The sequence below is a fragment of the Sinorhizobium chiapasense genome (assembly GCF_036488675.1).
Classification (GTDB): Bacteria; Pseudomonadota; Alphaproteobacteria; order Rhizobiales; family Rhizobiaceae; genus Sinorhizobium; species Sinorhizobium chiapasense.
Map to the genome: position 1 here is coordinate 911,004 of NZ_CP133148.1, position 107,971 is coordinate 1,018,974.

Annotated in this window: 128 protein-coding genes and 1 pseudogene (2 of these 129 only partly in view); 78 read left to right on the forward strand and 51 right to left on the reverse strand. The window is 61.6% G+C overall.

Features of this window, described 5'->3' with window-relative positions; all coding sequences use genetic code 11:
• The 12 genes from RB548_RS04245 to RB548_RS04300 all read right to left on the reverse strand — a co-directional run.
• A protein-coding gene (locus RB548_RS04245) for a YdaU family protein (protein WP_331373790.1) crosses the window boundary here: on the reverse strand, positions 1-392 show its 5' portion. 241 nt of this gene lie to the left of the window's left edge; 392 of the gene's 633 nt are visible here — the first part of the coding sequence; its start codon is at positions 390-392; its stop codon lies off the left edge, out of view.
• Positions 389-589: a hypothetical protein gene (locus RB548_RS04250; protein ID WP_331373791.1), complete on the reverse strand. Its 201-nt coding sequence runs from the start codon at positions 587-589 to the stop codon at positions 389-391. Before RB548_RS04250 ends, RB548_RS04245 begins: the two co-directional genes overlap by 4 nt.
• A complete protein-coding gene (locus RB548_RS04255) occupies positions 586-1,314 on the reverse strand; it encodes an NERD domain-containing protein (RefSeq protein ID WP_331373792.1) in 729 nt (242 codons plus the stop codon). The genes RB548_RS04250 and RB548_RS04255 overlap by 4 nt, the downstream gene beginning before the upstream one ends.
• Entirely contained in the window at positions 1,311-1,919 is a 609-nt protein-coding gene (locus tag RB548_RS04260; RefSeq protein WP_331373793.1) for a RusA family crossover junction endodeoxyribonuclease, read from the reverse strand. The genes RB548_RS04255 and RB548_RS04260 overlap by 4 nt, the downstream gene beginning before the upstream one ends.
• Positions 1,916-3,001: a phosphoadenosine phosphosulfate reductase family protein gene (locus tag RB548_RS04265; RefSeq protein ID WP_331373794.1), complete on the reverse strand. Its 1,086-nt coding sequence runs from the start codon at positions 2,999-3,001 to the stop codon at positions 1,916-1,918. Before RB548_RS04265 ends, RB548_RS04260 begins: the two co-directional genes overlap by 4 nt.
• A complete protein-coding gene (locus RB548_RS04270; protein ID WP_331373795.1) occupies positions 2,998-4,806 on the reverse strand; it encodes a DNA cytosine methyltransferase in 1,809 nt (602 codons plus the stop codon). Before RB548_RS04270 ends, RB548_RS04265 begins: the two co-directional genes overlap by 4 nt.
• Entirely contained in the window at positions 4,807-5,100 is a 294-nt protein-coding gene (locus tag RB548_RS04275; RefSeq protein WP_331374880.1) for a DUF2312 domain-containing protein, read from the reverse strand. It abuts the gene before it with no gap.
• 116 nt (positions 5,101-5,216) lie between these two features.
• Positions 5,217-5,651 carry a hypothetical protein gene (locus RB548_RS04280; RefSeq protein ID WP_331373796.1) on the reverse strand — a complete coding sequence of 145 codons (435 nt, stop codon included), beginning with the start codon at positions 5,649-5,651 and terminating at the stop codon, positions 5,217-5,219.
• A complete protein-coding gene (locus tag RB548_RS04285) occupies positions 5,648-5,785 on the reverse strand; it encodes a hypothetical protein (RefSeq protein WP_331373797.1) in 138 nt (45 codons plus the stop codon). Before RB548_RS04285 ends, RB548_RS04280 begins: the two co-directional genes overlap by 4 nt.
• Positions 5,763-6,056 (reverse strand): hypothetical protein, encoded by a 294-nt coding sequence (locus RB548_RS04290; protein ID WP_331373798.1) that lies wholly within the window; start codon positions 6,054-6,056, stop codon positions 5,763-5,765. Before RB548_RS04290 ends, RB548_RS04285 begins: the two co-directional genes overlap by 23 nt.
• On the reverse strand, positions 6,056-6,706 hold the full coding sequence (locus tag RB548_RS04295; protein WP_331373799.1) for a hypothetical protein: 651 nt from the start codon (positions 6,704-6,706) through the stop codon (positions 6,056-6,058). The genes RB548_RS04290 and RB548_RS04295 overlap by 1 nt, the downstream gene beginning before the upstream one ends.
• Complete coding sequence (locus tag RB548_RS04300; RefSeq protein WP_331373800.1) at positions 6,703-6,945, reverse strand: YdaS family helix-turn-helix protein; 243 nt, start codon at positions 6,943-6,945, stop codon at positions 6,703-6,705. The genes RB548_RS04295 and RB548_RS04300 overlap by 4 nt, the downstream gene beginning before the upstream one ends.
• A 119-nt stretch (positions 6,946-7,064) precedes the next feature.
• On the opposite strand from RB548_RS04300, the gene RB548_RS04305 reads away from it, so the two are divergent.
• Entirely contained in the window at positions 7,065-7,457 is a 393-nt protein-coding gene (locus tag RB548_RS04305) for a helix-turn-helix domain-containing protein (RefSeq protein WP_331373801.1), read from the forward strand.
• A gap of 265 nt (positions 7,458-7,722) precedes the next feature.
• Here RB548_RS04305 and RB548_RS04310 read toward each other — a convergent pair whose 3' ends face one another.
• Positions 7,723-8,004: a hypothetical protein gene (locus RB548_RS04310; protein WP_331373802.1), complete on the reverse strand. Its 282-nt coding sequence runs from the start codon at positions 8,002-8,004 to the stop codon at positions 7,723-7,725.
• Between the two features lie 300 nt (positions 8,005-8,304).
• Between RB548_RS04310 and RB548_RS04315 the strand changes: the two genes are divergently transcribed.
• From RB548_RS04315 to RB548_RS04445, 27 genes are all read left to right on the forward strand, one after another.
• Complete coding sequence (locus RB548_RS04315; protein WP_331373803.1) at positions 8,305-8,634, forward strand: hypothetical protein; 330 nt, start codon at positions 8,305-8,307, stop codon at positions 8,632-8,634.
• On the forward strand, positions 8,635-9,198 hold the full coding sequence (locus tag RB548_RS04320; protein WP_331373804.1) for a hypothetical protein: 564 nt from the start codon (positions 8,635-8,637) through the stop codon (positions 9,196-9,198). It abuts the gene before it with no gap.
• Positions 9,191-9,439, forward strand: a complete 249-nt coding sequence (locus RB548_RS04325) for a hypothetical protein (protein ID WP_331373805.1) — start codon at positions 9,191-9,193, stop codon at positions 9,437-9,439. Before RB548_RS04320 ends, RB548_RS04325 begins: the two co-directional genes overlap by 8 nt.
• Positions 9,429-9,842: a helix-turn-helix domain-containing protein gene (locus tag RB548_RS04330; RefSeq protein WP_331373806.1), complete on the forward strand. Its 414-nt coding sequence runs from the start codon at positions 9,429-9,431 to the stop codon at positions 9,840-9,842. Before RB548_RS04325 ends, RB548_RS04330 begins: the two co-directional genes overlap by 11 nt.
• A gap of 21 nt (positions 9,843-9,863) precedes the next feature.
• On the forward strand, positions 9,864-10,751 hold the full coding sequence (locus tag RB548_RS04335) for a TAXI family TRAP transporter solute-binding subunit (protein WP_331373807.1): 888 nt from the start codon (positions 9,864-9,866) through the stop codon (positions 10,749-10,751).
• Positions 10,748-10,912, forward strand: coding sequence for a hypothetical protein (locus RB548_RS04340; RefSeq protein WP_331373808.1), 165 nt, complete (start codon positions 10,748-10,750; stop codon positions 10,910-10,912). Before RB548_RS04335 ends, RB548_RS04340 begins: the two co-directional genes overlap by 4 nt.
• A 59-nt stretch (positions 10,913-10,971) precedes the next feature.
• Complete coding sequence (locus RB548_RS04345; protein ID WP_331373809.1) at positions 10,972-11,349, forward strand: hypothetical protein; 378 nt, start codon at positions 10,972-10,974, stop codon at positions 11,347-11,349.
• Positions 11,346-11,969: a J domain-containing protein gene (locus tag RB548_RS04350; protein WP_331373810.1), complete on the forward strand. Its 624-nt coding sequence runs from the start codon at positions 11,346-11,348 to the stop codon at positions 11,967-11,969. The genes RB548_RS04345 and RB548_RS04350 overlap by 4 nt, the downstream gene beginning before the upstream one ends.
• Complete coding sequence (locus tag RB548_RS04355) at positions 11,966-12,364, forward strand: hypothetical protein (protein WP_331373811.1); 399 nt, start codon at positions 11,966-11,968, stop codon at positions 12,362-12,364. Before RB548_RS04350 ends, RB548_RS04355 begins: the two co-directional genes overlap by 4 nt.
• Positions 12,361-12,801: an ASCH domain-containing protein gene (locus RB548_RS04360; protein WP_331373812.1), complete on the forward strand. Its 441-nt coding sequence runs from the start codon at positions 12,361-12,363 to the stop codon at positions 12,799-12,801. Before RB548_RS04355 ends, RB548_RS04360 begins: the two co-directional genes overlap by 4 nt.
• Positions 12,798-13,007, forward strand: a complete 210-nt coding sequence (locus tag RB548_RS04365) for a hypothetical protein (protein WP_331373813.1) — start codon at positions 12,798-12,800, stop codon at positions 13,005-13,007. Before RB548_RS04360 ends, RB548_RS04365 begins: the two co-directional genes overlap by 4 nt.
• Entirely contained in the window at positions 13,004-13,432 is a 429-nt protein-coding gene (locus tag RB548_RS04370) for a hypothetical protein (RefSeq protein WP_331373814.1), read from the forward strand. Before RB548_RS04365 ends, RB548_RS04370 begins: the two co-directional genes overlap by 4 nt.
• Positions 13,429-14,043, forward strand: coding sequence for a hypothetical protein (locus RB548_RS04375; protein ID WP_331373815.1), 615 nt, complete (start codon positions 13,429-13,431; stop codon positions 14,041-14,043). Before RB548_RS04370 ends, RB548_RS04375 begins: the two co-directional genes overlap by 4 nt.
• On the forward strand, positions 14,040-14,417 hold the full coding sequence (locus RB548_RS04380; protein WP_331373816.1) for a hypothetical protein: 378 nt from the start codon (positions 14,040-14,042) through the stop codon (positions 14,415-14,417). The genes RB548_RS04375 and RB548_RS04380 overlap by 4 nt, the downstream gene beginning before the upstream one ends.
• Positions 14,414-14,680, forward strand: a complete 267-nt coding sequence (locus RB548_RS04385; protein WP_331373817.1) for a hypothetical protein — start codon at positions 14,414-14,416, stop codon at positions 14,678-14,680. Before RB548_RS04380 ends, RB548_RS04385 begins: the two co-directional genes overlap by 4 nt.
• Complete coding sequence (locus RB548_RS04390; RefSeq protein WP_331373818.1) at positions 14,673-14,933, forward strand: hypothetical protein; 261 nt, start codon at positions 14,673-14,675, stop codon at positions 14,931-14,933. The genes RB548_RS04385 and RB548_RS04390 overlap by 8 nt, the downstream gene beginning before the upstream one ends.
• Before the next feature lie 173 nt (positions 14,934-15,106).
• Positions 15,107-15,721 carry an HD domain-containing protein gene (locus RB548_RS04395; protein ID WP_331373819.1) on the forward strand — a complete coding sequence of 205 codons (615 nt, stop codon included), beginning with the start codon at positions 15,107-15,109 and terminating at the stop codon, positions 15,719-15,721.
• The gene (locus tag RB548_RS04400; RefSeq protein ID WP_331373820.1) at positions 15,714-16,703 is read left to right on the forward strand and encodes a DUF5131 family protein; all 990 of its coding nucleotides are present in this window, start codon (positions 15,714-15,716) and stop codon (positions 16,701-16,703) included. Before RB548_RS04395 ends, RB548_RS04400 begins: the two co-directional genes overlap by 8 nt.
• On the forward strand, positions 16,700-17,146 hold the full coding sequence (locus tag RB548_RS04405) for a hypothetical protein (protein WP_331373821.1): 447 nt from the start codon (positions 16,700-16,702) through the stop codon (positions 17,144-17,146). The genes RB548_RS04400 and RB548_RS04405 overlap by 4 nt, the downstream gene beginning before the upstream one ends.
• The gene (locus RB548_RS04410) at positions 17,143-17,433 is read left to right on the forward strand and encodes a hypothetical protein (protein ID WP_331373822.1); all 291 of its coding nucleotides are present in this window, start codon (positions 17,143-17,145) and stop codon (positions 17,431-17,433) included. Before RB548_RS04405 ends, RB548_RS04410 begins: the two co-directional genes overlap by 4 nt.
• Positions 17,426-17,770 (forward strand): hypothetical protein, encoded by a 345-nt coding sequence (locus tag RB548_RS04415; RefSeq protein ID WP_331373823.1) that lies wholly within the window; start codon positions 17,426-17,428, stop codon positions 17,768-17,770. The genes RB548_RS04410 and RB548_RS04415 overlap by 8 nt, the downstream gene beginning before the upstream one ends.
• Positions 17,760-18,011 (forward strand): hypothetical protein, encoded by a 252-nt coding sequence (locus tag RB548_RS04420; protein ID WP_331373824.1) that lies wholly within the window; start codon positions 17,760-17,762, stop codon positions 18,009-18,011. The genes RB548_RS04415 and RB548_RS04420 overlap by 11 nt, the downstream gene beginning before the upstream one ends.
• Positions 18,008-18,472, forward strand: coding sequence for a Lar family restriction alleviation protein (locus tag RB548_RS04425; RefSeq protein ID WP_331373825.1), 465 nt, complete (start codon positions 18,008-18,010; stop codon positions 18,470-18,472). The genes RB548_RS04420 and RB548_RS04425 overlap by 4 nt, the downstream gene beginning before the upstream one ends.
• Positions 18,469-19,944 (forward strand): hypothetical protein, encoded by a 1,476-nt coding sequence (locus RB548_RS04430; RefSeq protein WP_331373826.1) that lies wholly within the window; start codon positions 18,469-18,471, stop codon positions 19,942-19,944. The genes RB548_RS04425 and RB548_RS04430 overlap by 4 nt, the downstream gene beginning before the upstream one ends.
• Complete coding sequence (locus RB548_RS04435) at positions 19,941-20,675, forward strand: hypothetical protein (protein ID WP_331373827.1); 735 nt, start codon at positions 19,941-19,943, stop codon at positions 20,673-20,675. Before RB548_RS04430 ends, RB548_RS04435 begins: the two co-directional genes overlap by 4 nt.
• The gene (locus tag RB548_RS04440; RefSeq protein ID WP_331373828.1) at positions 20,668-20,982 is read left to right on the forward strand and encodes a hypothetical protein; all 315 of its coding nucleotides are present in this window, start codon (positions 20,668-20,670) and stop codon (positions 20,980-20,982) included. Before RB548_RS04435 ends, RB548_RS04440 begins: the two co-directional genes overlap by 8 nt.
• The gene (locus RB548_RS04445; RefSeq protein WP_331373829.1) at positions 20,982-21,257 is read left to right on the forward strand and encodes a hypothetical protein; all 276 of its coding nucleotides are present in this window, start codon (positions 20,982-20,984) and stop codon (positions 21,255-21,257) included. Before RB548_RS04440 ends, RB548_RS04445 begins: the two co-directional genes overlap by 1 nt.
• A 237-nt stretch (positions 21,258-21,494) precedes the next feature.
• Here the strand turns inward: RB548_RS04445 and RB548_RS04450 are convergent, their stop codons facing one another.
• Together RB548_RS04450 and RB548_RS04455 are read right to left on the reverse strand one after the other, a co-directional pair.
• The gene (locus RB548_RS04450) at positions 21,495-21,698 is read right to left on the reverse strand and encodes a hypothetical protein (protein WP_331373830.1); all 204 of its coding nucleotides are present in this window, start codon (positions 21,696-21,698) and stop codon (positions 21,495-21,497) included.
• 70 nt (positions 21,699-21,768) lie between these two features.
• The gene (locus RB548_RS04455; RefSeq protein ID WP_331373831.1) at positions 21,769-22,038 is read right to left on the reverse strand and encodes a hypothetical protein; all 270 of its coding nucleotides are present in this window, start codon (positions 22,036-22,038) and stop codon (positions 21,769-21,771) included.
• 245 nt (positions 22,039-22,283) lie between these two features.
• On the opposite strand from RB548_RS04455, the gene RB548_RS04460 reads away from it, so the two are divergent.
• Positions 22,284-22,514, forward strand: a complete 231-nt coding sequence (locus RB548_RS04460; RefSeq protein ID WP_331373832.1) for a helix-turn-helix transcriptional regulator — start codon at positions 22,284-22,286, stop codon at positions 22,512-22,514.
• Between the two features lie 98 nt (positions 22,515-22,612).
• Here RB548_RS04460 and RB548_RS04465 read toward each other — a convergent pair whose 3' ends face one another.
• A complete protein-coding gene (locus tag RB548_RS04465; protein ID WP_331373833.1) occupies positions 22,613-23,059 on the reverse strand; it encodes a hypothetical protein in 447 nt (148 codons plus the stop codon).
• Entirely contained in the window at positions 23,056-23,421 is a 366-nt protein-coding gene (locus RB548_RS04470) for a hypothetical protein (RefSeq protein WP_331373834.1), read from the reverse strand. Before RB548_RS04470 ends, RB548_RS04465 begins: the two co-directional genes overlap by 4 nt.
• A 326-nt stretch (positions 23,422-23,747) precedes the next feature.
• Between RB548_RS04470 and RB548_RS04475 the strand changes: the two genes are divergently transcribed.
• Positions 23,748-24,803 (forward strand): porin, encoded by a 1,056-nt coding sequence (locus RB548_RS04475; protein WP_331373835.1) that lies wholly within the window; start codon positions 23,748-23,750, stop codon positions 24,801-24,803.
• Between the two features lie 109 nt (positions 24,804-24,912).
• On the opposite strand, the gene RB548_RS04480 is transcribed toward RB548_RS04475, so the two are convergent.
• From RB548_RS04480 to RB548_RS04490, 3 genes are all read right to left on the reverse strand, one after another.
• The gene (locus RB548_RS04480) at positions 24,913-25,785 is read right to left on the reverse strand and encodes an alpha/beta fold hydrolase (protein ID WP_331373836.1); all 873 of its coding nucleotides are present in this window, start codon (positions 25,783-25,785) and stop codon (positions 24,913-24,915) included.
• 192 nt (positions 25,786-25,977) lie between these two features.
• Positions 25,978-26,469: a BA14K family protein gene (locus RB548_RS04485; RefSeq protein ID WP_331373837.1), complete on the reverse strand. Its 492-nt coding sequence runs from the start codon at positions 26,467-26,469 to the stop codon at positions 25,978-25,980.
• Positions 26,470-26,596: 127 nt separating this feature from the next.
• Positions 26,597-28,663 (reverse strand): transglycosylase SLT domain-containing protein, encoded by a 2,067-nt coding sequence (locus RB548_RS04490; protein WP_331373838.1) that lies wholly within the window; start codon positions 28,661-28,663, stop codon positions 26,597-26,599.
• A 296-nt stretch (positions 28,664-28,959) separates the two neighbouring features.
• Here RB548_RS04490 and dapA point away from each other — a divergent pair, with 296 nt between their 5' ends.
• Both dapA and smpB read left to right on the forward strand, forming a co-directional pair.
• On the forward strand, positions 28,960-29,844 hold the full coding sequence (gene dapA / locus RB548_RS04495) for a 4-hydroxy-tetrahydrodipicolinate synthase (protein WP_331373839.1): 885 nt from the start codon (positions 28,960-28,962) through the stop codon (positions 29,842-29,844).
• Entirely contained in the window at positions 29,844-30,323 is a 480-nt protein-coding gene (smpB, locus tag RB548_RS04500; RefSeq protein ID WP_331373840.1) for an SsrA-binding protein SmpB, read from the forward strand. Before dapA ends, smpB begins: the two co-directional genes overlap by 1 nt.
• Positions 30,324-30,486: 163 nt before the next feature.
• Here smpB and RB548_RS04505 read toward each other — a convergent pair whose 3' ends face one another.
• Positions 30,487-31,065, reverse strand: coding sequence for a LabA-like NYN domain-containing protein (locus tag RB548_RS04505; protein WP_180940553.1), 579 nt, complete (start codon positions 31,063-31,065; stop codon positions 30,487-30,489).
• Positions 31,066-31,534: 469 nt separating this feature from the next.
• Here RB548_RS04505 and rpoZ point away from each other — a divergent pair, with 469 nt between their 5' ends.
• The 8 genes from rpoZ (at position 31,535) to era (ending at position 38,515) form a co-directional block, all read left to right on the forward strand.
• Entirely contained in the window at positions 31,535-31,942 is a 408-nt protein-coding gene (gene rpoZ, locus RB548_RS04510) for a DNA-directed RNA polymerase subunit omega (RefSeq protein ID WP_136504099.1), read from the forward strand.
• Positions 31,943-32,045: 103 nt separating this feature from the next.
• On the forward strand, positions 32,046-34,271 hold the full coding sequence (locus RB548_RS04515; RefSeq protein ID WP_331373841.1) for a RelA/SpoT family protein: 2,226 nt from the start codon (positions 32,046-32,048) through the stop codon (positions 34,269-34,271).
• Between the two features lie 381 nt (positions 34,272-34,652).
• Positions 34,653-34,805, forward strand: coding sequence for a DUF3563 family protein (locus RB548_RS04520; RefSeq protein WP_136504102.1), 153 nt, complete (start codon positions 34,653-34,655; stop codon positions 34,803-34,805).
• Positions 34,806-34,995: 190 nt separating this feature from the next.
• A complete protein-coding gene (locus tag RB548_RS04525) occupies positions 34,996-35,553 on the forward strand; it encodes a DUF2062 domain-containing protein (protein ID WP_331373842.1) in 558 nt (185 codons plus the stop codon).
• Positions 35,550-35,969: a holo-ACP synthase gene (gene acpS / locus RB548_RS04530; protein WP_331373843.1), complete on the forward strand. Its 420-nt coding sequence runs from the start codon at positions 35,550-35,552 to the stop codon at positions 35,967-35,969. Before RB548_RS04525 ends, acpS begins: the two co-directional genes overlap by 4 nt.
• 148 nt (positions 35,970-36,117) lie before the next feature.
• Positions 36,118-36,861: a signal peptidase I gene (gene lepB, locus RB548_RS04535; RefSeq protein ID WP_331373844.1), complete on the forward strand. Its 744-nt coding sequence runs from the start codon at positions 36,118-36,120 to the stop codon at positions 36,859-36,861.
• The gene (gene rnc / locus RB548_RS04540; protein WP_331374881.1) at positions 36,861-37,577 is read left to right on the forward strand and encodes a ribonuclease III; all 717 of its coding nucleotides are present in this window, start codon (positions 36,861-36,863) and stop codon (positions 37,575-37,577) included. Before lepB ends, rnc begins: the two co-directional genes overlap by 1 nt.
• Before the next feature lie 8 nt (positions 37,578-37,585).
• Positions 37,586-38,515: a GTPase Era gene (gene era / locus RB548_RS04545; RefSeq protein WP_331373845.1), complete on the forward strand. Its 930-nt coding sequence runs from the start codon at positions 37,586-37,588 to the stop codon at positions 38,513-38,515.
• Positions 38,516-38,632: 117 nt separating this feature from the next.
• On the opposite strand, the gene RB548_RS04550 is transcribed toward era, so the two are convergent.
• Positions 38,633-39,631: a glycerophosphodiester phosphodiesterase family protein gene (locus RB548_RS04550; RefSeq protein WP_331373846.1), complete on the reverse strand. Its 999-nt coding sequence runs from the start codon at positions 39,629-39,631 to the stop codon at positions 38,633-38,635.
• Between the two features lie 276 nt (positions 39,632-39,907).
• On the opposite strand from RB548_RS04550, the gene RB548_RS04555 reads away from it, so the two are divergent.
• From RB548_RS04555 to RB548_RS04570, 4 genes are all read left to right on the forward strand, one after another.
• Complete coding sequence (locus tag RB548_RS04555; protein ID WP_331373847.1) at positions 39,908-40,906, forward strand: glutathione S-transferase family protein; 999 nt, start codon at positions 39,908-39,910, stop codon at positions 40,904-40,906.
• A 383-nt stretch (positions 40,907-41,289) separates the two neighbouring features.
• Positions 41,290-42,546 (forward strand): cyclopropane-fatty-acyl-phospholipid synthase family protein, encoded by a 1,257-nt coding sequence (locus RB548_RS04560; protein ID WP_331373848.1) that lies wholly within the window; start codon positions 41,290-41,292, stop codon positions 42,544-42,546.
• 216 nt (positions 42,547-42,762) lie between these two features.
• Positions 42,763-45,066 (forward strand): Tex family protein, encoded by a 2,304-nt coding sequence (locus RB548_RS04565; protein WP_331373849.1) that lies wholly within the window; start codon positions 42,763-42,765, stop codon positions 45,064-45,066.
• 246 nt (positions 45,067-45,312) lie between these two features.
• Positions 45,313-45,627, forward strand: a complete 315-nt coding sequence (locus RB548_RS04570) for a hypothetical protein (protein ID WP_331373850.1) — start codon at positions 45,313-45,315, stop codon at positions 45,625-45,627.
• Positions 45,628-45,746: 119 nt separating this feature from the next.
• Here the strand turns inward: RB548_RS04570 and rkpK are convergent, their stop codons facing one another.
• From rkpK to RB548_RS04585, 3 genes are all read right to left on the reverse strand, one after another.
• On the reverse strand, positions 45,747-47,060 hold the full coding sequence (gene rkpK, locus RB548_RS04575) for a UDP-glucose 6-dehydrogenase (RefSeq protein ID WP_331373851.1): 1,314 nt from the start codon (positions 47,058-47,060) through the stop codon (positions 45,747-45,749).
• A 137-nt stretch (positions 47,061-47,197) separates the two neighbouring features.
• On the reverse strand, positions 47,198-48,223 hold the full coding sequence (locus RB548_RS04580) for an NAD-dependent epimerase (protein ID WP_331373852.1): 1,026 nt from the start codon (positions 48,221-48,223) through the stop codon (positions 47,198-47,200).
• Positions 48,224-48,293: 70 nt separating this feature from the next.
• Positions 48,294-48,626, reverse strand: coding sequence for an ArsR/SmtB family transcription factor (locus tag RB548_RS04585; protein ID WP_331373853.1), 333 nt, complete (start codon positions 48,624-48,626; stop codon positions 48,294-48,296).
• 51 nt (positions 48,627-48,677) lie between these two features.
• On the opposite strand from RB548_RS04585, the gene RB548_RS04590 reads away from it, so the two are divergent.
• Both RB548_RS04590 and RB548_RS04595 read left to right on the forward strand, forming a co-directional pair.
• Positions 48,678-49,160, forward strand: coding sequence for an SRPBCC domain-containing protein (locus RB548_RS04590; protein WP_331373854.1), 483 nt, complete (start codon positions 48,678-48,680; stop codon positions 49,158-49,160).
• Positions 49,161-49,171: 11 nt separating this feature from the next.
• Positions 49,172-49,508 (forward strand): annotated as a pseudogene (locus RB548_RS04595) (hypothetical protein).
• 4 nt (positions 49,509-49,512) lie between these two features.
• On the opposite strand, the gene RB548_RS04600 reads toward RB548_RS04595, so the two are convergent.
• Positions 49,513-50,253 (reverse strand): L,D-transpeptidase, encoded by a 741-nt coding sequence (locus tag RB548_RS04600; RefSeq protein ID WP_331373855.1) that lies wholly within the window; start codon positions 50,251-50,253, stop codon positions 49,513-49,515.
• A 219-nt stretch (positions 50,254-50,472) separates the two neighbouring features.
• Between RB548_RS04600 and recO the strand changes: the two genes are divergently transcribed.
• Positions 50,473-51,222 (forward strand): DNA repair protein RecO, encoded by a 750-nt coding sequence (recO, locus tag RB548_RS04605; RefSeq protein ID WP_331373856.1) that lies wholly within the window; start codon positions 50,473-50,475, stop codon positions 51,220-51,222.
• Between the two features lie 307 nt (positions 51,223-51,529).
• Here recO and RB548_RS04610 read toward each other — a convergent pair whose 3' ends face one another.
• Positions 51,530-53,542 (reverse strand): PhoX family protein, encoded by a 2,013-nt coding sequence (locus RB548_RS04610; RefSeq protein ID WP_331373857.1) that lies wholly within the window; start codon positions 53,540-53,542, stop codon positions 51,530-51,532.
• A gap of 195 nt (positions 53,543-53,737) precedes the next feature.
• Here RB548_RS04610 and RB548_RS04615 point away from each other — a divergent pair, with 195 nt between their 5' ends.
• The 8 genes from RB548_RS04615 to RB548_RS04650 all read left to right on the forward strand — a co-directional run bounded on the left by RB548_RS04615 (position 53,738) and on the right by RB548_RS04650 (position 64,047).
• Positions 53,738-56,557 carry a DUF2339 domain-containing protein gene (locus tag RB548_RS04615; RefSeq protein ID WP_331373858.1) on the forward strand — a complete coding sequence of 940 codons (2,820 nt, stop codon included), beginning with the start codon at positions 53,738-53,740 and terminating at the stop codon, positions 56,555-56,557.
• A complete protein-coding gene (locus RB548_RS04620) occupies positions 56,554-57,210 on the forward strand; it encodes an HD domain-containing protein (protein ID WP_331373859.1) in 657 nt (218 codons plus the stop codon). Before RB548_RS04615 ends, RB548_RS04620 begins: the two co-directional genes overlap by 4 nt.
• Before the next feature lie 79 nt (positions 57,211-57,289).
• On the forward strand, positions 57,290-58,141 hold the full coding sequence (locus RB548_RS04625) for an MOSC domain-containing protein (protein ID WP_331373860.1): 852 nt from the start codon (positions 57,290-57,292) through the stop codon (positions 58,139-58,141).
• Between the two features lie 163 nt (positions 58,142-58,304).
• Positions 58,305-59,543 carry an MFS transporter gene (locus tag RB548_RS04630; RefSeq protein ID WP_331373861.1) on the forward strand — a complete coding sequence of 413 codons (1,239 nt, stop codon included), beginning with the start codon at positions 58,305-58,307 and terminating at the stop codon, positions 59,541-59,543.
• Between the two features lie 164 nt (positions 59,544-59,707).
• Positions 59,708-60,787 (forward strand): quinolinate synthase NadA, encoded by a 1,080-nt coding sequence (gene nadA, locus RB548_RS04635; protein ID WP_331373862.1) that lies wholly within the window; start codon positions 59,708-59,710, stop codon positions 60,785-60,787.
• 57 nt (positions 60,788-60,844) lie between these two features.
• The gene (locus tag RB548_RS04640) at positions 60,845-62,443 is read left to right on the forward strand and encodes an L-aspartate oxidase (RefSeq protein WP_331373863.1); all 1,599 of its coding nucleotides are present in this window, start codon (positions 60,845-60,847) and stop codon (positions 62,441-62,443) included.
• Between the two features lie 54 nt (positions 62,444-62,497).
• Positions 62,498-63,400, forward strand: coding sequence for a carboxylating nicotinate-nucleotide diphosphorylase (nadC, locus tag RB548_RS04645; protein WP_331373864.1), 903 nt, complete (start codon positions 62,498-62,500; stop codon positions 63,398-63,400).
• A 116-nt stretch (positions 63,401-63,516) separates the two neighbouring features.
• Positions 63,517-64,047, forward strand: a complete 531-nt coding sequence (locus RB548_RS04650) for a superoxide dismutase family protein (RefSeq protein WP_331373865.1) — start codon at positions 63,517-63,519, stop codon at positions 64,045-64,047.
• 124 nt (positions 64,048-64,171) lie between these two features.
• Here RB548_RS04650 and RB548_RS04655 read toward each other — a convergent pair whose 3' ends face one another.
• The 8 genes from RB548_RS04655 to RB548_RS04690 form a co-directional block, all read right to left on the reverse strand.
• On the reverse strand, positions 64,172-65,152 hold the full coding sequence (locus tag RB548_RS04655; RefSeq protein ID WP_331373866.1) for an NUDIX hydrolase: 981 nt from the start codon (positions 65,150-65,152) through the stop codon (positions 64,172-64,174).
• Positions 65,142-65,681: a tyrosine phosphatase family protein gene (locus tag RB548_RS04660; protein ID WP_331373867.1), complete on the reverse strand. Its 540-nt coding sequence runs from the start codon at positions 65,679-65,681 to the stop codon at positions 65,142-65,144. The genes RB548_RS04655 and RB548_RS04660 overlap by 11 nt, the downstream gene beginning before the upstream one ends.
• Positions 65,682-66,290, reverse strand: coding sequence for an HD family hydrolase (locus tag RB548_RS04665; RefSeq protein ID WP_331373868.1), 609 nt, complete (start codon positions 66,288-66,290; stop codon positions 65,682-65,684).
• Positions 66,287-67,135 (reverse strand): CAF17-like 4Fe-4S cluster assembly/insertion protein YgfZ, encoded by an 849-nt coding sequence (gene ygfZ / locus RB548_RS04670; protein WP_331373869.1) that lies wholly within the window; start codon positions 67,133-67,135, stop codon positions 66,287-66,289. The genes RB548_RS04665 and ygfZ overlap by 4 nt, the downstream gene beginning before the upstream one ends.
• Positions 67,136-67,247: 112 nt before the next feature.
• Entirely contained in the window at positions 67,248-68,000 is a 753-nt protein-coding gene (locus tag RB548_RS04675) for a hypothetical protein (RefSeq protein ID WP_331373870.1), read from the reverse strand.
• 16 nt (positions 68,001-68,016) lie between these two features.
• Positions 68,017-68,286: a hypothetical protein gene (locus RB548_RS04680; protein ID WP_085939040.1), complete on the reverse strand. Its 270-nt coding sequence runs from the start codon at positions 68,284-68,286 to the stop codon at positions 68,017-68,019.
• A 160-nt stretch (positions 68,287-68,446) separates the two neighbouring features.
• Positions 68,447-68,884 (reverse strand): TIGR02301 family protein, encoded by a 438-nt coding sequence (locus RB548_RS04685; protein ID WP_331373871.1) that lies wholly within the window; start codon positions 68,882-68,884, stop codon positions 68,447-68,449.
• Positions 68,881-69,351, reverse strand: a complete 471-nt coding sequence (locus RB548_RS04690; RefSeq protein ID WP_331373872.1) for an NUDIX hydrolase — start codon at positions 69,349-69,351, stop codon at positions 68,881-68,883. The genes RB548_RS04685 and RB548_RS04690 overlap by 4 nt, the downstream gene beginning before the upstream one ends.
• A gap of 61 nt (positions 69,352-69,412) precedes the next feature.
• Between RB548_RS04690 and RB548_RS04695 the strand changes: the two genes are divergently transcribed.
• On the forward strand, positions 69,413-70,192 hold the full coding sequence (locus RB548_RS04695; protein ID WP_331373873.1) for an SOS response-associated peptidase: 780 nt from the start codon (positions 69,413-69,415) through the stop codon (positions 70,190-70,192).
• 22 nt (positions 70,193-70,214) lie between these two features.
• Here the strand turns inward: RB548_RS04695 and RB548_RS04700 are convergent, their stop codons facing one another.
• Complete coding sequence (locus tag RB548_RS04700; protein WP_331373874.1) at positions 70,215-70,361, reverse strand: hypothetical protein; 147 nt, start codon at positions 70,359-70,361, stop codon at positions 70,215-70,217.
• Positions 70,362-70,780: 419 nt separating this feature from the next.
• On the opposite strand from RB548_RS04700, the gene cysS reads away from it, so the two are divergent.
• The 7 genes from cysS (at position 70,781) to rarD (ending at position 77,453) form a co-directional block, all read left to right on the forward strand.
• Positions 70,781-72,181, forward strand: a complete 1,401-nt coding sequence (gene cysS, locus RB548_RS04705) for a cysteine--tRNA ligase (protein WP_331373875.1) — start codon at positions 70,781-70,783, stop codon at positions 72,179-72,181.
• 44 nt (positions 72,182-72,225) lie between these two features.
• On the forward strand, positions 72,226-72,708 hold the full coding sequence (locus tag RB548_RS04710) for a GFA family protein (RefSeq protein ID WP_331373876.1): 483 nt from the start codon (positions 72,226-72,228) through the stop codon (positions 72,706-72,708).
• On the forward strand, positions 72,705-73,181 hold the full coding sequence (locus tag RB548_RS04715; protein WP_331373877.1) for a GFA family protein: 477 nt from the start codon (positions 72,705-72,707) through the stop codon (positions 73,179-73,181). Before RB548_RS04710 ends, RB548_RS04715 begins: the two co-directional genes overlap by 4 nt.
• A complete protein-coding gene (locus RB548_RS04720) occupies positions 73,181-73,681 on the forward strand; it encodes a GFA family protein (RefSeq protein WP_331373878.1) in 501 nt (166 codons plus the stop codon). The genes RB548_RS04715 and RB548_RS04720 overlap by 1 nt, the downstream gene beginning before the upstream one ends.
• A complete protein-coding gene (gene pip, locus RB548_RS04725) occupies positions 73,678-74,640 on the forward strand; it encodes a prolyl aminopeptidase (RefSeq protein WP_331373879.1) in 963 nt (320 codons plus the stop codon). Before RB548_RS04720 ends, pip begins: the two co-directional genes overlap by 4 nt.
• 60 nt (positions 74,641-74,700) lie before the next feature.
• The gene (cimA, locus tag RB548_RS04730; protein ID WP_331373880.1) at positions 74,701-76,317 is read left to right on the forward strand and encodes a citramalate synthase; all 1,617 of its coding nucleotides are present in this window, start codon (positions 74,701-74,703) and stop codon (positions 76,315-76,317) included.
• Between the two features lie 197 nt (positions 76,318-76,514).
• Positions 76,515-77,453 carry an EamA family transporter RarD gene (gene rarD, locus RB548_RS04735; protein ID WP_331373881.1) on the forward strand — a complete coding sequence of 313 codons (939 nt, stop codon included), beginning with the start codon at positions 76,515-76,517 and terminating at the stop codon, positions 77,451-77,453.
• Positions 77,454-77,555: 102 nt separating this feature from the next.
• Here rarD and RB548_RS04740 read toward each other — a convergent pair whose 3' ends face one another.
• Entirely contained in the window at positions 77,556-78,173 is a 618-nt protein-coding gene (locus RB548_RS04740; RefSeq protein WP_331373882.1) for an LOG family protein, read from the reverse strand.
• Positions 78,174-78,425: 252 nt separating this feature from the next.
• Here RB548_RS04740 and RB548_RS04745 point away from each other — a divergent pair, with 252 nt between their 5' ends.
• The 4 genes from RB548_RS04745 (at position 78,426) to pssA (ending at position 83,945) form a co-directional block, all read left to right on the forward strand.
• The gene (locus tag RB548_RS04745; RefSeq protein WP_331373883.1) at positions 78,426-80,144 is read left to right on the forward strand and encodes a LysM peptidoglycan-binding domain-containing protein; all 1,719 of its coding nucleotides are present in this window, start codon (positions 78,426-78,428) and stop codon (positions 80,142-80,144) included.
• Positions 80,145-80,368: 224 nt separating this feature from the next.
• Positions 80,369-82,261 (forward strand): ABCB family ABC transporter ATP-binding protein/permease, encoded by a 1,893-nt coding sequence (locus RB548_RS04750; RefSeq protein ID WP_331373884.1) that lies wholly within the window; start codon positions 80,369-80,371, stop codon positions 82,259-82,261.
• 103 nt (positions 82,262-82,364) lie between these two features.
• On the forward strand, positions 82,365-83,063 hold the full coding sequence (locus RB548_RS04755) for a phosphatidylserine decarboxylase (RefSeq protein ID WP_331373885.1): 699 nt from the start codon (positions 82,365-82,367) through the stop codon (positions 83,061-83,063).
• 9 nt (positions 83,064-83,072) lie between these two features.
• The gene (gene pssA, locus RB548_RS04760) at positions 83,073-83,945 is read left to right on the forward strand and encodes a CDP-diacylglycerol--serine O-phosphatidyltransferase (protein WP_331373886.1); all 873 of its coding nucleotides are present in this window, start codon (positions 83,073-83,075) and stop codon (positions 83,943-83,945) included.
• 170 nt (positions 83,946-84,115) lie between these two features.
• On the opposite strand, the gene RB548_RS04765 is transcribed toward pssA, so the two are convergent.
• The 5 genes from RB548_RS04765 to alr all read right to left on the reverse strand — a co-directional run bounded on the left by RB548_RS04765 (position 84,116) and on the right by alr (position 90,144).
• The gene (locus tag RB548_RS04765) at positions 84,116-84,856 is read right to left on the reverse strand and encodes an SDR family NAD(P)-dependent oxidoreductase (RefSeq protein WP_331373887.1); all 741 of its coding nucleotides are present in this window, start codon (positions 84,854-84,856) and stop codon (positions 84,116-84,118) included.
• A 12-nt stretch (positions 84,857-84,868) separates the two neighbouring features.
• The gene (gene purF / locus RB548_RS04770; RefSeq protein ID WP_331373888.1) at positions 84,869-86,359 is read right to left on the reverse strand and encodes an amidophosphoribosyltransferase; all 1,491 of its coding nucleotides are present in this window, start codon (positions 86,357-86,359) and stop codon (positions 84,869-84,871) included.
• Between the two features lie 148 nt (positions 86,360-86,507).
• Positions 86,508-87,104 carry a CvpA family protein gene (locus RB548_RS04775; protein ID WP_331373889.1) on the reverse strand — a complete coding sequence of 199 codons (597 nt, stop codon included), beginning with the start codon at positions 87,102-87,104 and terminating at the stop codon, positions 86,508-86,510.
• A gap of 246 nt (positions 87,105-87,350) precedes the next feature.
• Positions 87,351-88,757, reverse strand: a complete 1,407-nt coding sequence (radA, locus tag RB548_RS04780; RefSeq protein ID WP_331373890.1) for a DNA repair protein RadA — start codon at positions 88,755-88,757, stop codon at positions 87,351-87,353.
• Between the two features lie 247 nt (positions 88,758-89,004).
• A complete protein-coding gene (gene alr, locus RB548_RS04785; RefSeq protein WP_331373891.1) occupies positions 89,005-90,144 on the reverse strand; it encodes an alanine racemase in 1,140 nt (379 codons plus the stop codon).
• Positions 90,145-90,290: 146 nt separating this feature from the next.
• Between alr and RB548_RS04790 the strand changes: the two genes are divergently transcribed.
• The 3 genes from RB548_RS04790 (at position 90,291) to RB548_RS04800 (ending at position 92,225) form a co-directional block, all read left to right on the forward strand.
• On the forward strand, positions 90,291-91,148 hold the full coding sequence (locus RB548_RS04790; RefSeq protein WP_331374882.1) for an AraC family transcriptional regulator: 858 nt from the start codon (positions 90,291-90,293) through the stop codon (positions 91,146-91,148).
• Between the two features lie 121 nt (positions 91,149-91,269).
• On the forward strand, positions 91,270-91,923 hold the full coding sequence (locus tag RB548_RS04795) for an AzlC family ABC transporter permease (protein ID WP_331374883.1): 654 nt from the start codon (positions 91,270-91,272) through the stop codon (positions 91,921-91,923).
• Positions 91,920-92,225 (forward strand): AzlD family protein, encoded by a 306-nt coding sequence (locus RB548_RS04800; protein WP_331373892.1) that lies wholly within the window; start codon positions 91,920-91,922, stop codon positions 92,223-92,225. The genes RB548_RS04795 and RB548_RS04800 overlap by 4 nt, the downstream gene beginning before the upstream one ends.
• A gap of 137 nt (positions 92,226-92,362) precedes the next feature.
• Here RB548_RS04800 and RB548_RS04805 read toward each other — a convergent pair whose 3' ends face one another.
• The 5 genes from RB548_RS04805 to rpsF all read right to left on the reverse strand — a co-directional run bounded on the left by RB548_RS04805 (position 92,363) and on the right by rpsF (position 96,726).
• Positions 92,363-93,862: a replicative DNA helicase gene (locus RB548_RS04805; RefSeq protein ID WP_331373893.1), complete on the reverse strand. Its 1,500-nt coding sequence runs from the start codon at positions 93,860-93,862 to the stop codon at positions 92,363-92,365.
• A 393-nt stretch (positions 93,863-94,255) separates the two neighbouring features.
• A complete protein-coding gene (rplI, locus tag RB548_RS04810) occupies positions 94,256-94,831 on the reverse strand; it encodes a 50S ribosomal protein L9 (RefSeq protein ID WP_331373894.1) in 576 nt (191 codons plus the stop codon).
• A 35-nt stretch (positions 94,832-94,866) separates the two neighbouring features.
• The gene (locus RB548_RS04815) at positions 94,867-95,820 is read right to left on the reverse strand and encodes a YybS family protein (RefSeq protein ID WP_331373895.1); all 954 of its coding nucleotides are present in this window, start codon (positions 95,818-95,820) and stop codon (positions 94,867-94,869) included.
• A 186-nt stretch (positions 95,821-96,006) separates the two neighbouring features.
• Positions 96,007-96,255: a 30S ribosomal protein S18 gene (rpsR, locus tag RB548_RS04820; protein ID WP_025426448.1), complete on the reverse strand. Its 249-nt coding sequence runs from the start codon at positions 96,253-96,255 to the stop codon at positions 96,007-96,009.
• 24 nt (positions 96,256-96,279) lie between these two features.
• Complete coding sequence (gene rpsF / locus RB548_RS04825) at positions 96,280-96,726, reverse strand: 30S ribosomal protein S6 (RefSeq protein ID WP_034854248.1); 447 nt, start codon at positions 96,724-96,726, stop codon at positions 96,280-96,282.
• 353 nt (positions 96,727-97,079) lie between these two features.
• Between rpsF and RB548_RS04830 the strand changes: the two genes are divergently transcribed.
• Positions 97,080-97,412 (forward strand): four-helix bundle copper-binding protein, encoded by a 333-nt coding sequence (locus RB548_RS04830; protein WP_331373896.1) that lies wholly within the window; start codon positions 97,080-97,082, stop codon positions 97,410-97,412.
• A gap of 25 nt (positions 97,413-97,437) precedes the next feature.
• On the opposite strand, the gene RB548_RS04835 is transcribed toward RB548_RS04830, so the two are convergent.
• Positions 97,438-98,481 carry an aldo/keto reductase gene (locus RB548_RS04835; protein WP_331373897.1) on the reverse strand — a complete coding sequence of 348 codons (1,044 nt, stop codon included), beginning with the start codon at positions 98,479-98,481 and terminating at the stop codon, positions 97,438-97,440.
• Positions 98,482-98,826: 345 nt separating this feature from the next.
• Here RB548_RS04835 and fabD point away from each other — a divergent pair, with 345 nt between their 5' ends.
• From fabD to gmk, 7 genes are all read left to right on the forward strand, one after another.
• Positions 98,827-99,771, forward strand: coding sequence for an ACP S-malonyltransferase (gene fabD / locus RB548_RS04840; RefSeq protein ID WP_331373898.1), 945 nt, complete (start codon positions 98,827-98,829; stop codon positions 99,769-99,771).
• 26 nt (positions 99,772-99,797) lie between these two features.
• On the forward strand, positions 99,798-100,535 hold the full coding sequence (fabG, locus tag RB548_RS04845; RefSeq protein ID WP_331373899.1) for a 3-oxoacyl-[acyl-carrier-protein] reductase: 738 nt from the start codon (positions 99,798-99,800) through the stop codon (positions 100,533-100,535).
• Positions 100,536-100,867: 332 nt separating this feature from the next.
• The gene (locus RB548_RS04850; protein ID WP_003531676.1) at positions 100,868-101,104 is read left to right on the forward strand and encodes an acyl carrier protein; all 237 of its coding nucleotides are present in this window, start codon (positions 100,868-100,870) and stop codon (positions 101,102-101,104) included.
• Positions 101,105-101,322: 218 nt separating this feature from the next.
• Entirely contained in the window at positions 101,323-102,588 is a 1,266-nt protein-coding gene (fabF, locus tag RB548_RS04855; RefSeq protein ID WP_331373900.1) for a beta-ketoacyl-ACP synthase II, read from the forward strand.
• Between the two features lie 327 nt (positions 102,589-102,915).
• Entirely contained in the window at positions 102,916-104,121 is a 1,206-nt protein-coding gene (gene mltG, locus RB548_RS04860; protein ID WP_331373901.1) for an endolytic transglycosylase MltG, read from the forward strand.
• Positions 104,122-104,323: 202 nt separating this feature from the next.
• Positions 104,324-105,211 (forward strand): YicC/YloC family endoribonuclease, encoded by an 888-nt coding sequence (locus RB548_RS04865; protein WP_331374884.1) that lies wholly within the window; start codon positions 104,324-104,326, stop codon positions 105,209-105,211.
• 3 nt (positions 105,212-105,214) lie between these two features.
• Positions 105,215-105,874 carry a guanylate kinase gene (gene gmk, locus RB548_RS04870; RefSeq protein ID WP_331373902.1) on the forward strand — a complete coding sequence of 220 codons (660 nt, stop codon included), beginning with the start codon at positions 105,215-105,217 and terminating at the stop codon, positions 105,872-105,874.
• A 28-nt stretch (positions 105,875-105,902) separates the two neighbouring features.
• Here the strand turns inward: gmk and rsmA are convergent, their stop codons facing one another.
• The 3 genes in view from rsmA to RB548_RS04885 are tightly spaced (at most 9 nt apart) and all read right to left on the reverse strand, a layout consistent with a single transcriptional unit that may run on beyond the window.
• Positions 105,903-106,733 (reverse strand): 16S rRNA (adenine(1518)-N(6)/adenine(1519)-N(6))-dimethyltransferase RsmA, encoded by an 831-nt coding sequence (rsmA, locus tag RB548_RS04875; protein WP_331373903.1) that lies wholly within the window; start codon positions 106,731-106,733, stop codon positions 105,903-105,905.
• Positions 106,733-107,761 (reverse strand): 4-hydroxythreonine-4-phosphate dehydrogenase PdxA, encoded by a 1,029-nt coding sequence (pdxA, locus tag RB548_RS04880; RefSeq protein WP_331373904.1) that lies wholly within the window; start codon positions 107,759-107,761, stop codon positions 106,733-106,735. Before pdxA ends, rsmA begins: the two co-directional genes overlap by 1 nt.
• 9 nt (positions 107,762-107,770) lie before the next feature.
• A protein-coding gene (locus tag RB548_RS04885; protein WP_331373905.1) for a peptidylprolyl isomerase crosses the window boundary here: on the reverse strand, positions 107,771-107,971 show its 3' portion. 738 nt of this gene lie beyond the right edge of the window; the window shows 201 of its 939 coding nt (coding positions 739-939); its start codon lies beyond the right edge, outside the window; the stop codon is at positions 107,771-107,773.

Consider the following 107,971-nt stretch of genomic DNA (forward strand, 5'->3'; position numbering starts at 1 on the left):
GTATCTGGAAAATGCTGCGGCATAAGCATAGCATTTGCTAGAAGTGCTTTCTTATATTTCAATGACTTAGCCGTTCCTCCCTTCGACCCGGCGGCGGCTCTCGATTGCGATTTTCTCTCGCTTTTTTGGAGTTCCTCGGTAAGGCGCCCATGCACGATGTCGTCGCCATCGACGTCAAAAAACGGCATTAACTCGGCCGCCATGGACTTCCATTTCTTGAGCGATACGCGCGCTACCCGGGCCAACTTCGCGTCGTCAGACGGAAGCCGGCCACCAGCGTTCCACATCGCCATCAGCAGCAGCATGTAGGCGCCGATCTGCTCGGTAGAGAGATGGAGGGTGTCACCGATGAAGTCGGAGACGTAGAGCTGCATGAATGGGCGTGCGCTCATCTTGCACTCCATTTGGACAGCGCATCGACGAGCGCCTTGACGTTGTCTGGCCGCACACAGATGCACTTATCCTCATCGTCGTAGCGCCCCTCCTGCCGTATGACAACGTCGCCAGTTGTGTTCTCATAAACGGCGATCGCGGCTTGCCGTTCGACGACGATGTCTTCGTCTGAGTTCCAATCAAAATTGCCGGTCATGAAGTCCCTCCTGGGAGCAACGAAGGCTGTGCCGTGGCCGCGCTGTGAGGCGTGGCTCCGGAATCGGGATAGATGGGTGGATCGGCCTCGGCGAAAGACCGCGCTCGGAGCTGCCGGCAGACCGCGTGAACGATCTCCCGACCGGTCATGTGCCAAACCATGTCTCGGATCATGTCGGGGCGTGTAGAGCGCTGCGTGGCCGAGATGCGATGCACCCAGCACTCAGTGCGGAGCTCCTCGGCCCACAGCATTTCGAGCATGGCCGAGGCCTGCGGCTGGGTCCTCACATCGCGGTGACGATCGAAGTGCCAGACGCATCGCCCGTATCGGGGCGGCTGATCCGGCTTTGGGAAGCGCCAGACGTGATCTCGGGCGCCCCACTTGCCGAAGAAAAGCGGATGGTTGAGGTCTATGTAGGGCTCAACATCATCCCGCCAGTGCGGATCGCGATATTCGGCGAAATGTTTCTCATGAGCGACGACGACGACGTAGTGACAGCAGCGGTTGAACGCCGGCCACTGTTCATCGAGACGCTTGAGCACGTCCTTGCGGGACTTGATCTCAGCGCCGACGATCGCCGCTGTGTCGATCGCGGCCACGTCGATGCGGTTCGTTCCCTGTCCCGCGACGTTGAGCTCGTGCACGATCCTCGCCGCCGGCATGAGCTCGCGCAGTCGGGCGACAACAGCGTCCCGGATTTCCTGTTCGTCCGAGCTGCGGGTCATGCTGCAACTCCTTCCAGGCACTCGCGCACTTCCGCGATGCACTCGTGCCCGAGGTCCGCCTGCCACCGGATGGCGGCGCTTTCACACCGATTATCGTTCTTGATGACCTTGTAGTGCTGCAGGCAGTCGAGGAACGGTTTGAGCCGGTTATCGACGTCCATCAGGCCGTGCGGCCGCTCCATGGCGATGACGATGTCGAACGGCTTAGTAATCGGCACCGCGGGAGGTTTGACGAACCAGCCGGCGTCGGTAACCCATCTCTTGTAGACCTTCGACTTGCGACGGTTCTCACCCCATCCGGTATACATGTCCCAAATGGACGGCGGCAGCGGCAGGCGGAAGCGCAGCCACGGGCGATCGTCCCGCCGAACTGGTTGAAGCCCTGCGGCTTCCATGAAACGCTGCCACGCGTCGGTAACAGCCCACTTCGCCGAATCCTCGTCCAACGCCAAGCCACGCCCCGAGAAACCTCCCGAGGCGATCCATGTATGCCACTGCCACATGTTTCCGCCGGGCGAGGGCGGGTTGATGTAGCCGATCCTGACGGTGCCGACCCATGCGACGCGCCAGTCGAGGGCATAATTGGGTTCCGACCAGACGATCACTCTGCGGCCCTCCTCTCGCGCTCGGCGATGAGAGCCTCATAGCGGCTGTGTATGCTGCCTCGGGTGAGATAGTCGGCCTCGATACCGACGAGCTTCGAAACGCTACGGCGTACGAGCGCGAGGACATCAGCCTCGTCGTCTGTCAGCATACGTGTGGGCCAACCCTTCACGTAGCGCATGTCCGAGGTGATCGCCTTTTCCAGGACTACTCGTTCCTCCGCTCTTGCCTTGGCTTGCGCGTGTGCCTCGCGCATCTCCTTGGAGAGAAGGTGTGGCGCCACATCCCCAAGCCAGCGACTGCCCTGGAATGCAAAGGTGCTATCGATCTCCAGCCCCACCATGCGGCGATAGAGCGGGTGAGCCTCCTCCTGTGCCGCGGCTGCGGTCAAATCGGCGATGCTCGACATGATGCAGAAGCGGCAGGAGACACGGCTCATGCCGAACTCGGCATAGGCGACATGTGGTTTGAGGCCGGAGAATGCGATGTAGGAGAAGACGTCTGCCTCGCTCCAGTCAGAAATCGGACGCCAGTTGATCGTACCGTCACCATCCCGATCGGCAATCGAGCCTTTCGCACGGGCGGCGCTTTCCTGCCGGCGCACGCCGGTGACATTGATGATCTGCAAACCCTTGAAGCGTCGCCGCAACTCGGGACGGATAACCTGGGTCTTCAGTTCGGACGTGCAGAAACGAAGGGACGGGGTGGACCAGCAGGGCACCAGCGTCACCGTGCTAAGCTCCGAGTAACGCAGCTTACTGGATGCCCACCTGGCCTCCCAACGCTGCATGAGATCGCCGGCCTTGCGGCGCACAATGAGTAGTTCGGCGCCGAGATGATCGGCGAGCTTCTGGCAGGTGGGTAGCGAATCCTTCCATTCGACTGCGCCGAGATCGCTATGGATCAAAACGCGAGGTCCGACGTGCCCAGCCGAATCGAGCTTGGCGAAAGTGGCGAGAGCCGCAGCCTGGCTATCCTTGCCGCCAGAAACGCCGATCGCGACGGCAGCATTAAGGGCAATCGCGTGATCGACATCCGGCGTCGTTGCAATCGGAAACGGGAAACGGACGATATTGATGGTCACTCTGCCGCCTCCGCAAACTCTTGGCGAACGTTGCAGGCTGCCAACAGGCGGATCATCTCAGGCGGCACGCTGTTGCCGACTAGATGATATTTCTCCGTCTTCGTGAGCTTCCGCTCGACACCATCGATCGTGATCTTGTCTGGCAACGATCCGCGCGCGAAACCGTGGGCAGCAGCGCCTTCCTCTGGTTCGAGCATGCGCATGCCGATGTCGTTGATCACGAATGTCTCGCGACCGACGGTGGCGGTGACGAGACCATGACGGGCCTTCTGCGTCAGAGCGCCAAGCGGCGCCGCGATATCATCGTCCTGCTTGCCGTTGGAGTAGTAGTGTTGCAGGAACCCGAGGATCAGGTGCGCGTTGTCGTTGGCATCCTCGCCGAGGTCCGCTGCCATAACGCCAGCATGGCACCCGCCGGCGGTTACCGTTGCAACAGGCTCCTGGATGTCGCGGCCGTGCCTGTTCGTGCCGCGCAAGGCCATCATGGACGCCGTCACCACGCCCTGCGTCGATCCCTTGCTGACGATCGTCGACAAAGGCAGGTCTGCGGGGCGGCCGGGCTCACCGGAATTGTGCTGCGCCATGAATGCAGCGACCAGCGCGGACTTCCCGCCTCCGCCAGGCGTCACGGTTGGGGCCGGTTCGTCGAGATTGGCCCCAATGCTGTTCCCGAAGTCGCGCTGCAGGTGCGCAGTGACGAGGGCGTGACGCGGTTCGGTTACAAACGTTTGCAGAGGCTCTTGCGGGTCGCCACCACGCCGGAGGCCCTGTTCCCCGCCATAGTAGGCTTGCAGTGACGGCGCGACGACGCTCAACTCGCCGCGGTGCGCGGTAGTGAGCGTGCGCAACGGCTCATCGAGCGAATGCACGCGATCGGCACCGGTGTGCGTGATTGGCACGATGAAGGGTCGAGCAGCGTTCACCACGTAGCGCATTACCCCCTTGGCGGTCCTGCGAAGCGTTGCGTCGGCGAGCGGCTTCCTGCGGTCGAAGATGGATTTGACCGGCAGCGACCAGTCAATGATCGTGTGGGCGCCCACCCACGGTTTCAAGCCGAGCTGCTTGGCGAGATGCCGGGGCGCATGCGTCCGTTCCGGCCATACGATGGGCCGGCCATCCGCCTGGGCGATGCCGAAGTAGCGTTTCCGAATCGTCGGAATGCCGTAGTCGGCGCAGACGAGGACCTTGCCCTCGAAACTGTAGCCGAGGCCATGCATGTGCTTGAGCCAGGCTTTCCAGATGCGACCCCTCTTCTTCGGGTCCGGTACCAGCCATTGCTCTTGCACCGGTACGCGTTCCCCCTTGGCAGCAACGGTGCCGTCCAGCTTCATCACCCTGCCGGTCGCAGGATCGCGCTTGGCTATGAGCCCGCCCCACGTCTGGATCTCCGGCACGTTCTCAAGGGTGATCGTTTCCGGTCGGACGGTGCCGGCCCAGCGGCAGACCACCCACGCCAGCGAGCGGCGGCGCTTGCTGACCGGCTTCCCGCCCTTGGCGACGGAGAAGTGCGTGCAATCGGGCGAGGCGTGCAGGGCGCGAACGCCGCGGCCTTGAGTGACCTCGCGGGGGTCCGCCTCAAACACATCTTGGCAAAGGTGCTTGGTATGGGGGTGACGGCGCTCGTGCACTGCCACTGCCACCTTGTCGTGGTTCAAGGCCACGTGGACGTGAAAGCCTGCCTGCTCCAGACCGTCGCAGCTGCCGCCAAAGCCGGCGAACAGGACGATGGTCACACGATTGTCCAGGCCGAACGACAGCGGCACCGGCGACTTGCGGCGTCGGTTGATTGACGGCACGTGGAGCATTCACGCTTCCTCCGCGGCCGGGACCATGCCGAGCGCCTGCAGGTAAGTGTCGAGGATGGCTTCCTGCTCCATCCGCTCGTCCTGGTCCTGCTTGCGAAGCGAGATGACCTTGCGGAGGATCTTCGTGTCGAAGCCCATGCCCTTAGCCTCGCCGTAGACGTCCTTGATGTCATCGACGAGGGTCTTCTTCTCCTCCTCGAGTCGTTCAATTCGCTCGATGAAGGCGCGCAACTGGTTCCGGGCGATGCCGTGAACGGTTTCTTCGCCGGTCTCTTTCCTGCCGAAGGCTTCGATCTGCCTCGATGATCCCGGCGCGGTGGCGCGGCCCGCGGCCTCGTTGGTCACGGCGCGCGCCGCTCCCTTGAATTTTCCATCTGCAAGTCCGGCTTCCAACGTCATGCTATGGTCCCTCAATCGTCTTCGTGGTGGTGGATGGCGCCATGCACCGCCGCGTCCGTGACGGCCGGACGGCGCTTTAGGCGTCGGGTCATGCGCTTGTGGCGCTGCTTGAGCTCGCGTTCGGTGTAGACCTTCATGCGAGACTGGTTTTCGCGGGTGTGCGGCGCGCAGACCGTGGTCACGACGCCGGCGGGCTGCGAGATTTGAGCAAGGAAGTGCTGGTTGGCGACGCGGGTGAAACCGCACCGCACGGACAGTTCGACGCCACGTGTCCAGATGAGGGCGCGAACCTCGTCGATGGTCATTCCGGCGGCGGCGGCGTGCGCCTCGGCGCCGGCCTTCTCAGTCTGCCAAGTGCCCGGCACCGACAGGCCGATGATCCGCTGCACGTAGCGGGTCACAGCGTGATAGGTCACTCTGACGGGGGAGGGCTGCGGCGCACTCATTCATCGGTCCGTTGCGCCTTGGGTTGACCCTTGCCCTTGCCGAAGGTCAGCGATGCGCCGGGCCGTGGGCCTTTCGGAGCCTCTATCGCTTGCTGCGCGGCGAGGTCGATCTCATCGAGCGTCATCGGCTGCATTCGTGCCCCTTTCCTTGTCCTTCAACACGTCGAGCGTCTGGACGAGGACGGCCAGATGGTGCTCCTGCTTGGCGACGTCGTGCGCCGGCCGCCTCGGTCCGTGGGTTTGCAGCCACCAGACTTTCGAGCGGGCCATGCTCTCCAAGCTCTCGATTGCCTGCTTGCGGTCGACATCGATGTGCCGGGCGCGGTCAAAGAGATGCTTGACCGCCCGCTCTTCCGCTTCCTGAGCAAGCGCCGTGACTGTTGTTGCCCTTCCACCTGCTGGCATCACGACGACCCACCGACGGCCATGCGCTCGCGTTCGAGCTGGGCAATCTGTTCGTCGATCTCGCGACGGCGCTCCAAGCGGGCGGCTTCATCGACCCACTCGGGCGGATCGGGGAAACAGGCGACGAGCAGCGAGGGGCCATAGGTGCGAACGAGAATTGAAAAGTGCTGCACCGACGGGAGTGTCCGCCGGTGCAGCCAGTTCTCCACACTGGCGGCAGGTATGCCGGTCTCCGCCTCGACGTGATGAATGGTCGAGCGCGGGTAGCGATCCTTTAGCCAGGTGACGAGCCCCGCGACGTCGAAAATGAGCGCGGAGCTTTTCCCGCGAACTTGCGGGATTTTCCCTGCGGATACGTGCCGGCGATCCGGGCCACGGTAGTAGCGCGGGGTGTCGTCGTCACACAAACCGTTGAAGTGAAGCCCCTGAGAATTGCTGGCAGGCAAAAGGGGTTGGGCAGACGTGAACAGGGCAATCAGGCGATGTTGTTTACGGACAGGGGTCGCGATCATGGCCGTCCACGCCATCCGCAGGGATGCGGAAAGGCTCAGTCCCTCGGTGAGGCGGGTAAGGACCTCATCGAGGGGCTGCGGCAGGGTCAGGTAAGAAGAACGAGAAAGAGCAAGTTGCAGGGAAGCCGTAGAGCTCATTGCGTCGACTCCTCGTAGCGATGGTGCTTTGCACGGGAAGCGGACAGCGATGGCGCGGGCTGGAATGCGGCCGGAAGGAGTTGTTCACGGGGAATGCCGGTGAATTCCTCGACCTCGGCCAAGTAATCGACCGGCACCTGCTTCCACTGGCTGATAGTGGACGGCCATCTGCCAAGGCGTTTAGCCAGGGCGCTTTGGGCACCACGATTCGCTTTGAAGTATTTGATGAGCGCTTCCATGGCGCTCAACTTCAGTCAAAACGAAATTTCAGTCAACAAAAACTTTCAGTCAAATGCTATGGTTTAACCACCCCACTTGGCGTCATTTTGTAGCAATGGGTACGAGATCAAAAATCCAAATGAGCCCCGAAGGAAAGCCGCGGCACTTCATCAAAGAGTGGCGCAAATACCGGCGCCTGACACAGGAACAGATCGCGAGCTCACTGGGCTACGCGGTCTCCTCACTCTCACAACTGGAAAACGGCAAGCAGGGCTATAGCCAAGCCATTCTTGAGGCCTTGGCCGAGCTGTTGCAGTGTACGCCCGCCGACCTTCTGTCGGTCAACCCGATTGAAGAACGTCGGGAAGATCAATCTCGGGAAGCTGTGGTGTCTCTACTGTCCCTGCTCGATAACGTGCGCAATCTAGCAGGCGCTCATCCAGAACGACTCGCTCTAGCGCTCGAGGCTCTCGAACGATTGACTGACCAGCCTGGCAGCTCTCAAACTTCCGGCACGACAGACAATCAATAACACGATTGAAAGTGGCGAGATCGGAGTGGGACAGGCTCGACAGCCGCCCAAGCCATAAAGCGTCGTTAAACAAGATATTTCGACCTTGCTATGAGGGGAGAACGGGTATGCCTCCAGCGCGTCCCGTAACAACCCCTCTTCGCGCATATTCTACCAACAATAGCAAGCGCAAAGTATAGCGGTGGCTTCAACTTTCTCTTTTGAAGGCAATAAGTGTTATTATTGCAGTTATTTAACTGCATCTATTGCAGTTAACCTGTGTATATCAGCCTTGGCTAAGGAGCCAGTAGCGGTTGCCTTTGTGACGTTTACGTTCAATGCCCAAGTAACCCTGGCCTTCCAACTGCCCGAGGGCAGAGATCACGCCTCTTTGACTGGCATGAACGGCGGCGGCAATCTCTTCTATTGACGCCATCGCGTCGCGCCTGTGCGTCTCTGTCATCTGCATCGCCAAGTAAATCCCGACGCGTGTGGCGAGGTGAGGCAAGTCTGGCGACTGCACCACCTCCCTGATCCACGTGTCTCGATCCTCAACGAATCTTGGCATGACCGACCTTCGGCTTCGCCTTCAATCCGCTTGACTGTACGTGAAACGAAATTTCAGTCAAAGCGAAATTTATGCGTTGACTGAATTTCAGCCAGACACTAAGTTTTCCCGAGTTGGTTTCATTTCTTAGCTGAATTCAATCTCGGGGGAGACGTTATGAGGTGCTGCGCGCTTCTATTCGTAATCGCTACTATTAGTGTGCTGGCGCTTCGCGCTGGTTCAAGTAGCGCAATGCAGGTTTGCCAGCGGGCTCACAGCTTTGACGCCTGCCACGCCGCGATGAACCGATAGGGGGCAACGATGGCCCTCTGGACTTGCATCTCTTGTGGCGCCACCGAGCGCCTCACGTTTTACCCCGATTGCTGCTCGTCCTGCGGCGGCAGTCTGACCGACGAGAGCCACAGGACGCTCGTCGATGATGACGAGGATCTGCCTGCAGCGCTTTACCATGATGCCGAGATGGGCGACCGCGCCGCGATCGTCGCCTTGTGGCAGGCCGGCGCGCTCGACTGGTCATATCCGTCGGCTTCGATCGAGACGATGCGCAGCGTCATCGACGACATGCTCCTTGAAAACCGCGTTTCAGTGATGATGGCGGTCTACTCGGCACCGGAGCGCGAGGCCGCGTAGATGGGAAAGCATTCGAATTTCCCGCGCCGCAAGGAAGATGAATACCTGACGCCGTATGAGGCGGCACTGCCGCTGAAACCATTCCTGAGCGGCATCAGGACGTTTTCGGAGCCTTGCTGCGCGGATGGCCGTCTTATCAGGTGGGTCGAGAGCTTTGGCCCCCTGTGCATCCATAGCGGCGACATCCAGACCGGCACCGACGCTCGCACCGATCCGGTTCTGGAAAGCACCATCGTCGATGCGATCATCACGAATCCGCCCTACACGTGGGACGTGCTGGCGGCGCTGGTTGATCGCTTCATGAGGATCGCGCCTACGTGGCTGCTGCTCGAAGCGGACTTCAAATACAACCTGCGCACCCAAGACTTCATGCGCCATTGCAGCGACGTGGTCCCCGTCGGCCGCGTCCGTTGGTTCATCGAGACTACCGATGACAGCAAGGCCAATTACGCCTGGTACCGCTTCCACATCCAGCACACGCGCGGTCCGGTCTTTCATACTGTCCAGGAAATCGACAAGCGCGGCATTCGCAAGAAGCAGCGCGAGGGGGTGCCCGTTGTTTGACCCTACCCAACTTCCCCCGTCGCTCATCATTCAAGGCACGTTCGCCATTTGCCTCGCCATCTACTTCCTCGGCTGCGGCATCGGCACCCTGCATCGCCTCATCGAAGAGCGCCGCTCAGAAAAGATGGTCCGCGACATCATCGCCGACATCGATCGCTGCGACGCGGCCGTCGCCGCACTCATCAAGTTCCGAGAAGCCCAATCCGGGCACAACCAAGAAGGAGAGTACCATGCTTGCTAGAACCAACCCCGCACCGAAGAAGCCGAATCCGGTCGATGTGCAGGTCGGCGCTCGTATCCGGTTCCGCCGCAACATCCTCGGCATCAGCCAGGAGACGCTCGCGGCGCATCTCGGCATCACCTTCCAACAGGTCCAAAAGTACGAAAAAGGCACGAACCGCGTCGGCGCCAGCAGGCTTCAAGCCATCAGCGAAGCGCTCAAGGTTCCCCCGTCGCACTTCTTCGACAACGCAGAAGGCGTAGCAGACACCAGCGGGGGCGAGGCGAACGACGTCATGTCGTTTGTCGCCAGTGCCGAGGGCATTGCGCTCAACCGCGCCTTTGCCCGCATCGAAGACGCCACCACTCGCCAACGGATCGTCAGCCTCGTGAAGGCAATCGCCTCTGCGGCAGTCGCGGCTTAACCCCAAGCAACGGAAAACCCCATGAGAGCCATTTTCATTACATCGGCAGCGCTCGCTGCCGTGCTTCTCACCACTCCCGCATCCGCCGGCCAAGCGGTCCGGCTCTGCACCGGCGCCGAGAACGGCGTCTACTTCGCCGCCGGCGATGCCATCGCCAAGATGGCAGGTCGTTCGCTCGAGGTGGTCAATGTCGCGACCGAGGGCACGATCGACAACCTTGAGCGGCTTCTCGATCTGCCCGCGACCGATCCCAACGCTTGCGACGCGATGATCGGGCAGCCCGACGGGCCGGTTTACGTGGCGCGGTCCTCACCAGCCAAGGTGAAGAAGCTCCGCCAGGTCGCATCACTTCACCGGGAATACCTGCACACGCTTTGCGGCGCGAAGAGCGGCGTGGACGATCTGTCCGACCTCGAATCCGACCCGGGCAAATACTCGATCGCCATCGGCGAGCCAGGCAGCGGCGCTTGGTTGATCTGGCAGAACATCATCGCCGAGGACGAGGACTACGGCAAAGTGCCGGTCCGCAACGAGGGCGGCATCCTCGCTTTGTCCGCCGTGTCGAGCGGTGAGACCACCTGCATGCTTGTGCCGGCGGGCCTCAAGAACGGCACCGTGATGGAGGCCGATCAGACCTATGGCGACACCGTCATCCTCGCCGGCGCCAATGATCGCGACTTCAACGATGCGACCGACATCAAGGGCGATGCGCTCTACCAGTATCAGGACATTCCGGCCGGCACCTATCCCAAGGCGCTGCAGTCGGGCTGGTTCACGTCGAGCAGCACCATCACCTGGAACGCCGCCGTCTTCGTGAACACCGATCGCATCGACGCGAAAACCCTTCCTGCCTTTGTTCAGACCGCAGCGCGCGCCGCGGCTGGCATCAAGGCGGAGTACGGCAAGTGAGCCGGCGGGCAAAACTCGCAATCGGCGGCGGGCTTGTCCTCGCCGTCGCTGGCCCCATCGCGTTCAAGATCACGGGCACCCTGATCAACATCGCGATCGGCGCAGCGCTCATGGCGATGATCATCGCCGCTCACAAGATCGGCAAGCGCCTCGGCCGCTGATCCGCTCCGGTTTCCGCCCCTGCTTGGGGCGGGTTCCCGAACGGATGAAGGAGAGACCCGTGAAATCTACACCAGAACCAATGCCCCTCGATCGCGCCCTTGCGATCGTCAGAGCGATCAATCAGCGAGCGTTTTTCGCGATGGGGATCGCCGATAAGGTCGATGCGCTGACCGAGATTTCTCTACGCGACATGATCACGGCGACGGATCGAGTGAGGCAAGCGGACGGCGAGGCACCGAGCGACGGCGGCAAGCGCACATTCCACGTCGTTCCCGACGATCGATTGATTGCCGCTGCATACGCGCTGGAGCACTACGACGGTGACGACAGCGCCGTAGTGGTCATGCCTGGACGCAACATGTTCGGCGAACCGTGCCGCAAGGCGCTCGGCGTGGTCCTGCTCGACGGGTTGAGTGATCCGGAGAGCGAGGAATGAGCGTCACCAATCACCCCTTGCATTGGCCCGCGGCCCGGCCGCGGACCAAGACGCCGATCCGGGCGGCCTTCAACAAGAAGGTGATGAAGCCGGGCAAGTCCTACACCGAGGCGCAATCACTCTCTGTCGCCGACGCCATCAGCCGCCTGCAGCGTGAGCTCGATCTGCTGGGGGCGAAACAGTACGTCCTCTCGTCCAATCTTGAACTGCGGCTCGATGGCCTGCCGCGTTCGGGCCAGGCGGAGCCGGCGGACCGTGGCGTCGCCCTCTATTTCCACCTCGGAGACAAACCGCACTGCCTCCCGTGCGACCGCTATGACCGCGTCGCGGACAACATCGCCGCCATCGCGAAGCACATCGAGGCAACCCGGGCCATTGAGCGCTACGGCGTTGCCAACATGGCCGAGATGTTTGCCGGCTTCGAAGCGCTGCCGGCACCGGCGGCAAAGCGCCATTGGTCCGACGTGCTCCGCGTTTCGCCGAATGCCAGCATCGATGAGATCGAGGCCGCGTTCCGTACGCGCGCATCCAAACTCCACCCCGACATGCCCGGCGGCAACCACGCCGCCATGGTCGAACTGAACCGCGCCCGTGAGGAGGCGCTGAGAGAGGCACAATGACAAGCATTACCGAAGTCCTGAAGCAGCGCTGGCACGAGGCCAGCAAACTCGTCGATCTGATCGACGCCGAACGCATGAAGCTGCTCGAACCAACCGAGAAGCGCTGGCACGCCGCCCTCGATGCGCTGCAGCTCGTCAACCACCAGCTCGACGCGCACGAGCATCTGCGATGCGACTGCTGCGAGGCGCCGATCTTTGACGGCGAGCCGCGCCTCGGCGGCAACTCGATGCTCTGCGAGGATTGCGCCCCCACCGTCCAGGCGCTGCTCGACGAGCCGGAGGCGTTCGTCGATGGCAATGGCGACCCCGCCACGCCAGAACAGTGCCGCCAATGGTACGACGAATACATTGCCGCCGGCGCATCGCCGACCGACAGCACGGCGAGGGCGGCATGATCTACCCCGACCTTCCCCGCAAAGCTCTTTCTATCATGCAGCCGTGGGCTTGGCTGATTGTCAACGGTCACAAGGATATCGAGAACAGAGACTGGCCCACCCAATATCGGGGCCTGGTCGCCATCCATGCCGGCAAGAAGCTGGACGAGACGCCGGCCATCTCGCTTGACCGGGCTTATCACCCGGTTTCTGGCCGTCGCGTCCGGTTCGCTCCGGAAGGTTTCAGCTACCCGCGCGGAGGCATCGTCGGCGTCGCCGAGATCATCGGATGCGTCGATGCCACCGATAGCGAATGGTTCGTTGGTGGCAGGCGGACAGACGGGACTTGCGGCTATGGCTTCATCATCCGCAACGCCCGCCCGGTCGAACTCATCCCCGTGCGCGGCCATCTCGGCTTTTTCGACTGGCGCAAGAACATCGACCAGGTGGCGGCTTGAACACACGCTCCGTCGGCCTTCTCCGCAACGCGCTCGCGATCCTCCGCAGCATTGATCGGGACGATCTCGATCAGGCCGGATTCGTGCCGACGGACGCGCAGTGGATCGCATTCCGCGACGATCCCTACAGCTTCTATCTCCGTGCCACTGCCGATCGGCAGGCGGCAATTTTCAACATCATTAAGGCAAGGATGCACAGCAGGTGAGCAACAATCCTCGTGTAAACCGCTACCTCAAGGATAAGGCGTTCGACCACATCGACCATGCGCTCGGCCGCCCGGTCGATCCGCTCGGCGAGACCTATCGCAACCATTTCGCGACAGGTGCTGACGGCAAAGACGCCCAACAGTTCGCCGCATCCCCGAATTGGGAAAAGGTCGGGCAGCGCGACGACATGGCATTCTTCGCCGTGACTGACATCGGCAAGTGGGCACTGAAAGATCACCTCAAGGCCATCGGCGATCCTTGGCAGCCGTACAGCGTCACATGGGGCGGCCACACCGTCGTCATCGCTGCGAAGTCCCTCGGCAACGCGAAATACAGCACGTACCTCGATGTCAGCGACAGCTATTCCGAATTGCGGTTCGTGGATTTCGTGCGCGAGGCCATGGTGCGGAGGGTCGCAGCATGATCATCGACACGCTTCTTGACCTCTCCTGGCAGGAGCTCTTGGACAAAGACGATCGCACAAGCCCGGAAGAGTACCCGAACATGTGCCTGATCACGCGCGGTGAGCTTTCTCAGTTCCTTGTGGACGCATCTTTCACCTGGAAGGGAGCCCGGAGGCACGGCATCGAGATCGAGGAGTCGCGCGAGCTCGACAGCGGCGATGTCATGGGCTTCTTCGCCCGCGGTCACCACGACCGGCACAAGTTCGCCGAGGCCTGCAACGAGTACACCGGAGCCGATGCCTATTATGACCGTCGCCATGTCAAGCCGGATGACTGCCGGCATGAATGGTGGCGCACCGTTCCGGTCAGCGGAGAGCCTGGCGTCGTCTCCTATCACGCCGCAGAGCCGCGTTCGCGCGGCGCATTCGCTGTCACCGTCACGACCGTTGTCGAAGACTACGAGCGCAAGCGCACTCAGCGCTGGATCGACGAGCACCACAAGGGCCGCGCCGCCGGTTTCGCCGACGGCCTGAACTGGGCGCTGCGCATGCTCGATCGCATCAGTCCGGAAGCAAGCGAGGAGCTTCTGCGCCTGTACCGCGAGCAGGACAAGAAGGGCGGTGCGGTATGACCAGAGACGAAGCACGCGCCCTCTGGGCCTCCTCCGGCCTCACCTATGCAGTTCTGACGCTCGGTCGACTGCAGGACCTCCGCGACCTTATCGGCGCCGAGATGAAGGCGAGCGGACTTTTCAGTCCCTCCAACCGGACCGCCGGAACGTACCGCATGCATTCGAAGATTGACGCCAACATCGGCGCCGACGGCTGGTGGGCCGGACTCCAGTGCCGCTCCTACTATTTCAAGAACCGCGAGGCCGTGTCGTTCAACGGAAATGGTTTAATCGGTTTTGCCGGCTGGTCAGATGAAACGAACGTCCAGCCGATCTTGGCTGGCTTTTCCAAGTGGGTCGAAACGCTCGTCGAACAGAGGAGTGTCGCCGCATGAGCTACAGCCTTCTCAGCCGATCGGCGACCAGAGCCCGGAAAGAGCATCGATGCATCTGGTGCTGCCACCGCATCCTGATCGGCTCTCAGTACGTCCGGGAAAACTCCACCTACGACGGCCACTTCCAGAACTTTGCATGGCACGAAGCCTGCCGGAAAGACGCCGACAATCATTTCGATGAGTACGGAGACAATGAGTTCACCTCCGGAAACGAGATGCCGTTCCAAGCTCTGTACCAATTGGAGATCAGCGCCAATGTCTAGACTTTTTGGACCCGACTTCGTCACTCAGAAGTACCTCCGCCGCTACCCGAACAGCCAGCGCGCCAAGTCATGGGCCGGCGTCATGGTCCACATCCAGACCGAGAACGGCGTCTGGCGGACAGGCGGACATGGCTACACCTGGGCCGGGAAGCCTGACGCGTGGATTATCCCGTTCGAGGATGCCGTGCGGCAGATCGATCATTGCGGCCCGGAGAAGATGGGGAAATTCATCCGCGCTGCGGCGGCCGCCTGATGCCAATCCCCCTTTGCGACATGACGCTCGACGAGCTGCGCGACGAACGTCGCCGGCTTCACAAGTTGGTGCGCCAGGCACCGGCTTGGAGCGCACGTCTCGAAACCTCGAAAATGGCGCTCGACGAATGCGACGCATGGATACGTCGGCGCTCCCAACAACAGGAGACTGCCATGTCTGACGCCGTCGCCATTGAGCGCATGCGGGAAAGCACGATCCGCCGCGCCATCGGCCCCACTATCTTGCTCGGTTCGGGCACCTATTTCGACTTCCTCGATCCCGAGAACAGCGAGATCACCATCGAAGACGTTGCCTATGGGCTTGCCTATGAGGGCCGTTGCGCCGGCCAGTGCTACAGCCGCATCTTTGGCCGAAGGGCCTTCTACTCGGTTGCGCAGCACTGCGTTCTCATGAGCCATGCTGTTGAGCCGGCGCTCGCCCTCTCTGCCCTCTGCCACGAGGTCGGCGAGGCGGTTTGCGGTGACATGACGGCACCGCTCAAATCCCTGAACCCGGAGTTCAAGGCGATCGAGAAGCGCTGCGAGGCGGCCATCCTCAAGCGGCTCGGCGTCGAAATCATCGACCCTGTTGCGATCAAGCGCGCCGATGTCCGTATGCTGGCGACGGAAAGGCGAGACCTGCTGCCATGGAAGGGTGAACGCTGGACCGTCGAAGACTGCGCGCTGCCCTATGATTTCGAGATCATACCGTGGGAGCCGTCGGTCGCCGCGCATGCCTTCCTGCACCGCTGGAACGAACTGCAGGGCGGCGAGGCCTCCCATGGCTGAGCGAAGCGCAATCGAGTGGTGCGACGCCACCGTGAATTTCTGGTGGGGCTGCACCAAGGTCTCGCCCGGGTGCGACAACTGCTACGCCGAGGACTGGAACCGCTTCCGCGGCAACGGTGTCTGGGGCCTCGGCGCGGAGCGGCGCAAGATCAAGGGCGCTGTTGCCCTGATCCGGAGGTTGCAGCGCAGCGCCGCCAATTTCAGGGCGGTCCATGGCCGGACGCTGCGCGTCTTCATGCAGTCGATGTCCGACACGTTCGACAACGAGGTGGATGACGCCTGGCGCGCCGAACTGTTCGCCGAGGCGGAAGCCGCCGATCATCTCGCCATCATCCTCCTGACCAAGCGAGGATCGAACGTGGCGAAGATGGTGCCGGCACACTGGCTCGACGGTGGCTGGCCCAAGCACATCGGCCTCAAGTTCACCATGACGGACCAGATTGAGGCGGAGCGGGATGCCGAGCGGCTGGCAAAGCTCAAGAAGCGCCTCGGTATCCCTTGGACCGGCGTCAGCATCGAGCCGATGCTTGGACCGATCAACCCGCGCCGGCTGCGTGTTAGTCGCGATCTCTACTTCGACGCACTGACGGGTGTTTATTCGGTCAACCCATGTCGTGCGCACCGGCCGCCGGCTATCCCCGAACCGCTCCCCGGTCTGGATTGGGTTATTGTGGGCGGCGAGAGCGGCAAGAAGGCGCGTCCGCTGCATCCGGCGTGGGCGAGCAATCTGCGGCGCCAATGCCGCGATACCGGCACCGCCTTCCTGTTCAAGCAGTGGGGCGAGTGGCTGCCGGCAAGTGCCGTGGATCGCGACGACATGCAGTGCTTTCGCAAGGTGGAGACGATCGAGCTCCCCGCCGATCCCAGCCCTTTCGCCGTGATGCATCTCGACATCATGACCATGTACCGCGTCGGCAAAGCAGATGCCGGCCGTCTCCTCGACAGTCGCGAGTTTCTCGAATTTCCAGAGGCATTGAGATGAACATTGATTTCGCATTGGCGCAGAAAGCCGCGTCACTCGCCCGCAAGGGCGTCACCGGGAAGGACCTCGGCGTCAAGCTGGGCGTCAAGACGATGGAAGCCAACACCCTGGCGGCGATCGGCGCCAAGGAGGAGGCGCGACACTCCCACCGCCTGACCGTACCTGAAATCGAGCTCCTCAACGCGCTGGCTGCCGAGCATGCGTACCTGCTCCGCGCTGGCGAAACTCGTGGCCCGAAATCAAAGGATGTCGCATGGCGTGCCCGTCGTTCTGATGGCTGGGCGGCGGCGACCGCGCAGAAGCGCATCTTCGACGAGAGGCCCGACGAGACGCAGAAACGGACGGTTCGCGGCATGGGCTTCGTGCACGTCGCCGGCAACGGCTATATGTGGCTCACCCCGGCCGGCTGGGCGCTGATCCATTTCATGGGAGGCGCAGAATGAAGTTCGGGGAAGAAAAGATCGGGCGCAAACGGAAGCTCCCTTCGGATGCTCAGATCATTGAGCTCTTCAATGCCGGACTAAGCAACTCCCAGATTGCAACCCGGTTCGCATGCACCGCTCAGGCGGTTGGCAACTGCGTGAGACGCCTCAAGCTTACCCGGGCAGAACCGGCGCCGGTCGATCCGGCACCGGCCGTGGCCCGACACGTGGTCCGCCGGCATTTCGCTTCTGGCTATGTCAGTCTGCCGTTCGTCGCCGGTTATTACGAGACCGATCGGCATGACTGACCGAATTTCCTGCATCAATCCGTCATGCCGGCGCACGGCACCGCGCGAGAAGTTTCCTGACTCGAGGTACATCATCTGCCGCGGCTGCTGGAACAAGCTGCCGTCGCGCATCAAGGATCGTTGGAACGCGATCAAGACGCGGCGGCGCATCTTCGACCGCCTCGTCCGCAAGCCGAAGTTCACCGTCGACGTGCGCCTCGAGCAATGGCGCCGGATCGATCGGCGCATGACGATCGCCGAATCCGCGCTCGATGCTTCCATCCTGCATTTCTTCACCGCCGGCGAATCCCCAGCCGGACTCGAGTCGTTCATGAAGGAGATTGGAATTGACCGATAGCGCTCCATCCAGCCCGGTCTACGTTGGCTTCGATCTCGCCACACAGCCGGATGTGCATGTCATCACGCTCATGCTCATGGTCGACGGCAGGATGCATACTTTTGCCTCTCCCAACACCGGAAAGGACCCCATGGAAATGACCCTGCGAGAATGGGCGTCATACCCGTTTCTCTCATCGCTCGCGATGCTCGAACAGACGTTCGCGAAGAAACCGGCCGACACCAACGAGGTATCCAAATGACCGACGAACTCCTGCCTTGCCCATTCTGCGGTGGTAAGGTCACGCTTGAGCAGCCGATGCGCGCGCGCAGCAACGAGTGGTGGGGCGTCGTCTGCCGCAACACCGAAAACCTCGGTGGCACATGCGCCATTGAGCAGCGGCCCAGCCGAACGAAAGAGGCTGCCGCCGAGCGGTGGAACCGCCGCAGCGGCACCGGCGAGCGCTTGGTAGTTGAGAAGATCGCCCAGATAGCGAGCGCCGTTGGCTTCCAGGCGAACGAGCCCGCAATGGAACTCGCCGGCCAGATCGTTTCGGTTCTCGCCGCGAACCCCGAGCACATCGACCGCTTTATGAGGGAGGGCACCGGCCTTTTCCTCGACGGCACGCTCAACCCGGAAAATGGCTCTCTGACCTATCGCGCCATCAATGGCTCGATCCTGTCGCCCGCCGTCCTTCGCCAGCAGAAAGGAACCCAGCAATGAACGAACTCGAATTGAAGCCGTGCCCCTTCTGCGGACGCCCACCGCACCCCACGAAAGAGATCCCTTCAGCGCACCTCGCGGCTCTCATTATATGCAGCGAGAACGGCTGCGCCACGATCGCGCGTTCTACGCTCTCCGAAGCTGCCGCCGCCTGGAACCGCCGCGACGGGGGGGTGAAACTGTTCGGTCCCTATGGCCATCTCAACGGCCATCGCGCCCTAACAGAGGACACATGGGATGTCGAAGCCGATCCGATCGAAAACAATGAAGAGTATTTCTCTATTCCGCTGTTTGCCAAGGTCGAGCCGATCTATCCGGTCTCGTATTCAAAACCAGAGCCGGTAAGCGTGGTGGAGGGGTGGCGGCCGATCGAGACCGCCCCAACTGACGGCACTGAGGTGATCGGCATCAACGCCAAAGGAACCATCGCGAGGACCTGGTTTTTCGCTCCATCCAGCCGGACAAAGAATTGGTTGAAGATCCCTAATAATACTGCGTGGAAGCCAACACGTTGGATGCCCATCCCTGAAATCTGCGCCGAGCCACCCCCACCAGAGAGCCGAGCCGTGACAGGGCGTCATCCGGTAGAAACGCTTTGGCGGCAATGTTTGCTGCCTGAATATTTTCTCGGCAATGACGGCAGCAACCACAAGCTCTACCGTCTTTACGACGCCATCCGCGCCGCCGTTCCTTCAGCCCCAGCAGCGCGGGTCGGAGTCCCTTCCGACGCTACGCCAAAGATGGTGAAAGCGGCTCTTTCCGTCGATTGGTCGAACGAGAACGAGGAAGCAACCGTTCACAACGTCTGGCACGCGATGATTTCCGTGTTGCCGACGCCCACGCCAGCCCCAGACGCGCCGGAGCCGGTCGCGTGGATGCCGATCGATAGCGCTCCGAAAGACGGCACAATTGTTGACCTTTGGCACGAGGAGTTCGACCGCCAGGCTGACATGTATTGGGGCAAGCCGCAACACTGCTGCGGTGAAGACGGACAATATTGCGACGGCGAATGGCATTCAGAGCCGGAAGGGTGGGTTTGCTCTTCGGTCAACCAAACCATTTTCAGTGACGGCTACACGCATTGGAGATTGCCTCCGGTCGGCCCCGCCGTCTCTCCGAAGTCGTGCCTCGATCGTGCGCAGGGTGACAATCAGCCCCGCTACACCACCAAGCGGCTGCACGACGAGATCGCTAAGGCGAAGGAATACGCTCGTCGGGAAGCGCTGACGGAAGCCGCTATCAAAGCGCACTCACTGATCGCCATGGACTACGTCGCCGACAACGTGCGCGACCAGATACTGTCTCTCAACGGAGAGCCTTTGGACCTGCTTACGCCAGCGCAGGCGTGGCAGGAGCTATGCGAAACGCCTGACATCACGTCGCCAGAAGAATACCCGGACCACGCGCTGATCACGATGGAGCAACTGGCCGATTACATGCGCCGTGCCACCACTGTGGAGGACACTCTATGACCGAGAAGCTACAGCAGGCAGTCGCTGCCTACCTTTCCGCCATAGACTCTGAACCGGAAAAAGACATATGGGACACTTGGGACGGCAAGCCGGCGAAAGGGGCTGAAAAGACATCTTCGGATGCCGCATGGGCAGACCACGGGCAGCGCGTAGAGGCATGCTTGACTGACGTGCGCGCCGCTCTCGCCACTCCCCCGTCAGCCCCACCAGAGAGACGAGACGAGCAAGAAGACATCGAGCATTTGCGAGAGCGGCTGTTCGAGGCCGAGGAAATCATCAAGGAACGAAATGATCGCCTCGCACTCGTTGACCGCATCTCCGACCTGCTCGGATTGCCGCAAGATCAAGAACTGGATCAGGTGGCATTCGAATTGTGGTTCTCGAAAACTATCGGCCCAGAGAGACGAGACGCGCCAGAGCCGGTCGCGTGGCGGTTGGTAGGCTCTTCAGCCGTGACCACCGACAAGGACATTATCGAGCGGTGGCGCTTGGCTTGTCCTGACCGTGAGATCATCCCCCTCTACGCCTCCCCGCCTTCAGACGGCGAGTTGGTGCGGATGCGGGAAGCCGCGATACGAAAGGCCGGTCAGGTCGCGATCGACGGCATCATTGACGGCTGGTCCGACCGTATCAGCATGCCTGACAATAACGAACTGGCTGACTACCTGACCCGCATCGTTGATGCTTGCGCCCGCGCCGCCCTTTCCGCGAAGGAGACCGACCGTGGCTGATACCGACGAACTCCGCTGCCTCGTGCCATTCCCGGATCAGAGCCACAGCTTTGTCCACGGATTTGAGGCCGGGATGATCTCACAACAAATGACGAACGGCGAGCAGCTGATCGGCGGCAAGGAAGGGTTTCCTAAGCACGTCGCCAACACGGAAGTATTTCGCCGGATGGCTGCAGCGCGTGGCTATGACCTCGAAATAGAGCCGTACGATGACCAGTACGCCTATTTTACGTTCACGAAGTGGAAGCAGCGCTTCAAGGTCGTTGGCGGCACTGACGCCGCCCTTTCCGCGAAGGAGGGCGAGTGATGGCCTACGGCGACTACAAAGGCCCGGACAAGCCCGACAAGGGCAAGGAAAACGGTAGCTGCAATCGCACGCGGTGCCAGTGCGCCCCGGCTCGCTGGTACAACCACGGCTCCTATTCCTGGTACTGCGACGACTGCCGCGCTCAGATCGAGTTCGATCCGGTGAACCATCGCTACTGGAAACTCTGGCACGAGCCTAAGTGCGGCCATCCGCAATTCGAAACCCGCGAGATGATGGACGCACGCGCCGCCCTCCGGAAAGCCACGGAGGTGTGAGGTGAGCGATGAGCGTATTATCCCATGCCCGAACTGCGGAGGCGATGGGGGATGGGAGCGCATCCACAACGACAGATACCCCAGTTCTTACAATGGCGATCCGCCTCGCTCATGGGAGCCATGCATTGAATGCGACGGGCAGGGGGAAATCATTATTGTAACGTCGTTGACCGATTTCTACGATCTGTCCTCGCCTGATCTGGGTGGCTTCCGCCAGGCGCTCAAGGAGGGCGAATGCTAGTCAGGTACATCTCTCCGCGGCCACTTCGGCTTTGGTGGCTTCGGCGGTTTGGGAGCAGGGCCGATGTCGAGAAGATGGCGTTCATGGATGGTGATCGGGTAATCGAGGCCGGGAACGTGCAGGGTCACGCGACCGTCTTCCCATACCCGCGCGACCTTGCCGCGAATGCTCGCCATTTCGCCTTTGATCGCCTTTTTCATGGAACGTATTTGGCGCTGTCGCGCACAGAGGCAAGATGAGCACCCCGACCGCGCCGGGCAGAAGCGGTCGCTACCACATAGCCGTCAGACGGTCGTTCTCTTCCCAAGTCTGGCGCAAGTCGCTGATTTCGGCGATCGTCCTCGGGTGGGCCTTTGCCCATTCGAAAGAGCGCTCCGCTTCGCAGAGCTTTGAATAGAGTTCCGGGTCCTTCGGCAGGTGGTGAAGGACGATCGAAACCACCGCACGCAAGGCGTTCAACTCCGCGCGCAACTCCTCCACTTCCTGAGTAAGATGGCGCGAGGGTGTCGGTAGACACCTCGCCAAAAGCCTCGTCAGCATGTTCAATCCAATTTTCAGGTTTCCTGCAGTTGTATCCGCTTTTTGCGGTTGTGCAATGCAGGATCACGCCTTCCAGATCGTCATGGCAAAAGTTGTCAACCGATGCCTTGCCATCCGTTCCCATCGCTTGACATTCAATCCCGCCCTATTCCATATATCGGGAGCGGACAGGGTCTCCTCGCAGCACACGCTGCCAGACCAACGATAAGCCATGCCCAAGCGGCAGGCGCATACCGGAGCCCGCTATGTCCGACATCAACACCGCCTCTGTTCACAAGCTCGACAACTACCTCACGCTCAAAGAGGTGATGGCAATCACCAAAGTCGGCAGCTCGACGATCTATCGCTGGATCGACGAGGGCACGTTCCCTGACTCGAGGAAGCTAGGCGCTAACTGCGTCCGGTGGACCGAATCGGACATCATGGCCTGGCAGCGTGGCTTGCCCTTCACGAACGCGCTGAAAAAGGCGTCGTAGCTCCGATGCGCGCGCATAGGCGGGTTACACGCGAACCACTTTGGTATCTGACGAAGGACGGCGACAAGACTTGCTTGGCACTCTATGAGCGGCACTATTCATGCTACCGATATCGGGACGGCCGGAAGCGAGTGCTCTTCGCTGGGCCCGGAGAGAAGATTGTTCTCAGAACAGGAGATGGCGACGCCCTGTTCGTCTGGCGAAAATTCATCGATGCCAGCGGGGAGCAAGGCATCAACTGTGCTGTCTTTCGCAACGAAAGCTCGCACCTCGCGTCCGACCTTATCCGACAGGCTGACGCAATCGCTGATCACTGCTGGCCTAGTGAGAGGCATTACACATACGTCAATCCGCGAGCAGTCAGGAGCAGCAATCCGGGATACTGCTTTATGGCCGCTGGATGGAGGCGATGCGGAGTGACCAAGGGCAAACTCCTGATCCTCGAAAGACCCGTTTTTGGGCGATAATTTCACCGGAATTTTTGTGGGTACCATTGCGGGCACGAACCCAAAAATCCCGGATTTCGGAACTGAAAATTCAGTCACTTAGTTTCCTTCATTCGAAAGACTTCTTCTCCGCCATCTTTTGATTGCTTGATTTTAGCGGCCCGCAGCTCTTCCGGTTTTTTGATCGCCACTCCGCAAGGCGCTTTCTGCGCACACGTAAAACATGCCCGCCTGTCCACATACTTGCCTCCTCCTCGTTCGCCTTCAGCGACGAGTCGTCCGATTCCCGAGATAGTCAGCGGCTCCGAGGGATTCGCGAATCCAGATCGTTGATTCTCTTGTGAATCAGCAAAAAATCTTCCGCCGCCTTTTCGCCAGATGCCGTTCGGGTCGCGTCTTGTTTGTGGGAAGACAGCAAGGCGGGGCCGCCGATGCCCGGTTTTGCCCCTGTTTTCGGCCATTTTCTGCCCCTTTCTGAAACAGGGGGCTCGCTCCTCCCTTATGCTAACCCCCCGTCGCTAAAGGATTTTCTTAACCCTTTGTTAATTTCCCCGGGCGGTCTGAGGCGATTTTGTGTCGTTTCAGCAACAGGGATCAGGGAAGGGCAGCGCAAAGGAGGTGATCTGGCAAGTTGGTCGTTGCGTGCCCCACCCGGTTTTGTATTTTCAACTCCGGAAGCAAGGGCGGTTGATCGTCCGACTTCTTGAACGTTGGGGATGGGGCAGGGAACGCTGTCCTTCAGCAAAGAAACCCAGACCCGTTTGAAACTTTTGACTGGAGGTCAGAAATGAACATCAAGAGCCTTCTTCTCGGCTCCGCTGCTGCTCTCGCAGCAGTATCCGGCGCTCAGGCAGCCGACGCAATCGTCGCCGCCGAGCCGGAGCCCATGGAATACGTTCGCGTCTGCGACGCTTTCGGCACGGGCTACTTCTACATCCCGGGCACCGAAACCTGCCTCAAGATCGGCGGCTACATCCGCGTTCAGGGCTCGTTCGGCCGTGACGAATCGACCAGCCGCTACAACAACGAAGACTTCTTCTTCGATGGCACCCGTGGTCAGTCCACGTCGGACTGGGACATGTTCTCCCGCGCTTACATCTCGTTCGACGCCAAGAGCGACACCGAGTACGGCACGCTCACCGGCTTCTTCGCTGCTGAGTTCAACGCCGACAACGACACTGATTCCGGCGACAGCGACTTCATCGACGTCGACGAAGCCTACATCCAGCTCGGCGGCTTCAAGGCCGGCTTCTTCTACAGCTGGTGGGATAAGGGCCTGAACGGTGAAACCGACACGCTCGGCAACTTCACCGAATTCAACTCGCTCGCCTACCTCTATGACGGCGGCACCTTCCAGGCCGGTATCTCGGTCGACGAACTCGAAGGCACCAACACCAAGGCTAACGGCGTCGGCGTTGCCGGTATCGTTTCGGCCACGCTCGGCGGCGTTTCCTTCGACCTGCTCGGCGGCTTCGACACCGAGATGGAAGAAGGCGCGATCCGCGGCTTGCTTTCGGCCGACCTCGGCCCGGGCGTCTTCCAGCTCGCTGGTATCTGGGCATCCGACCCGAACGCCTACTGGGCTCGTTCCGAGTGGACGGTTGCTGCTTCGTACCGTTGGAACGTCAACGACAAGCTGGCAATCACCCCCGGCGCTCAGTACTTCGGTAGCCTGCAGGACTCGCTCACCAGCTTCGGCAGCGACGATGCATGGCGCGTTGGTGGTACGGTTGACTACAAGATCACCGAAGGTCTCGCCACCCGTCTGTCGGTTCAGTACGAAGATCAGGACAATGGCGACGACGAAGTCTTCGGCTTCCTCCGCCTGCAGCGTGACTTCTAATCTGACCTGACCTCGGTCAGTTAGGGAAGCCCGGCTCTCGAGTCGGGCTTTCTTGTTTTTGGCGTTTCGCTGAGAGAGCGGCTTCCGCGCAGCGGTCAAGCGCGCGCGCTTACTGCTGCAGAAAGGCCGCTATGGCTTGTCTTGGGCCATCGAGATGTAGGAGCGGTGCGTGGCCCTGTCCGGCCGCTGTCACCGCCAGCAGGTTCGGATGCCGACGCTTCATCTCCTCCACCGTGGCCTCCGCCAGCAGCCTGGAACGCTCCCCACGAACGACCATCATCGGCAGGCTGGCGAAGGTGTCGAATTGTGGCCAAAGATCCGGCAGCGAGGTATCGGCCGTGAGCACCTGCAACTGTTCCGCGATCGCCGGATCGAAGTCGGCGACCGGGATGCCGCCTTCGTCGCGATAGATCGCCTTCGCCATCTCCAACCAATCGTGCTCGCGAAGAATCGGAAAATCTTTTCCGTGCACGGACTGCAAGTAACGAGGCGCGGCGGCCCAGTCTTTGGGCGTGGTCGCTCCGTTGAGGTAGTCCCGGATTCTCATCAGTCCCTCGATTTCGATGACGGGACCAATGTCGTTAAGAATGCAACCTGCGATCAAGGCGGGGGCCAGGCCGATGAGATTGTGCAGGATCAGGCCGCCGCGCGACGTGCCGATGAAAATCGCCTTCTCGATACCGAAATGGCCGCAAGCCGCGATGAGGTCCGATGTTTCCGTCGCGATAATGTAACGGCTCTTGTCGTCGTCACGCTCCGAGCCGCCGCGCCCACGAGAATCAAGAGAGAGGACGAAATGCCCGCCTCCGGCCGAAGAGGCAAGGAAGTCCGCCAGCTCGTGGAAGTCGCGACTGTTGCGTGTAAGGCCGGCGAGGCAGACGACCGGGGTCCGTCCATGCTGTCGATCGCCGTAGGATCTAGCATAAAGCTGCAAGCCGTCCTGTGCCCGAAAGAGATACTCGCGAAATTCGCTCCGATCCATGATTACTCCGTTTGCTCGAGAGGAGTGAAATCGTAGCTTCTGGATGCGCAACGGCAAGTGGGCGGATGCTTAGCCAGCACAGTGGTTTGTGCCAACAAAGCGGTTGTCAGGCCAAGATTGAAGTGTTCCAGCGAAGCCACCCCACTTCACGCTCTTGCGCGCGAAGAGCCGTGGACTGCCAGCGTGGGTGTCTTAGCTATAGGGCGAATAGCACTGGCGACGCGGGCCGCCATACGGCTGATAGGTGTTGTCCCAGGCGCGATATGACCGATAGCGGGCATAACACCAGCGGGTATGAGGGCTACCGCCCCCGTAATATCTCGGACCGGCATATCTCGGCTGGCTCAACAGACCGCCGACGATCGCACCCGTCGCCAAGCCGCCGATGAACGCACCGAAATCGTTGTCGTCATCATCGCGATAGTATCGGCGGTGGTATCGGTCACGGTAATAACTGCGGCGATAGTCACGATAGCTGCGCCCATCGTCCCGATAACCACGTCCACAGCGGGGCCAGCGGCACTTGCCGCTCTTCCCTTCCTCGCCACGCTCATAAGGAAACTGCACCCGTTGAATGTCGGTGGCTTGCGGCCTCACCGTCGGAATGACCGGAAATGCTTCCGCGGGTGGAACGCTGCTGATTGCCGTCGCCAGTGACAGAGCGACAATTGCTAACGTCTTCATAGGCTTCACCATTTCCTTCCCAAACAAACGGGCCTCTTCCGAAAGGAAATGGTTGGGACCGCGTTTTGTGCCATCTTCCGACGGCCAATCACGATCATTTGATCGCTGCCGTACGGAGCCCGCGAACTCAGGGCAATTGTCGCCCTGTTCTCAAGTCCGAGACGATGTCCGCGGGCTCTCCCAAGCGGGCCTTGTAGACCTGGTAGTTCTCCATCACTCGCTGGACATAGTTGCGCGTCTCCTGGAAGGGGATGCGTTCGATCCAGTCGACGACGTCATCGATCGGCTTGCCGCGTGGGTCGCCATAACGCTCGAGCCATTCCGGCACGCGGCCCGGGCCGGCATTGTAGGCGATGAACGTCAGTATGTAGGAACCGCCGAAGCTGTCGATCTGCTCGCCGAGATAGTGCGCCCCGAGAGTTGCGTTGTAGCCTGCATCGGTCGTCAGGCGGTCCTTGGAATAGGCAAGGCCGAAACGGCTTGCTACGCCTTTGGCAGTACCCGGCAGAAGTTGCAGCAAGCCGCGGGCATTGGCGGCGGAGACGGCGGCTGGGTTGAAGGCGCTTTCTTGCCGGGCAATCGCATAGGCAAGCGCCTTGCCGGCGCCGGTGATATCGGCGTTGGACGGGATGACGCCGATCGGAAAGGCAAGCGCGGCGACGTCAATGCCGCGGGCGAATGCGATTTTGCCAATTTGTAGCGACAGCTGGTGATTGCCCGTCTTTTCCGCCCGCGCCGCAAGCATCGCGAGCTCGCCGGGACTGGTCAATTCTTCCGCCAGCGACCGATAAAGGCTGTCCCCGCGCCAACCGTGGCCTGCGGCGTCGAGCCGGGCGATAGCACTGATGGCTTCGCGGTGTTCGAAACGTGTTCGATCTTCCGGCGTGGGGGAGGGGTAGCTTACGTAAAGCGTCGGGCGGCCGAGCCTGGCTGCGGCAAGTTGCCCATAGAACGTGCCCGGGTAGCGCGCCGCCTTGCCAAAATAATCGCTCGAATTGCCGGGGCCGCCCGCTTCGGCGGCGCGTCCCAGCCAGTACCAGGCACGCGAGGCCGAGATCGGCCGGCCCGACGCCTCCAGGATCTTCTGGAAATGTCCGGCCGCTGCGGCCGGATCCTCGAGGCCGCGAAGCGCATACCAGCCGGCATGAAACTCCGCGTCGACAATGTCGGTCGCTTCGGTTGCCGCGTGGTTGGCAGCGATACGGTACGCACCGCGGAAATCTCCTGCGTCGAGCAGCCCGCGGCTGACGATGCGCTGCTCGGTCCACCATTCGCCCGGGTCGACAAGGGCGTCGCTGTGCGTCGGCATTTGGGCGAGAAGCTTCGCCGCCTCCTGGTATTTCTCCTGCTTGCGCAGATGCTCGATGCGGACAAACAGGAAGGCGGAGTCGTCACGCCACGATGGGTCTACGGCCTCGATCAGCGATGCCGCATTGCCGGCGCCACGGATAACCGCGGCCCAAGCGCGGTATAACGATTGCGCTTTGCCGATGTCGCTGAAGCGTGCTGCCTGCTCGACACGGCTGCGATAGAGAAGCATCTCCATGCGGCGCTTGTGGTCGGCGGTCGTCAGCAGGCCGGAAAATTCCGAAAGAACCTTTCCTTCGATGTCCTTATCGAGCGCCTCCTTCACCCAGAAGGCGCGCAGATGCCTTGCGGCCGCTGTCTTTTGTCCTTGGGCGGCGAGCGCCCGGGCGAGTATGATGGCTCCGTCCGCCGTTTCGGGCTCGGTAGCGCCGAAGGCGGCAATCACATCTGATGCGGGCGGATTTTCGCGATAGAGCGCCCTTTCCGAATGCGCACGCAGCGATTTCAAGCCGGGCCAGCCTCGCAGCTCCCGTTGTGCCGCCGCGATTTCGTAGGATGGAACGCCCTTCTGCCCTGAAACGGCGATGGCCCAGGTGAGGATATGGCGCTCCAGCGTTCCGGTGGGCATGCCGTCGCGAACCGCGATTGCTTTGGCGGGCTGGCGATCGGAAAGCGCGTCGAGACCTGTTTTCAGATCTGCGTCGATTGGCGTGATGGCCGCGGGTATTGCGCTCGTGAAGTCCTTGGTCGCGACACGTCCCGCCTTTCCGGCCGAGCCAGGCTTGCTCGGCGGCACCGGCGCCCGCGCGTCGGTCGCCGCAACCGAGGCAGACAGCATCACGGCGCCGACCATGGCGGCGACGGGCAGAAGGAGTGGTCCGCGCATCAAGAGCCCCGTGTGTCCCCGTTCATTCTCCGCCGGATCGCCTGCCGAAAAGGTAGCGGCATTTGTCGATGGCCGCAAATCATGGGTGCGGTATTTGCACCGGGTCCTTTCCAGCATCGCTCCGAGCTGGCCGAACCGTGTCTCGCGCTATTGCTCGGGTGAAAACCGACATGAAATGCGTCTTCACGACGCTTGCCGCAACCACGTCACATGATTATGGTGCGGCAGTTTTCTAACCGTCGATTGCGGCCAAAGCGTGGGAGTTTCCTTCTCCTTGCGGCCGTCAGGAGTTGTGCATGTTCAAGGGTTCCATTCCCGCACTCGTAACACCGTTCACCGCCGCCGGCTCGGTGGACGCGGATAGTTTCGTCGCGCATGTGGAATGGCAGATAAAAGAGGGCAGCCACGGGCTGGTGCCGGTGGGCACAACCGGGGAATCGCCGACCTTGTCCCACGACGAACACAAGAAGGTCGTCGAACTCTGCGTCGAAGCAGCGGCCGGGCGCGTGCCCGTGATTGCCGGCGCCGGCTCCAATAACACGACCGAAGCGATCGAGCTTGCGCAGCACGCGGAGAAAGCAGGCGCCGACGCCCTTCTGGTCGTGACGCCCTACTACAACAAACCGACGCAGAAGGGTCTCTTTGCTCACTATGGGGCAATCGCCGAAAGCGTGAAGCTGCCGATCGTAGTCTACAATATTCCCGGCCGTTCGGTCGTTGACATGAGTGTCGAGACGATGGCCGCGCTGGCAAAGGCCTATCCGACGATCATCGGCGTCAAAGATGCGACCGGCAAGATCGAGCGTGTCTCCGAGCAGCGCATGGCCTGCGGCAAGGAGTTCGTGCAACTCTCCGGGGAGGATGCGACGGCCCTCGGTTTCAACGCGCATGGTGGTGTTGGCTGCATTTCGGTAACCGCCAACGTTGCGCCGCGTCTTTGCGCGGAGTTTCAGGAGGCGACACTGGCCGGCGAATTCGCCAAAGCGCTCGAGTACCAGGACAAACTGATGCCGCTCCACAAGGCCATTTTCATGGAACCTGGCCTCTGCGGCGCAAAATACGCACTCCATCGCCTGGGGCGGATGAGCCGTGCCGTCCGTTCGCCGCTCTTGGCGACGCTTGAGCCGGGTACCGAAGCCGCGATCGACGCCGCGCTTCGGCATGCGGGATTGATGAACTGATGGCTCCCAAAGGCAGCCAGCGCACGGTCAAGAAAGTCGTGGCGGAGAACCGCAAGGCCCGCTTCAACTACGAGATCATTGATACTTACGAAGCCGGTCTTGTGCTGACCGGCACGGAGGTCAAGTCGCTGCGCGAAGGAAAGGCCAATATCTCGGAATCCTACGCCACCGACGAAGGCGGCGAGATCTGGCTGATCAACTCCTATCTGCCGGAATATTTGCAGGCCAACCGCTTCAACCACGAAACGCGCCGGCGTCGCAAATTGCTGCTGTCCAAGCGGGAAGTGAACCGGCTGCAGGGCGCCGTCAACCGTGAAGGCATGTCGCTGATCCCGTTGCGGATTTATTTCAACGACCGCGGGCGGGCGAAGCTGGAGCTTGCGCTCGGCAAGGGCAAGAAGCTGCACGACAAGCGCGAGACCTCCAAGGAACGCGATTGGAATCGGCAGAAGAATCGCCTGCTCAAGGAGCGTGGCTGAGTCACTTTCCTCGTTACTGGGGGCCGCCCCTCATCCGGTCTGCCGGCCACCTTTCTTCCCGCAAGCGGGGCGAATGACCAGCGTGGTGCCGGCGGACCCGCTCGCCAGCTTGCGGGCAGAGCGGCCATCCTCACTTTGTTCGCGGATTTAACTGGAGCCGATTTTAAAGTTCGACGTCGTCGGCGACTGGCTCGACCGCACGCGGCGTGCGTTCCGAGGGTTCCCGGCCGATTTCGCTTCTAAGCGTAACGAGGTCGATGAAGTGATCCGCCTGGCGTCGTAGATCGTCGGCGATCATCGGCGGCTGGGTCGACATGGTCGAGACCACCGAGACCTTGCGGCCCTTGCGCTGCAGCGCTTCCACGAGCGTGGTGAAGTCGCCGTCGCCCGAGAAGATGACGAGATGATCGACTGTCTCGGATTGCTCCATGGCGTCGATCGCCAGCTCGATATCCATGTTGCCCTTGATCTTGCGTCGTCCGAGCGAGTCGGTGAATTCCTTGGCCGGCTTGGTGATGACCTTGTAGCCATTGTAGTCCAGCCAGTCGATCAACGGACGGATCGACGAATATTCCTGGTCTTCGATAAGCGCGGTGTAATAGTAGGCCCTCAGCAGGTATCCGCGTTTTTGGAATGCTTTCAGCAGCTTGCGATAGTCGATGTCGAAACCGAGACTTTTCGATGCGGCGTAGAGATTGGCGCCGTCTATGAAAAGTGCGATTTTCTCGCGGGGATCGAACATCGTAATTTCCTTTTCCATGCCCGGCGCATTTTCGACCTCCCGGGGGGAAGGGTGCGCAGAAAATAGGTGGATTACATTAATAATTGCTGATATTGCAAATAATGTAGGTTATACCACGCATTAATCCAAGCAGCGCACGGCGCATATAGCTAGTTTTAGCAGTTGCTGCAGTTCGTCCACACTTCAATTTCCGATTGCTGCTGCACTTTCGACCATTGGATTGTGCAATGCAATCACCATTGTGGCTCATACTTGCGGCGCGTAAGACGCTATATTCTACCATGTGTCACTGGTCGATGTGAGCACCGAATGCAGGAAAAACTTGAACTTGTGCTGTTTTGATTGTATCCGGGCGGCTAATTCCAGAAATCGGAGCCGATGAGCCTGTCAAGTGACGGCTGTTCCGGTCTCGTGTCGTTTAATCCGTGCAGCGGCAACCCGCCGCGCCTTGAGTTGCAAAGGACAGGCTATGGCCCGCGTCACCGTCGAAGACTGCATTGACAAAGTCGACAACCGTTTCGAACTTGTTTTGCTCGCCAGCCACCGCGCACGCCTGATTTCGCAGGGTGCTGCCATCACCGTTGATCGCGACAACGATAAAAACCCTGTCGTGGCGTTGCGCGAGATCGCCGATGAGACCCTTTCGCCCGGCGATCTGAAGGAAGACCTCATCCACTCGCTGCAGAAGCATGTCGAGGTGGACGAGCCCGAGCCCGATCCGGCTTCGCTGACCCAGCCGGAAGCGGCCGCCGCTTTCGCGGACGCGGCGGAAGAGGAAGATCAGCCGGAAGCGCTGACCTTCGACCGCATGTCCGAAGAGGAACTGCTTGCGGGCATCGAAGGTCTTGTGCCCCCGGAAAAGAGCGACGACTACTAAGATCCGTTCCGGAACGCTTGTTCCAACGTGTTTTCAAAGCAGTGCGCCACTCCTATGATTGGCGCACTTTTTTATTTGCCTTTTCCCACGGAGCCGCCAGCGGATGATGCGCCAATACGAGCTCGTTGAGCGCGTGCAGAAATACAAGCCCGACGTCAATGAGGCCCTGCTGAACAAGGCCTATGTCTATGCCATGCAGAAGCACGGCCAGCAGAAACGGGCAAGCGGCGATCCCTACATCTCCCATCCCCTCGAAGTGGCGGCCATCCTTACGGAAATGCATCTGGACGAGTCCACGATCGCTGTTGCCCTGCTGCACGATACGATCGAGGACACGACCGCGACGCGGCAGGAGATCGACGATCTCTTCGGTGAGGACATCGGGGCGCTGGTCGAGGGCCTGACGAAGATCAAGAAGCTCGATCTCGTCACCAAGAAGGCGAAGCAGGCGGAAAACCTTCGCAAGCTTTTGCTTGCCATCTCGGACGACGTCCGCGTTCTGCTCGTCAAGCTTGCCGACCGACTGCACAACATGCGTACGCTTGACCATATGTCGCCGGAGAAGCGCGCACGCATTTCCGAAGAGACAATGGACATCTACGCGCCGCTCGCCGGACGCATGGGCATGCAGGACATGCGCGAGGAGCTCGAGAACCTCGCTTTCCGCCACATCAACCCGGAGGCCTACGAAACGGTAACCCGGCGGCTGCAGGAGCTGTCCGAGCGCAACGAGGGCCTCATCAAGAAGATCGAGGAGGAACTGAGCGAACTGCTGCAGGGCGAGGGCCTGAAGGAGGCGCTGGTCAAGGGACGCCAGAAGAAGCCCTATTCGGTCTTCCGCAAGATGCAGTCGAAATCGCTTTCTTTTGAGCAATTGTCGGATGTCTGGGGCTTCCGCATCATCGTCGATGATATCCCGTCGTGCTATCGGGCGCTCGGCATTGTGCACACACGCTGGCGCGTCGTCCCGGGTCGCTTCAAGGACTATATTTCGACGCCGAAGCAGAACGACTACCAGTCGCTGCACACAACGATTATCGGCCCGTCACGCCAGCGCATCGAGCTGCAGATTCGCACGAAACGCATGCACGACATCGCAGAATACGGCATTGCAGCGCACGCGCTCTACAAGGATCGCGACGCCGTGGCGACGGATGCGCCGCGATCACCGACGTCGAACGCTTATTCCTGGCTTCGCCGCACCATCGAAGCGTTGGCTGAAGGCGACAATCCCGAGGAGTTTCTGGAGCATACGAAACTCGAACTGTTCCAGGATCAGGTGTTCTGTTTCACCCCTAAGGGGCAGTTGATCGCACTGCCGCGCGGCGCCACGCCGATCGACTTCGCCTACGCCGTGCATACGAATATCGGCGACACCTGCGTCGGCGCCAAGATCAATGGCCGCATCATGCCGCTGGTCACGCGCCTCAACAACGGTGACGAGGTCGAGATCATCCGCTCCGGCATTCAGGTGCCGCCTCCCGCCTGGGAGGAAATCGTGGTCACCGGCAAGGCGCGCGCTGCGATCCGTCGCGCGACGCGAGCGGCCGTCCGCAAGCAATATGCCGGCCTCGGCTACCGCATTCTGGAGCGAACCTTTGAACGCGCAAGCAAGAATTTTTCGCGGGAGGCGCTGAAGCCGGCCTTGCACAGGCTCGGGCAGAAAGAGGTCGAGGACGCGATCGCCGCGGTCGGACGGGGCGAGCTGTCCTCGCTCGACGTCCTGCGTGCGGTTTTCCCTGATCATCAGGACGAGCGTGTCACGGTCAAGCCGAGCGCCGATGACGGCTGGTTCAATATGCGCAGCGCCGCAGGAATGGTCTTCAAGCTTCCCGGCCGCACGAAAGAGACGGTCGCAGCGCAACAGGCCGAAGGACCGGAAGCATTGCCAATCCGCGGCCTTTCCGGCAATGCCGAGGTGCACTTCAGTCCGGCCGGCGCCGTTCCGGGCGATCGCATCGTCGGCATCATGGACAGCGACAAGGGGATTACCATCTATCCGATCCAGTCACCGATCCTGCAAAAGTTCGATGACGAACCGGAGCGCTGGATCGATGTGCGGTGGGATCTCGACGAGGCGAACAACAGCCGCTTCATAGCCAGGATCGCGGTCAGTGCGCTGAACGAACCCGGCACCCTGGCGGAGATCGCCCAGGCGATCGCGACGACCGATGTCAACATCCGTTCGCTCTCCATGGGGCGTGTTGCCGCGGATTTCAGTGAACTGCAATTCGACCTGGAAGTTTGGGATCTGCGGCAGTTGAACCATCTGATCACCCAGCTCAAAGAGTTGCCAAGCATTTCCATGGTCAAGCGGCTGTTCGAATAACAAGGTCGGGAAGCTGCTATTGCATGTTTCCTTAAATCGTAGCCGATTCAAGGATAAAACATGCAGCAATTCAAAGCGCTACAGCATCCTCTGCGCGTCTGATTAAGACGCGCGGTGGTGCAGGAGACGTCCGTCACCCATCGCCATTTTTCAGCGGCAATGGGCGGCGGTTCGTGTCATTGAGTCGCGCCCTGATCAGGTCACCTCGATGCCGCATTGAGAACGACATGTTTTCTATGCATCTGCCCACGGAATGGGCGGATAGGGGGTGAAAACTCGCTTGCCATGCATCGCCTGCATGGCTGCCGCCTCATCCTGGCGCTGGTGGAGCATGGGTCGCCAAACTATCTTTTGCTCGGGAGGTAAACGAAGAGGTTTGCCATGTTCAAGCAATTGAAGAAACTCACCCGTGCTCTGCACATCCCAACCGTTCAAGAGCGTGAGGCCGCATATCTGAACGGTTCCGTCGATCGTATCGACCTGGAATACCGCCAGCGTCAGATCGATCGTGGCCTGTTCCGCAACAGCTTCTGATTTGCTGCACTGCCTCAGGACGTGCTGCGCGACAAGCTGTGCGTCAGTCGAATAGCTTTGTTGCAGGTTTCTGCGGCGCCGTGCGTGACTTGCCTGTGACGGACATGACGCTTATCTTGCGGCCCACAACGGGGCGGAGGCGCTTTAGTCGCACCCGCGGGCCGCTTCGAGACGCGATCATCACGGCATAATGTTATTCAGGCGCAGAAAACCGGTTACGATTTCCGAAAGGCTTCGCGCGCTGTTGTGGCCGCGCAAGGGCCTCTCGCGCGGGCTGCGCTACGTTGCCCTGCGCATTCTGCGCCTGTCGTCGTCTCCGCACTCGATCGCGGTAGGGGTTGCGGCCGGCGCCGCATCGTCGTTTACGCCGTTCTTCGGCCTTCACATCGTTCTTGCCGTCGCCCTCGCGTCAATTTTCTCCGGCAATCTGATTGCGGCCGCCATCACGACGGCGCTTGCCAATCCGGTCACCATTCCCGTCATCCTGACGGCATCTTACGAGATCGGCACGGTGCTGACAGGGCCGCAGGGTGGCACCGCTGCCAGCGGCGCTGAGATCGGCGATATGGTCGAACGCCTGGAGTTCACGGAGCTTTGGGGGCCGGTATTCAAGCCGATGCTCATCGGGTCACTTCCACTCGCCATTGTCGGCGCGCTTGTCTTCTACCCGCTCGCTTACCAGGCAGCCCGCCTTTTCCAACGGCGCCGCCGGCGCGCGCGTTCCCAACAGGTCGAGCAATCATCATGATCATAGGCATCGGCAGCGATCTCATCGATATTCGCCGCATAGAGAACTCGCTCGAGCGCTTCGGCGAGCGCTTCGTCAACCGGTGCTTCACGGACATCGAGATCGCAAAATCGGACGGCCGCAAGAACCGCGCAGCGTCCTATGCCAAGCGCTTCGCCGCCAAGGAGGCCTGTTCGAAAGCATTGGGCACCGGCTTGGCTCAAGGGGTTTTCTGGAAAGACATGGGCGTCGTCAACATGCCCGGCGGAAAGCCGACAATGCAACTGACCGGCGGCGCGGCCGCGCGGCTCCAGAAAATATTACCCGCCGGTCATCGTGCTGCCATCCACCTGACGATCACGGACGACTTCCCGCTCGCACAAGCCTTCGTGATTATCGAGGCGCTGCCCGTTGCCCCGGTGGAGGGAACGGTTTAGAGCATTCTGCTGGAAAGACGGACCGGCGGTCGCTTGAACCGCGCGGTTCCGGCAACATATAGGATCGAGTTGCGTGGCGACGCGCAGCACGGAGCCTGAAGCGCAAATATCGGGCATCCGATGCAGGATGACAAAGGAAGACAGCAGCGTGGCAGAAAAGACAGAAACGAAGCAGAGCGGCCTCTGGGAGAATGTCAAGGTCATCATCCAGGCGTTGCTTTTGGCGGTCGTCATCCGAACAGTCTTCTTCCAGCCCTTTACGATCCCGTCGGGTTCGATGATGCCGACTCTGCTTGTCGGCGACTACATTTTCGTGAACAAGTTCGCCTACGGCTATTCGAAGTACTCGCTGCCGTTCTCGCCTGATCTTTTTAGCGGGCGAATTTTCGCAAGCGACCCAGAACGCGGCGATATCGTGGTCTTCCGCTTTCCGCCGAATCCCGACATCGACTACATCAAGCGTCTCGTCGGTCTGCCGGGTGACCGGATCCAGGTGAGGAACAGCATTCTCTACGTCAACGACAAGCCTGTGGACCGCGTTCCGGCCGGCGCATTCCGCGCCGACGACCAGTACGACACCGGCGGCGATGTGCCGGTCTACCGCGAGACGATGGACAACGGCGTTTCCTACGACACGCTCGACCAGTTTCCGGATTCGCGCGGCGACAACACGCGTGAGTTCATCGTCCCCGAAGGCCACTATTTCATGATGGGCGACAACCGCGACAATTCCGCCGACAGCCGCTTCGACGTCGGCTTCGTACCGGCGGAGAACCTGGTGGGCCGGGCCAGCCTGATCTTCTTCTCGCTCGGCAACGACACGTCGTTCCGCGAGGTCTGGAAGTGGCCGGCAAATCTGCGTTACGACCGCTTGTTCAAGGTCGTCGAATGATGAAGGGGAGATCGCTGAGCGCGGAGGATCGGGCAAGACTCGAGGCCGTGATCGGTTATCAGTTCTCCGAGAAGGAACGCCTGGACCGGGCGCTGACGCATTCCAGTGCCCGCAGCGCCAAGGGCAGCAACTACCAGCGTCTCGAATTTCTGGGGGATCGGGTCCTCGGCCTGTGCGTCGCCGAACTTCTGTTCCAGACCTTTCGCGACGCGAACGAGGGCGAGCTTTCCGTCCGACTGAACCAACTGGTCAGCGCCGAAAGCTGCGCGAAAGTCGCCGACGATCTGTCGCTGCACGAGTTCATCCGTACCGGTTCGGACGTGAAGAAGATCACCGGCAAGCACATGATGAATGTGCGCGCCGATGTGGTAGAGTCGCTGATCGCGGCAATCTACCTCGATGGCGGTCTGGAGGCGGCGCGCCGCTTCGTGCTGCTCCACTGGACGGCTCGGGCGGCCAGTGCAGACGGGGCCCGTCGCGATGCGAAGACCGAATTGCAGGAATGGGCGCACGCCAAATTCGGCGTTGCACCGAAATACAGGACGGATGATCGCTCCGGCCCAGATCACGACCCGCGCTTCACGGTGACGGTCGAGGTCGCGGGTTTGCAACCGGAGACGGGAACCGATCGCTCCAAGCGCGGCGCCGAACAGGTTGCCGCGACACGATTGCTGGAGCGTGAAGGCGTTTGGCAGCAGAAATCTGCCGGAATTTGACGGAAGCTATGACAAATATGGAACATGATACGGCCGCCGCCGGCGCGCCGACCCGCTCGGGTTTCGTGGCGCTGATCGGCGCCACCAATGCCGGTAAATCGACGCTCGTCAATCGCCTCGTCGGTGCGAAGGTATCGATCGTCAGTCACAAGGTGCAGACGACACGCGCCATCGTGCGCGGCATCGCGATCCACGACAACGCGCAGATTGTCTTCATGGATACGCCAGGCATCTTCAAGCCGCGGCGCAGACTCGACCGCGCCATGGTCACCACCGCCTGGGGCGGCGCCAAGGATGCCGATCTGATCATGCTCCTGGTCGACAGTGAACGCGGGCTGAAGGGAGACGCGGAAGCGATTCTCGAGGGGCTGAAGGAGGTTCCTCAGCCGAAGATCCTGGTGCTCAACAAGATCGATCAGGTTCGTCCGGAGGATTTGTTGAAGCTTGCGGCTGCGGCAAACGAGATGGTCAAATTCGAGCGCACTTTCATGATCTCAGCGCTTTCCGGCTCCGGCTGCGACGACGTCATGGACTATCTTGCGAAGGCGCTGCCGGAGGGTCCCTGGTACTATCCGGAGGACCAGATCTCGGATCTTCCGATGCGCCAGCTTGCTGCCGAGATCACCCGCGAGAAACTGTTCCTGCGCCTGCATCAGGAACTCCCCTATGCCTCCCACGTCGAGACGGAGAAATGGGAGGAGCGCAAGGACGGGTCCGTGCGCATCGAGCAGGTGATCTATGTTGAGCGCGAAAGCCAGAAGAAGATCGCGCTCGGCAAGGGCGGGGAGGCGATCAAGGCGATCTCGACCGCCGCGCGCAAGGAAATCTCGGAGATCCTCGAGCAACCCGTGCACCTCTTTCTGTTCGTAAAAGTGCGCGAGAACTGGGGCGACGATCCGGAGCGCTTCCGCGAAATGGGGCTCGAATTCCCACGATGACTGCCGATTACAGCGCCGCGCGTCTTATCAGCCGCGGAAAGGACGCTGTAACATTTTGAATTGCTGCATGTTTTATCCTTAAATCGGCTACGATCTAAGGGAACAAGCGGTAGGCGCCTATTCGCGGTTGGCTTGGTGGTTTGTTGCCGCCATCCGTTTCCCGAGGAGCGGGGCGATCGTCTCTGCCCGGTTGGTCCAGACATAGCCCGCGAAGTTCTTCGGAACGAGCGTCAAGTCTTCGGCACTGTCGATGCCGGAGGTAAAATCGCCGCCGCCATGGCGTCCGAGAAGGATAACCTCGCTTCCGACATCTCTCATGCGCGCGGCAAAACGGCCGGGCCAGCCCCAAAGGAACGGCGCGTAGTTGGCGGGCACGACGACAAGTGTATCGCGGCAGGCGTCCGGCACGATACCGGTCCAGCCAAACGCGGCATAGCGGCCAAGACAGGCAAGCGTGGACTGCTTGTCATAGCCCCGCAAGCCAGGAACCAGCCGCAGGGTTTCCTGCGTCGGCGCGCTGCCGCCGAAGACGCCGAATACGGATTTCCGCCATTCGGGATGCGCGCGCAACAGGACCGCCAGTGTCGCGCCCTCCGCCCGTCGCTCGCTCTTGAAATTGATGAGGAAACGGCCGTGCGGCAGGGCGGTGAATACTTCCGTCAACGTCGGCATTTGGCCTTGCGCGTGGCCGCGGAAGGGAAAGGTCTTGCCGCCGTCGGCCGTGTAGCCGTAGCCGATGTCGAGCGTCTTCAGTTTCGACATGGGGGTTTCTTCGGTTACGCCCGTCCCGTCCGTGCGGCAGTCAAGCGTCCAGTCGTGAAACACGGCAAATTCGCGATCCGGGGTGAGGTGAACATCGAGTTCCACGACCTCTGCGCCGCTGTCCATCGCCGCTTGCATGGAAGCGATCGTGTTTTCGAGATAGGCGTGGCGTGGCGGCTCGATCCGTTTGGCCGTGCACGTATCGTTTTCCACTCCGTCCGGTTCGAACACCTGATGAACGCCGCGATGCGCAAGGATCTTTACCGTGCCAGACGGCGGCGTTGTCAGCATGGATGTATTGAGGAACCAGAGGGCGGTAGCAATGGCAAACACCGCAACGATGAGCTTCTTCATCGTGACTTCTCCTCTGGCGCCCGCTTCACCCGGCAACGTGGCCTGAGGATGATGCGAACGCAGGCGCACGGATTGCGAACGATCTGTCACCTCCGCGCGCAATTGACCGGAAATCAACCCTGTGGAACCTAAGCCATCGGTGCCGGTTTAGGCAACGCCCCTACAGCGCCGCGCGTCTATCCGACGCGCAAAGGACGCTGTAGCACTTTGAATTGCTGCATGTTTTCATCCTTAAATCGGCTACGATTTAAGGAAACATGCAGCAGGAGGACTCTAATGCCGCAGCTCGTCAATGGAAAATGGGTCAAGGGTGACGTCGCCGCCAGTGAGATGAAGGACGGTGCCTTCCATCGTGAACCGACTCGGTTCCACAGCTGGGTCACGTCCGACGGGCGGTCCGGTCCCGATGGGCAACCGGCATTGGCGGCGGAAAAAGGGCGCTACCGGCTCTTTGTCTCTTATCTGTGCCCCTGGGCTTCACGCACGATCGCCATGCGCAACCTCAAGGGCCTTGAAGCCATTGTCGGTTTGACGGTCGCCGAACCCGTTCTGGGTGAAGATGGTTGGACCTACGATCAGCCTGTCGACGCCGGTGGGCATGTCGGGGAGATTCGATACCATCATCAGCTCTACACGGCGAGCGATGCGCATTACACCGGCAAGGTGTCTGTGCCGGTGCTGTGGGACATGAAAGAGGGCCGTATCGTCAACAACGAATCGGCCGACATTATTCGCATCCTCAATTCGGCATTCGACGATCTGACCGGTAATCGTCTGGATTTCTATCCCGCCGCCCTGCGTACGGAGATCGATCGTTGGAACGACCCGATCTATGCCCGCGTCAACAATGGCGTCTACCGCGCCGGTTTCGCCAAGACGCAGGCAGCCTATGACGAGGCGGTCTTCGGCCTGTTCGACATGCTCGACCAACTGGAGCGGCATCTCGCTCAGAATCGATATCTTGCCGGCGCGTATCTCACGGAGGCGGATATTCGCTTTTTCGTCACCTTGATCCGTTTCGATGCCGCCTATCACGGCGTCTTCAAGTGCAACATCCGCCGGATCGAGGATTACCCGTCGCTTTCGAACTATTTGCGCGAAATCTATCAGTGGCCGGGTATCCGCGAGTCTGTGCGCATAGACCAAATCAAGCGAGGCTACTACGGCATCCGCCATGTCAATCCGACCGGAATTGTTCCGGCGGGACCTGTGCTTGATTTCGACCGGCCGCACGACCGCAACCGCCTTCGCGGCCTCGGCGTATTCACGCGTTAGCGAATGGGGAACGTTTGTCCGCCCCTTGATCAGCCCGAACAAGGCGTCATCTTCGAATTTACTAAGGAAGCAAATCTTTGAGGGGCCACAAAGAGCCCCATTGATAAACCGTGGAACGCCGCTAAGTTAATGGAAGTTCTGATGGATAGGAGCCCGGTGGGCCAGCCTGACGAAATTCCCGGTGCACGGCGACCTTCCGGCGTCCCTGCCTGACGGAAGCCGTGGGGCTGTTGCCAAGTCGGTTCTCGCTTCTCAGGATGCGTCCGGCACCGTTTCTTAAGCGCATGCCTGCGCGCATATCCTCCGAAAGCTGATCGAACCTTCCGAGCGTCTCCTGTGCGGAAGAACGATGTGTCCGTGTAGGTCTGATGCTGAGGTAGGATATGAATGCGGGATTGTTGAACATGCTCCGCCGTCTTGTCCAAAAGGGCAAACTGACGGTTATTTTCTCATCGGGCGAAGAGGTGGTCCTCGGGGATGGCACCGGCAAGCCCGCCACCATACGGATCGCCGATGCTGAGGCTGAAAAAGCCATCCTGAGCGACCCCGGCCTCAAGTTCGGTGAAATGTATATGGACGGTCGCGTCCTCGTCGAGGAAGGTGATATTTTCGACGTGCTGTCCATTGCCAAGAGCAACGACCTCGAAAACGCCGCGACCTTCCGAAATACGATCGTGGCGCTGCTGCATGTGTTGCGTCAGCAACTCAAGAGCCGGCTCCCCGGCAACCGCAATCGCCACAATGTTGCCCACCACTATGATCTCGACGGGAAGCTCTTCAACCTCTTCCTCGATGAGGACTGGCAATATTCCTGCGCCTATTTCCATCCGCCGGGAATTTCGCTCGATGAGGCCCAGCGCGCCAAGAAGCGGCACATCGCGGCGAAGCTCTTGCTCGAGCCCGGCCAGAAGGTGCTCGAAGTCGGTTCGGGCTGGGGCGGCATGGCGATGTATCTCGCCGAATCGTCCGGCGTCGAAGTCACCGGCATCACGCTGAGCGAGGAGCAACTGAAGGTTTCGCGCGAGCGCGCGGCGCGACGGGGGCTGGCCGACCGCGTGCGCTTCGAGCTGCAGGACTACCGGACAATGGAGGGGAGGCAGTTCGACCGCATCGTCTCCGTCGGCATGTTCGAGCACGTAGGCATCGGCAACTACGGCAACTTTTTCCGCAAGATGAAAGAGTTGCTGACACCCGAAGGGGTGATGCTGCTTCACTCGATCGGCCAGATCTACAAGCCCTGGGCCACCAATCCCTGGATCGAGAAATACATCTTCCCCGGCGGTTATATCCCGGCTCTCTCTGAGGTGCTGCCGCCGGTCGAGAGTACGCGATTGCTGGTCAAGGATATCGAGATCCTGCCGATGCACTACGCCTGGACATTGAGAGCCTGGCGTGAGCGCTTCGTGGCGAAACGGGAGGAAGCGGTCAGGCTCTATGACGAACGCTTCTTCCGGATGTGGGAGTTCTATCTCGCAGCCTCGGAAACCGCCTTTCTCCACGACAAGCACTTCGTCTTCCAGCTGCAGCTTTCGCCATCGCTGGGATCGGTGCCGGTCTCGCGGGACTATATCGCTCAAAAGGAGCGCGAACTGCTCGAATTCGAGAGAACCCGCCGGCGATTGGAACTGGTTGCCGTGTAGAGCCGGCATAGGATCCGTGCCGCATTCCGCGGCCCTTGCCTTCTCTCCGCATACGGGCAGAAGGCAAGGGCTCGCGCAATCCTGCTTCCGGTGAGTGGAGCGGCAGGTATCCTCATCCATCTTCTGTGGAGTTCGGCCGGGAGAGCATCGGCCTTCACTTGGCCTTGATGGTCTGCGTCAGTATGGTCCGCTCGCAAACAGCAGACGGAACGTAGAATGACCGCAAAGCCCATCGCAGCCATCATCGCAAGCGAGATCAAGGCAACCCCCGCCCAGGTTGCCGCCGCCGTCGACCTGCTCGACGCGGGAGCGACGGTGCCTTTCATCGCCCGCTATCGCAAGGAGGTGACCGGCGGCCTCGACGACACGCAACTGCGCGTGCTTTCGGAACGGCTCACTTATCTGCGTGAACTCGAGGCACGCCGGAACTCGATCATCGAGTCGATCCGCGGCCAGGACAAGCTCACCGACGAGCTCGAAGGCAAGATTGCCGCTGCCGTCACCAAGGCAGAGCTTGAAGATATCTATCTGCCCTATAAACCGAAGCGGCGGACCAAAGCCGAGATTGCACGGGAGCGGGGGCTTGGACCACTGGCGGAGGCGATTCTGGCCGACCGGTCGGTTGCACCGTCCGACCGCGCCGGGGCGTTCCTGACGGCCGATGTAGCGGACATCAAGGCGGCGCTCGACGGCGCACGTGACATCATCGCCGAAGGCATGACTGAAAATGCCGACCTGTTGGGGCGTCTGCGCAATCACATGAAGGATGCGGCCTTCCTGCGCGCCAGAGTAGTCGACGGCAAACAGGATGCGGGTGCGAAATTCTCGGACTATTTCGATCACTCCGAACGCTGGGCGACAGCACCCGGCCATCGCGCCCTTGCGATGCTGCGCGGCTGGAACGAGGAGGCCCTCTCGGTCGATATCGTCGTCGATCAGGACGACACGTCGTCGGTGAAGCCGGTCGAGCGCATGATTGGGGCTGCCTACAATGTCGGCAGACACCTGCCCGGTGACAAGTGGCTCGCGGAGGTGATCGGTTGGACCTGGCGCGTCAAGCTTTCCATGTCGCTCTCGCTGGACTTGATGCGTGAGTTGCGCGAGCGGGCCGAAGAGGAAGCAATCCGCGTCTTTGCGCGCAATCTCAAGGATCTGCTGCTCGCCGCGCCCGCCGGCTCGCGCGCGACCATGGGGCTCGATCCGGGCATCCGCACCGGGGTCAAGGTCGCGATCATCGACGGTACCGGCAAGTTGCTCGACACGACAACGGTCTATCCTTTTCCGCCGAAGAACGATATTCGCGGGACCCAGGCGGAACTCGCGTCGCTCATCCGCAAGCACAACGTGGAACTGATTGCCATCGGCAACGGCACCGGCAGCCGCGAGACCGAGAAGCTCGTGGCCGACATGCTGACGCAGCTGCCGGCGCCGAAGCCCACCAAGGTCATCGTCTCCGAGGCAGGGGCCTCGGTATATTCCGCGTCCGAAACGGCTGCGGCCGAATTTCCCACTCTCGATGTTTCGCTGCGCGGCGCCGTATCCATCGCGCGAAGGCTGCAGGACCCGCTTGCCGAGCTCGTGAAGATCGAGCCGAAATCGATCGGCGTCGGTCAATACCAGCACGATGTCGATCAGTCGAAGCTCAGTCGCTCGCTCGACGCGGTCGTCGAAGATGCGGTGAACGCCGTCGGCGTCGATCTCAACACCGCCTCGGCATCGTTGCTGGCGCGCGTCTCGGGACTCGGCAAATCCTCCGCAGAAGCGATCGTCGCGCACCGTGACGCGACCGGGCCCTTTTCCAGCCGTCAGCAACTTTTGAAGGTATCGCGTCTTGGTGCCCGGACCTTCGAGCAATGCGCCGGCTTCCTGCGGATATCTAACGGAACCGAGCCGCTCGATGCGTCCTCGGTGCACCCGGAGGCCTACGGGATCGCGAAAAAGATCGTCGCCGCTTGTGGTCGCGACGTCCGGTCACTGATGGGCGACAGCGCTGCCCTGAAGAAGCTCGATCCGCGTGCTTTTGTCGACGACCGTTTCGGCCTGCCGACGGTCAGGGATATTCTCGCCGAGCTGGAAAAGCCGGGCCGCGATCCGCGCCCGAGCTTCAAGACGGCGACCTTTGCCGACGGCGTCGATGACATCAACGACCTGAAAGTCGGGATGCAACTCGAGGGTACCGTGACGAATGTCGCGGCCTTCGGCGCATTCGTCGACATCGGCGTCCATCAGGATGGCCTTGTCCATGTGTCGCAACTGGCCGATCGCTTCGTCAAGGACCCGCATGAGGTCGTCAAGGCGGGCGATGTCGTGCAGGTGCGCGTCACCGAAGTCGATGTTGCCCGCAAGCGCATCGGTCTTACGATGCGCAGGGACGGCGGCGCGGAAAGGGGCCGCGAGGCGAGGGGACCGGCGTCGAATGGCGGCGGCACCCGCAACACGGCCGAGCGCCAGTCGCGATCGCAAGCGCCTGCTCAAGGTGCGCTTGGCGCCGCGTTGATGGCGGCGATGAAACAAAAGTGATCGGCAAAGTGGAACGGCCAATGCCAACGATGGTTTCTTCATCATCGACTGTTGGCATGGCGGCTTTCAGGTGAACGATCTATATATTAGCTAATTGAAATATAACCTGCTTTCCGTCATACTCCTCTCGTGGCGACACCGGTCTCCGGTCGCGAGCGGGTGTCGACCATAGAATGCCGGTCCACGGCGGAACAGGTCAGCGGAAATCCTCTTCCGCCGGGAATTCCCGGCGAAAGGAGGTGCCTCATGGTAGGCAATGTGATCCGCGGTCTCACGAGAGCCATCATATTGGCTGTAGCAGTGACGGCACATCCCTATCCGGCGGACTCGCAGGCAATCGCGAATTGTGCCGAGCGGTCCCAGGTGATCGAATTCCTTGCGCAGAAATATGACGAGAAGCCTGCAGCGATCGGATTGATCAACCCGCAGGCTGTCATGGAGGTTTTTGCGGCCGACAATGGCAGTTGGACCTTGATCGTCACGGACGTCTCGGGCCGAAGCTGCGTCATTCTCGCCGGAAAGAGCTGGGACCCGATGCCGCAGTTGGGTCCGAAGGCGTAGACGCGGAAAGCTCCGCCCGACAGGTATCTGTGCTACACTGTCACGCGACGGTAGTTGAATACGCCGTCACGTGAAAAGCGCCTCGCTTCTACGCGAATTTTCCGGAAGTTCCCTCGCGATCAGTCCGGCCTGCCAATGCTGGCATAGCCGAAACCGTGCCGTGCCACTTCGTCCTTGCGGTAGATGTTGCGCAGGTCGACGAGCAGCGGCGTCTTCATCACGTTCTTGAGCCGTGCGAAATCGAGCGCCCGGAATTCATTCCATTCGGTGACGATGACCAGCGCGTCGGCATCCGCTGCCGCATCATAGGGATCGGTCGCATAATCCATGCCGTCGATGAGCTTGCGGGCATTCTCGACCCCTTCGGGATCGTAGCCGACGACCTTGGCACCGACATCCTGCAGGGTCTGCACGATCGCGATCGCCGGGCTGTCGCGCATGTCGTCCGTGTTCGGCTTGAAAGTGAGGCCGAGGACCGCGACCCTGCGCCCGCGCAAATCACCGCCTGCGGCGGCGATCACCTTGCGGCCCATCGCACGCTTGCGGTTGTCGTTGATAGCAACGGTCGTCTCGACGAGCCGAACCGGACTGTCGTGGTCCTGCGCGGTCTTGACGAGTGCCAGCGTGTCCTTGGGGAAGCAGGAGCCGCCATAACCCGGCCCGGCATGCAGGAACTTCGAGCCGATGCGGCCGTCGAGGCCAATGCCGCGGGCGACGTCCTGGACATCGGCGCCGACCCTTTCGCAGAGATCGGCCATTTCGTTGATGAAGGTGATCTTCATCGCCAGGAAGGCGTTGCCGGCATATTTGATCAGTTCGGAGGTGCGGCGCGTGGTAAAGACAATCGGCGCCTGGTTGAGATAGAGCGGGCGGTAGACCTCGGTCATCACGTCGCGTGCCCGCTGGTCATTGGCGTCGAGACCGACGACAATGCGGTCCGGCCGCTTGAAGTCCTCGATCGCTGCACCCTCGCGCAGGAACTCCGGATTGGAGACAACGGCAACATCAGCCTCCGGATTGGTTTCGCGAATGATGCGCTCGACCTCGTCACCTGTTCCGACCGGAACCGTCGACTTCGTCACGACTACCGTGAAGCCGGTGAGATAGGTGGCGATCTCCCGGGCGGCGGCATAGACGTAGGAAAGATCGGCATGCCCGTCGCCGCGCCGCGACGGTGTGCCGACGGCGATAAAGATCACATCGCTTTCTGCGACGGCGGACTTGAGGTCGGTCGTAAAGCTCAGGCGTCCCGACGCGACATTGCTGGCGACAAGATGGTCGAGGCCCGGTTCGAAGATCGGGATTTGCCCCTGCTTGAGCGCCTCGATCTTGCTCTCATCCTTGTCGAGGCAGATCACGTCGTGGCCAAAATCCGCAAAACAGACGCCCGAAACAAGGCCGACATAGCCGGCGCCGATCATCGTGATTTTCATCGGTTCTTCCTTTGTTTGGTGGGTTTTTCTTGGGGATGTCGGTTAGATAAGTCCGTGTATCAAAGGCGAAATAGACCAATTTGCGACCATTTTAAGCCCGATCTGAGGTTTTGCGGCAACCTTGTTGGCAATACGGCTCACGCGATCTGGCCGGTCTTACGATAGTATTGCTCATACCATTCTGCAAAGCGCGCGACACCTTCCTCGACCGAAATCGACGGCTTGAAATCTGTCAGCGCTTCGAGCAGGTCCGGTAAAGCGTAGGTGCGGGGAACGTCCCCCTGTTGCATCGGAAGCATGTTGCGGATGGCGGGCCGGCCGACAGCCTTTTCGATCGTTTCGACGAAAGTCATCAATTCGACGGGTTGGCCGCCGCCGATATTGACAACGCGAAACGGCGCCTGATGGGAGAGTGTGTCTTTCGCCTTTGCCGCTGGGACGCGATTTTCCTCGGCCGGCGCAACATGCGAAAGCCTGAGGATGCCTTCGACGAGATCGTCGATATAGGTAAAGTCCCGGCTCATCCGGCCCTCGCCGTAGATGTCGATCGGCCGATCGTTGTAAATCGCGTCCACGAACTTGAACAGCGCCATGTCCGGACGTCCCCACGGCCCGTAGACCGTGAAGAAGCGGAACGCTGTCGTCGGCACCCTGTAGAGATGGGCGTAGCTATGCGCCATCAATTCCATCGATTTCTTCGTTGCCGCGTAGAGCGTCAGCGGCTCGTCCGCACGGTCCATCTCGGAAAAGGGGATCTTCTCGTTGGCGCCATAGATCGAGGACGTCGAGGCGAGCATCAGGTGCTTGGGGCCAATCGCGCGCGCAAGTTCCAGTATGTTCCAGGTGCCGACGAGGTTCGAGTCGACATAGGCCTTGGGATTTTCGAGGCTGTAGCGAACGCCCGCCTGCGCCGCGAGATGAATGATCACCTCGGGCTCAGCAAGCTCGGCAGCCTGGTTGAGCGCGGCCCTGTCCTCGAGCATCGCCGTCACCGCCTTGAAGCCATTGGAGCGCTTCAGGATCGCGTGGCGACGCTCCTTAAGGGTTACGTCGTAATAGGGCGTCATGCCATCGAAACCGACCACGAAATGGCCCTCGTCGATCAACCGTTTGGCGACGTGAAAGCCGATGAAGCCTGCTGTGCCGGTAATGAGGTAGCGCACGACGGTATCCCCAAATTGCATAGTCGCACAGTTCATACGAAGAAAGCAGAGCGATGGAAAGCCGAATCCGTCACTTGGGCGGGCTTTCGAGTCCCCGATGCAAGGCCGTCAGGACAGACATGGCGTGGCCCGCATACTGGCTGATCCAGCGATCGTGAATGGCTTGAATTGGTAGCGCATTCAAATGGTTCCACCGCTCGCGTCCCTCGCGGTGAACAAGGATCAGGTTTGCATCCTCCAGGACCTTCAGGTGCTGCATCACGGTGCAGCGGTCGAGCTGCGGGAATTGTTCGCAAAGCATGCCGGTCGTCTGGGGTGCGGCTTTCAGGGCGTCCAGCATCTGCCGGCGCAAGCCATTGGCCAGCGCCTTGAAAACGGCATCGTCGTTCGAATCGGTTGACATGTTATATTTTTATAACATATTATTGCGTGACACAATGGCAAGGAGGAAGACATGACCTTGGAATTTCGCGTGAACGGTCGGATCGCCCGTCCTGTCGATCAGGTGTTCGACGCTGTCGTCAATCCGGATCAGCTCAGCCGCTACTTCGTGACGCTCGGCGGTGTCAGCGCACCACTGGTCGCCGGTACGACCGTGACCTGGTGGGGCGAGGTGCCGGTCGAGGTGGAAGCCGTCGAGCCGAATGAGAGAATCGTATTCCGTTGGGACGCCAAGGCGGCCGAGGGCGAAGCGCCCTATCGGACGACAGTGGAGATGCGCTTCAAGTCACTCGATGACGGCGCAACAATGGTCACCATTGCCGAAACCGGTTGGCGGGAAAACGAGCAGGGGCAGAAGAGCTCCTACATGAACTGCGAAGGCTGGTCGCAGATGCTCGCCTGCATGAAGGCCTGGCTCGAATATGGCATCAACTTGCGCGACGGTTATTACGTCAGCGAACTCTCGGGCAACCCGGCGCTCGAGCCGCAAGCGTAGGAGGTCGCGCGATGTCGACGCAGATCAAGGGCGGGCTCAACATCGCCATGAAAGTTCCGAGCCATCAATACGAGGCCGTGATTGCCTTCTACCGACGAGAAGGTGCCGGCCAAGGGGTTTGTTCTCGGCCCTAATCGTCTCTGGATAGACGAGGCACCGAACTACAGCCAGGCGGAAATCTGGCTGGAGCTCTTCACCAATGACCATGAGGAGGCGCTCGACCATCTCGCGGCGAACGGAGCCGTGCGCTGCAATGCGATCGAGGATCTCGGCGAAGGTTTTCGTGGCGGCTGGATCATGAACCCTGCGAATATCGTGCACATGGTGCACGAGCCGGACGCCTGGTGAGGCGTTACATGGAAAGCGGCTGCCCCGCATTGGTGGTTGCCGACACTGGCGCTCCGAGCGGCCCGTTCATAGGCGGCTCGGACTGCAGCACGACGACGCGCGTATCGGTCGGCACGCGGCTGTAAAGATCGATGATATCCGGGTTGAAGAGGCGGATGCAGCCGCTTGAAACGGCCTTGCCGATCGACCAGGCCTCGGTGGTGCCATGGATCCGAAACAGCGTGTCGCGGTTGCCTTGGAAAAGATAGAGCGCGCGCGGGCCAAGCGGGTTGCGGATTCCCGGCTCCATCCCCCCGGCAAGCGGCCCATAACGCTCCGGCTCGCGTGCGACCATGTCCGAAGTCGGCGTCCAGCGCGGCCACTCAGCCTTGCGTGCGACACGCGCCTCGCCTTGGAACTCTAGCCCCGCCTTGCCGACGCCGATCCCGTAGCGCAACGCCATGCCGCCGTCCTGCACGAGGTACAGGAAGCGATTCTGGGTGTCGACAACGATCGTGCCCGGCGGTTCCGAGGTGGGATAGGCCACCTGCTGGCGCAGGAAGCGAGGCTCGACCTTGCTGATGTCGGTGGCGGGAAGCGGGAACTTTTCCTCCGCTTTCGGCCCGTACATTGCGAGGTAATAGGGATCCGGCCCTTTCGGCTTGGCATTTTGGCCGCTGGTCGCGCAGCCGGCGAGCGCTGATGAAACGAGGAGAAGGGCTAAGAGCTGCGCCGAGCGGCCGGCTCTGTTCCGGGACACACACATAGTTGATCCTGCTGACTGCGTAATTCGGAGGCATTCCAACGAGAGGCTCGGCTTGCGGCTCAAAAGTGTCTGCGAGGGGGCGCGGAGAAGGCGGAAATATGGCCACTCGGCAGTGTAGCGAAAAGGCGACAGTGCCTTTGATTGCCGTACTCGCCCGCCTGTTAGAAGCCGAAGCATCTGTGCTTGATCCGCTTTCAGACCCGGGTGTATGCCTGTTCCATGCAATGGAGCGATCAAGCCATCATACTCGGCATCCGGCGGCATGGCGAAAGCTCTGTCATCGCGGAAGTCATGACCGCAGCGCATGGACGGCATCTCGGGCTAGTGCGCTCCGGCCGGTCGCGCACGATGCAGCCGGTGCTGCAGCCCGGCAACTCCGTCGAGGTGACCTGGCGGGCGCGGCTGGACGAGCATCTCGGCGAGTTTCGCGTGGAGCCGCTTCAACTGCGCGCCGCAAGGCTGATGGAAGCGGCGACCTCGGTCTATGGCATCCAGGCCCTCGGCGCGCTGTTGCGGCTGCTCCCGGAGCGTGATCCCCATCCGCATCTCTACGAAGCGCTTGCTGTCATCGTTGACCATCTCCAGGATCCGGCGGATGCAGGGGAACTCTTCGTGCGCTTCGAACTCGCGGTCTTGAACGACCTCGGCTTCGGCCTGGATCTGTCGGAATGTGCCGCGACCGGCACGCGTCAGGAGCTCGTCTATGTCTCGCCCAAATCTGGCCGCGCCGTCAGCCGGGAGGCGGGCGCCCGCTATGCCGAACGCATGCTCGCCCTTCCGGATTTCCTCTCCCCGGGTGGGCACCAGGCGGCCGACCACGACAGCCTCGCCGCCGCGTTCCGGCTGACCGCCTATTTTCTCAACCGCCATGTCTATGAGCCACGCGGCCTCGACGCCTCTTCCGTGCGTGACGCCTTTGTTCACGCGGCGCTGAAGGCGTTGAAATCTTCTCCACCGTCCGCTGCTTGACCGCGGCGGATGACGCCTGACTTCGCGGCCTACCGATCGACATCCTGCTGCATGCTTCTTCAATCGTAGCCGATTTAAGGATAAAGACATGCAGCAATTCAAGGCGTTACAGCGCTCTTTTGTGCGTCTGATGAGACGCTTGGCGCTACAGGCGCACCGAACGCCGCGTCGGGGACGCGGCGTTCGTTAGAGCAATTCCAGGAAAAGTGTGTAACGGTTTTCCGTCCGGAATTGCGTAATTTCAAAGAGTTAGATCACTTCACTGTTTCAAAGAAACAATGAAATGATCTAGTTGCGTGGTCGAAAATCAGCCGATCCGGCCGCCACCCTGCTTGGTGACGGCCACCACTGCCGGGCGCACCGGCAGGTCGTCCTTGAAGTCCGGCCAGCGCGTAGCCGGCGTCTCGTAGGTCGCAAGGCCGGCGTCGCCCGGGTGCTGCACGGCGAGGAAGAACGTGTCGGATGTCGGGTTGAAGCAGGGCCCGCACATCTCGGCGCCGACGGGAACGCGGAAGAACAGCTTGGAGGTTCCGCGTGCCCCGCCCTCGGTGTCGATCGCCCAGACGCCATCGGTGCGGCCGGTTTCCTTTTCGTTGTTGCCGTCCGTCGAAACCCAGAGCCTGCCGTCTGCGTCGATCGTGCAGTTGTCCGGCATGCCGAACCAGCCGTTCTTGGTCGTTGCCGTCGAGAACGACGCACCGACTTCGGCCACGCTCGGATCGCCGCATTTCAAAAGCACGTCCCAACGGCTGGTGAGCGAGGCGAAGTCGCCATCCGTTTCGGTGATCTCGATGATGTGACCGAAGGCATTCTTGGCGCGCGGATTGGCGGCGTTGATTTCTTCAGCCTTCCGCTTGGTGTTGTTGGTCAGCATGACGTAGACCTTGCCGGTCTTCGGGTTGGGCTGGATGTCCTCTGGGCGGTCCATCTTGGTCGCGCCGAGCGCATCGGCGGCAAGCCGGGTGTCGATCAGCACGTCGGCCTGCGACGCGAAACCGTTTTCGGCGGTCAACGGTCCCTCGCCATGGACGAGCGGCATCCAGGTGACGGTGCCGTCCTCATCGAACTTCGCCACGTAGAGCGTGCCTTCGTCGAAGAGGTCCATGTTGGCGGAACGGTCGTCCGGGTTGTAGGTGCCCTTGGTCACGAACTTGTAGACGTAATCGTAGCGCTCGTCGTCGCCGGTATAGAGCACGACGCGCCCGTCCTTGTTGACGATGGATTCGCAACCTTCGTGCTTGAAGCGGCCAAGCGCCGTACGCTTCTTCGGGACGGAGGTCGGGTCGAGAGCATCCACTTCGACGATCCAGCCGAAGCGATTGGCCTCGGTCGGCTCCTTCGACACGTCGAAGCGATCGTAGAATTTCGACCACTCGTATTGTCCGCCCGGTGCTCCAAGGCGCTTCAGTTGCTTGAACTCCGGATGGTCATCGGCGAGCTCGCCGCCGAAATAGCCGTTGAAGTTTTCCTCGGCCATCATGTAGGTGCCCCAGGCGGTGACGCCGCCGGCGCAATTGTTGACCGTGCCGAAGACTTTCTTGCCGGTCGGGTCGGACGGCGTCTTCACACGGTCATGGCCCGCGACCGGCCCGGAAAGCTGCATTTCGGTGTTGAGCGTGATGCGGCGGTTGTATTTGCCGTCGAGCACCGGCTGCCACTTGCCGTTCACCTTGCGGATCTCGATGACCGTGCCGCCATGCGCGGCCATTTCGATGTCTACGAGATCCTTGGTGTATTCGCCAAGGGTAACCTTTTCCTCTTCGACTTCCTTGCCGTCCTTGGTCACCTTCTCCTTCACGATCGAAGCGAAGGCCGGGAACATCAGTTCCGCATTGGTGTATTCATGGTTGACGACCAGCAGGCCATGATCCGGGTTGCCCTCGAGCGGGATGAAGCCGACAAAGTCATTGTTGTAGCCGAAGAGCTTCTCCTGGGCCGCGGCCGTCTGGTTCTTCGGGTCGAAATCCGGGCTGTCGGCGAAGAGTTTGTCGCCCCAGCGCAAGAGGATATCGGCATCGTAGCCGTCGGCGACGTGGTGCATTTCGTCGACGCCGGCCTCGACCTCGGTGAAGTCGAAAGCCGTGGCGCCCTCGGCGCGCGCTTCATCGGTCGTCAGAAGCGCGAGCGGGCTGACCGTCGTGGAAATCGCGGCAACTGCGAGGGAGCCGCCGATGAAGGAGCGGCGCGAGAAACGGCGATTGATGATATCGCCCATGGTCGGATTGGTGGAACAGTTCTGGCCGATATCTTCCAGTTCCTCTCTGCGTTCCGTCAGCGTCTTGAATTCGGTTTCTTCCGTTGAGGCGAGATGCTTGTCCATTGCCGGTTCTCCTCATTGAACGATAGAGCCGCCGCCTATCCTGCGACGTCCACCTGCCGCTGTAGCAGCAAGTTCATGACAGTTCCGCGACAGTTCAGTGAAGAGATTGCTGCGCCCGCCTGTCAACACATTTGGCGCTTGTGCGAAAACCTGTATGGTCGCAGCAGCCTGCGAAGACTACAGCCAGGGGGAAAGATGCTGGAAGTCATTGCCTTTGTTGCTTTTGCCATGGCGCTTGCCGCCTTTCTCGGTGGCCGAAGGACCGCGGAGCGGCTGGAGAACGAGATCAATTCGCTGAAGGTCGAGATCGCTCGGTTGAGCGAGCGACAGACTGCGGTCGAACCTGCTCCCTCGCAGGCGGCCGACGAGACTCAGGCTCCAGAGGCGATGGCCGTTGAAGACGAAGGGAAGGATGGTCCCTGGGCGCGGTCCGCGCGAGAAGGCACGCGGGTCTCAAGCGAGGAGGCGACAGAAAAGCAGGTTGGCCAGGATGAGCAGGTTGCGGCGGCGGCCATGGCAGGGGCACCGACACCCGCGACAGAAAGCCTCGAAAGCCGAATCGGCGGCCAGTGGCCCGTTTGGGTCGGCGGTCTGGCGCTGGCGCTCGGTGGTTACTTCCTGGTGCAATATTCGATCGATGCAGGGTTGCTGAGCCCGGCCGTTCGACTGACGCTCGCAGCGGCTTTCGGTCTTGTGCTTGGGGTGGCCGGTGAAGTGATCCGCCGTCGCGCAGTGCCGACGATTGCCGACAGGTTTCGTCATGCGATGATCCCGGGCGTGCTGACGGCGGCTGGCGCCGTCACGCTGTTTGGCGTCGTGTATGCCGCCCACGGTATCTACGGTTTCATCGGCACGGCGACCGCTTTCGTACTGCTGGCGCTGGTTTCGCTGGTGACGGTGGCTCTGTCGCTGTTGCATGGTCAGGCCCTTGCCGGGCTTGGGCTTCTCGCCTCATTGCTCACACCCTTGTTTGTATCGAGCGCAGAGCCTCGACCCTGGGTGCTGTTCGGCTTCCTCTCGATTGCCTGGCTTGCGACGCTCTGCGCCTCGCGCCTGCGCCAGTGGACGGTTGTGCCGACGCTCGCCAATGCCGGACTTGGCCTCTGGGGGCTCGCCTATGTTGTGGGCGTGACACCCTTCGAGGCGTCGCCGGTTACTTTTGCACTCCTGGTGATGATCGCAGGCGTCGCATTGATCTGGCCCGGCGCCGCTGAACGAGCGGCAGGAGCAGAGGACGCGCCGGGGGCGGGGCGTGCCGCCGCGACCGTAGCCGGCCCATGGGAAAGGCTGTTCGCGCCACCCCATGCGGCAGTCACCGTCTCGGCCGCGATCGCGGCAACGGTTCTCGCGCTCCTTTTCATCAGTCCGGCCGTGACCGCCGGGCGCTTTCCGGTCGAGGCGTTTGTCGTGGTGATCACAGCGTTGGCCCTGCTCGGGACGCTACGGGCAACTGCGGTCTATCCAGCTCTCTTCGCCGCCTTCGGCGCGATCGCCGGCACGTGGAGCCTGACCGCGCTTAGCAACGTTCTTGCCTATCTCGACCCGTCTCGCGCGCAGCCCGAGATCGTCGTTTCGGGCAGCACGGCGATGCTGACCGCCATGGCGCTGTCGGCTGGCTTCGTCCTTTTGGCTTCCTTGGTGCTCGCCAGGCGGCTCGGGGCACAATCGCAGTTCGCCATTCTGTGGGCGGGCATTGCCGCCATCGTGCCAAACGCCCTTTTGGCCATGTCCTTCCTCATGACGGGAAAGTTCGCCTTCGATCTGCCACACGGGCTCGCAGCCTTCATCGGCGGTTTGTTCCTTCTTGTTCTCGTGGAGTGGTTATACCGCCGAAGTGCCGAGCAAAGGGACCTGGATACCGCTGGCGGGCTGTCGGTGGCGGGCTCCTTCGGCCTCTTCGTCCTCGGCCTGCACGCCTGGACGGACGGCCTCGTTACAACTCTTGCGGTCGCTCTGCTCGGCGCGGGATACACCTTTGCCACACGCGCACGCTCGTGGCCCGTTCTGCCCTGGATAACAGTCGGATCGGCCCTCGTCGTTCTGGCGCGAATCGCCTGGGAGCCGACGATCGTCGGAGCCGGTGATCTCTCGACGACGCCGGTCTTCAATGCCCTCCTGCCGGGCTACGGTATTCCGGCGTTGCTGCTGGTCGCGTCCGCCTATCTGCTTCGCGCGTCGCGGGCGACACGTGTGCGCAATCTGCTGCAGGCGCTCGCAAGCCTCTTTGTATTGCTGACACTGGCGATCCTTGTCCGTCACGCAATGAACGGCGGCGTTCTGGACAGCTCCGTTCCGACGCTTGCGGAGCAGTCCATTTATACGCTGCTCGCAATCGGCGCGTCCGGCATCTTCATGACCCTGGACACGAGGTCGCCGAGTCCGGTGTTCCGTTATGGCGGCATGGCGCTCGGCGTGGTTTCGGTGCTGTCGGTGCTTTCGGCGCACCTTCTCGGCCTCAATCCCTATTTCAGCGGCGAACTGCTCGGCAGAATTCCCTTCTTCGATCTGCTCTTCATCGGCTATCTGCTGCCCGGCATCGCTTACGCCGGCCTCTCCTGGTATGCGCGCGACAAGCGCCCCTGGCCTTATGTCGCGGCGCTTGCGGTAAGTGGTGCCATCCTCGCCTTTGCTTGGGCGAGCCTCAGCGTTCGCCGTTTCTGGCAAGGGGAGAATGTCGCGGACTGGAAGGGCTTTCTCCAGGGGGAAACCTACACCTATTCGGTGGTCTGGCTCGTACTCGGCGTGCTGCTCCTGGTCGTTGGCTCACGCTTCAATGCGAAGAGCATTCGCATTGCCTCGGCCGTGCTCGTCTTCATCGCCGTGCTCAAGGTCTTCCTTATCGACATGTCGAACCTGGAAGGTTTCCTGCGCGCCCTGTCCTTCATCGGTCTCGGTGGCGTACTCATCGGCATTGGTCTCTTCTACCAGAGGATCCTCTCCAACAAGGGGAACGGCGGCCGGCCCGACGCTGCTAGAACCACGACTGAAGCAAGCGAAAGGACAAGCCGCGCATGACACGCCTTCCGGAGCTGGCCGCCGCCTTTGCGCCTCATGACGAGCTTGCGGCGAAGCTCTTGCCGCATGCCTTTGCCGACGGCGACGGTTCGCACGATGCCTCGCACCTCATTCGCGTCTGGAAAAACGCCTCGCGCATACAGGCCGAAGAAGGCGGCGAGATGCGCATTCTCGCAGCCGCCGTCCTTCTCCATGATTGCGTTTCGGTCGAGAAGAACTCGCCGCAGCGTGCCGAGGCTTCCCGGCTTGCCGCCGAGAAGGCCTGGCAAATCCTCGATGGGCTCGGCTGGCGCACGGCGGACATTTCGCCCGTCGCCCATGCGATCCTGACGCACAGCTTTTCCGCCAACTTGCCGCCCGAAACACTGGAGGCGAAAATCCTTCAGGACGCAGACCGGCTGGACGCAATCGGCATGGTCGGCGCGGCACGCTGCTTCTACATCGCCGGACGCATGGGCAGCGGGCTCTACGATCCGCTCGACCCGCTGGCGGAGGCCCGGCCGCTCGACGATAAGGCCTTCGCTGTCGATCACTTCGAGACAAAGCTCTTTCGTCTCGCCGACGGCTTCCAGACGGCGACAGGGCGCCGGCTGGCGACGGAGCGGCAAGCAAGGCTGCGTGGCGTGCTTGCCATGCTGCTGGATGAAATCTAAATCTTTCAACGGATTGGCGCCGCTCCGTGAATCAGGTTGCGAGCGGCCTGAATCAATTTCTGAACTCGGGAATATCGACATGAAAGTGACCGGCCTTAACATCCACCCCTTGAAGAGCGGCCGCGCCGTCCCGCAAACCGTCGTGACGGTCAATGTCGATGGGCTTGCCGGCGACAGGCGCTTCATGGTGGTCGAACCGGATGGCCACTTCATCACCCAGCGCGAGTTACAGGCGCTGGCACAGGTCGAAGCAGCGCACATCGACGGCGGCTTGCACCTGAAAATGAATGGCAGCGAATTCACCGTGCGCTTCGATGCGGAACGCCGGCTCAATGTCCGCGTGTGGTCGAGCGATGTTGATGCCGCGGTTGCTGACGATGCGGCCAATGACGTGCTTTCCGGTTGGTTCGGGCGCGCCGGGAAACTGGTCCACATGGACGAACAGGCGGAGCGTTACGTCGGCGCCGAATGGGCGGGTGTTGCAGCGCCGGTCGGGTTCGCCGATGGCTTTCCGATCCTCATTACGACGACCGGGTCGCTTGCCGACCTCAACCGCACGCTGATCGAGAAGGGCCAGGAGCCGGTCGGCATGGAGCGTTTCCGCACCAACATCCTGATCGATTGCGATGAACCCTGGGAAGAGGATTGGTGGGAAAGCTTGGAGATCGGGGGTATCACCTTTGATCTCGTCAAACCCTGTGCCCGATGCATCATGACCACGCAGGACCAGGTGACGGGCGAGCGGATCGGCGGCAATCCGATTCAGGGTCTTGCGGAAAAGCGCATGTCCGCCGACCGGCGTGTGGCGGGTGTTCTCTTCGGTTGGAATGCGGTGCCGCGAGGCGAGGGCACCCTAAAGCTCGGAGACGAGGTCAATGTCGTCCGTCGGCGCAGCGAGCGCTGGCAGATGAAGCTACGTGCCGCCAATTGATGCACATTCGATAATGGGCGCTGCAGCGTGCCGCTGCAGCATCAATTCCTGTGATCTCATCGTCAATTTAATTGGCTTTCCTCAATTTGAGTGTCGCCATAGCATGCGCCCTCATCAGTTTGAGCTGCCATAGCCATGGCCCCTCATCGATCGGAGCTCCTCCATGTCCGCTGTTTCCGCCACCGCAACCCGTGCTTCCGAGCGCAGCAGCCTGCCATGGCTGATCATCGCCGCCGGTTCCGTGATTGCGATGCTCACCTTCGGTCCGCGTTCTGCCATGGGTTTCTTCCAATTGCCGATGCTTGCCGACATGGGGTGGGATCGAACGACGTTCGGCCTCGCTATGGCGCTCCAGAACCTGTGCTGGGGTCTTGGCCAGCCGTTCTTCGGCGCCATCGCCGATAAGTTCGGCACCTGGCGAGTCCTGGCGTTGTCCGGTCTTCTATATGCGGCGGGTCTCGTCATCATGGCCTTTGCCAATGCTCCGATCTGGTTGCATGTCGGCGGCGGCGTGCTTGTCGGTCTCGGTGTCGCGTCCGGCTCCTTCGGCATCGTGCTTTCCGCTTTCGCCCGGAACGTCGCGCCTGAGCAGCGCTCTCTCGCTTTCGGCATCGGCACGGCTGCCGGGTCGGCCGGCATGTTCCTGTTCGCGCCCCTCAGCCAAGGGCTTATTTCTGCCTATGGATGGTCCGACAGCCTTGTCTATCTTGGCGTACTGATGCTGCTCGTCCCGCTTGTCGCAATCCCTCTGCGCGGCGATGCTTCCTCGGGCCGCCAGTCGGAAACGCTGTACAAACAGTCCGTTGGCGAGGCCCTGAGGGAAGCATTGGGGCATAGAAGCTATCTGCTGCTGGTTTCGGGCTTCTTCGTCTGCGGCTATCAGGTCGCCTTCATCACTGCCCATTTCCCCGCCTATATCGGCGACATCGGCATCGATGCCCGTTACGCGGTAATTGCGCTTGCGCTGATCGGCTTCTTCAACATCATCGGGTCGTTCTCGGCCGGCATCATCGGGCAGCGCTATTCGAAGCCCTATTTCCTGGCGCTGATCTATCTTGCCCGCTCGGTCGCCGTCGCGGCCTTCCTGCTGCTGCCGCAGTCGCCGACCTCGGTCATCATCTTCGCCATCGTCATGGGCTTGCTGTGGCTGTCGACCGTGCCGCCGACCAACGGCCTAGTGGCGATCATGTTCGGAACGAGACATCTCGGCCTGCTGGGCGGCATCGTCTTTCTTTCCCACCAGATCGGTTCCTTCCTCGGCGTCTGGATGGGCGGCTATCTCTACGACCGCTTCGGTTCCTATGATCCGGTCTGGTGGCTGGGCGTCGCGCTCGGCGTTTTTGCTGCCATCGTCCACTGGCCGATCGAGGAGAGGGGCGTCGCGAGACCGGCGATGGCCTGACCAGCGGCATTATCGATGCGCCCGAAATGGGCGCATCCTTCTTGAAATCTGTCACAAAACTTTCTAAATCAGTCGCCGCGGCTTCGCCGCTTTTGTTTTGACCCAATTATGCTCAACATGAGCATAATTGGAAACCGCCGGGAACGGCGGGAGAGGAGAGCCCGATGACCAGTCTTGACCTTCGCGCGGCCGCGGCGCCAGCCCCTGCCTTTGTCAGCGCGGCCGCGCGCTTTGGCGTCATCGAAAAGCCGGATCTTGCCTATACGCCGGCGATCGCGCGCGAAACCGCGCATCTCTACGAGAAGGTCAAGGATTTCATCCCGGCCATCGAGTGGCCCGCTTATGCTCCCTATGTTCACGCGATCAATCGGTTGAAGAAAGAACGCAACGCCGTCATTCTGGCGCACAATTACCAGACGCCCGATATTTTCCATTGCGTTGCGGACATCGTCGGCGACTCGCTGCAGCTCGCGCGCGACGCCACCAAGGTCGACGCCGAAATCATCGTGCAGTGCGGCGTACACTTCATGGCCGAGACCTCGAAGCTCCTCAATCCGGAAAAGACGGTGCTGATCCCGGATGCCAAGGCGGGTTGCTCGTTGTCCGAATCGATCACCGGTGGGGATGTACGCTTGCTCAAGCAACGTTATCCCGGCGTGCCGGTCGTTACCTACGTCAATACCTCGGCCGACGTGAAGGCGGAGACTGACATCTGCTGCACTTCGTCCAATGTGCTGGCGGTCGTTGAAAGCCTGGAGTCCGACACCGTCCTTTGCATTCCCGACGAATACCTTGCGATGAATGTCGCGCGCCAGACGAACAAGAAGATCCTCACCTGGAAGGGCCACTGCGAGGTCCATGAACGCTTCACCGCGGCGGAACTCCTCGCCTATAAGGAGGCCAATCCGGGCATCGAGATCATCGGCCATCCGGAATGCCACCCCGACGTAATCGCCGTCTGCGATTTCGCCGGCTCTACCTCGGGCATGATCAACTACGTCAAGGACAAGCGGCCGCAAAAGGTGCTTCTCGTCACCGAATGCTCGATGGCTTCCAATATCCAGGCGGAAGTCGAGGGCGTCGATTTCGTCAAACCGTGCAACCTCTGTCCGCACATGAAGCGCATCACGCTGCCGAAGATCCTCGACAGCCTGCTCAACATGACGGAAGAGGTTCTGGTCGATCCGGCAATCGCCGGTCGCGCCCGCCTTGCGGTCGAGCGCATGGTGAACCTCAAGCAATAGTCGATGCCCGGGCACACGACCCGGCACCCATGCATGCGGCTGGAGGAGTACCGAGCCATGCTGAAAGACCATTTTCGCCCGCAATCCTTCAACGGCATCGATGACATCGTCATCGTCGGCGGCGGCCTTGCGGGGCTCTTCTGCGCGCTGAAGCTGGCGCCGCGTCCGGTGACCATCCTTGCCGCCGCCCCGATCGGGCACGGCGCCTCGTCTGCCTGGGCGCAAGGCGGAATCGCGGCCGCGATGAGCCCGGGTGACACTTTCGAAAAGCACGTCGCCGATACGGTCACCGCCGGCGCCGGTATCGTCGACGAGAAAATGACGCGAATGATGGTCGCCGAGGGTCCGGCGCGCATTCACGACCTGCTCGAATACGGCGTACCCTTCGACCGGGATCTCGAAGGCAAGCTCCTGCTTTCGCGCGAGGCGGCGCATTCCGAACGGCGCATCGTGCGCGTCAGGGGCGACATGGCGGGTAAGGCGATCATGGAAGCGCTGATCGCCGCCGTGCGCAGGACTCCGTCTATCCGCGTCATCGAAGGCTACGTGGTCGAGGAACTGGTGCGCGAAGGACGTTTCATCTCCGGCGTCGTCGCAAGGCCGGACGCTGGCCAGTCGAAAATCCGCGTTTCGTTCCCGGCGCGCGCCGTCGTTCTCTGCTCCGGCGGCATCGGGCATCTTTACGCCGTTACCACCAATCCGTGGGAGGCCTGCGGCCAGGGCGTCGGCATGGCTGCACGGGCAGGCGCTATCATCGCCGATCCGGAATTCGTCCAATTCCATCCGACCGCGATCAATATTGGCAAGGACCCAGCGCCCTTGGCTACGGAGGCGCTGCGCGGTGACGGCGCCGTGCTCGTCAATTCCGCAGGTCATCGTTTCATGCTCGATATTCATCCCGACGGCGAGCTCGCGCCGCGGGATATCGTCTCGCGCGGTGTCTTCGCCGAGGTGCAGGCCGGGCGTGGCGCTTTCCTCGATTGCACCAAGGCGGTCGGCAAACATTTCCCGGAAATGTTCCCCACCGTTTATGCCTCCTGCCTTGCGGCTGGCATCGATCCGGTGACGCAACCGATTCCGGTCGTCCCTGCCGTTCACTATCACATGGGCGGCGTGCTGACCGACGGGCAGGGCCGCACGTCGATCGATGGTCTCTGGGCGGCGGGCGAGGTGACCTCGACCGGTGTTCACGGCGCCAATCGTCTTGCTTCGAACTCGCTGCTGGAGGCCGTTGTCTTCGCCGCGCGTATCGCGGAAAGCATCAAGGGCACCCTGCCAGCGCCGAAGCTAACCGAGTGGGGCGACAACGCCGGCGAGAACGACGATCCGGTGACGGTCGAGGACAGCCCGCCGTTCAAGATCCTGCGCAGCCTGATGAGCGAGTGCGTCGGCGTTATTCGCACACGCGAGAGCCTGACGCGGGCGATCCGCGAGATTGCGGCGCTGGAGCGTGCCAACAACCGCCTGCGCTTCGCCAACATCATCACCACCGCCAAGCTCATCGCCGTCGCAGCCCTTCAGCGCACCGAGAGCCGCGGCGGTCACTTCCGCGCCGACTGCCCGTCCGACCGCCCCGAATGGCAGCGGCGCACGTATCTGACGCTGGCGCAGGCCGAACGCCTGGCTGCAGAAGTGGCCGAAACCGAGCCGGCGTGACGCCGGCAGGGTAACTGCAAGCGTTATGATGACATCCCGACAGGAGCCAAGCCCATGACTGCCGCGCTACGCCCGGAACTGCCCGCCCTGATGGTCGAAGGCCAGGTGAGGGCCGCCCTCCTGGAGGATCTCGGCCGCGCCGGCGATATCACGACGCTGTCGACGATCGGTCCGGATATGACCGCATCGGCGGACATGCGCGTGCGCGATGCGGGTGTAATCGCCGGGCTGGAACTGGCAAGGGCGGCATTTCGGCTGGTCGATCCGTCGATCCGCTTCGACGCGCTCGCCGCAGATGGCGATCGCGTCGCGCCCGGCACCGCCATTGCACGGATAACCGGTCGTGCAAGGGGGCTGCTGTCCGCAGAGCGCGTCGCCCTCAATTTCCTCATGCATCTCTCCGGGATCGCCACCTACACGGCGAAATTCGCCGATGAGATCGCACATACCGCCACCAAGGTCTGCTGTACCCGCAAGACCATCCCCGGCCTGCGTGCGCTGGAGAAATACGCCGTTCGTCTCGGCGGGGGCTCCAACCATCGCTACGGCCTCGACGACGCTGTACTGATCAAGGACAATCACATCGCGGTTTCCGGCGGTGTCGCGGGCGCCATTCGTGCCGCACGCACCTATTGCGGCCATCTCGTCAAGGTGGAGGTTGAGGTCGACGGGCTTGCGCAGATGCGCGAGGCGCTGACTGCTGCACCGGACGTGATCCTGCTCGACAATATGGGACCGGAGTCGCTGCGCGAGGCCGTTGCGGTCAATGCCGAGCATTGGCGGCTTAGCCCGGCCGACTATGCCACCGACCTGCGCCGCACGCGGCTCGAAGCGTCGGGCAACGTCAGGATCGACACGATCCGGGCGATTGCCGAGACGGGCGTCGATTACGTCTCCACATCGAAGATCACCATGGCGGCGCCGACGCTCGATATCGGGCTCGATGTGTCGATCTAGGTCGCGGCGAGCGGCGCCCTCGAAATCGCCGACCACAACTCTTCCGCGCTCCGATGGAACGACATCACCATCTGCGCGTTGGTTCCTCTTTCCCGCGAGCGAGGAAGGATTTGGTGATGATCAGAACCTTAGCCGTAGTTGCGCTGGCGACGGGCGCAGCAGCTACCGCGTCTGCGATCGCGTCTGCGCAAGAGTCATCGCAGACCGCCGTCGCCAATTTCATCGGCAAGGATGGCGAGGAGACGGGCCGGGCCGCGTTGACGGCGGCCGGAAAGGGCGTGCTGATCGAGATGGAAATCACCGGCCTGCCAAAGAACACTTGGGTTGCCTTCCATGTACACGAAGTCGGAAGCTGCGACCCGGCAGGCGGCTTCGAGTCGGCGGGCAAGCATTTTGCCGGTGAGGATGAGAACGCCGAACATGGATTCCTGGCGGCGAAAGGTCCGCACGCCGGCGACATGCCGAACCAATATGTCGGCGCCGACGGGACGCTCCGCGCGCAGGTGTTCAACAGCTTCGTTTCTCTCGATGACAAGGGCACGGCCATTCGTGGCCGCGCGTTGATGATCCATGCGCGTTCCGATGACAACCGCAGCCAACCGGCGGGTGACGCGGGTGACCGACTGGCCTGTGCCATCATCGAATAGGTCTGTTGTCTCTAGAGCGGGATGAGGTAAAGTATGCGCGGTTTTCCGCCCGCATCCCGCTCTAACTCATTAGAATCGATCACGTTGATGACTTTAGGTCGATTCGACCTAAAGTCATCGTGATCTAGCGTCCGCCGACTTTCAGGCCGGGAGCAGGCCGCTCGTCGAGAATCTGGCGGCGGAAGCGGAAAAGCGCGGCCGGTCTGCCGCCGGTGGAGGCAAGCGTTCCGCCGGTTGGCTCTACGAGTTCTGCCCCCTCGACCAGACGTCGGAAGTTCTGCTTGTGCAAGTGACGGCCGGAGATCGCTTCGACGGTTGCCTGCAGATCGGTTAGCGTGAACTCCGGCGGCATCAGTTCGAACACCACGGGTCGGTATTTGATCTTGCCGCGCAATCTGGCGACCGCCGTTGCGACGATGCGACGGTGGTCGTGGCGCATCGCCAAGCCGATGGCTGGATTGTCGAGATTGCCGCAATGCCCGTCGATCACCGCCTCGCGCACAAGGCCGGCCTCGTAAAGCAACTCGTAGCGTTCGAGCACGCGCTCCTCGTCCCAGGGAAAGTCGTCGAGGCCGAAGGCGAGCCGAATGCGGGAGCGACGTTGCGCGGCGGAAGCCGATCGTTCGTCATATGGCGGACTGTTTTCCCAGCGGGTGAGCGCTGGCAGGATGACCTGATCGAGGAGGGCGGGTCGCCCCCGCCGCCAATCCTCCCACGGCAGATAACCGTACCAGTCTCGCCAATGGGCGCCGGCCTCGGCCAACTGCTCGTTGTTCTCCGCGTCCGTGCGCGTCAGCGCCAGATAACCGACGGAGACCATGTGCTTGCCTTCCTCGCCGGGCAGCCGCTGGCGGCCACGATCGCCGAAGGTGTAGAGCTGTTCGATATATCCAAGCCTGAGAGCGATGCGTTTTTCGACGCGGTCGCGCAGGCCTGTCTCGAAGGTGCGGTGACGCGCCGGATCGAACGGACCGAAGGGCAGGCTGTCGCGCGTGTCGCCATCCGTCTCGCTGACAGCGAGAATATGCGGGCTGCGGTTGGCGACAGCGACGATCGCCGCATTGAGGCCGATCTCGACAGTGATTGCCGGCACGTCAGTCAGCATGCCGCGCGCTCTCCGCTCGAGTGGGGAGCATGAAGGGCGCATTGCCATCTGCGTCGGCCCCGCGGCCGATGGACCGCACGGCATCGACGAGCTTGCCCTTTCGCGAAAGCGCCTCGTCGCCGATCTCCACCAGCCGTGGGTTTGGCGTAGCGTATGGTGAGGCGTGGCGCAGGCGCGCAGCGAGCGCGACATCGTCCTGGTCCGGCTCGACCGCCAGCGCCGCGATCAACGCTGCCGCCGGCGAGCGGGAAACGCCCATCCAGCAATGGATGAGGAGCGGTCGGGTACGGTCCCAGTTACGGGCAAAATCAATGATCCGCTGGACGTGTTCCTCCTGCGGCGCGATCAGGTTGCCCGTTCCCGCGACGCTGATGTCGTTGACACCGATCGTCAGGTGCTTCGCCCGGTCGATGACGGCGGGGCGGTGAAAATCCTGCCCCTTGGCAAGCAGGCTCACCATTTCGCGGCAACCGTGGCGAACGGCCATCTCCGCGATGCGCGCAAGCGGCGAGACGACAATGCCGGTCATTCAGGCTTCCGCCTTTGCCATGGTCCGTTCCCCTTCGAGCGTATTGAACCGTTCGGCGAACAGCCGCTGCGCCTCGACCGCCGGCAGCGGATCGATCAGCAGGGTCTCCCGCGTAATGCCGCGCGGTTGGCCGAAGAACCTGCGGGCCTCTTCCGCCGAAAACCCGGCAAGCTCGGTCGCCTCGAAATAGGCCGCGATGCGATCGGCCTTCTTGATCCGCTCCTTGAGTTCCTTGGGCGTATGAGGTGGCAGGCCGAACCGCAGGTGCACGGCGCTTTCGAGCCGCTTTTCCACGGTCTTGTAACCACCGCCGACGACCGCTTTGAATGGCGAGATCATGTCGCCGATGACATATTCCGGGGCATCGTGAAGGAGCGCCATCAGGCATTCGTCCGCATTGCAGCGGTTGGTCCGACGGAAGATATCCTCGACGATCAGGCTATGCTGGGCGACGGAAAAAGCGTGATCCCCCGAAGTCTGGCCGTTCCAGCGCGCCACACGGGCAAGGCCATGGGCGATGTCGGAAAGCTCGACGTCGAGCGGCGAGGGGTCGAGCAGATCGAGCCGCCGGCCGGAAAGCATACGCTGCCAGGCTCGCGCATTGATCATGCGCTTGCCTCATCGGCCTCGGTGGGGAACGAAAGGCCTGTCCAGCCGGGCAAGGTCAACGTGACGGGTACGTCGCCCGCAAGAATGGTGTCTCCATTGGCGATCGCTTCGCCGGCCTTGTCGATACGAACGATGGCAAGGCCGGCCTTGTGCCGTACGGTGCCGAGGGAGCCGATCGATCGGTCATTGATCGTAATGCTGGCACCTGTCGGCGGCAGCGGCGCCTCGCCGGCAACGATCACGACACGGCGGCGTGCCGCGGCGCGGTGCTGCATTCGGGAAACGACCTCCTGACCGACATAGCAGCCCTTCCGGAAGGAAAGCCCGCCATTGAGGTCCAGCAGAACATCGTGCGGAAAGACATCCTGCAGGGCGAAATCGGCGCCCGAAACGGCGACACCGCTCGCGATCCTCAGTCGTTCGAAGTCGGCGGGCGTCGCGTCCGTGCCTTCTATTTCGCGATAAAGACGGGAAACGGAAAGCCCGGCCTTTTCAAATCGATGGTCGCGATAACTTCCTTCCGGCGGCTCTTCGCCGAACACGACCGTGACCGGCGCCGGCGACCGCAGCGAGAGGTCGACGGCAGATCGCAATTTATACATGGTCAGCCGTTTCAGCAGTGGCTCGGCCTGGTCGCTCGTCGTCTCCAGCCTGAGCGCCTCGCCGTCGCGGTAGATCAGAAAATCGAACAGGATCTTGCCCTGCGGCGTCAGCAAGGCACCGGGACGTACTTCATCGGAGCCAAGCGCGCCAATGTCGGTGGTAATCAGGTTTTGCAGAAGATCTTCGGCGTCCTTGCCGGAAACGCTGACGATCGCGCGATCATCGAGGCAAACCTTTGGCATCGTTCGAATCCTGTTCTCTTTGTCGAAGAGGTAGGATGTTCGTCGGCCATCGGCAAGCGTGCCGCCGGAGCGGAGCGAGGAAAAGTGCTTCGGTCCCGGTCGTTGGGTCCAATCAGTCGCCGGCGACGAAAAACTTCCACCGGCCGTCGGGTGTGATGCCGACGCGGTAGAAGTTATAGCTGCCGAATTCTTCCATTTCGGCGAAGTCGCCGGCGGTGACGAGCCGGAAGAGATCCACCTTTTCGGGTGCCGTCAGTGAGGACAATGGCTTCTCGGCAAAATAGGGCCATACATAGGCCTCCTCCGGCGTGCCCTTGTCAGCGAGAACAAAGCCGGTCGACAGAACGTCGAGAAGGATCGCCAGGATTTCGACGCCGTCCTGGTCGCCGGAAAGGCCCTTGAGCGTGGTGACGGGGTCCTCGTCGCTGCTGACGCCTGTCACCTGAGTTTGGGTCGGTCCCTTGCCGAGCAGTGGTCGCAATCTTTCGATATCGCCCGAGGCGGCGGCTTCGACGATCAGTTCACGCATACGCGCAACCGGAGCCGGAATCTTGGAGACATCCGTCAGCACGTCGACCGGCTCAACGACTTGCGGGGCCTCGATTTCGTCATCCTTGGCCGCAGCATTATCGACCAATGGGTCAGGCATCGGAATTTCGAGAGGTGCCTGCTCCTCTGGCTCGGCCTGTTCAGGCTGGTCGGAGGGCGCCGTATTCTGATCGCTGGCGATAGGGCCAGGGACCCCTTGAAGTTCGCTGAGCGCAAATGTGGGAGCAGCCATGATCGGCGTGCACGCGGCTACGCCGGCCAACAGCAGCGTAACAAGGCGAACCGAGGAAGCCCGGTTTGCAAGGTTCCGTCTCATTGAGGCAGTCCCGATATTATTGGATTGTCCGCTGCGGCGAGAATTCTCCGGCCAGCATTCGCTCACGAAGCGAATTCAGCATCGCTTCGGCACCTTCCTCGCCATGGAGACGGATGGTTTCCCGCATGGCCAGCGCGATCGCGGCGTCGGCGATGATCTCCGGCTCGATCCCGTCCGCCATGCCGTCCGCCCAGGCTTCGTTCTGATGTTCAAGGGCCGCCTGCATTTTCTCGTGGACGATCATGTCGTCGATGTCGGTCAGGCTTGGTTCCATCATTCGTTCCATGCGACTTCCAATACGTGCACTTGGCTCAATCTAACGACGTTCCGCTGAACCGCAACTGAACGGGGCGGATAGGCCGGTCACTTCTTACCACTCTCTTAACAAACTTAGCAGCCTTTTCCCGAAACGACACGGGGTCCCGAAAAAAGAGGTTAATTTCTTGCTAATTTCCAAAGCGGGCGACGATTTCTGACGCAAGTGTTGCACCTTCGGCACGGTACCGCTGCTCGGCGAGCGTGGCGGGCTCGGTGCAAGTCGTGTAGACGGACGCGAAGGTTCGATACCCACGGTTGAAGGCGGCGGTCAGACGCTCGCGCCGTTTCGGTTCGTCAGCCGCCTCCTTGTCGATCAATTCCTGTGTCGAGCGCCGCCACGTATCTTCCTCGGCCTTGAGGCAGAGATTGCGCAGATAATGGACCGATCCGAGAATTTCGGCGAGGCGAACCAGCCGCTGGTCATAGGACGTCGCGTTTTCCCCGGTCACCGGAGGCGTCGCCTTGTCCGGTTGGGGCGCTTCTTCTTGCTGAGCGGCGGCGCCGACGGCGAAAACGAGAAGGGCGCCGGTCAAGGCAAGTCGAAGAATGGGCGGGGCACTGGTCATGATCCCATCAAATCCGAATCAGCGTCGGTTTTATGGCAAACGTTGCCTGCGGGGAGCCTTGGCCGGAGTCCGGACAGCCTTTCCACGCATTGGCGAACGCTCTCGGGAATCGGCAGTTCGAAGATTTCCTCAGGGGTAAACCAGCCAACGCCTGCGGCGTCATCATTGGCGATCGCGACGGAGTCGTCATCCGCCTGAACCGTGAAAACCGAAAGCAGAAAATGCCGCCCCTCCGATTCCTTTCCCGGCAGATCATAGGTTTCGAAGAGCACGGGGTCGCGGCCGCTGATGCCGGTTTCCTCGGCAAGCTCGCGCAGCGCAGTCTCTGCCGGCGTTTCGCCCGGCTCAGCCCGGCCGCCGGGAAAGGCGTACATGTCGGCCGATGGCGGGTTGGCGCGCCGGACGAGCAGATAGCGCCCATCCCGTTCGAGGATGGCGGAGGAGGCGAGTTGGGGCCGCTTTTGCATAGCAGAATCAAAATGGCGTTGGATCGTTGACCCATCCTACGTGAAGTGCCACATCCCTGTCATGTGCGGACGTTTTGCGCTGACGGCGAGGCCGGAAGAATTGATGGAACTGTTTGGGCTGCTGGAGGCGGAAGACTTCCCGGCGCGCTACAACATCGCGCCAACGCAGCCGATCATCGTGGTCGTCGCCTCGGATCGGGCAAAACCGGGCAGCAACCTGCCGGAGCGCAAGACCCTGCTTGTCCGTTGGGGCTTCACGCCCGGCTGGGTGAAGGATCCACGCAAGTTCCCGCTGCTCATCAACGCCCGCTCAGAATCGGCGGTGGAAAAGGCCGCCTTCCGCGCGGCGATGCGGCATCGCCGCATTCTGGTGCCGGCTTCCGGCTTCTATGAGTGGCGCCGCCCGGCAAGAGGCAGGGGCGAAGCTTCCCAGGCCTACTGGGTCCGCCCGAAGAGGGGCGGCATTGTCGCCTTTGCCGGCCTCATGGAGACCTGGTCTTCCGCAGACGGCTCGGAGGTCGATACGGCTGCGATCCTCACCACCGGTTCAAACAGGGTGATTCGGCATATCCATGATCGCATGCCGGTCGTGATCCAGCCGGAGGACTTTGCCCGCTGGCTGGATTGCAGGACCCAGGAACCGCGCGAGGTCGCCGATCTCATGGCGCCGGCCCCTGGCGACTATTTCGAGGCTATCCCTGTATCGGACAAGGTGAACAAGATCGCCAATACTGGACCCGAACTCCAGGACGAAGCCGTGCCCGCCAAGTCGCCGGAAGCGGCAAGCCGGAACCGCGATGACGACCGGGATGACAACAACAGGCAGATGTCCCTGTTTTAGCGAGGCGCTGCGCGGGCGGGATTCAGGCGGTGCGCTTGACGAGCTTGCCTGCCGGTTTGACCTTGACCTGCAGCGCTGCGGCGAGCACGGCCTTCAGGCCCAGCGGCCGATATAGCGTTACCAGATCGGCGACGGGCGGCTTCGTTTCGGTGATCTTGGCGGCCTTCACTTTGCATTCTCTCCTTGATGCGTTCCCTTACCGGAAACACTTCGTTTTCCCGTTATGCGCGAAAACAAAGCTCCCCCCTTGTTCCTCCGGAAACAGGGATCGGATGCAGGGGCCAATCTGCAATCGCGAATCTCCTTCCCGTTGCGGCGATCCAGATAAGCTAATAATGACAAAACCATGGCCGACTTTACTTTATGATGCCGGTCGTTGCTTGCCTGTGGTTGACCTCTTGACCGGCGTGGTGCGAAGCGCGATAAGTGTCGCCATGAAAACGGTTATCTGCATTATTTGCCGGAAGATTATTCGCTAGCGATCCGCTGGCCTGGCCGTTTTCGTCTCCCGAAATCCAAGATGATAAACGTGCGGGCCGCCCGGACGCTGTATATTCCGACGGTTGCACGCAGGCTTGGAGATTTGGGATGGGCGCTATGCCGACTTTGAAGCTGTACAACACACTGACGCGGGAGAAGGCCGATTTCCGGCCCATCGACCCGGAGAACGTGCGTATGTATGTCTGCGGCCCCACGGTCTATGACTATGCCCACATCGGCAATGCGCGCCCGAATATCGTCTTCGACGTTCTTTTTCGGTTGCTGCGCCATGTCTATGGCGCAAACCACGTCACCTATGCCCGCAACATCACCGACGTCGACGACAAGATCAACGCGCGTGCGCTGCGCGATTATCCGGGGCTGCCGCTGAACGAGGCGATCCGTCGCGTGACCGAGAAAACCGAGACGCAGTTTCTCGAGGATATTGCGACGCTCGGTTGCCTAGATCCGGACGTGCAGCCGCGAGCGACCGAAAATATCGCCCAGATGATCGAGATCATCGAGAAGCTGATCGCGAAGGGACATGCGTATCAAGCCGCCGGGGAAGTGCTGTTCGACACGAAATCGATGGCCGACTATGGCGAGCTTTCGAAGCGCAACCTCGACGAACAGCAGGCCGGGGCCCGCATCGCTGTCGATGCTCACAAGAAAAATCCCGGCGATTTCGTGCTCTGGAAGCTTTCCGAGGCCGACGAGCCTGGCTGGGACAGCCCTTGGGGACGCGGTCGGCCGGGCTGGCACATCGAATGCTCGGCGATGAGCAGGCATTATCTCGGCGAAGTGTTCGACATCCACGGGGGCGGTCTGGACCTGATTTTTCCGCACCACGAAAACGAGATCGCGCAGTCGCGTTGCGCCCATGGCACCGAGGTGATGGCGAACGTGTGGATGCACAATGGCTTCCTGCAGGTCGAGGGCCGCAAGATGTCGAAGTCCGAGGGCAATTTCGTCACGATCTACGAACTCCTTCACACCGAGAAGTTCGGTGACCGCAAATGGCCGGGCGAGGTGCTGCGGCTTGCAATGTTGATGACGCACTATCGCGAGCCGATCGACTTCTCCCTCAAGCGCCTTGAGGAGGCCGAGCATCTGCTCTCAAAATGGCCTGTGCCCGGAGAGGCAGTCGGCGAACCGGATCCTGCGATCGTCGCGGCGCTCGCGGATGACCTCAACACCGTTGCCGCGGTCCAGGCATTGCATGCGCTTGCCCAGAAGGCGGCCGTCGATTCGCGTCAGGCCGGCGTTTTCGCCGCAAGTGCAGCTCTGCTTGGCGTTGCGCCAAAGGAAATCGAGCTCGACGAGGCAGTCGTGCATGAGATCGACGAGCGCGTCCGTGCCCGCCTCGAACTGATCAAGGCGAAGAACTTCGCTGAAGCGGACAGCATTCGCGACGATCTTCAGGCACGAGGCATCCAGCTCAAGGACGGCAAGGACCCGGAAACCGGCGAGCGGGTGACGACCTGGGAGGTCAAGCGGTCGCAGGCGTAACCCGTAGCCGGGTGCGATGCCGCAGAGGGAAGAGGAGCGTGAACATGACGGACGAGATCCAAACTGGCGGATGTCAATGTGGCGCAATCCGCTTTCGCGTCGAGGGAAAGCTCGGCGACGCCTCGGTATGCCATTGCCGCATGTGCCAGAAGGCGAGCGGAAACTTCTATCTGCCGCTCGTCTCCGTGCGCGGAGCGCAGGTCACCTGGACGCGCGGCGAGCGCAAGCGCTACCAGTCGTCGAACGCCGTCTGGCGCGGCTTCTGCTGTGATTGCGGCACGCCGCTGAGCTATGAAGCGCTGGACGGTATGGCACTGGCGATCGCCGCCTTCGACAGACCCCAAGGTATCGCGCCGACGATCCAATGGGGTATCGAGGCGAAGCTTCCCTATGTCGACCGGGTGCACGAACTCCCGGGCGAAGATACGATGGAGGATGTGGCGGCGGGCTCCTTCCTCGCCGACCTCGTTTCCTACCAGCACCCCGATCACGACACCGAAACCTGGCCACCGGAGGCAAAGCGATGACCGATGCTGTACGAACAGGAGGATGCCAGTGCGGAGCCGTGCGCTTCCGCATCCATGGAAAGCTCGGCCGCCCGTCGATCTGCCATTGCCGCATGTGCCAGAAGCAGTTCGGGTCTTTCTTTTCGGCGCTGGTCACAGCCCCGAAGGACGGGGTCGAGTGGACCCGCGACGAACCGAGCTACTTCCAGTCCTCCGTCAATATCGATCGCGGTTTTTGTCCCAAATGCGGAACGCCGCTGACCTATCGGCATCCGGGCGGCCTGGAAATTGCGATCGGCAGCTTCGATGACCGCTCCGACCTCGCGCCGAAAATCCAGGTCAACTACGCCTCGCGCCTGCCCTGGGTTGAAACGATTTTCGAGCAGCCGGTGCATGAGGATCCGGATTATTACGCAAGGCAGGAACAGATCATCTCCTTCCAGCACCCCGACCACGAGACGGATCGGTGGCCGGCGCCAGGGGCTTGGAAGTGATGATCAGACGAATCTTTACAGGCGGCTGCCAGTGCGGCGCGGTACGCTACCGCGCCGAGGGCACGCTCGACGATCCGCATCTTTGCCATTGCCGCATGTGCCAGAAGGCAGCGGGCAACTACTTCCTGCCGCTCGCCAACATCAAGCGGGACGATTTTCTCATCACCCGCGGAGAGCCGTCCTGGTTCCGGTCGTCGCATCTCGTCAGGCGCGGCTTCTGCCGTGACTGCGGCACACCGCTCTTCTACGACATGCCGGGCGAGGATTTTTTGAACATCGCCCTCGGCTCACTCGATGATCCCGACGACGTGCAGCCCATCTATCAGTCCGGAATCGAGTCTCGCATGCTGTGGTTTTCCCATCTGCCGCGCCTTCCGGAAAAGGAAACTGATAACCGCACCGAAGAATCGGCCGCGCGTCATATGCTTGTGCTGGAATCGAACCGCCAGCATCCCGACTTCGACACCGTGCATTGGCCACCCAAGGAAGACCCATTGTGAGCGTTACATTGCGTACCCTTTATCCGGAAATCGAACCCTATGCCTCCGGCCGCCTCGATGTGGGTGACGGCCATGTGATCTATTGGGAACGCGTGGGCACGCCCGGGGCAAAGCCGGCGGTTTTCCTGCATGGCGGACCCGGCGGCACGATCTCGCCGAACCACCGTCGCCTTTTCGACCCGGCACTTTACGATGTCACGCTGTTCGATCAGCGCGGCTGCGGCAAGTCCACGCCGCATGCGGAGATCGAGGCGAATACGACGTGGCATCTCGTGGCCGATATCGAACGCTTGCGTGAATTAGCCGGCGTCGAAAAATGGTTGGTTTTTGGCGGCTCCTGGGGCTCGACGCTCGCGCTTGCCTATGCCGAGACGCACCCGAAGCGTGTTTCCGAACTCGTCGTCCGGGGCATCTATACACTGACCAGGGCCGAGCTCGATTGGTACTATCAGTTCGGCGTCTCGGAGATGTTTCCCGACAAATGGGAACGCTTCGTTGCTCCGATCCCGCCGGAGGAGCGCCATGAGATGATGCTCGCCTATCATCGGCGGCTCACGAGCGAGGACCGCACGACGCGGCTTGCTGCCGCAAAGGCCTGGAGCATCTGGGAGGGAGAGACGATTACGCTGCTGCCGGAGCCTTCGACGAGCTCGAAATTCGAGGAGGAGGAATACGCGCATGCCTTTGCCCGGATCGAGAACCATTTCTTCGTCAATGCCGGCTGGCTGGAGGACGGGCAGCTGCTGCGCGACGCGCACAAGCTCAACGACATTCCGGGCGTGATCGTGCACGGCCGCTACGACATGCCGTGCCCGGCCAAATATGCCTGGCAGTTGCACAAGGCCTGGCCGCAGGCGGAATTCCATCTGATCGAGGGGGCGGGGCACGCCTATTCGGAGCCGGGCATTCTCGACCGCCTGATCCGAGCGACGGACAAATATGCAGGCAAGACGGAATAACACAGAAAGTGTCTGCGGTTTTCGCAGGCACTTGACTCAAAAGCACGTTGGAACTGAGCCATGACCAGGGAACGCATCTATCTCTTCGACACCACGCTTCGGGACGGGCAGCAGACGCCCGGCATCGATTTTTCCGTCGAGGACAAGATTGCGATCGCGGCCATGCTCGACGAATTCGGCATGGACTATGTCGAAGGCGGCTATCCGGGTGCCAACCCGACGGACACGGAGTTCTTCAAGCGGACGCGCACGCAGAAGGCTTCATTCGTGGCGTTCGGCATGACCAAGCGCTCAGGCGTCTCCGCCTCCAACGACCCGGGACTGCGCGCATTGCTCGATGCCAAAAGCGATGCGATCTGTCTGGTTGCCAAGAGCTGGGACTATCATGTCGAGGTAGCGCTCGGCTGCTCGAACGAAGAGAACCTCGACAATATCCGCACCTCGGTCGAGGCCGTCGTGGCCTCTGGGCGCGAGGCCATGGTCGATTGCGAGCATTTCTTTGACGGCTACAAGGCAAACCCCGCCTATGCACTCGCCTGCGCCAGGACGGCGCTTGAGGCGGGCGCGCGCTGGGTCGTGCTGTGCGATACCAATGGCGGCACGCAGCCGCCGGAGGTGCGCGAAATCGTTGGCGCCGTGATCGTCGGAGGCGTGCCCGGCGCCAATCTCGGTATCCATGCCCATAACGACACCGGCCAGGCGGTGGCGAATTCGCTTGCCGCCGTGGAGGCCGGTGTCCGCCAGGCCCAGGGAACGCTGAACGGCATCGGCGAACGGTGCGGCAATGCCAATCTGGTGACACTGATCGCGACGCTGGCGCTGAAGGAAACCTATTCGAGCCGCTTCGAAACCGGAGTCGATTCTGAAAAACTGCAGGAATTGACGACGCTCGCCCATGCGTTCGACGAGCTTTTGAACCGTTCGCCGGATCCGCAGGCCCCCTATGTCGGCGCGTCCGCCTTTGCAACCAAGGCGGGGATCCACGCGTCAGCCCTGTTGAAGGACCCCAGAACCTACGAGCATGTCGCGCCCGAAAGCGTCGGCAATCTGCGCAAGGTCATGGTCTCGGACCAGGGCGGCAAGGCCAATTTCATCAACGCGCTCAAGCGGCGCGGCATCAGCGTTGCCAAGGACGATCCGAGGCTCGACAAGCTGATCGCCATCGTCAAGGAGCGCGAGGCTACAGGCTATGCCTATGAAGGCGCGGATGCGAGTTTTGCGCTGCTCGCAAGCCGCATCCTCGGGACCGTTCCCGATTTCTTCCACGTCGAAAGCTTCCGCGTGATGGTCGAACGGCGTTTCGACGCGAACGGCAACTTGAAGACCGTCTCGGAAGCGGTGGTCAAGGTGATCGTCGACGGGGAAGTCATGATGTCCGTTGCCGAGGGCCACGGTCCGGTCAATGCGCTGGACCTCGCGTTGCGCAAGGACCTCGGCAAATACCAGTCGGAGATCGCCGATCTCGAGCTTGCCGACTACAAGGTCCGGATCCTGAACGGCGGTACCGAGGCGATCACGCGCGTCCTGATCGAATCGACCGACCGCACCGGCACGCGCTGGTGGACGGTTGGCGTTTCCGACAACATCATCGATGCATCCTTCCAGGCGCTGATGGACAGTATCGTCTACAAACTACTCAAGAATCGCGATCAGATCGGATTGATCGCGGCCGAATGACGTTCGAGGGAGAGCTGACTTTCCACGGTTCGATCAGAGAGTTTCACTCTTCGTTCACGGAAATGAATTGGTGCATTACCGTTCGTTGGAGTAGGACCCGACGATGAGGAGGCATTGGTCAGCTGACCATGCCGTCGATAAGGACCGGAGCGGCCGCTGTGCCAATGCGCCGCGCCCGAGATGTCAGGAACCAAACAATGGCCGAGCCCAACGCGAAGATCCCCGCCGAGAACACCGATTCCGCCAAGGGCTTCGCCTTTGCGCTTTCCGCCTATCTGCTCTGGGGATTCCTGCCGTTCTTCATGAAGGCGGTGGCACACATCCCGGCAGCGGAAGTCGTCGCCCATCGCATCGTCTGGTCGGTGCCGCTTGCGGGGCTCGTGCTGTTGTGGCTCGGTCGCACGCAGGAGCTGAAGCTGGCGCTCAAGTCCCCGAGCATGCTGAGAATGGCGGCACTTACCGCTGTGCTGATCACCATCAATTGGGGCATCTATGTCTGGGCGATCGGTGCCGGCCGCGCCATCGAGACCGCGCTCGGCTATTATATCAATCCGCTGTTTTCGATTTTCCTCGGGGCCGTTCTGCTGAAGGAGAGGCCGAACAATGCGCAGATGGTGGCGATCGCGCTGGCCGCTATCGCCGTCGCCGTGCTCGCGTTCGATGCCGGCGGCCTGCCATGGGTCTCGATCGGACTTTGCATTTCCTGGGGCTTCTACGCCTTCTTCCGCAAGACGCTGCCGATCGGACCGAACCAGGGTTTCTTCCTCGAGGTGCTGTTGCTCAGCATTCCGGCTATCGGCTACATCATCTGGCTGGAAGCCACAGGGCAGGGCCACTTTGGTGATACCGGGGTTGCCGATGTCCTGTGGCTGCTTTCCTGCGGCATCGTCACGGCCGTACCGCTGATGATCTATGCCAATGGCGCGAAGCTCTTGCGGCTCTCCACCATCGGCATCATGCAGTACATCGCCCCGACGATGATCTTCGTCATCGCTGTCTTCGTCTTTCACGAACCTTTCGGAACGGCGAAACTCATCGCTTTCGCGCTGATCTGGGCCGCGCTTTTTGTCTATTCGGGTGCGATGCTTGCCGAAAGCAGAGCTCGTCGCGCGGCACAGCCCGCTCCAGCCGAGTAGAATAGCGCCGCGCGTCTTATCAGACGCGCAAAGGTCGCTGTAGCACTTTGAATTGCTGCATGTTTTTGTCCTTTAATCGGCTACGATTAAAGGAAACATGCATTAGAGTTTGGAAATGATCTCTGTCGCACCCTCGCGGCCTCTGGCGGCGGCCGAGGCGAGAATTGCGGGGACGATGTCCTCTGGCCGGTCGATGACCAATGGCTGGACGAGATGGGCCGTGTGCACGAATCCCTGATCGCGCATATGCTGCAACAATTCCAGCATCGGGTTCCAGAAGCTGTTGATGTTGCCGAAGACCATCGGCTTCCGGTGGCGACCGAGTTGCGCCCAGGTCATGATTTCGACGATTTCCTCAAGCGTGCCGATGCCGCCCGGGAGGGCCACGAATGCATCGCTGCGCTCGAACATCTTGTGCTTGCGCTCATGCATGTCGGCGGTGACGACGAGTTCGTTGAGCTGTCCCAGTGAGTGGCGGGTTGCTTCCTTGTCCATGAGGAATTCCGGAATGATGCCGGTGACCTCGCCGCCCGCCGAAAGCACGCCGCTTGCCACTGCGCCCATGATGCCGCGTGTGCCGCCGCCATAGATGAGGCGCAGGCCATGATCGGCGATCGATTTTCCCAGTGTGCGACCCGCTTGCATGTGCGCCGCATCTCGTCCTGGCTGAGAGCCGCAATAGACGCAGATCGATCGAATCGGGGTGTTTTGCTTGGTCATGGAGCCAAAAGACATTGCAGCGCAGCATCGGTCAAGAAAATTGAGGGAAAAAGTAGCGGTAATGAGCCCCCCATGAGGCGTGGGAGCTTGTATGAAACTATAGGAAACGTTAGCAATTTCAGTAATACGTTGAAGAATTCGGACGGGTAGGCCGCTGTTGCGCTATAATGGCGAAAAAAGGTCCGCACCGCAGGCCGATAAAAGGGGACATGCGCGGAGCGTTGTATTGCTCCGCCCCGTGTGGAGAGTAGCATGATGAAGAACAAAGCCGGTTGGGTGGCGCTGAGCGTCTTGGCAGCCGCCACCGCCTTGATGGTTTTCGTTGTCCAGCCAAATCTGCGCGACGACGACAAGGAGCAGGCCGCACAGCCGATCGCGAGTGGCGGCCAGCCGGCCGAGACGAAGTCGGCGGCCAAGGTCGAAACCACCCCGGCCGCCCCGGAGGGTCAGGCGGCTGCGCCGGATGTCGCGAGCAAGGCGACCGCTGACGCGTCCAATCCTGCGACCTGGACGGTTCCGGGCTTCGATATCCTTCGCGTCGAGCCCGATGGATCGACCGTCATCGCCGGCCGCGCCCAGCCCGGCACCAAACTCGAAATCCTCAGTGGCAATACCGTTATCGGCACGGCTGACGTCGGCGCCGCCGGCGATTTCGCCGCCGTTTTTGACAAGCCGCTTGTCGCCGGCGATCACCAGTTGACTCTGCGCAGTGTCGGTGCAGGTGGCGTAACCAAGACGTCCGAAGAAGTGGCGACGGTCTCCGTGCCGAAGGACTCGACCGGCCAATTGCTGGCAATGGTGTCCAAGCCCGGCGAAGCGAGCCGCCTGATCACCACGCCTGAGGTCGATGCAAAGCCGGCGGACGTTGCCGTTCAGCCGAATGCGCAAGGCGGTGAGCCTGAGGGCACGCTCGATACGCCGGCGAAACCCGCTGGCGTTCCGGGTCTTCAGGTTACCGCCGTCGAGATCGAGGGCGGGACGATATACGTTGCCGGTAACGCCAAGCCCGGTGCGTTGGTGCGCATCTATGCCGACGATAAGTTCGTCGGCGAGATGAAAGCCGACGACAAGGGCAAATTCGTCGTTGACGGCTCGATCGATCTGGCAGTCGGCAGCCACATCATCCGGGCCGACATGCTGAACGGGGACGGCGGCAAGGTGACGATGCGCGCATCGGTGCCCTTCGACCGACCGGCTGGCAGCCAGGTGGCTGCCGTCGCTGGCGGGCAGTCGGAGGCGGCGAGCAACGAGCTTGACCGCTTGCGGGGCGAGGCGAGCAAGGCGGTTGCCTTGCTCAAGGGACTTTTCGCCGATGGCAAACGGCCCTCCGCCGAGCAGCTTGCCGCGGCCCGTTCGGCCACGGAATTTGCGCTGCAGTCGCTCGCCGACTTCAAGCCGGCGGACAATGCAAACCAGGCACTGGCGACGGCCGCAGCGGAAGCGTCGAAAGCCGCGGCCGATGCTTTGGCGGTGCTCAAGTCGTCACAGCAGGACCCGGCAAGCGTCGCCACGGCCCTGGCAAAGGTCGAGGCAACGGTCGGCCCTGTGCTGACCCGGTCTAGTGCTGTCGCCGAGGCTGTTGTTGAGTCTGGTGCCGCGTTGGCTGTCGACGCAGCCAAGCCGATGAAGCCGCCGGTGGCCGAAGGCGCTGGCAGCGCTGCCGCAGCGCCCGCATCCGAACAGGCCGCTACATCGGTCGAGACACCCGGGCAACCCGCGACGATCGAGCAAGCTCCGCTCAAGGAGAGCAAGACGTCGGTCATCATCCGCCGCGGCGACACGCTCTGGCAGATTTCGCGCCGGGTCTACGGGGCAGGGGTTCGCTACACGACGATTTACCTTGCCAACCGGGAGCAGATCGAAAACCCCGACTTAATCCGTCCGGGTCAGGTTTTCGGTGTTCCGGACGAGGCGATGTCCGAAGACGAATCGCGGGAAATGCACCGCAAGCACGTGAAGCACGAAGAATAGTCCGCCTTTTGCCGGCAATTCCATTGCGGCGAGAAGCGCGCGAACCTATCTGTCAGAAAACGCGGCGTCTCCAAAAGACGCCGCTTTTCATTGACGATCCATAGCGCCTTGCGCGTTTTCAGGCGCACAAAGGACTCTGTAGCACTTTGAATTGCTGCATGTTTTATCCTTAAATCGGCTCCGATTTAAGGAAACGTGCAGTAGAACTGGAAGCGGACTGAGACGTGGCACCCCATAACCAGAAAAAGACGGTTTCCGCCGACACGAGCAATCCGTTGGAGACCATCGCGAACCTCTGGCCCTATATGTGGCCGGCAGATCGCGCGGATCTGAAATTGCGGGTCGTCTGGGCGACCTTGATCCTCGTGGTCGCGAAGGTCGTCCTTATTCTCGTTCCCTATTTCTTCAAGTGGGCCACCGACGCCTTGAACAGCAGGCCGGACGCACTGGCCTCGCTGCCGCAGTTCCTGACCGGCGCGGTCATGCTGGTGCTCGCCTACAACCTTGCACGTCTGCTACAGGCGGGCCTGAACCAGCTGCGTGACGCGCTCTTTGCGAGCGTCGGCCAGCATGCCGTGCGGCAGCTTGCCTACCGGACATTCGTCCACATGCATCAGCTCTCGCTCCGCTTCCATCTCGAGCGGCGCACGGGCGGGCTCTCGCGGATTATCGAGCGCGGAACCAAGGGCATCGAGACGATCGTCCGGTTTACGATCCTGAACAGCGTGCCGACGCTCATCGAGTTCCTGCTGACGGCGGTGATCTTCTGGTGGGGCTACGGCTTCAGCTACCTCTTCGTGACCGCCGTGACGGTCTGGCTCTACATCTGGTTCACGGTGCGCGCCAGCGACTGGCGCATCGCCATTCGCCGCTCGATGAACGACAGCGACACCGATGCGAACACCAAGGCGATCGATTCGCTCCTTAACTTCGAGACCGTCAAATATTTCGGCAACGAAGAGATGGAGGCGAAGCGCTTCGACGGGTCGATGGAGCGCTACGAGCGCGCCGCGACCCAGGTCTGGACTTCGCTCGGCTGGCTGAACTTCGGCCAGGCGCTGATCTTCGGCGCGGGCACCGCGGCGATGATGACGATATCGGCACTTGCGGTGCAGCGTGGCGATCAGACGATCGGTGATTTCGTCTTCGTCAACGCCATGCTGATCCAGCTTGCCATCCCGCTGAATTTCATCGGCTTTGTCTACCGCGAAATCCGCCAGGGCCTGACCGATATCGAGCACATGTTCGACCTGCTCGATGTTCAGGCGGAGGTGGTCGATCGGCCGGACGCGAGGGGGCTGACAATCGACAAGGGCGCGATCTCCTTCAGGGACGTGCATTTCGCCTACGATCCCGCCCGTCCGATCCTCAGAGGGATTTCCTTCGACGTTCCCGCCGGCAAGACGGTGGCAGTCGTGGGACCTTCCGGAGCGGGCAAGTCGACATTGTCGCGGCTGCTCTACCGCTTCTACGATGTCCAGGAGGGGTCGATCACTGTCGACGGACAGGATGTTCGCGACGTGACGCAGAAAAGCCTGCGCGCGGTCATCGGCATGGTCCCGCAGGACACGGTGCTCTTCAACGATACGATCGCCTACAACATACGCTACGGTCGCATCGAGGCGTCCGACTCCGAGGTCGAGTCGGCTGCCGAGGCGGCACAGATCGCCGGTTTCATCCGCGGCCTTCCGGAAGGGTTCCGGGCCATGGTCGGCGAACGCGGTCTGAAACTTTCCGGTGGCGAGAAGCAGCGTGTGGCGATTGCGCGCACGATCCTGAAGGCACCGCCGATCCTGATCCTCGACGAGGCGACATCCGCGCTCGATACCAAGACGGAACAGGAAATTCAGGCGGCACTGGATGTCGTTTCCCGCAACCGCACGACGCTCGTCATCGCCCACCGCCTGTCGACCGTCATCCATGCAGACGAGATCATCGTCCTCAAGGATGGCGTGATCGCCGAGCGCGGCACGCACGGGGAACTGATCGATCGCGATGGTCTTTACGCTTCCATGTGGAGCCGCCAGCGCGAGGCAACGCAGGCGGAAGAGCAGTTGAAGCGGGTGCGCGAGAGCGACGATCTAGGCATCATCGACCGCGGCCAACCAGCCGCTTGATGACTGGTGGCGAGCGCACGGCGATTGGGACCAATCTTTCGACGTTGCCGGAGTCCGGATTTCGCGCTAGGTCACCTTCCACGTCAAATCTGGAGTAGAGTTCATGAGCTTGGTCAACACGGTGCGAAACACGCTCGTCCCGGTGCACAAGGAAGGCTACCGCTTCATTGCGATTTTCTTCGTTGTGTCGCTGGTGCTTGGCTTACTGTGGGAACCGCTGATGTGGATCGGCTTCCTGTTGACCGCCTGGTGCGCCTACTTCTTCCGCGACCCCGAGCGCATGACGCCGATCGACGACGACGTCGTCATCAGCCCGGCCGACGGCCGTGTCTCCTCGATTGCGGTGGTGACTCCGCCGGATGAATTGGGCCTGGGGTCGACGCCCATGCTGCGCATCTCGGTTTTCATGAACGTCTTCAATTGCCATGTGAACCGCGCGCCGATGAGCGGAACCGTGCGCCGCATTGCCTATCGGGCCGGCAGGTTCGTAAACGCCGAACTCGACAAGGCCAGCCACGAGAACGAACGCAATGGCCTCGTCATCGAGACGAAGCACGGCGAAATCGGCGTGGTCCAGATTGCCGGCCTGGTCGCGCGGCGTATCCTCTGCTGGACCACGCAAAACGCGTCGCTCGAAGCCGGCGAACGCTTCGGGCTCATCCGGTTCGGCTCCCGGCTTGATGTGTTTCTGCCAGAGGGAGCCGAGCCGCGCGTCAGCGTCGGCCAGACTGCCGTCGCCGGCGAAACGGTGCTTGCTGAATTCGGCTCCGCCAAGGGGCCAGTCATCAGCCGCCGCGCATAAGGAGCCGTCATGGAAGAGCCCCAGCAGGAAAAGCCGACGGAAGCAGTGCAACCCGCCGCGGACGTGGACGGATCGAACGACAAGGCGCGTGGGCCGCGTCTGCGCGAAATTCCGCTGCGCTTGATGATCCCCAACATGATCACCGTGCTGGCGATCTGCGCCGGCCTCTCCGGCATCCGGCTCGCCTTCGAGAACCGCGTCGAGCTCGCCGTCGCCATGGTCCTTTTCGCGGCGTTCCTCGACGGTATCGATGGACGGGTCGCCCGCCTGCTCAAGGCGACGTCGAGCTTCGGCGGCCAGATGGATTCGCTTGCGGATATCATCAATTTCGGCGTCGCGCCGGCATTGGTTCTATACGTCTTCGTGCTTGACCAGGCGCGGTCGATCGGTTGGATCGCCGCATTGATCTACGCGATTGCCACCGGATTGCGGCTGGCGCGCTTCAACGTCATGGCCGAGCGCCAGGTCAAGGCATCCTGGCAGTCGGAATATTTCGTCGGCGTTCCAGCACCTGCCGGCGCCATGCTGGTGCTGTTGCCTGTCTATCTCGGTCTGCTCGGCCTTGCGCCGGAGCGACTGTTTGCGCTGATCGCTTCGGCCTATACAGTGCTGATCGCCTTCCTTCTGGTCAGCCGCCTGCCGGTCTGGTCCGGCAAGTCGGAGAACAGCCGCTTGCGCCGCGATCTCGTCCTGCCGGCCATTCTTGTCGTCGTCTTCTATGTCGCGACACTGATGACCTATACATGGGAAACGATGGTGGTGACGGCGCTTGCCTATCTGATCAGCCTGCCGTTCGGCGCCCGCTCCTGGCAGCGTAAATACGGCGACTGGCCGGCACACCCGGCGCAGGGTGGCGATGGATTGCCCGGCGACAACGATTAAACGGCAATTCTCAAAGAAGAAAGCCACCGCGGATGACCCACGGTGGCTTTCTTCTTTGCTGCTGCTTTCTAGAGCATCCCGCTTTCAAGTGGAATCACTGAAAGCGGATAAGATGCTCTAGAATCAAAGTGCTAGAGCGTCCTTTGTGCGTTTACTTGAACGCACGGCGGCTATTCCGGCATCCGATAGTCGACGATCTTGTTTTCGCGAACGATGAAGAGTTTGCCGGTCTCGGTCTGCTCAGGCCCGAGAAGCGGCATCAGCGCGGCCGCGACTTCGGATGGATGCGGCACGGTTGCCGGATCTTCGCCGGGCATCGCCTGGGCCCGCATTGCGGTGCGGGTCGGACCCGGATCGACGCTGAGAATGCGGAGCGGCAGTCGCTGGGTTTCGTGCGCCCAGGTACGTGCGAGTGCCTCGACGGCCGCCTTGGAAGCGGAGTAGGGGCCCCAGAAGGGCTTGCACTTGTGCGCAGCGCCCGATGAGAGAATAAGCGCGCGGCCCGCGTCGGACTTGACGAGCAGTGGCTCGACCGAGCGGATCAGCCGCCAGGTCGCGGTGACGTTGATCGTCATCACCTTTTCGAACACCTTCGCCTCGACATGGCCGATTGGCGAAATCGTGCCGAGCACGCCTGCATTGGCAACGAGGATATCGAGTTTACCCCAGCGCTCGTGGATCGCTCCTCCGAGCTTGTCGATTGCCGCCATGTCCGCCAGGTCGAAGGGGACGAGCGTGGCCGAACCGCCGACCGTCTTGATGGCATCGTCCAGTTCTTCGAGGCCACCGACCGTGCGCGCGCAGGCGATGACATGCGCGCCAGCCTTGGCAAGTTCGAGAGCAGTGAAATAGCCGATACCGCGCGATGCGCCGGTGACGACGGCGACCCGGTCTTTCAGATTGGGCGTCATTTGATTGTCTTTTTATCCGTTGCTGGCGAGAACCGAGAGTTTGCGGACGTTGCTTGCGCCTTCCTGGTCGAGCAGGCGCGTCGGGTAGTCACCGGTGAAATAGTGATCGGTGAATTGCGGAGCTTGCGGGTCGCGCGATGCACCCCCGACAGCCTGGTAGAGACCGTCGATCGACAGGAACTCGAGCGAGTCGGCTCCGATGAAGCGGCACATGGACTCGAGATCGGGATGCTGGTTGGCGAGCAACTTGTCGCGGTCCGGCGTATCGATCCCGTAGAAGTCCGGATGGAAGATCATCGGGCTTGCCACGCGGATGTGCACTTCGCGTGCGCCGGCATCGCGGATCATTTGTACGATCTTGACCGACGTCGTCCCACGCACGATGGAATCGTCGACGAGTACCACGCGCTTGTCCTTGATCATGGCGCGGTTGGCTGAATGCTTCAGCTTGACGCCGAACGCACGGATCTGCTGTGTCGGCTCGATGAAGGTCCGCCCGACATAGTGGTTGCGGATGATGCCGTATTCGAAGGGAATGCCGCTCTGCTGTGCATAGCCGAGCGCGGCCGGTGTGCCGCCGTCGGGCACAGGAACGACCACATCCGCCTCGACAGGCGATTCCTTGGCGAGATTGATGCCCATATTCTTGCGGGCCACATAGACGCTGCGACCACCGACGACCGAATCCGGGCGGGCGAAGTAGACGTATTCGAAGAGGCAGAGCCGTTCCGGCTGCCGTGCTTCCGGCTTGCGCGCGTCGATCGAGATCGACCCGTCCGGCTGGATCTCGCAAATGACCACTTCGCCGTTCTCGACGTCACGGATGTACTTGGCGCCAATGATGTCAAGCGCGCAGGTTTCCGAGCAGAAAATCGGCTTGCCGTCGAGCTCGCCCATGACGAGGGGGCGAATACCGATCGGGTCGCGCGCGGCAATCAGCTTGGTGCGCGTCATAGCCAACATCGAATAGCCGCCTTCCATTTGGCGGATGGCGTCGATGAAGCGATCGGAGGAGGAGGTCTGCTTGGAGCGGGCAATGAGGTGAAGGACGACTTCAGTGTCTGAGGTCGACTGACATATCGCGCCGTCGGCAATCAACTGGCGGCGCAGCGTCAGTCCGTTGGTGAAGTTGCCGTTATGGGCGATGGCGATGCCGCCGACTTCGAGTTCGGCAAAAAGTGGCTGGACGTTGCGCAACGCTACTTCGCCGGTCGTCGAGTAGCGCGTATGCCCGATCGAAATATAGCCCGGTAGCTTGGCGAGCGTTGCGGGGTCGGTATAGTGGTCTCCGACGAGACCCATGCGCTTTTCGGTGTAGAACTGCTTGCCGTCGAAGGTGACGATACCGGCCGCTTCCTGGCCGCGATGCTGGAGCGCGTGCAATCCAAGTGCCGTCAGGGTGGCTGCATCCGGATGTCCCAGAATGCCGAAGACTCCGCATTCCTCGTGCAGGGTATCGCCATCGAGTTCGTCGTGGATTTCACTGGATCTGAGATCGGTCATCACAAGTTCGCCTTTTGCTCCATGCCGGTGCGCATATCGTGATCAGGCTGCCCGTCTTCAAGCGATCTTAGCCGAAAACAGTGGCAAGCGTTATTCCAAATGGACAAAGCCCGCGCAGCGGGCCTTGTCGCAAACTGAGGTTCCTGTCTCAGCCGTTCGTCGGCGCATCCTGGACGGGGGCCTGGTCGTTCGCACCCGGAGGGGTTTCAGGTTCGCCTTCGCCGGTGTTGTCCTTGCCGCGCAAGCGGTCGAGGATGGTGGCGTCGGCCTCTTCCGGCAAGAGGGCAATCAGCTTGTTGCCGAGATTGTCGAGCAGCGGTTTCGATTTCGCCTGGGTTACCCAGATCGGCTGCTGCTGCGGAGCGACCAGCCAGTTGAAGAACAGCATGGCGACGACGACAAGCAGGATGCCGCGGGCGGCGCCGAACAGGAAGCCAAGGGTCCGGTCGAGCGCGCCGATGCGGCTGTCGATTATGAAATCGGCGATCCGCATCGTGATGAAGGAAATGACGATCAACGCCACCAGGAAGACCACGGCGGCCGAGCCGATCATCGCGACCGTGTCGCTGCTGGTGTATTGCGAAGCGTAGGGCAGCAAATAGGGGTAGAGGAAATAGGCCGCCGCCGCCGCGCCGACCCAGCTCGCGACCGACAGGACCTCGCGCGAGAACCCGCGGACCATGGCGAGGATGGCCGAAAACAGCGCGACGCCGAGAACGATAGCATCGAGAATTGTAATGGGCATGTTGTCCTTACTCCGACCCCGTCTTGATCCGGGCCACACCAAGCTTATCCGCCGTCGGTTCTGTCTGCACGCATTCAGAACGTCTTTCCACGACCAATTGTCAAGGCGGACTTCGGCGGCTGCTCTTGCCGATCCCGGCCTACTGCATGTTTCCTTAAATCGTCGCCGCTTTAAGGATAAAACATGCAGCAATTCAAAGTGCTACAGCGTCCTTTGCGCGTCTGATAAGACGCGCCGCGCTGTAAGTCATTCGTCGTCGCCTTCCGTCTGCCGCAGAGCGCCTCGCGATCCGGCGATACGCGCCACGAGATCCGGCAGGCTTTCCATTTCGCTCCACCGGCCGTTGCCGTTCTTCGGCAGTTCGGTCGATGCAGACGGTAATACGGCCTGGGAGAAACCGAGCTTCTCGGCTTCCTTGAGACGTTGGGCGGTATGCGCAACCGGCCGGATGGCGCCCGACAAGCTGACTTCGCCGAAATAGACGCAATCGGCCGGAAGGGCAAGCCCGGCGAGCGACGAAACCAGCGCGGAAGCGACCGCAAGGTCGGCGGCAGGCTCGGAAATGCGATAACCGCCGGCAACATTGAGATAAACGTCGTGCTGGCCGAGGCGAACGCCGCAATGGGCTTCAAGCACGGCGAGGATCATCGAGAGGCGCGCGGAATCCCAGCCGACGACCGCACGGCGCGGTGTTCCGAGCGACGTCGGCGCGACGAGCGCCTGCACCTCCACCAGCACCGGCCGGGTTCCTTCCATGCCGGCAAAGACAGCGGCTCCCGGTGATTTCTCGTTGCGCTCCCCGAGAAACAGTTCCGACGGATTGGCGACTTCGCGCAAGCCCCTGTCCGACATCTCGAACACGCCGATCTCGTCGGTCGGGCCGAAGCGGTTCTTGACGGTCCTGAGGATGCGGTAGTGGTGGCCGCGATCACCTTCGAAATAGAGCACGGCATCGACCATGTGCTCGACGACACGCGGGCCGGCGATCTGCCCTTCCTTCGTCACATGGCCGACGAGCACGACCGCCGTGCCGGTCTGCTTGGCGAAGCGGATCATCGCCTGGACACCGGTTCGTACCTGGGTCACGGTCCCGGGCGCAGAATCGACGATGTCGCTCCAGAGCGTCTGGATCGAATCGATGATGACGAGGTCGGGGCGCTTGCCGTCGGCAAGCGTCGCCAGGATATCTTCGACGTTGGTTTCGGCGGCAAGGAGCACGTCGCTGTCGGCGGCCCCGAGCCGCTGGGCGCGCAAGCGCACCTGGGCGACGGCCTCCTCTCCCGAGACATAGATGACGCGATGCTTGCGGCGAGAAAGGGCGGCCGCCGCCTGCATCAGCACGGTCGACTTGCCGATGCCGGGATCGCCACCGACGAGCAAGGCCGAGCCGCGCACGAAGCCGCCGCCGGTGACGCGGTCGAGTTCGGATATCCCCGTCTCGATACGCGGCGCGTCCTCGATCTCGCCGGAAAGCGTGGTAAGCGCGACGGGGCGCCCCTTCTTCGGCGCGCGCGACGGACCGCCGCCGATGCCCGCGGTCGGGTCTTCCTCGATGATCGTGTTCCACTCGCCGCAGCCATCGCATTTGCCCGCCCAACGGGAATGGACGGTGCCGCAATTTTGGCAGATGAACTGGGTGCGGGCTTTCGCCATCGAGACTGGCTTTCGGATTTGCGGGAGGCTGCGTGAATACGGCCGTGATTCGGAGAATCACCGCCACCGCTCACATAATGCCGCGAAATGCGGCCCGAAAGGGTGTTTTTCGGCGACTGTCTGTCGAAGCAGCGAGGTCCACTGCATGTTTCCTGAAATCGTAGCCGATTTAAGGATAAAAACATGCAGCAATTCAAAGTGCTACAGGGTTCTTTGCGCGTCTGATGGACGCGCGGCGCTGTAGTGTTCAAGCGCCGCCGATATAGCTGCGATGGTAGCGATGCCCGAGGCTCGTCAGCAACTCGTAACCGATCGTTCCGCCAGCGCGTGCAACATCGTCTATCGCGACATTGCGGCCGAAGAGCTCGATATAATCGCCGGCTCGGACGGCCTTTTCCGGCAGGTCGGTGACGTCGAACAGGCTGAGGTCCATGGTGACCCGGCCGACATGCGGCACCTTCCGGCCATGCAGGAAACCATAGGCGCCCGAGGGCATCGCCTGTCGGAGCGTCACGCCGCCGCCGGAAACCGAACGGTGATATCCGTCGGCGTAGCCGATCGCGACCGTTGCGATACGGGTGTCGCGGCTGAAGCGTGCCGATGCGCCGTAGCTCGCCGTCGCGCCGGAGGGGACCGTGCGAACCTGAATGATGCGAGCCTCGGCGGTGACCACCGGCTTCATCGGGTTGATAGCGCCGTTCACCGCCTCGCCGCCATAAACGGCGATTCCAGGGCGTGTAAGGTCGAAATGGTAGTCCTTGCCGAGGAAAACACCGCCGGAATTCGCAAGGCTCGCCGGGACGCCCGCGAAGGCGGCAGCCGCCTCATGGAACCGATCGAGCTGATAGAGGTTCATCGGATGTTTTGGATCGTCGCCGCAGGCAAGATGGCTCATGATCAGCACGGGTGAGAAGCTCGCCGGACGCGCAGGGTCGTTGGCGAGCGCGACGGCTTCCTCGACCGACAGCCCGAGCCGGTTCATGCCGGTGTCGACGTGAAGCACGCAAGGATGGTCGCCGCGCTCGGAAAGCGCCGCCATGAAAACGGCGAGTTGCTCTTCCGAGTTGATGATCGGCACGAGATCATTGTCGAAGAAAAGTTCCTCATTGCCCGGCCACATGCCGGCCAGAATGTAGATGCGCCCATCCGGAACCAACGGGCGGAGCTCCGCGCCTTCTTCCGCGTTCGCTACGAAGAAGTCGCGTGCACCGGCGGCGTAAAGAGCAGGGGCCGCCTGAGCGATGCCGATCCCATACGCATCCGCTTTGAGGACGGCCGCCGCGCGAGCCGTGCCGGAGCGGTCGTTCATGGCCCGCCAATTGTCGGCCAGCGCCGCGAGGTCGATGGTGAGCCTGTTGGAGGCAGAGAGGAAATCTGGGTCGTGCATACCGGAAGCTCTGAGTGGACGATATTGCAGCAATACATCGTGGCGACGGAGGCCGCAAACGATCCGCTGGCGCCGGCAGTCAGTGCGGGACGCAACGAGCACTTTTGTGCAAGACGCGCAGTGCCGATGCCGCTAACCTTTGCGTGATGCAGACGATCTCGCAGGAAGAGGCCATCGAGGCCATGCCGCTCAAGGGGGCCGAGCAGACACGCTTCTGGCGTGATGCGCGCTTCAATGGCATGGAATGCCTGAGCGCCACCTTCATCACCCACGAGTTTGCGCCCCATGCCCACGACACGTTCAGCATCGGCGCAATCGAGGCGGGTTCGCAGATCAGTACGATCAAGGGCGAACGATCGCAGACCGGGCCCGGCGATCTCTATCTCATCAATCCCGACGAGATTCACGATGGGCATCCGGGCCTCGACGGCTATCGCTACCGGATGATCTATCCATCCGTGGAACTGCTCGTCGATGTCCTCGAGGACGTCACCGGTCGCGCCTTCAGAGGAACGCCCTGCTTCTCGCGACTGCTGCTTCGTGACCCTGAGCTTGCCGTCGCCTTTCATCGCGCCCACAGGGCTCTCGAGGGAAAGGCGGGCGCCCTGGAGGCGGATGAGGAAATGTTCAGCTTCCTGGCCAAGCTGTTCCAGCGTCACGGCAGCGCGATCATTCTTCCCGTGGAGGCGCGGGAGCCTTCAGCCGTGCATCGCGCCCGAGACTATTTGATCGCCAATTATTCCCGCGACCTTGGCCTCGACGAGCTTGCTGAGGTGGCCGGGCTCAGCCGTGCGCATCTGATCCGCGCATTCCGCAAGGAATTCCATATCACGCCGCACGCTTTTTTGACCGACAAGCGCGTGCGCGAGGCAAAGACGCTGCTGCGGCAGCGCTGGTCGGCGGTCGATACGGCCTACCATTGCGGCTTTGCCGACCAGGCACACTTCAGCCGCCATTTCAAGGCGAGAACCGGCGTCACGCCGGGTGCATTCCGCGCCGGCTGATCAATTTCGTTCAAGACACGCCACCCTCTTCGAATCTAGTGCCTTGGTGCGATTGAAAAGCGGAGCGACCAGCGTGAACAAGAAGGATGTCATTCGAGAGTTTTCCGGCGGGGTCAGGACGATGGCGCCGCTCATCGTCGCCGTCATGCCGATCGGCCTTGTCTTTGGTGCGGTTGCGGCAAGCAAGGGTCTGTCCAGCCTCGAAGTGACGCTGATGAGTGCCTTGGTCTTTGCCGGCGGCTCGCAGTTCGTCGCCATGGACATCTGGAGCCATCCGGCGTCCTGGGGCGCGCTCGGTTTTTCGGCGCTGCTCGTCAATATCCGGCACGTGCTGATGAGCGCCTCGATTGGCACCAAGATGCCCGCCTTCTCCGGTCCGACGAAATACGCCGCGATGCTGCTGCTTGCGGATGAGATTTGGGCAATGGCCGAGACTCGGGCAGCACAGGCACGCCTGTCCGCCGCGTGGTATGCCGGCCTTGCGGTGCCTTTCTACTTCGTGTGGGTCTTGGCGAGCCTGGCGGGCTCGGTCGCCGGCGCTTTCCTTGGCGACCCAAAAGCAATCGGTCTCGACTTTGCCTTCCCCGCAGTCTTTGTCGTTCTGCTGATGGGGTTTTGGAAAGGGCGGGAGACCGGCGCCGTGCTTGCGGCAAGTGCCGCGGCGGCAGTGCTGAGCCACCAATTGCTGCCCGGCGTCTGGTATATCGCCGCGGGTGCTGCCGCCGGCGTCATTGCGACGCTTGTCATCGATCAGCGCCGGGAGGCTTGCGCATGACGGTTGATCCTAATGTTTTTCTCGCGATCCTGGCAATGGCCGCCGCGACGGTCCTGACACGCATCAGCGGCTTGCTGCTTATCCGCTTCGTGACGATCGGACCGCAACAAAGAAAGGCTTTGGAGGCCATACCGCCCGCAGTCCTGATGGCCGTCATTGCCCCGACGGCGCTCGTTACCGGACCGGCGGAAACGCTTGCGGCGTTTGCGACTGCGCTTGCAGCGACGAGGCTGCCGCTGCTGGCGTCCGTTGCGACAGGCGTGATCGTCGTGGCAGTCGCCAGAGCGTTGATCGGCGCGTGAGAGGCTGGAGCGGGACGAGGAGGTGCCGCCCGTCGCTTAGATCATTTCATTGTTTCTTTGAAACAGTGAAATGATCTAACTCTTTGAAATTACGCAAGTCCGGACGGAAAACCGTTACACACTTTTCCTGGAATTGCTCAGTGCTCGTACTGCGTGAAGGACGAATCCGCCAAGTCCGAGAAGCGCGTGAATTCGGATTGGAAGGCGAGCTTCACCGTGCCGGTCGGTCCGTGGCGCTGCTTGGCGATGATCACATCGGCCGTGCCCTTCACTTGCTCCATCTTCATCTTCCACTCTTCGTACTTCGGATCGAGTTCGTCGCGCGGTTCCATGTTCTTTACGTAGTATTCCTCGCGGAACACGAAGAGCACGACGTCGGCGTCCTGCTCGATCGATCCCGATTCACGCAGGTCGGAGAGCTGCGGGCGCTTGTCCTCACGGCTTTCAACGGCGCGCGAGAGCTGTGAGAGCGCGATGATCGGCACGTTCAGTTCCTTGCCGAGCGCCTTTAGGCCGGTGGTGATTTCGGTGATTTCCTGCACGCGGTTGTCGCCCGCCTTCTTCGAACCGGTCATCAGCTGGACGTAGTCGACGACGAGCACGTCGAGACCGCGCTGACGCTTGAGGCGACGGGCGCGCGCCGCGAGCTGGGCGATCGAGATGCCACCGGTCTGGTCGATATAGAGCGGTACCTTCTGCATCATCATCGAGCAGGCGACGAGCTTCTCGAAATCGGCTTCCGAAATGTCGCCGCGGCGGATCTTCGAGGACGAAACCTCGGTCTGCTCGGAGATGATACGGGTGGCGAGCTGCTCGGACGACATTTCGAGCGAGTAGAAGCCGACGACACCGCCGTTCCTCGCCTTGAAGGAGCCATCCGGTTGCACCTCGGGCTCGTAGGCCGCGGCGATGTTGTAGGCAATATTGGTCGCGAGCGATGTCTTGCCCATGCCCGGGCGACCGGCGAGGATGATCAGGTCCGAACGCTGCAGGCCGCCCATCTTTCCATCGAGCGAATGGATGCCGGTCGAAATGCCGGAAAGATGGCCGTCCCTGTCCTTCGCCGTCGCAGCCATGTCGATGGCGAGTGTCACAGCGTCGCTGAACGACTGGAAGCCGCCGTCATAGCGTCCGGTTTCGGCAAGCTCGAAAAGGCGCCGTTCCGCGTCCTCGATCTGGCTTTGCGGCGGCATGTCGAGCGGCGCGTCATAGGCGATGTTGACCATGTCCTCGCCGATGGTGATCAGCGAACGGCGCAACGCCAGGTCATAGATGGCGCGGCCGTAATCCTCCGCGTTGATGATCGAAACGGCCTCGGCGGCAAGGCGTGCGAGGTATTGGGCGACGGTCAGGTCGCCGACTTTTTCGTCCGCCTTGAGGAAGGTCTTGATCGTGACCGGGTTGGCGGTCTTGCCCATGCGGATGATCTCGCCGGCGACCTCGAAGATGCGGCGGTGCAATGGCTCGAACAGATGGACCGGCTTCAGGAAATCGGACACCCGGTAGAACGCATCGTTGTTGACCAGGATTGCGCCGAGCAACGCCTGTTCGGCTTCCAGATTGTTCGGCGCCTCGCGATAATGCTGGTCCGCCTGATCCTTGGCCAAGGGGGCGAGCTTGCGCGCTGCGTCGTTCATCGATCGTTCCATTTCCGCGTGTGTAGGTCGTGTGAGCTATCCGGTTTGCTGCCTACGGTCCTGTGGGTCAAGTGCTGCCGTGCAACAGTCGCGAACCATGCAATCGCGCTCGCGGTCTTTGCCCGTTGTTCGACTGTTCCACAGGCACGCGTCACAAACGGCGAAAAAACGATCACGGCAATTGACGCTGCGAACGCCGCGAAAGGTATCTGATTCGCGTTCAGACGTCTTTTGTGAACGGCGGCCGAGCGCCCGCAGCGCCGCGCGTCTTATGAGACGCGCAAAGGTCGCTGTGGTGCATGCAGCGCAAAGCGTTCCCAGTAACCTCTCGCGCAAATGAAAAGGCCCGGATCGCCGGATCCGGGCCTTTCAATTCATGTCAGCCGCGAGGGCTTATTCTTCTTCAGCTTCGAACTCAGCTTCCGGGTTGAAGAAGTCTTCCGGCTTCAGGGCGTCTTCGTCGACGCCGTAGATGGCGTCAGCAGACGTCAGGCTTTCGCCCTTGGCCTGACGCTCGGCTTCTTCGGCCGAACGGGCGACGTTGACTTCAACGGCGATTTCGACTTCCGCATGCAGGTGCAGCGTCACCTTGTGCAGACCGATTGCCTTGATCGGGTGGTTGAGGTCGACCTGGTTGCGGTTGATGTTGAAGCCTTCGGCAGCAATCGCCTCAACGATGTCGCGGGCAGCAACCGAGCCGTAGAGCTGGCCGGTTTCACCAGCGGAGCGGACGATGATGAAGGATTTGCCGTCCAGCTTGTCTGCGACCGTCTGGGCTTCGGACTTGCGCTCGAGGTTGCGGGCTTCGAGCGTTGCGCGCTCGGTTTCGAAACGTGCCTTGTTGGCGGCGTTGGCGCGCAGTGCCTTGCCGAGCGGCAGCAGGTAGTTGCGTGCGAAGCCGTCGCGAACCTTTACGGTTTCGCCCATCTGGCCGAGCTTGGCGATGCGTTCGAGGAGAATGACTTCCATTTCGATTTCCTTTCAGTTTGTCGTTGTATCGTTGGTCAGTTTTTTCCGGTCGGCGTGACCGCGATGGTGCGTCGCGTGTCGGTCAGACCGGACAGGAGGAAGAACACAGCCGGGATCGTGAAGACGAACACCGACAGGTAGGCGATCCACAGCACGGGAAGCCGCCAGGACCTGCCGCGCGTGCGGAAGTGGAACGAGGCAAAGCCCGAGAGCAGGAAGCCTGCGCCGAACGTGCCGCAAATGAGGGCGCCGATCGCCGCCGGCGCTCCGCCGAGAAAGGCAAGCACCAGGCCGGCGAGAAACGCGAAAATCGCGTTGCGAGGCATCCTCAACGAGGACGGAATGTCTTCGCGCGGACGCAGCGACCTTCCGGACGTCTGGACGATCCGGGTTGCGAGATAGTAGGCGGCAAAAAGCATCAGCACCCAGATCGCGCCCTGTACGAGCGGCAGCGCGAGCGTGAACATCGACTTGATCTGCGCGATGGCTGCGGCATCCGGATTGTAGAGCGGCTCCTGCGCCTTCACCGCCTCGATCACCATGTCGATCATGCGGTCCGAGACGCCGGAATCGTACCCGACGATATAGCCGACGATGATCATCCCGACGGTGACGAGCCCGGCGAGGTGGCCAAGAATGTCAGACAACGGATACCAGGCAAGCGCCCCTTCCGGGCCGCCGAGTTCGGAGGCAGGGCGCGCAAGGTTTGCGAGGTGGCTGAGCCAGCCGGCCGGAACAAGAGTCACGAGCAGGATCAGCAGCGCGAAATAGGCGGAAACGAGCGTGGCGGCAGTCGCGCCGGCAACGACAATCGCGACGATCGCGGCTGCGTTGCCCCAGCCGAGGCCGGCAATCAGGATAGGCAGCGCGGAAGCGGCGTAAAGGACGATCGCAAAGGACGACTGCGTGTTCGCGCCCATCGATAGAAGGGCGGCGGTAATGCCGGCGAGGGCGCCGGTGATCAGCGATGTCCTGTTCCAGATATTCACGTTCGCTGTCCTGCTTCAACGCAGTTAGGGGTCGAGTAAGGCCCCAACATGGGATTTGGCGCATGCGCCGGTTCCGATCCGCGCCCACCGCGGAAGGGAGAGAGGCAAGGCACTTACCGTGCGGAAAAGCCTTGCCTCGGAGTCAGTTGCCGTCGAGTCATTTGACTGACGGAGAGTCAGTCCGCCTTACGAAACGACGTAGGGCAGCAGGCCGAGGAAGCGTGCACGCTTGATCGCCTGGGCGAGTTCGCGCTGCTTCTTCTGGGAAACGGCCGTGATGCGGGACGGAACGATCTTGCCGCGCTCGGAAATGTAGCGCTGCAGGAGGCGGATGTCCTTGTAGTCGATCCGCGGAGCGTTCGCACCCGAGAAGGGGCAGGTCTTGCGGCGACGGTGGAACGGACGGCGTACCGGAGCGGAAGAAACTTCAGCCATTGTTTTTATCTCCTTAGCTTCGGGTTACGCGCGGTCTTCACGCGGACGGCGCGGACGGTCTTCACGGTCGCCACGGTCCGGACGCGGGCCACGGTCGAAGCCGCCTTCACGCGGGCCACGGCCTTCGCCGCGCGGACGATCGTCGCGATCACGCTTCTGCATCATCGCGGACGGGCCTTCCTCGTGCTTTTCGACGGCGATCGTCATGTAGCGCAGGACGTCTTCGTTGATGCGCATCTGGCGCTCGACTTCGTGGACGGCCGGTGCCGGAGCATCGATGTCCATCAGGACGTAATGAGCCTTGCGGTTCTTCTTGATGCGGTAGGTGAGGGACTTCAGGCCCCAGTTCTCGACGCGACCGACCTTGCCGCCGTTCGCTTCGATGACGCCCTTGTACTGCTCGACGAGGGCATCGACCTGCTGCGGCGTGATATCCTGCCGGGCAAGGAATACGTGTTCATAAAGAGCCATTGTGGCTTGCCTTTCTTGCGTTAATCACCCCGGACCTCGGCGGCTAAGCCTCAACGACTGTTCTATGGGCCGCGAGGGCCGGCAAGAAAGTGTTGTATCGAGACGGTCGAGAGCGGAGACACGGGAGGCCGGAATGCCTTGCATTCCTGGCGGCTTCCAACGCGGAAACCGGCCCTCCGTTCAGCCACCAGCCAGAAGACCGGGTGTTTCGAACAGCGCGCTTATACGGATTTTCCGCCGAAATGCAAGCCGCGATCCGAACTTCGGCGTCCGGGCACTGTCGGGTGCCGCCGGAACAATCGCCGGTCATTGCTGTTGGATATCGGCGCAACTCAAAACAGCGGGAGCCGACGATGGCCCATGTTGATCCAAAAATGCAAGCGTGCATCGACAATTGCCTGGACTGTTATGCCACTTGCCTGTCGACCGCGATGAACCATTGCCTCGAGGCGGGCGGCGAACATACCGAACCGGCGCATTTCAGGCTGATGGCCGCCTGCGCCGAGATCTGCCGGACGACGGCGCATTTCATGTTGATCGGCAGCCCTCATCACCCGCATCTGTGCCGGGAATGTGCGGAGATCTGCACCGAATGCGCCAAGGATTGCGAGCGCATCGGCGACATGGCCGACTGCGCCGAAGCCTGCTGGCGCTGCGCCGAGAGTTGCCGCCAGATGGCGGCCTAAGCGCTCGCTTTGCGATGGGAGGCACTCAGATCGGTGCCGGGTAGAGCCGATGGAGGCGCCGGATCCCGTTCATCACGTCTTGCGAGAGCGTGATGCCGGTGCCGCCGATGTCGGTCTTCAATTGTTCCATCGAGGTCGCGCCGATGATGACCGAAGCCATGAATGGGCGCGCCAGGCAGAAGGCGATCGCCATCTGTGCCGGGTCGAGACCGTGCTCGCGGGCGAGCGCCACATAGGCGGCGACGGCGGGTTCCTGGTGCGGCGTGAATCGTCCGCCTAGATCGCCGTTGATCGACAGGCGGGATCCTGCGGGCTTTGCCCCCTCGAGATATTTGCCGGTCAGGAGACCGGCCGCGAGCGGCGAATAGGCAAGCAGGCCGACATCCTCGTGATGGGACAGTTCCGCCAGATCGAGGTCATAGGCCCGGTAGAGCAGATTGTATTCGTTCTGGATCGTCGCAACGCGCGGCAGGCCATATCTGTCGGCGAGATCGAGCATCTTCATGGTGCCCCAGGCGGTTTCGTTCGAAAGCCCGATGGCGCGAACCTTGCCGGCCTTCACGAGCTCGCCAAGCTTGTCGAGTATCGCCTTCAGGTCGGCCGCCACATGCTCCTGGTCTTGGCGCGACGGGTCGTAGGTCCAGGCATTGCGGAAGTGATAATGGCCGCGATTCGGCCAATGAAGTTGGTAAAGGTCCACATAGTCCGTCTTCAGTCGCTTGAGGCTGCCATTCAGGGCCTCCTCGATTCCTTCGGGCGTCATCGGTCCACCGTCGCGGATATAAGGACGGCCGGGGCCGGCCACCTTGGTCGCGAGCACCACATCGTCGCGCCGGCCGCGCGCCGCCAGCCAGTTCCCGATGATGCGTTCGGTGTTGCCGTAGGTTTCGGCTGAAAGCGGTGTCGTCGGGTAGAGTTCGGCCGTATCGACGAAATTCACGCCATGGTCGAAGGCGTAGTTGAGCTGTCCATGGGCTTCGGTCTGCGTATTCTGCGAGCCCCAGGTCATTGTGCCGACGCAGATCTCCGAAACCTTGATGCCTGTGCGGCCCAGCGTGTTGTAGCGCATGACGTAATGTTCCTCGTGGAATGCGGTTTCGCGCCGGCGGGAGGAAAGGGCGCGCCGCCAAGTGAAAATGAGTGGCGCCGGGGTTGATGGCTCTTCAGCCGGCGCGGCAGCAATGCGCGGCAAACTTACGCCTTGATTGACGAAGATCAAGGGCAAAAGCCCGCCGGGAATCGCGAAGGTCGGCCTCTACGCTTGACTCGCTGTTCAGGAATGTGAATGGAGAGAAAAACTGGCGCGGATGACGAATTCAAGGCGGGTTCGCCGGCATCCGTTCTAATGTGTGAGAAGCGATTGCGCGAATTCCGGCTCGCTCCAATCGTTTCGTGATCCAGGGAGGGGCATCCCATGAGCATAGCATTCACGTTCCCCGGGCAGGGCAGTCAGGCTGTCGGCATGGGCAAGGATCTGGCAGACGCCTTTCCGGAGGCTGCAGCCGTCTTCGCCGAAGTCGATGAAGCGCTCGGCGAAAAGCTGTCGGATGTCATGTGGAATGGACCGGAGGAAACGCTGACGTTGACGGCAAACGCGCAGCCGGCGCTGATGGCCGTCTCGATGGCCGTGATCCGCGTGCTTGAGGCCAGGGGGCTCGATCTCAAGAGGAAGGTTTCTTTCGTCGCCGGCCATTCGCTGGGCGAATATTCCGCGCTTTGCGCTGCCGGAACATTTTCAGTTGCCGATACTGCGCGGCTGCTCCGCATTCGCGGCAATGCGATGCAGGCGGCCGTTCCCGTCGGCAAAGGCGCCATGGCTGCAATCATCGGCCTGGAACATGCCGATGTCGAAGCGGTTTGTCGTGAGGCCTCCTCGCTCGGCTCCTGCCAGGTCGCCAACGACAATGGCGGCGGGCAGCTGGTGATCTCGGGCGAGAAGCAGGCGGTGGAGAAGGCGGCCGCACGCGCCTCCGAAAAGGGCGCCAAACGTGCACTAATGCTGCCGGTCTCCGCACCTTTCCACTCGTCGCTGATGGCGCCCGCCGCCGACGCCATGCGCGACGCACTCGCCAAGGTTGAGAAGCGTGATCCTTCCGTTCCGGTTGTGGCGAATGTTCTGGCCGCTCCGGTGAGCGACGCCGGCGAGATCGCCCGCCTGCTCGTCGAGCAAGTGACCGGCCAGGTACGCTGGCGCGAGACGGTCGAATGGTTCGCGGCCAACAACGTCACGACGCTTTATGAAATTGGCTCGGGCAAGGTGCTGACGGGACTTGCCCGACGGATCGACAAGACTGTCAACGGCATCGCCGTCAATACGCCCGCCGATATCGACACGGCGCTCGCCGCCCTTCTGGCCTGAGCGCTCCAGTTATAAGGAACAAGCCCATGTTTGATCTTTCCGGCCGCAAGGCTCTCGTCACCGGCGCATCCGGCGGCATCGGCGAGGAAATCGCCCGCATCCTGCACGCGCAGGGTGCCATTGTCGGCCTGCACGGCACCCGTGTCGAGAAGCTCGAAGCACTCGCCAACACGCTTGGCGAGCGTGTCCAGATCTTCCCTGCCAATCTTTCCGATCGCGCCGAAGTCAAGGCGCTTGGGGAGAAGGCTGAGGCTGAACTCGGCGGGGTCGATATCCTCGTCAACAATGCCGGCATCACCAAGGACGGGCTCTTCGTCCGCATGAGCGATGAAGACTGGGACAGCGTCATCGAGGTCAATCTCACGGCGGTCTTTCGACTGACCCGTGAGCTCACCCATCCGATGATGCGCCGCCGCTTCGGTCGCATCATCAACATTACCTCCGTCGTCGGCGTTACCGGGAACCCCGGCCAGGCCAACTATTGTGCCTCGAAGGCCGGCATGATCGGCTTCTCCAAGTCGCTCGCGCAGGAAATCGCCACCCGCAACGTTACCGTCAACTGCGTCGCTCCGGGCTTCATCGAAAGTGCGATGACCGGTAAGCTCAACGATAAGCAGAAGGAAGGCATCATGGGTGCTATCCCGATGCGGCGCATGGGCTCGGGTGCGGAGGTCGCTTCCGCGGTTGCATATCTTGCTTCGAGCGAAGCGGGCTATGTCACCGGGCAGACCATTCACGTCAATGGCGGCATGGCGATGATCTGATCCGGCATCGGTGAAGAACGGCGCGAGTGACCCGCCGCTGACACTTGGTTCGACACCTTCACGGGTCGGTGCCAAATGCCTGAAATTCAATGTTGACCAAGCGAATGTCGGGCATTTTCGCCCTTTGCGGCAGACTTAAACCATGTTAATCGGGCCATGACTGTGCGCAGTCGACCGGTCCGGCCAGGTGTCCGGCAGCCCTTGCTGCCTTGGGTTTCCGCGGGTTCGGTTGGATGGATTGCCCGGCGGACCATCTTGGTCTATCAGGCTTGATTGAACGTGACGGCGCCAAGAATGGCGCCGCAGAGAAACGAAGGTCGAGGAACTCCGACATGAGCGATATCGCAGAACGCGTGAAGAAAATTGTTATTGATCATCTTGGCGTCGACGCCGAAAAGGTCAGCGAAGGCGCAAGCTTCATCGATGACCTCGGCGCGGACTCGCTCGACACCGTCGAACTGGTCATGGCATTTGAAGAAGAATTCGGTGTCGAGATCCCGGACGACGCGGCAGATTCGATCCTGACCGTCGGCGACGCCGTCAAGTTCATCGAGAAGGCTCAGGCCTGATCTTTACGGTCCAGGCCGTTGACGGGCCGCTTGTCGCGGCCCGTACCAGCCCAGGGAAGTGGGCTGGCCTGCGTCGACCGCGGGTCTCGATCAGCAAAGCGTTCCCGCCTTTCCCTCTGATCGTCACATGAGAAATTTACAATGGATGCACGGATCGGGGTCGTCACGCGTGGTCCGGTCCGGCTCTGGAACTGAACAGTCAGGGTGGGTCACGGGTTATGAGACGTGTCGTTATCACCGGTACCGGCATGGTATCTCCTTTGGGTTGCGGAACCGAGGTCAGCTGGTCGCGTCTTGTCGCGGGCCAGAACGCTGCGCGCAAGGTCACCGAATTCGAGGTTGAGGATCTTCCTGCCAAGATCGCCTGCCGTATTCCTTTCGGCGACGGCTCGGACGGCACCTTCAACGCTGACGACTGGATGGAGCCGAAGGAGCAGCGCAAGGTCGACCCCTTCATCGTTTATGCGATGGCGGCCGCGGACATGGCACTGGCCGATGCCGGCTGGAAGCCGGAAAGCGATGAGGACCAGATTGCGACCGGCGTGCTGATCGGCTCCGGCATCGGTGGTCTCGAGGGCATCGTCGATGCGGGCTATACGCTGCGCGACAAGGGCCCGCGTCGTATTTCTCCGTTCTTCATTCCCGGCCGCCTGATCAATCTCGCGTCGGGTCAGGTCTCCATTCGACATAAGCTGCGTGGCCCGAACCACTCGGTCGTGACAGCCTGCTCGACGGGCGCGCACGCGATCGGCGACGCGAGCCGGCTGATCGCGCTTGGCGATGCCGATGTGATGGTGGCGGGTGGCACGGAATCGCCGATCTGCCGCATCTCGCTCGCAGGTTTCGCCGCCTGCAAGGCGCTTTCGACCCAGCACAATGACAACCCGGAAAAGGCATCGCGCCCCTATGACGCCGACCGCGACGGTTTCGTCATGGGTGAAGGCGCGGGGGTCGTCATCCTCGAAGAGCTGGAGCATGCGAAGGCACGCGGCGCCAAGATCTATGCGGAAATCGTCGGCTACGGTCTTTCCGGCGACGCCTTCCACATCACCGCCCCATCCGAGGACGGCGACGGTGCCTATCGTTGCATGCAGATGGCATTGAAGCGCGCCGGCCTGATGGCCGGCGACATCGACTATATCAATGCCCACGGAACCTCGACGATGGCCGATACGATCGAACTCGGCGCGGTCGAGCGGCTGGTCGGCAACAGCGCTTCCAAGATATCCATGTCCTCGACCAAGTCGGCAATCGGGCACCTGCTCGGCGCCGCGGGTGCGATCGAGGCGATCTTCTCGGCGCTTGCGATTCGCGACAATATTGCTCCGCCCACTCTCAACCTCGACAATCCCTCCGTGGAAACGAAGATCGATCTGGTGCCGCATGTCGCGCGCAAGAGGGAGATCAACGTCGCGCTGTCGAACTCCTTCGGTTTCGGTGGCACGAATGCCTCGCTGGTGCTGCGCCGCTATAACGGCGACTAAGACCGGCTACGCGACGCGATCGATCACGACGATTCTCGGCTGATGCTGCCGAGGATTGTCATCGCGTCGGAAAACCGCTTTCCGACCTCCGGCGCGGTTCAAACACCGGCTTGTGATCCTGCTTTTTGCCGCATTGCTCGCTACAAGCTGTAATCGGAGGATTCGCGGCCTGCTGGCGGCGACGCCGAGACTATGTTCGCGCAAGGCATTTCTGACAAATTGTAGAACATCCATTGCTCTGACACATTCAGCTTGCCGTCGGTCTAAGCCGAAATTCGCATCGGTGGCAGCTCGATTGAAGTTGCGAATTTCGGATTCGGGATAATCGTGAGCGACTCAAACGATAACAGCGCGGTACAATTCGGCCGCAATGAAACCGGGAGCAACAGGCCGATCATCCCGAAATCGGCAAGCGAGGCCCTGCGCCCGGAAAAGGTTCCGCAACCGCCGAAGCGTTCCCGCAAAGCGCGGAGCCAGGTCGTCATCTTTCTCAATTTCGTGATGACGGTCATCGTCTTCGTGGCGCTCGCAGCCGCCGGCGCGGTCTATTATGCGATGCACGAATACGAAAAGCCCGGCCCGCTGGAGGCCAACAAGAACTTCATTGTTCGCAGTGGCGCGGGCATCAGCGAAATTGCCAGCGGCCTTGAGCGCAACAACATCATTACCGACGGCCGCGTGTTCCGTTTCGTGTCTGAAGCCTATCTCGACAACGAAACGCTCAAGGCGGGTGAATACGAAATCAAGGCCGGATCGTCGATGCAGGAAATCATGCAACTGCTGAAGTCCGGTAAGTCGATCCTGTACTCCGTTTCGCTTCCGGAGGGACTGACAGTCAGGCAGATGTTCAACAGGCTCGCCGACGATTCGGTGCTGGTCGGCGACTTGCCGCAAGATCTACCGTCGGAGGGCACGCTCAAGCCGGACACCTACAAGTTCACCCGCGGCACCAAGCGTGCCGAGATCGTCCAGCAGATGATCGCAGCGCAGAAGGCTCTGGTCGATCAGATCTGGGAAATGCGCGACCCCGATCTTCCGGTCTCTACCGTCGAGGAGTTCGTGACGCTCGCCTCGATCGTCGAAAAGGAAACGGGCCGTGCGGACGAGCGGCCGCGCGTGGCGTCGGTCTTTATCAACCGCCTCGAAAAGGGCATGCGGCTGCAATCCGACCCCACGATCATCTACGGCATCTTCGGCGGGGAGGGGAAACCGGCGGACCGGGCAATCCTCAAGTCGGACCTTGATAAGGAGACGCCTTACAACACCTATCTCATCAAAGGTTTGCCGCCGACCCCGATTGCTAATCCAGGCCGCGCGGCACTTGAAGCCGTCGCCAACCCTTCGCGCACGCCGGAACTTTATTTCGTGGCGGACGGAACAGGCGGCCATGTCTTTGCCGCGACGTTGGACGAGCACAACGCCAACGTAACGCGTTGGAGAAAGCTCGAAGCGGAGAAAGCGGCAGAGGCAGCGAAGGCGGCAGAGGCCGCCAAAACCGCCGAGCCGACGGTGACGCCGGCCGAGGCGCAGTAACAGGCCCTTATTGTGGACGGACAGGGCGCGGCGCGGATATCCCTTGCGGGATGCCGCGCCGTCGCCCTATTGCTTTTGCGACTGCAGTGCCGTGCGTCTCCTCAGATGCATAAGGGTCGCCGTCGCACTTTGAAACGCTGCATCGTTCGTCCTCAAATCGGCGCCGATTTCAGGAAACATGCAGCAGCGGACGGAGGTGATGATGCCGCTCCAATCGATGACTGGCTTTGCGAGGAGAGAAGGCAGCAGCGGACGCCATCGCTGGGCGTGGGAATTGCGGTCGGTCAACGGCAAAGGGCTCGATGTTCGCCTCCGCCTGCCGCAGGGTCTTGAACGCTTCGAGCCCGACTGTCGGCGCCTTGCCTCCGAATATTTCGCCCGCGGTAATCTGCAGATCGGCCTCAATGTCAGCGGGGGCGAGGCTGGCGTCGAGGCCGTCGTCAACCAGGCTGCGTTGTCCGCAGTATTGAGGCTGCGCGAGCAGCTTGGTGATCTCGTCGATCCGGCGCCGCTGAAGTTCGACACGTTGCTCTCGATCCGCGGCATCGTCGACTTTCGGGAGCCGGAAGAAAGCGAAAGCGAGCGTGCCGCGCGCGACGCCGATATCCTTTCCGGCTTGGCGCTCGCCCTTGGAGACCTGCGGTCCATGCGTGAGGAGGAGGGGGCGGCGCTCGGCCAGATCCTGCTTGCGCATGTGGATCGCGTCGAGCAACTGACGGCCGGCGTGGAGAGCGACCCGTCCCGGAGCCCTTCGGCGATCGCCGAACGGCTGGCGCAGCAAGTCGCGCTTCTGATGGAGGGCGTGTCCTCCCTCGACCGCGAAAGACTGCATGCCGAGGTGGCACTGCTTGCCACGAAGGCGGACCTCAGAGAGGAAATCGACCGTCTCGGTTCGCATGTCGCCGCTGCTCGCGACCTTCTCGCAAAGGGCGGTCCCGTCGGCCGCAAGCTGGATTTCCTGGCACAGGAATTTAACCGCGAATCGAATACGATCTGCTCGAAATCGAATGCCGCCGCGGTCTCGGCCGCCGGAATCGAGTTGAAGGTCGTGATCGATCAGTTTCGCGAGCAGGTTCAGAATCTGGAGTAAGACATGAAACCGGCGACCGCTTCGCCCATCAAGATTGCCCGCCGTGGGTTGATGCTCGTGATTTCGTCGCCGTCCGGTGCCGGTAAGTCGACGATCGCTCGCAACCTGCTCGAGGCCGATCCGGAACTCAGCATCTCGGTGAGCGTGACGACGCGCGCGCGACGGCCGAGCGAAATCGAGGGACGGCATTACTTTTTCAAGACAGTCCGCGAATTCGAGGCGCTGCGAGCGACGGACTCGCTCCTCGAATGGGCGGAGGTGCACGGCAACTTCTATGGAACGCCGCGTGATGCCGTCGAGGCAGCGATGGCCGAAGGTCGAGACATGCTCTTCGACATCGATTGGCAGGGCGCCCAGCAATTGCAGGAAAAGATGGGCGGGGATGTCGTCTCGATCTTCATTCTGCCGCCGTCCATGGCCGAACTGCAGTCGCGGCTGCACCGGCGCGCCGAGGACAGCGAGGAAGTGATTGCGACCCGGCTCGCGAATTCACGCGCAGAGATCGAGCATTGGCGCGAATACGACTATATCGTCGTCAACGACGATCTTGATCGGGCGTTCTCTGCCGTCCGGGCGATCGTGGACGCCGAACGCCTGCGCCGTGACCGCCGTCCCGGTCTGTTCGAGTTCGTCAACGGACTGCTGACGGAAAACCCCTTCTAATCGAGCGGGGCGTCTCTGAACTGACCGTCTAACCGCTGAGGCAATTCGCCAGTCGGCAGAATTCCTCGACCGTCAGCGTTTCGGCGCGTCTTTGGGGATCGATGTCGGCCCTTGCCAGCAGCGTCTCGCCACCCACGATTTTCAGACTCTGGCGCAGCATTTTACGGCGTTGGCCGAATGCGGCCTGCGTCACTTTTTCGAGGGCCGCGACAGAGCAGGGGATCGGCTCGGCGATCGGTTCCAGATGGACGACTGACGAAGTGACCTTGGGCGGCGGCGTGAAGGCTTGTGGTGAAACATCGAAAGCCATGCGCGCTTTCGTTCGCCAGCCACAGAGGACGCCCAGGCGGCCATAGTGATCATCGTCCGCTCCCGCGACGATCCGCAGGCCAACCTCGCGCTGGAACATCAGCGTCATCGATTGCCAGAAGGGCGGCCATTGCTCCGGCAGCAGCCAGTTGACGAGAAGCTGCGTGCCGACGTTGTAGGGCAGGTTTGCAATGATGCGCACCGGACCGTCGGCGAGCGTTTCGAAAGGGACTTTGAGCGCGTCGGCCTCGATCACATCGAGCCGGCCCGGATAGTGGGCGGCGATTTCGGCGAGTGCCGGCAGGCAACGCGCGTCGCGTTCGATCGCCACGACTTTCGTGGCGCCCAGCGCCAGGATCGCCCGCGTAAGGCCACCCGGTCCCGGTCCGACTTCGATGACCGTCACGCCGTCGAGCGGACCGGCCGTGCGCGCGATCTTCTGGGTGAGATTGAGATCCAGCAGGAAATTCTGACCGAGCGCCTTCTTCGCGTCGAGACCGTGACGCTGGATGACCTCTCTGAGGGGCGGCAGACCGTCGAGTGCCGCCATCAGCGATGCGCCCCTTCCGTATTGGCGGCGAGCTCGGCCGCAAGGCGAAGTGCTGCCAGCAGGCTGTCTTCGCGCGCGATGCCTTTTCCGGCGATGCCGAAAGCGGTGCCGTGGTCCGGCGACGTTCTGATGAAGGGCAGCCCCAGCGTGACATTCACGCTGTCGTCAAAGCCGAGCGCCTTCGCCGGTATCAATGCCTGATCGTGATACATGCAGATCGCGGCGTCGTATGTCTCCCTCGCACGGTCGTGGAACATGGTATCGGCCGGCAGCGGGCCGACGACATCCAGTCCGTCGGCACGGAGCCGGTCGATGACCGGGCGGATGAGTGCATCGTCCTCGAGGCCGAGCGCACCGCCTTCTCCCGCATGCGGGTTGAGGCCGGCAACAGCAAGGCGCGGCCTCGACAGGCCGAAGCGGTCCCGGAGATCGGCAGCCGTTATCGTTAAGGTTTGGCGGATCAGTTCCTGCGTCAGCGCGCCGGGAACATCCTTGAGCGGAATATGGATCGTGACGGGAACCGCGCGCAGCTTTGGTCCGGCCAGCATCATCACCGGCAGCACGGGCGTCCCGGTTGCCTTCTCCGCGAGGTTCGCCAGGTATTCGGTGTGACCAGGAAAGCGGAAACCGGCCTCGTAGAGCACAGCCTTTGCAATTGGGTTGGTGGCTACGGCCGTTGCTTCGCCGGCCATGACGAGCCGCACGGCGGTGTCGATGGCGGCGGTGACCGCGGAGGCGTTGGCCACATCGGGCTGGCCTGCGACGACCGGAGCCGGGCAGAGCACCGGCAATACCGGCAATGCGTCCGGGAAGACCGCGCAGGCGCCAAGGCAATCGGTTTCCGTCATCCGCACCGCTTGGCCGAGCGACTTTGCGCGGGCCGAAAGCACCGAAGGATCGCCAATCAGGAGGAAGGGCGGCGTCGCCCGCGTCTCGCGCCTTGCCCACACGGCCAGGCTGATGTCCGGGCCAATACCGGCCGGGTCGCCCATCGTCAGGGCGATCGGCCTGCCGTTCGTCTTGTTCATGGTCGCCCGTTACTTGTTGACGATCTGCGCCTTCTCACGCAGTTCTTCGAGGTACTTCGCGCTGTTAGGGTCTTCGCCGCCGGCCTTCTTTTTGCCGAGGTCCTCCGCACGGAAGACGATTTCAGCGGCCGTATCGTCGTTGACCTGACGCTTCTTGCAGATTGCAAGATACTCAACGCCCTTCTCGGTGACGCGCGTGCCGGTCGTCAT

What these genes read in the sequence shown, in the direction of transcription:
- RB548_RS04250 (WP_331373791.1), bottom strand. Translation starts at nt 589, where the DNA reads ATGACCGGCAATTTTGATTGGAACTCAGACGAAGACATCGTCGTCGAA.
- RB548_RS04255 (WP_331373792.1), bottom strand. Translation starts at nt 1,314, where the DNA reads ATGACCCGCAGCTCGGACGAACAGGAAATCCGGGACGCTGTTGTCGCC.
- RB548_RS04270 (WP_331373795.1), bottom strand. Translation starts at nt 4,806, where the DNA reads ATGCTCCACGTGCCGTCAATCAACCGACGCCGCAAGTCGCCGGTGCCG.
- RB548_RS04280 (WP_331373796.1), bottom strand. Translation starts at nt 5,651, where the DNA reads ATGAGTGCGCCGCAGCCCTCCCCCGTCAGAGTGACCTATCACGCTGTG.
- RB548_RS04285 (WP_331373797.1), bottom strand. Translation starts at nt 5,785, where the DNA reads ATGCAGCCGATGACGCTCGATGAGATCGACCTCGCCGCGCAGCAAGCG.
- RB548_RS04290 (WP_331373798.1), bottom strand. Translation starts at nt 6,056, where the DNA reads ATGCCAGCAGGTGGAAGGGCAACAACAGTCACGGCGCTTGCTCAGGAA.
- RB548_RS04295 (WP_331373799.1), bottom strand. Translation starts at nt 6,706, where the DNA reads ATGAGCTCTACGGCTTCCCTGCAACTTGCTCTTTCTCGTTCTTCTTAC.
- RB548_RS04300 (WP_331373800.1), bottom strand. Translation starts at nt 6,945, where the DNA reads ATGGAAGCGCTCATCAAATACTTCAAAGCGAATCGTGGTGCCCAAAGC.
- RB548_RS04305 (WP_331373801.1), top strand. Translation starts at nt 7,065, where the DNA reads ATGAGCCCCGAAGGAAAGCCGCGGCACTTCATCAAAGAGTGGCGCAAA.
- RB548_RS04310 (WP_331373802.1), bottom strand. Translation starts at nt 8,004, where the DNA reads ATGCCAAGATTCGTTGAGGATCGAGACACGTGGATCAGGGAGGTGGTG.
- RB548_RS04315 (WP_331373803.1), top strand. Translation starts at nt 8,305, where the DNA reads ATGGCCCTCTGGACTTGCATCTCTTGTGGCGCCACCGAGCGCCTCACG.
- RB548_RS04320 (WP_331373804.1), top strand. Translation starts at nt 8,635, where the DNA reads ATGGGAAAGCATTCGAATTTCCCGCGCCGCAAGGAAGATGAATACCTG.
- RB548_RS04330 (WP_331373806.1), top strand. Translation starts at nt 9,429, where the DNA reads ATGCTTGCTAGAACCAACCCCGCACCGAAGAAGCCGAATCCGGTCGAT.
- RB548_RS04335 (WP_331373807.1), top strand. Translation starts at nt 9,864, where the DNA reads ATGAGAGCCATTTTCATTACATCGGCAGCGCTCGCTGCCGTGCTTCTC.
- RB548_RS04350 (WP_331373810.1), top strand. Translation starts at nt 11,346, where the DNA reads ATGAGCGTCACCAATCACCCCTTGCATTGGCCCGCGGCCCGGCCGCGG.
- RB548_RS04355 (WP_331373811.1), top strand. Translation starts at nt 11,966, where the DNA reads ATGACAAGCATTACCGAAGTCCTGAAGCAGCGCTGGCACGAGGCCAGC.
- RB548_RS04360 (WP_331373812.1), top strand. Translation starts at nt 12,361, where the DNA reads ATGATCTACCCCGACCTTCCCCGCAAAGCTCTTTCTATCATGCAGCCG.
- RB548_RS04375 (WP_331373815.1), top strand. Translation starts at nt 13,429, where the DNA reads ATGATCATCGACACGCTTCTTGACCTCTCCTGGCAGGAGCTCTTGGAC.
- RB548_RS04380 (WP_331373816.1), top strand. Translation starts at nt 14,040, where the DNA reads ATGACCAGAGACGAAGCACGCGCCCTCTGGGCCTCCTCCGGCCTCACC.
- RB548_RS04385 (WP_331373817.1), top strand. Translation starts at nt 14,414, where the DNA reads ATGAGCTACAGCCTTCTCAGCCGATCGGCGACCAGAGCCCGGAAAGAG.
- RB548_RS04390 (WP_331373818.1), top strand. Translation starts at nt 14,673, where the DNA reads ATGTCTAGACTTTTTGGACCCGACTTCGTCACTCAGAAGTACCTCCGC.
- RB548_RS04395 (WP_331373819.1), top strand. Translation starts at nt 15,107, where the DNA reads ATGTCTGACGCCGTCGCCATTGAGCGCATGCGGGAAAGCACGATCCGC.
- RB548_RS04400 (WP_331373820.1), top strand. Translation starts at nt 15,714, where the DNA reads ATGGCTGAGCGAAGCGCAATCGAGTGGTGCGACGCCACCGTGAATTTC.
- RB548_RS04405 (WP_331373821.1), top strand. Translation starts at nt 16,700, where the DNA reads ATGAACATTGATTTCGCATTGGCGCAGAAAGCCGCGTCACTCGCCCGC.
- RB548_RS04410 (WP_331373822.1), top strand. Translation starts at nt 17,143, where the DNA reads ATGAAGTTCGGGGAAGAAAAGATCGGGCGCAAACGGAAGCTCCCTTCG.
- RB548_RS04415 (WP_331373823.1), top strand. Translation starts at nt 17,426, where the DNA reads ATGACTGACCGAATTTCCTGCATCAATCCGTCATGCCGGCGCACGGCA.
- RB548_RS04425 (WP_331373825.1), top strand. Translation starts at nt 18,008, where the DNA reads ATGACCGACGAACTCCTGCCTTGCCCATTCTGCGGTGGTAAGGTCACG.
- RB548_RS04430 (WP_331373826.1), top strand. Translation starts at nt 18,469, where the DNA reads ATGAACGAACTCGAATTGAAGCCGTGCCCCTTCTGCGGACGCCCACCG.
- RB548_RS04435 (WP_331373827.1), top strand. Translation starts at nt 19,941, where the DNA reads ATGACCGAGAAGCTACAGCAGGCAGTCGCTGCCTACCTTTCCGCCATA.
- RB548_RS04445 (WP_331373829.1), top strand. Translation starts at nt 20,982, where the DNA reads ATGGCCTACGGCGACTACAAAGGCCCGGACAAGCCCGACAAGGGCAAG.
- RB548_RS04450 (WP_331373830.1), bottom strand. Translation starts at nt 21,698, where the DNA reads ATGAAAAAGGCGATCAAAGGCGAAATGGCGAGCATTCGCGGCAAGGTC.
- RB548_RS04455 (WP_331373831.1), bottom strand. Translation starts at nt 22,038, where the DNA reads ATGCTGACGAGGCTTTTGGCGAGGTGTCTACCGACACCCTCGCGCCAT.
- RB548_RS04460 (WP_331373832.1), top strand. Translation starts at nt 22,284, where the DNA reads ATGTCCGACATCAACACCGCCTCTGTTCACAAGCTCGACAACTACCTC.
- RB548_RS04470 (WP_331373834.1), bottom strand. Translation starts at nt 23,421, where the DNA reads ATGGCCGAAAACAGGGGCAAAACCGGGCATCGGCGGCCCCGCCTTGCT.
- RB548_RS04475 (WP_331373835.1), top strand. Translation starts at nt 23,748, where the DNA reads ATGAACATCAAGAGCCTTCTTCTCGGCTCCGCTGCTGCTCTCGCAGCA.
- RB548_RS04480 (WP_331373836.1), bottom strand. Translation starts at nt 25,785, where the DNA reads ATGGATCGGAGCGAATTTCGCGAGTATCTCTTTCGGGCACAGGACGGC.
- RB548_RS04485 (WP_331373837.1), bottom strand. Translation starts at nt 26,469, where the DNA reads ATGAAGACGTTAGCAATTGTCGCTCTGTCACTGGCGACGGCAATCAGC.
- RB548_RS04490 (WP_331373838.1), bottom strand. Translation starts at nt 28,663, where the DNA reads ATGCGCGGACCACTCCTTCTGCCCGTCGCCGCCATGGTCGGCGCCGTG.
- dapA (WP_331373839.1), top strand. Translation starts at nt 28,960, where the DNA reads ATGTTCAAGGGTTCCATTCCCGCACTCGTAACACCGTTCACCGCCGCC.
- smpB (WP_331373840.1), top strand. Translation starts at nt 29,844, where the DNA reads ATGGCTCCCAAAGGCAGCCAGCGCACGGTCAAGAAAGTCGTGGCGGAG.
- RB548_RS04505 (WP_180940553.1), bottom strand. Translation starts at nt 31,065, where the DNA reads ATGTTCGATCCCCGCGAGAAAATCGCACTTTTCATAGACGGCGCCAAT.
- rpoZ (WP_136504099.1), top strand. Translation starts at nt 31,535, where the DNA reads ATGGCCCGCGTCACCGTCGAAGACTGCATTGACAAAGTCGACAACCGT.
- RB548_RS04515 (WP_331373841.1), top strand. Translation starts at nt 32,046, where the DNA reads ATGATGCGCCAATACGAGCTCGTTGAGCGCGTGCAGAAATACAAGCCC.
- RB548_RS04520 (WP_136504102.1), top strand. Translation starts at nt 34,653, where the DNA reads ATGTTCAAGCAATTGAAGAAACTCACCCGTGCTCTGCACATCCCAACC.
- RB548_RS04525 (WP_331373842.1), top strand. Translation starts at nt 34,996, where the DNA reads ATGTTATTCAGGCGCAGAAAACCGGTTACGATTTCCGAAAGGCTTCGC.
- acpS (WP_331373843.1), top strand. Translation starts at nt 35,550, where the DNA reads ATGATCATAGGCATCGGCAGCGATCTCATCGATATTCGCCGCATAGAG.
- rnc (WP_331374881.1), top strand. Translation starts at nt 36,861, where the DNA reads ATGAAGGGGAGATCGCTGAGCGCGGAGGATCGGGCAAGACTCGAGGCC.
- era (WP_331373845.1), top strand. Translation starts at nt 37,586, where the DNA reads ATGACAAATATGGAACATGATACGGCCGCCGCCGGCGCGCCGACCCGC.
- RB548_RS04550 (WP_331373846.1), bottom strand. Translation starts at nt 39,631, where the DNA reads ATGAAGAAGCTCATCGTTGCGGTGTTTGCCATTGCTACCGCCCTCTGG.
- RB548_RS04555 (WP_331373847.1), top strand. Translation starts at nt 39,908, where the DNA reads ATGCCGCAGCTCGTCAATGGAAAATGGGTCAAGGGTGACGTCGCCGCC.
- RB548_RS04560 (WP_331373848.1), top strand. Translation starts at nt 41,290, where the DNA reads ATGAATGCGGGATTGTTGAACATGCTCCGCCGTCTTGTCCAAAAGGGC.
- RB548_RS04565 (WP_331373849.1), top strand. Translation starts at nt 42,763, where the DNA reads ATGACCGCAAAGCCCATCGCAGCCATCATCGCAAGCGAGATCAAGGCA.
- RB548_RS04570 (WP_331373850.1), top strand. Translation starts at nt 45,313, where the DNA reads ATGGTAGGCAATGTGATCCGCGGTCTCACGAGAGCCATCATATTGGCT.
- rkpK (WP_331373851.1), bottom strand. Translation starts at nt 47,060, where the DNA reads ATGAAAATCACGATGATCGGCGCCGGCTATGTCGGCCTTGTTTCGGGC.
- RB548_RS04585 (WP_331373853.1), bottom strand. Translation starts at nt 48,626, where the DNA reads ATGTCAACCGATTCGAACGACGATGCCGTTTTCAAGGCGCTGGCCAAT.
- RB548_RS04590 (WP_331373854.1), top strand. Translation starts at nt 48,678, where the DNA reads ATGACCTTGGAATTTCGCGTGAACGGTCGGATCGCCCGTCCTGTCGAT.
- RB548_RS04600 (WP_331373855.1), bottom strand. Translation starts at nt 50,253, where the DNA reads ATGTGTGTGTCCCGGAACAGAGCCGGCCGCTCGGCGCAGCTCTTAGCC.
- recO (WP_331373856.1), top strand. Translation starts at nt 50,473, where the DNA reads ATGCAATGGAGCGATCAAGCCATCATACTCGGCATCCGGCGGCATGGC.
- RB548_RS04610 (WP_331373857.1), bottom strand. Translation starts at nt 53,542, where the DNA reads ATGGACAAGCATCTCGCCTCAACGGAAGAAACCGAATTCAAGACGCTG.
- RB548_RS04615 (WP_331373858.1), top strand. Translation starts at nt 53,738, where the DNA reads ATGCTGGAAGTCATTGCCTTTGTTGCTTTTGCCATGGCGCTTGCCGCC.
- RB548_RS04620 (WP_331373859.1), top strand. Translation starts at nt 56,554, where the DNA reads ATGACACGCCTTCCGGAGCTGGCCGCCGCCTTTGCGCCTCATGACGAG.
- RB548_RS04625 (WP_331373860.1), top strand. Translation starts at nt 57,290, where the DNA reads ATGAAAGTGACCGGCCTTAACATCCACCCCTTGAAGAGCGGCCGCGCC.
- RB548_RS04630 (WP_331373861.1), top strand. Translation starts at nt 58,305, where the DNA reads ATGTCCGCTGTTTCCGCCACCGCAACCCGTGCTTCCGAGCGCAGCAGC.
- nadA (WP_331373862.1), top strand. Translation starts at nt 59,708, where the DNA reads ATGACCAGTCTTGACCTTCGCGCGGCCGCGGCGCCAGCCCCTGCCTTT.
- RB548_RS04640 (WP_331373863.1), top strand. Translation starts at nt 60,845, where the DNA reads ATGCTGAAAGACCATTTTCGCCCGCAATCCTTCAACGGCATCGATGAC.
- nadC (WP_331373864.1), top strand. Translation starts at nt 62,498, where the DNA reads ATGACTGCCGCGCTACGCCCGGAACTGCCCGCCCTGATGGTCGAAGGC.
- RB548_RS04650 (WP_331373865.1), top strand. Translation starts at nt 63,517, where the DNA reads ATGATCAGAACCTTAGCCGTAGTTGCGCTGGCGACGGGCGCAGCAGCT.
- RB548_RS04655 (WP_331373866.1), bottom strand. Translation starts at nt 65,152, where the DNA reads ATGCTGACTGACGTGCCGGCAATCACTGTCGAGATCGGCCTCAATGCG.
- RB548_RS04660 (WP_331373867.1), bottom strand. Translation starts at nt 65,681, where the DNA reads ATGACCGGCATTGTCGTCTCGCCGCTTGCGCGCATCGCGGAGATGGCC.
- RB548_RS04665 (WP_331373868.1), bottom strand. Translation starts at nt 66,290, where the DNA reads ATGATCAATGCGCGAGCCTGGCAGCGTATGCTTTCCGGCCGGCGGCTC.
- ygfZ (WP_331373869.1), bottom strand. Translation starts at nt 67,135, where the DNA reads ATGCCAAAGGTTTGCCTCGATGATCGCGCGATCGTCAGCGTTTCCGGC.
- RB548_RS04675 (WP_331373870.1), bottom strand. Translation starts at nt 68,000, where the DNA reads ATGAGACGGAACCTTGCAAACCGGGCTTCCTCGGTTCGCCTTGTTACG.
- RB548_RS04680 (WP_085939040.1), bottom strand. Translation starts at nt 68,286, where the DNA reads ATGGAACGAATGATGGAACCAAGCCTGACCGACATCGACGACATGATC.
- RB548_RS04685 (WP_331373871.1), bottom strand. Translation starts at nt 68,884, where the DNA reads ATGACCAGTGCCCCGCCCATTCTTCGACTTGCCTTGACCGGCGCCCTT.
- RB548_RS04690 (WP_331373872.1), bottom strand. Translation starts at nt 69,351, where the DNA reads ATGCAAAAGCGGCCCCAACTCGCCTCCTCCGCCATCCTCGAACGGGAT.
- RB548_RS04695 (WP_331373873.1), top strand. Translation starts at nt 69,413, where the DNA reads ATGTGCGGACGTTTTGCGCTGACGGCGAGGCCGGAAGAATTGATGGAA.
- cysS (WP_331373875.1), top strand. Translation starts at nt 70,781, where the DNA reads ATGGGCGCTATGCCGACTTTGAAGCTGTACAACACACTGACGCGGGAG.
- RB548_RS04710 (WP_331373876.1), top strand. Translation starts at nt 72,226, where the DNA reads ATGACGGACGAGATCCAAACTGGCGGATGTCAATGTGGCGCAATCCGC.
- RB548_RS04715 (WP_331373877.1), top strand. Translation starts at nt 72,705, where the DNA reads ATGACCGATGCTGTACGAACAGGAGGATGCCAGTGCGGAGCCGTGCGC.
- RB548_RS04720 (WP_331373878.1), top strand. Translation starts at nt 73,181, where the DNA reads ATGATCAGACGAATCTTTACAGGCGGCTGCCAGTGCGGCGCGGTACGC.
- cimA (WP_331373880.1), top strand. Translation starts at nt 74,701, where the DNA reads ATGACCAGGGAACGCATCTATCTCTTCGACACCACGCTTCGGGACGGG.
- rarD (WP_331373881.1), top strand. Translation starts at nt 76,515, where the DNA reads ATGGCCGAGCCCAACGCGAAGATCCCCGCCGAGAACACCGATTCCGCC.
- RB548_RS04740 (WP_331373882.1), bottom strand. Translation starts at nt 78,173, where the DNA reads ATGACCAAGCAAAACACCCCGATTCGATCGATCTGCGTCTATTGCGGC.
- RB548_RS04745 (WP_331373883.1), top strand. Translation starts at nt 78,426, where the DNA reads ATGATGAAGAACAAAGCCGGTTGGGTGGCGCTGAGCGTCTTGGCAGCC.
- RB548_RS04755 (WP_331373885.1), top strand. Translation starts at nt 82,365, where the DNA reads ATGAGCTTGGTCAACACGGTGCGAAACACGCTCGTCCCGGTGCACAAG.
- pssA (WP_331373886.1), top strand. Translation starts at nt 83,073, where the DNA reads ATGGAAGAGCCCCAGCAGGAAAAGCCGACGGAAGCAGTGCAACCCGCC.
- RB548_RS04765 (WP_331373887.1), bottom strand. Translation starts at nt 84,856, where the DNA reads ATGACGCCCAATCTGAAAGACCGGGTCGCCGTCGTCACCGGCGCATCG.
- purF (WP_331373888.1), bottom strand. Translation starts at nt 86,359, where the DNA reads ATGACCGATCTCAGATCCAGTGAAATCCACGACGAACTCGATGGCGAT.
- RB548_RS04775 (WP_331373889.1), bottom strand. Translation starts at nt 87,104, where the DNA reads ATGCCCATTACAATTCTCGATGCTATCGTTCTCGGCGTCGCGCTGTTT.
- radA (WP_331373890.1), bottom strand. Translation starts at nt 88,757, where the DNA reads ATGGCGAAAGCCCGCACCCAGTTCATCTGCCAAAATTGCGGCACCGTC.
- alr (WP_331373891.1), bottom strand. Translation starts at nt 90,144, where the DNA reads ATGCACGACCCAGATTTCCTCTCTGCCTCCAACAGGCTCACCATCGAC.
- RB548_RS04790 (WP_331374882.1), top strand. Translation starts at nt 90,291, where the DNA reads ATGCAGACGATCTCGCAGGAAGAGGCCATCGAGGCCATGCCGCTCAAG.
- RB548_RS04795 (WP_331374883.1), top strand. Translation starts at nt 91,270, where the DNA reads ATGGCGCCGCTCATCGTCGCCGTCATGCCGATCGGCCTTGTCTTTGGT.
- RB548_RS04800 (WP_331373892.1), top strand. Translation starts at nt 91,920, where the DNA reads ATGACGGTTGATCCTAATGTTTTTCTCGCGATCCTGGCAATGGCCGCC.
- RB548_RS04805 (WP_331373893.1), bottom strand. Translation starts at nt 93,862, where the DNA reads ATGAACGACGCAGCGCGCAAGCTCGCCCCCTTGGCCAAGGATCAGGCG.
- rplI (WP_331373894.1), bottom strand. Translation starts at nt 94,831, where the DNA reads ATGGAAGTCATTCTCCTCGAACGCATCGCCAAGCTCGGCCAGATGGGC.
- rpsR (WP_025426448.1), bottom strand. Translation starts at nt 96,255, where the DNA reads ATGGCTGAAGTTTCTTCCGCTCCGGTACGCCGTCCGTTCCACCGTCGC.
- rpsF (WP_034854248.1), bottom strand. Translation starts at nt 96,726, where the DNA reads ATGGCTCTTTATGAACACGTATTCCTTGCCCGGCAGGATATCACGCCG.
- RB548_RS04830 (WP_331373896.1), top strand. Translation starts at nt 97,080, where the DNA reads ATGGCCCATGTTGATCCAAAAATGCAAGCGTGCATCGACAATTGCCTG.
- RB548_RS04835 (WP_331373897.1), bottom strand. Translation starts at nt 98,481, where the DNA reads ATGCGCTACAACACGCTGGGCCGCACAGGCATCAAGGTTTCGGAGATC.
- fabD (WP_331373898.1), top strand. Translation starts at nt 98,827, where the DNA reads ATGAGCATAGCATTCACGTTCCCCGGGCAGGGCAGTCAGGCTGTCGGC.
- fabG (WP_331373899.1), top strand. Translation starts at nt 99,798, where the DNA reads ATGTTTGATCTTTCCGGCCGCAAGGCTCTCGTCACCGGCGCATCCGGC.
- RB548_RS04850 (WP_003531676.1), top strand. Translation starts at nt 100,868, where the DNA reads ATGAGCGATATCGCAGAACGCGTGAAGAAAATTGTTATTGATCATCTT.
- fabF (WP_331373900.1), top strand. Translation starts at nt 101,323, where the DNA reads ATGAGACGTGTCGTTATCACCGGTACCGGCATGGTATCTCCTTTGGGT.
- RB548_RS04865 (WP_331374884.1), top strand. Translation starts at nt 104,324, where the DNA reads ATGCCGCTCCAATCGATGACTGGCTTTGCGAGGAGAGAAGGCAGCAGC.
- gmk (WP_331373902.1), top strand. Translation starts at nt 105,215, where the DNA reads ATGAAACCGGCGACCGCTTCGCCCATCAAGATTGCCCGCCGTGGGTTG.
- rsmA (WP_331373903.1), bottom strand. Translation starts at nt 106,733, where the DNA reads ATGGCGGCACTCGACGGTCTGCCGCCCCTCAGAGAGGTCATCCAGCGT.
- pdxA (WP_331373904.1), bottom strand. Translation starts at nt 107,761, where the DNA reads ATGAACAAGACGAACGGCAGGCCGATCGCCCTGACGATGGGCGACCCG.